Source organism: Paractinoplanes aksuensis, assembly GCF_024137025.1.
GTDB lineage: Bacteria > Actinomycetota > Actinomycetes > Mycobacteriales > Micromonosporaceae > Actinoplanes > Actinoplanes aksuensis.
The window spans coordinates 115,343-215,563 of sequence record NZ_JAMYJR010000038.1 but is presented as its reverse complement, the minus strand read 5'-3'; the positions used below and the strand labels follow the sequence as shown (position 1 = coordinate 215,563).

The following is a 100,221-nucleotide window of genomic DNA, read 5'->3' as shown; positions in this document are numbered from 1 at the left end:
TTCGCCGGGTCGGTCGGCACGGCGGCACAGCCGGCGCCGAAGTTCTCCATGGCCGGGGCGGCACTCGACGCCATCGGCGCGGGGCTGGTCATGGTGGGTGCGGCCGCCGGCTCGCCGGCGCCGCTGTCGTTGTCGTTGCTGCCACAGGCCGCCAGCGAGATCGAGAAGAGCGTGGCGGCGGTCAGGGCGGTGAGCTTGGTGGCGCGCATGACGTGTTTCCTCCGTTTTTAGCGGCTATACATGGTTTATTCGGGACGGTTGCTGACCCGGATGGGTGGTTCTCAGGTCAATTTCACGAGTGCCTGCAACGGAGCCGCCGGAGTGGGCGAACCCGGCGTGGGCTCGATCGTGACGCCGACCTCGGGCGAGTTCGGCAGGCCGTCGACAGCGCGGACCCGGGCTTCACCGGCCTGCGCGGCCTCGGTGAGCCGACGCTGCTGATCGACCCGATGGTCCTGCACCGCGTAGACCAACGAGCCAGTCCCGGCTGCCGCGACCAGCGCCGCTGCTGCCGCGCCCAGTCGCACCCGGCGCGACGATCCGGTTGCGCTCGGCCGGGCGGCCTGCTCGGGCGGCAACTGCCGGGTATTCGCGATGCCGGCCATCACGGTCTCGCGCAGGTGAGGCGGGGGCACCGACCAGGCGCCGTCGGCCAGGCGTGCCGTTGCTTCTCTGAGTTCGGCGAACTCGGCGCGGCAGTCGCGCAGCTGGGCCAACCCGTCGCGCATCCTCGATTTGATTGGTGGCAGCGGGGTCCGGAGCAGGCTATCCAGAAGTTGCCGACCGGACAAGGAAACAAGGTGCCCGGACCGACGGCTGATGTCGCGTTCGCCCATAACCGTGCCCTTCCTGCAGAATTTGCCGCTCGGACCATGATTCGGCGCTCGATTGGCTCCGGATGGGGATCAGCGGCTCAGAAAATCGGCAAGTAAGGCGTCTCTGGCTACAGGAGTTGCTGGCCTAACAAAAGGATGTTGAGTCCGCTGAGAACGGCTACGACCGCGGTCATGGCGACCACGGTGAACCGGCTGTTGACGTGCTCGCCCATGAGGCTGCGGCGGCTGGTCAGCACGAGCAGGCCGACCAGCGCGAAGGGGATACCGAAGGACAGAACGACCTGGCTGAGTACGAGTGCACGGGTCGGGTCGACCCCGGAGCAGAGCAGCACCACCGCCGGGGCCATGGTGACCGAACGCCTGACGGCCAGGGGAATACGCGTACGGAGGAATCCATCCATCACCATTTGCCCGGCTGCGGTGCCGACGCTGGACGATGCGATGCCGGAAGCGAGCAGGGCCGCGGCGAAGGCCAAGGCGGCGGCGCCGCCGACCAGGTTGTCGAGGCCGACGTGCACCGAGTCGAGAGTGATCGCGGGGGTGCCCGGGCCGCGGTGGAACAGTTTGGCGGCGATGGCCAGCATGCTGAGATTGACCAGACCGGCCAGGCTCATGGCGATGGCGATGTCGATGCGCTCCAAGCGCAGCAGTTCCCGCTTCTCGCCGGCGGTGCGGCCGGCCGCGCGGCCGCGCATCAGTCCCGAGTGCAGGTAGATGGCGTGCGGCATGACGGTGGCGCCGATGATGCCGACTGCGAGCAGCAGGACGTTGTCACCGCCGATGCTGGGCAGCAGGCCATTGAGGCTTTCCGAGGCCGACGGCGGGACGCGTACGGCCAGGTAGAGGAAGCCGGCGCAGATCATCGCGAGCATGGCGCCGATCGCCAGTTCGAAAGGGCGGTATCCGCGGCGCTGCAAGGCGAGTACGGCGAACGAGATGACGGCGGTGATCGCGGCGGCGAGCGGCATCGGGATGCCGAACAGCAGGTACAGCCCGATCGCGGCGCCAACGAATTCCGCCAGGTCGGTGGCCATCGCTACGATCTCGGCCTGCCCCCACATCACCCAGGAGCGGGGTCCGGGAAAGGTGTCGCGGAAGACGTGGGGCAGACTGCGGCCGGTGGCCACGCCGAGCTTGGCCGACATGAATTGGATGGGCATCGCGACCAAGTTGGCCAGGACGACAACCCAGACCAGTTGGTAGCCGGTGCTGGCACCGGCGGCGAAATTCGTGGCAAAGTTGCCCGGGTCCACGTAGGCGATGGCAGCTACGAATGCGGGACCGAGCGCGGTGGCTGCTCGCAGCCGGACCGGTCGGGTGCCGCGGCGCCCGAGCGGCGGCAGGGCGTACGTCATCGGGTTTTGCGTTTGAGCCATGTTGGTGTCTTCCTCGGGGTCACGGGCCCGCCGGCATGGCGGGCCCGTCCGGCACGGCTCAGGAACTGGTGTTCAGCTCACCGTTGACGCCCCAGGGGTAGAAGCCGCCCTTGGTGGTCTTGTTCGGGTTGAGGTAGACGATGTTCAACACCCGGTCGTAGGAACGGCTGAAGTTGATGCCGTTCTTGTCGGTCGGGTTGATGTTGGCATTCTTGTCGCGAATGATCGCCTGGTCCTCGTCGCCGTAACCGTCCAGCATGTTCCGGGCGGCAGAGAGCTTGACGACCTGCGGCGCCAAGTCCTTCTCGAACAGCGAGGACCGGATCGTCGCGGCGTGGTACGCCTCGGCCGACAGGATGCCCGCGGCCGCCTCGAGGTACGTCTTGTTGGTGATCAGCGGAGCAGCGCCTTTGTACGCGGTCACGCCGACGTCCTCGAACAGGAACGCAGCCAGCAGGAAGTTGTTCTCGTTGGCGTACGGGTCGAACACGGCGTTCGGCCCGATCAGCTTGGCCGCCCGCGCGGCCGCGGTGAAGCTGTCGCGGATGTTGATGGCCGGCCGCGACACGGCGGCGGAACCGAGCGCTCCCCGCAGGAATTTGACGTGGGCCAGTTCGTCGGCCGCGATCTCGGTGGCGTACTGACGGATGCGGCTGGTCTTGAACGGCACCTTTTTGCCGCCGGTGACCCCGCCGCGGCGTCCGGTACCGGTGGTCAGGCCATCGGCGAGGCCGTGCCCGTGCACGGCGTACGAATAGAACTCAGCCTCGAGGTATTCGAGGTTGAGGGCGAAGTTCAGGACGGCGCCGTCGCTGGGAGCGGCTGCTTCGGCGACGGTGCCGGCCACGTCCGAGTCGGCGAGAGCCGCGCTGGAACGCAGCGCACCGGCGCCGACGATGCCAAGCCCGAGCGCCCCTGCGCTCTGCAGGAACCGGCGCCGGTCGGTGGCGTTCTCCGAACTGCGGGCAATCATCTGCCCGACAAGCTTCTTTCCGAACACGTGGTACTCCTCGATGCTGGTTGCGGCGCGCCCGCGTGCGGCGGGCGTGAGGATGGCTCATCCGCCGTCTCATCAGGGCATGGCTCCGCCGAAGCAGTGGTCCTGATGAGGAGAGCGGAGACCGAGATCCACCGCTCCGCGGGGTGAGGCCGCGCGGGATTCCCGATCTTTCCCGGTCAGGAAGGACGGCTGTCCGCGTGAGGTGCAGCTGCCGCCGGCCTCAGAGAGGGCCGGACTCAGGCGTCGCGGGAACTCCGATCGTCAGCGATGCGCTTGCACCCACGTCCGAAGGTACGAGCAGGCAGGACGTCTGTCAGCCGGAAACTGAGATTGCCCTGAGGCTTGTCGCCTCGGGTTCACTTTGGCCCCGCCACTCGGAGTCCGGATGGGCGAGCTCACCCGTGAGGCGGCTCGCCCATGACACGATTCACCTAGGCCCGGGCTTCCTGAGCCGGATCCGGATCGAGCACGTTCCAGCCGCCTGGCGCGCCGGCCCTCCTAGACTGCAGCGCATGCGGAATCTGTTCGATCGAGGTGAATTTCTCTCGGCGTTCCTGACCAGGTGGTACGGCGAACCGGACCGGGACCGGAGGCTCGGCGAGCTGGATCCGGCCGTCCCCGACGAGCTCGTGAGCTGGCACCGCGACGCAGCCGGGTGGGAGCAGGGCATCGCGTTCCAGGACTATCCGCTGCCGCCCGAGGAGCTACGGCGGCGTCCCGACGGCAAGATGGTCTTCTGGATCGAGAACCAGGGCGGGTACGAGTGGGCGGCCGATCTCACCTCCGCGTCGCACGAGGTTCTCATGGCCGACGACGAGGACTGGCGAAGCACCGGTCTCGGCCTGCGCGACTTCCTGATCTACGTGACGCTGCGCGAGGCGATCATGGGCGGTGAGCACAGGGTCTTCGTGCCGAGCCTGCCCGGGGCGGACGCGGAGGCGATCCTGCGCGACTTCACCCCGCTCGGGTTGTTCTCGGCCGCCGGCCCCGACCCGGCGAGCCGGCTCCACGTGGGCGCGGATGCGCTGGTCGAGATCGCGACGCCACCCAGCGGGCATCCGGCCGACGAACGGAATGTCATGTTCAACATCGCGGCCGTGGACGGCCCGGCGCTCGATCGGTACCTGGCCGGCATCGACCAGAAATACCGGACCTGGGGTTGATGAGCGGGAGTGGGGGGGGGGGGGGGGGCGCCCCCCCCCGGGGGGGGCCCCCGGGGGGGGGGCCCGGCCCCCCCCCCCGCCGGCCCCCCCGCCCCCGCCCCCCCCCCCCGCGGGGGGGGGGGGTGGGGGGGGGGGGGGGGCCGGCCGCCCCCCCCCCCACTCCCGTGGATCTACAGGGCGTTACCGATGAAGGTGAACGGCCCGTACTTGGGGAAGAGGACGGTCAACGTGGCCCCCTCCGGCAACAGGTCCGAGATCGGTCCCTGCGTCATCGGGGCATCGCGTGTGGCTCTTCGTCCACCCATGCAGTAACTGCACATGATCGGCCCGCTGTCCATGTAGAGCGATCCGGACGAGAGGCCGTTCTGCCGCATGTAGGCCGCGGCCTGCATCTCGACGTGGTGGTAGTTCTGGTCGGTCATGCCCGGCAGCCGGTTCGGGCCGTCCGCGAACTGGTCGGCGTAGCCGCCCAGCCGGTCGGCCGGGTTGGGCCGGGCCGGGCCGCTGACGAACGGGACCTCGTCGACCCCGGTGTCGAGGATGCCGGCCCGCCGGGTCGGCCGGTCCCTGGGCAGCGCGTCCGCGTCCCCGCAATTGACGTTGTGGACGAGGACCGGCTGGTCGCCGGCGAGCACGAAGTACGTGTGCAGCTCGTCGACCGTGAGGTCGTACGTGATCGCCTTGTGCTGGTACGACCGGACCGCCGAGACCTGGACGTACGTGCCGGCCGCGGTCCGCAGGAGCTCGCCCTCGCGAAGATCGCCCGCGTCGACCCACTGCTTACGGGTCTCCGACCAGAACGGGTGGTGCTCGGTGGTCGTGATCGTGGACGAGGTGTCGTCCGAGGCGACCGTGACGTCGACGAACTCCTTGTCGTCGTCGGTCCGGATGGTGTGGGTGACCTGCTGGTCCGAGGTCTCACCGGTCGACGGGTCGGTGGCCCGGACGGTGTCGCCCGGTTCGACCTCCTCGATCGGTTTGCTCGTCCCGTCGGCCATGAGCACCGTGGTGCCGGCGACGAAGCTGTGCGGGATCGGGCAGGCCCCGCCGTCGCCCGCGTCCTTCTTCGTCTTCGCCTTGGCCTTGGCAGCCAGGGCTTTCGCCTTGGCCTGAGCTTCGGCCGCCGCCTTCTTGGCCGCTCTCTCAGCGGCCGCCTTGGCCGCGGCGGCCTTGTCAGCGGCTGCCTTGGCCGCAGCCGCGGCCGCTTCCTTGGCCGCCTTGGCCGCGTCCTCGGCGCCCTTGATGATGGCTTTGGCCCACTTCAACTCCTGGAAGAAGGTGACCACGGCCTTGCCGGCCTTGAAGATCGCCTCGCCGATCTTCTTGGCCTTGAAGATCTTGCCCCACGGCAGCGCCCCGACGACCATCGAGACGCAGGCGACCAGGTCGCCCTTGAGGCAGTTGAGGATGTCGTTGATCCCGAGGAACTCCATCAGGATCTGGCCGCCGGCCTCCAGGATCACGTCGAGCGTGCTCTTGGACTGCAGCTGATTGGCCTTGGCCAGGTCCTCCGGCGACGGCCCGGTCGTGGCCGCGGGGGTCGTCCCGCCGGCCGTGGTGGTCGGGCCGGCGTCGGGCATCAGGCCGGTCGGGTCGCTGAACGCCACCGGGTTGTTCGCGGCGTACGTGTAGGCCGAGGTCGCGCCCTGGCCGGTCGGCATCGGGTCACGGCTGTCGAACCGTCCGTTGCCGGGGTCGTAGTTGCGGGCCCGCATGAAGTAGTTGCCGCTGCCGGAGGTCGAGTCCTGGTAGGCGCCGGTGTACTGCAGCGGGTTCTCGATGCTCTCGGCCGGCAGCGCCTGCCCGGCCACGGTCGGCCCGACCCGCGGGTTGCCGAACGGGTCGTAGTCGTACGCCTTCTCGGGCGTGCCGGAGGGCGACAGCACGTTCGCCGTGCCGCCCAGCCAGTCGTGGGTGTACGCGTGCACCCCGCTCGCCGGGTCGATCAGAGCCAGCGGCTCGTCGTCCGGCCCGTACGTGAAGGCGCGCTTCTCGGTGACCGCACCGCCCTGTTCGGTGGTGTCGATCGCGATCTGCGGCAGCGTCCCGGCGACGTCCCACGTCCAGCGCTGGGTCGTGGTCCGCCCCTGGAAGGCCGAGGACGAGGAGATCCGCAGCCCGCCGGCGTCGTAGTCGAAGGTCGTCGACTGGCCGGACGCCAGTGTCGCCTTGGCCAGGGTGTTGTCCAGGTTGTACTCGAGTTTGTCGCCGCCGGCCTTGATCTGGTTGCCGCGGGCGTCGTACTTGTACTCGGTCTCCCGCTCGTGCGACGGGCCCTCGAGCTCCTCCTCCTCGAGCTGGTCGGCGTCGTCGTACTCGTACTCGGTGACGTCGTTGCCGGCCGTGCCCGTGCGGACCTGCTTGGTGCGGTTGCCGTTCAGGTCGTACTTGTAGTCGATGCGGCCGACCGGCTTGACCGTCTTGTCGGTGCAGGAGGCGACGCCGTAGCAGGCCGAGATGACCTGGTCGGCCTCGTCGTAGCCGTACGCGACCGACTCGGCCACGCCACCGCGCGTGGTCACCACGCGGCTCGGGTTGCCGACCTTGTCCAGGGTGAGGTCGTATTTCGAGATCGGATCCTGCACGCCGGGCAGAGGCTCGCCGGTCCGCTCGGTGCCGATCGAGGTGAGCCGGCCCGCGGCGTCGTACACCCGGGTCTCGGTCAGCCCGGTCGCCGCGGGCAGCGTCGTGCTGGTCCGCCGGCCCGCCACGTCGTAGCCGAAGCCCCAGGTGGCGCCGGCCGCGGTCAGCGACGTGATCCGGCTCGCGGCGTCGTAGCCGTAGGACAGGGTGGTGCCGTCCGGATACTGCCGGCTGGTGACGTTGCCCCGGGCGTCGTACTCGTAGGCGAACCTCTCGTCGGCCCGACCGGCCTCCTTACGGGTGATCGTCCGGATCTGGTCCTCGTCGTCGTAGACGACCTCCCGCACGCCCAGCGGGTCACCGAGCGAGGTCGTCCGGTCCTTGGCGTCGTAGCCCCAGGTGTAGACCGGCCCGCCGGTGCCCTCGGTGCGCCGGGCCAGGCGGTTGACGATGTCGTACTCGTCGACGATGGTCCGCTTGGCCAGGTCCTTGGCGCTGAGGTCGTCGAATTCCTCGTCCTCGCCCAGGGTCAGCGACTGGATCCGGTTGCTGTCCGCGTCGTACTTCGCGTAGGTGCTGCGCCCGATCGGGTCGGTGCTGCGGATCAGCCGGCCCGCCTCGTCGTAGTAGACGGTGCTCCGGTTGCCCTTGGGGTCGGTGACCGACGCCAGGGCGCCGTCCTCGCCGTACGCGTAGAGGGTCGAATCCTCCTCCGGGTCGTCGGAGTCGAATTCGGCGTTGGGCGCGGTGACCGTACGGGTCTGGTCGTCGTCGTTGTAGGTGTAGCGGGTGACGTGACCGTTGGCGTCGGTGCTGGACACCGTCCGGTTGAGCGCGTCGTACTTGGCCGTGGTGACGTTGTCGAGGGCGTCGATCGTCCTCGTCGGGTTGCCGGCCGGGTCGTACTCGAAGTGCGAGGTGAACCGCTCCTGGTCGGCTCCCGCGACGTTGCCTCGCGGTTCGGTGACCGACTCCCGCAGGCCGTCGTCGGTGTACGTGTACGTGGTGACGCCGCCGGTGGCCGAGATCTGCTTGATCTTGTTGCCGGCCTCGTCGTACTCGGACTTGGTCTCGACCCCGCCCGAGTCGGTGATCCCGGTCTGCCGTCCGGCCTTGTCGTAGGTCATCGACGACGTCCGGCCCAGGCTGTCCCTGGTGGCGGTGACCTGGCCGCTGTTGGAGCGCTGCGAGCTGGACGTCTTACCGAGCTCGTCGGTCGTCTCGACGCTGCGGTCGAGGTCGTCGACCTTGAAGTCCTTGATGGCGACCTGCCCGTTCGGGTACGGCCGGCGCATCTGGATCAGGTTGTCGTTGTGGTCGTACTTGTAGGTGGTGGTGAAGTCGGCCTTGGTGGCGCCGGGCACGTTGCCGCGGGGCGAGGTGACCGACTCGATCAGGCCCTTGGCGTTGTACGTCCAGCTCGTGACCAGGTCGGCCTCGTGCTTCATGTCGACCGCGGCGGTCAGCCGGCGGCCGGCCGCGGTGTACGTGTAGAGCAGGGTCCGGCGGGCCTCGTACGTGGCCTTGGGCAGGTTGTTGTCGAAGTAGGCGTACGAGACCGAGACCCCGCCCGGCGTCGTCGTCTTCTTCAGCCGGCCGGCCGCGTCGTACTCGCTGACGCCCGGGTTCCGCTTGCCCGGCGAATGGACGGCCACCGCCCGGTCCAGATCGTCGTAGACCGTACGGGTCGTGAAGTTCTCCGGTTTGGCCCCGGCCACCGTGCCGCGCGGGTCGGTGACGGTCAGGCGGCGGCCGACCTTGTCGTAGCCGTACGCGATCCGGCGGCCCTCGGGCGAGACGGACGCCTTGGTCAGACCGGCGTTCTGGACACCGTCGGCGACGGGCTCGTACCGGGTGGTCTTGCCCCGCTGGTCGGTCGTGGTGAGCCGCAGGCCCCGTACGTCGTACGTGTGGGTGATCGAGTGGTTCTCCGGGTCGGTCGTCCGGACCAGCTCGTCGAACTCGTTGTACTCGTCCTTCCACGTCTGGCCGTCGGCGTCGACGTGGGTGGTCGGGTTGTTGCGGGCGTCGTACGTCGTCTTCTCGCTGAAGCGCTTGCCCGGCGCGAACTGCTCGATCCGGTTGCCGGCCGCGTCGTACCGCGACTCGTGCTGGTTCTGGTTGCCGTTGACGACCAGGCTGCGGTTCAGAGTGCCGTCGTACCGGTGGTTGTTGGTGTCGCCGTTGCCGCGCTGCGTGTAGAGCAGCACGTTGCCCTTGTAGCCGTCCCAGACGACCACGTTGTCGGCGTCGACGGTCCTGGCCTCCTGCTTGGCCGCGTTCCACTCGAACGTCGTGGCCGCGCCCAGCGCGTCGAGCTGCCGGACGATCCGGCCGTTCACGCCGTACTCGTTGGTCAGCATCACGACCTTGCGCGGGTCGATCGCCTGGGTCAGCAGCCGGTTCGCGCCGTACTTGTACTGCCAGACCTCGCCCGCGGCGTCGATCACCTTGGTCAGCAGACCGTCGGTGTAGAAGTACTGCGTCTTCCGGCTGTCCGGCAGCGTGATCGACTGGATCAGTCCGCCCGTCAGCTTCACCGCGGCCTTGCGCCCCGAAGCGTCGGTCACCGTGATGCTCGTGTCGGTGTGCGCGAACCGCAACCCGACCTGACGCGGGTTCAGGATCGACACCAGCCGGCCCTGACCGTCGAAGGCGAAGACGATGTTGTTGCGGGTCACCAGCTCCCAGCCGGTGCCCGCCTTGCGCAGCGTCGACCGCACGCCCGGCGGCCGTACGTAGGAATCGCCGTCGGTCTTGAAGAGCGTGTCCGAGCCGTCCTCGGCCCGGACCAGCGCCCCGTCCGCGGTCGCCGTGACCTTCATGTCGTACACCCACGCCCAGCCGGGCCCGAACGCCGACGCGCCCGTGTTCAACGACGAGTACGCACGGCCGGACGAGAACGGCACCCCGAACGAGACCATCGACAGGTCGCCCGCGTTGAGCGTGAAGCCGCCCGTGCCGGTGTTGACGCCGGTCGCCCGCACGGCCTGACTGGCGTCGGTCATCCCCAGCGCCACCGAGCACCCGCAGCCCGCGGCCTGCCGGTCCGGGATGGCCGGCGGGTCCACGGTCGTACGCGGCTGCGCGTTCTCCGAGTTCGCCGACGGCACCTCACCGTCCGGGTACAGCGCCGTGATGGTGACGAAGTAGCTCCTGGCCGCGTCGAGCTGCCAGCCCTCGGCCGCGCCCAGCGACTTGCAGAAGCCGCGCAGGTCCCCGCAGCCGTCGTTGCCCAGCTGGTCGAGGCCGAGAACGGCGGACTCCTGCCTGGTCTGCGACTCGGTGTCGTAGAGGTCGACCCGCCACGACTCGAAGCCGCGGTCCTTCAGATTGAAATACGCGACCAATGACGTGTCCCCGACCACGAACCCGGGCCGCAGCAACACATCGACGAACGCTTCACCCGGCGCCGCGTCGGCCGCCCGGGCCAGCGCCGCCTTACCCACCTTCTCGGCCCCGCCACCGGCCTCGACCAGCGGCGGCACGACCGGCGGCCGCATGTTCCCGGCCACCGCGTCATCGCTGGCGGCACCGGCCGGCACACCCCGCTGCTGAGGCGCCTGCCCCGCGCTGACTTTCGGGACGTCGCCCGGATCGGCCAGGGCCGGCACATCGGCCGGCGGCGCCAGGGTGGCAACGAGTAAGAATGCGCTGAAGCCCGCCAACCAGCGGGCACGCCCAATGGACATGAGCGTCTACCTCCCCCGTAGGACGATCAAAGGGGAAGCCAAGCATGTACATCTATCTATGGAGTCGAAGAGTCCTAGATCCGTCATCCACCGGAGGTTTGAGCCGAGCTCACCACTTCCGGTCGCAGCGCGGCGGCTATCCGTGGATCAGGGCGGGCAGCACGAACACCATGATCGAGGACCAGGTGACGTGGGTCAGGATCGGCGCCAGGACACCGCCGGAGGCCCGGCGTTGCAGGCCCAGCACCAGGCCGAGCAGGAACGCGGCGAAGACCAGCATGAGGTTGCCGGTCGCGACCGTCGCCACGGCGTAGACGACGGTGGAGATCGGCACGGCGTGCCGCCGCCCGATCGCCGCGAACAACGCGCCGCGGAAGAAGACCTCCTCGGCCACCCCGTTGAGCAGGGTGACGGCCACGATCGGCACGACGGCCCCGTACCGCGCATGGTCGAGAACGCTGTTGACCAGGTCCCGCAGCGGCGCCAACTCCCGCACCACCAGCGCGCCGGCCACGAAGATGCCGCCGAGCACCAGCCCGGTGACGACCGGCGTGACGATCGGGCGGCGCAGCCTGTCCCGGAACGGGATGTGGCCCAGATGCAACGGACCGGACAGCAGCGCTCCCCCGATCCAGGTGCACGCGACCAGGACGGTCAGCAGATAGAAGAGATTGTCGCCCGGCCGGACCGACAACGAGATCCCCAGCAGGACGGCCCCGAGCACCAGGGTGGCCGCGACGACGACGCGCCGCCGGCGGAACTGCTGGTCGGTCTGCTGGTGATCGCGTTCGACCTGATCGATCAGGGACGGTCCCAGCGCCCGCCGGGCGCGGCCCAGCCAGGGCGAGCTCACCGCGATCCGGCCCGATCGTGCTGTCCGGCGCTCTCACGGTCGGCCAGGGCCAGGCGCACCGCCTCGTCGTAACCGATGAGCTCGCCGGGCAGCAGCCGGGTGATGGCGTCGTCCTTCACGACGACCTCGTTGGACATCGAGTCGACCAGGTTGCGGGCGGTCTCCTCGTCGACGTCGGTGACGAACTTGAGCCAGGCCGACGACAAGCGCGGGGTCAGCAGCGGCACGGTGACGTTCGGCAGGTGACCGCCCTGGATCTCGGCCACCCGCTGCAACATGTCGATGTAGCGCAGAACCTCCGGCCCACCGATCTCGTACGTACTGCCTCGGGCCTCCTCCGGCTCGAGCACTCCGGTGAGGTAGCGGACCGCATCCGGCAGGGCGATCGGCTGAGTCCGGGTGTTCACCCACTGCGGGGTCACCATCGCCGGCAGCCGCTCGGCCAACTGGCGGGTGATCTCCCACGAGATTCCGCCGTGGCCGATGACCACCGCCGCCCGCAGCACGGTCACCGGGACCGGACCGGCCTGCAGGATCCGCTCGACGTCGCGGCGCGAGCGCAGATGGGCCGACAGCTCGCCGTCGTCGGCGCCGAGACCGCCGAGGTAGATGATCCGTTCCGCCTCGGCACCGGCCGCGGCCGCGGCGAAGTTGCGGGCGGCCTCGGCGTCGCGCTTCTCGAAGTCGTCCGATCCGAGCGAATGGACCAGGTAGTAGGCCACGTCGACCCCGGCGAAGGCCGCGGTCAGGCTGCCGGGATCGGACACATCGGCCCGGACCGGCTCACCGGCGCCGCCGTAGCCGTCCGGGTTCCGGGTCATGGCCCGTACCCGATAGCCCTCCTCGACCAGGCGGGCCGCTACATGGGAACCGATGAAGCCGGACGCACCACTTACCAGAACTGTCTTGGACACGAACTCCTATTACCCGCGCCGACCGCCCGCACACGGCATACCCACGGCGTCGGGGTGGCCGAGGTGGTCGAGGTGGTCGAGGTGGTCGAGGTGGTCGAGCATCAGGACGCCGCACCAGATCTGGCCGATCGGGTTGGCGATGCCACGGCCGGCGATGTCGGGGCCGATCCGTGCACCGGTTCGAACAGGGTCGAGCACGAGGTGGGCGGTGAGCGCGTCGATGTGGAGCTCCATCGGTCGTACGGGATCCGTGGCGTCGGCCCGGCCGAGAGCACCGGAAAATCCGTGGTCAGGTACCAGCCGGACACCATGATGACCACGACGCGGCGACCCACCGCCGCTGCCACGTACGCGACTCACCGGCAGCCCAGGTCGTAGCGGCTCCAAACGCAGTATCGGCCAGGAACCCGAACGGTCCTGGCCGAGATCCGGCCTCGCTCCGTCAGACCGGCCGGCTGGCGACATCAGTCCGGAGCGGGATCGCCGGATCCGGGCGACCCGCTGACGTTCGTCCCGAGGGAGGCACGAGGATCTCGGCGGCCAGCTGCGGGGTGGCGCCGCGCAGGAAGGCGATCGTCTGGTCCACACCGGCGTCGGGGACCGTGTAGTGGCGGGCACCCGCGGCTGTGGCGATGCCGATCGTCATCCGGTCGCCCCGGCGTTGCAACAGTGACTGGCGCAACGACCAGCCGATGACGGCGCGAGCGGCTGCCCGGCCAGCACGCCACGTCCGGCATCGAGCAGGTCGACGCCGAACGGTCGCAGGAACCAGTACAGGGCGAACATCGGCGCCGCCGCCGTGAGCACGGCCCAGACGTTCACGGCGTTAAGTGGCACCCAGCGGACGTCCCACCGGGCGATCACCGTCTCCGGCACCTCGACGGTCACCTCGTCCCCGTCGCTGTCCGCCGGCACTACGGCACCCGGCGACAACTCCCGATGCAGCCGGTCGGCTTCCCTCCGGTCGAGCGCGTCGAGGTCGAACGACGAGTCCGCGTCGCCCGACCCGACGTGCACCACCCGCAGCCCAAGGACCCGGTGGAGCCACTTGGCCGTGCTGTCGACCGTACGGATGCGGTCACGGTTGACGGTGCGATGCTTGCGCTGCACCAGGCCGCTGCGCATCTCGACCCGTTCCGGCGTGACGCGGTAACGCGTGGCCATCCAGCGCACGAGACCGGCGAGCGCACCGAGCAGCCCCACCACGGAGCCGCCCACGAGGACCCAGATGGGGCCGTCGTCGCCCAACGTGACCCCCAGAAAGCCAGGCACCAGCGAGCCCACCAGCCGGATCAGATCGAGGTAGACAGCACGGACACTCAACCGGCGCCAGGGATACGCCTCGGCTGTCATGTCGCGTCGCCGGCGGTCGCCGCGGTGACCTCGCGCAGCCGCTCGACCGTCGCCCGGGCCACCGTCGCGTCCAGGCCCTCGATCGAGATCTTGCCCTCGGACGACGCGGTCGTGATCCGGATGGTGGCCAGCCCGAGCAGGCTCTGCAGGGGACCGATCTCGGTGTCGATGCTCTGGATCCGGCTGATCGGCACGATCTGCCAGCGCCGGGTCAGCCACCCCTCGAGCGCATACACCGCGTCGTCGGTCGCCTGCCACCGGTGCACCAGGTACCGCGCAGTCGGCACCACCGCGATCTCGACGGCGAACAGCACCGAAAGGATGATCAGGACCGGTCCGAGCCAGGGCCGCGTGACCTCCGCGAAGTAGTGGACCGCCCCGACCACGCCGAGGACCACCACGGCCGACAGCACGGCCTGCGCCGTCTGCCACACGATGAACCGCCGATCCACCCGGTGCCGCGGCGGCCGGATCCTCCACTCGGTCTCACCGGTAGCACTGTCCGAATCCATCCCTTCACGCTAGAAGCCTTCGTCCAGGCCCGATACCGACTTTGGTCGCCGCTGGATCTCCTTCGTCGATCCGTCCCGGCGCGGTATCCACGACACGTTGCTGTGTCAGGCGCCGATGATCAGTCGTTGTCGCGGGCGAGCAGATCGTAGGTCAGTGCGGTGACGTTCTCGGCATTCGGCGGCGCCGGTGGAGTCTTGACGCCGTCGTACCGGGTGACGGTGATGACCAGCGGCGGTTCCGGTTGGCTGTCCGGGGCCTGGGACGCGAGCGTGCTCGGCAGGTTGAGCGTGAAGCTGGCCAGTCGGCCCTGCCCGTCGAGCGTGGCCCGGTAGTTCATGGCCGTGGCCGACGGGCCATAGAAAGTGGCCGGCTCGTCAATGATCAGGCGTTGCTCCGGGTCGACCTTCGAGGCGTCGAGTGTGCCGGTGATGGTGTCACCGGTTCGATCCGCGCTCGTCACCGCGCTGATCAGCGCATCGGCGCCGGTGATGTCCGGCTTGTCAGCGGTCGGGACGGGCGCGGTGTAGTCCAAGGAACTCTGCTCCTCGACCGCGGCGACCTCGGCGAGACGCTGCGGGTCGGTCCGGAGCCAGCGCGTGCCGTCCAGCTGGGCGATGGCGGCCGCGTACCGGTCGACCTCGGACTGGGAAAGCCCGGCGCTCTTGATCTGGTCCAGAACTCCAGGACTTGAGTACGTGCCCTCGCCCGACGGTTTGAGATACGTGGCTTTCCCGACCCGCATGACGGACATCTTGTTGCGATACTCGACGACGTAGCCCTCGGCCACATCGATCTCGGCGCGGGTGATGTCGGTCTGCAGATACGCACCGGTGCGGGTGAAGGCGTAGCGCCCCGAACTCAGGCCCTGAAGGGAGTTGTCGAGGTCCTGGATCGCCTGGCCGCCCCCGGCGACGATCGAATCGTTGCCACCGGGCCGCAACGCGATGATGCCACCGGTCATCGCGACCACGGCGACGGCGACGCCGGCCGCGGCGATCACACGCCGCTGAGCGCGTCGGCGCCGGCCGGACCGCAGAATCGGGCCCGGTTCCAGCGGGTCCGTGCCCCGGGCCAGATCGTTCATGGCATTGCGCAGGTCATCGTGGGTGGGGCTCATGACTGCTCCTTGGTGCCGTGAAGGGGACTCGGACCGCGAACCTCGTCGTCGAGCGTGACGCGCATCTTGCGCAGCGCGGTGTGGCAGGTCGACTTGACCGTGCCGACGCTGATCCCGAGAGCCTTGGCCACATCACGCTCGGTGTGATCGTCGAAGTAGCGCAGCACGACGACGGCTCGTTCCCGGTCGGTGAGAAGGTCGAGCGCGGCCAGCAACACACTGCGGTCCTCGAAAGCGCTGTCGGGGCCGCTGGGAGATTCGGGAATGACATCAACGGGCCGTTCGTGGCGCTGATGCGCAGTACGCCACCAGTCGGTGACCGCATTTGTCACGGATCGCTGAACATACCCGTACGGATCGTCGTGCTCGATGCGCGACCATCGCTGATACGCCCGGACGAGGACGGTCTGCACGATGTCTCGAGCCTGCTCGCGGTGCCCGCACAGCAACTCGGCGTGCGCGACCAGCCGATGGGAACGAGTCGCCACGAACGCGGTGAACGACTCGTCAAGATCCCGGCCTCGTCTGAACTTCATGATCCCTCAGACGTACCAACCTCGGGAAAGGTTGGGCCGCCGACGAGGAAATCTTCCTGCCCGGCCGCTACTCAGACCGGGTCCTCACTGCGGGCCGGGACGGGCTGCTCGCCGGCCTTTTCGGCCGGCGTCGCCAACCGGCGCCAGATCGTCCCCAGCAACAGGCCGAACGCCGCGCCGAGCGCCGCGACGACGACGCCGTCGGTCAGCCCACTCACCTCGACCGCTCCGATCAGAACAAACATCGAAAGGAAGAACGCGATGAGCCCCATCACCGCGATCACCCGGTCCTGCAACCGGATCACCCGCCGCGCGAGACGGCTGCGGACCTCGGGGACCTGACTGCGGTTCTCCACGAACAGCGCAATGAGCAGCAACGGCACGCACTGCATCGCACCCTCGTAGATCAGCGACCTGTCCACTCCCCCGCCCTCCGATCGACCCGCCCGACGCGGCGCCCGTACAGAGTAAAAGCGAGTCACACCCACCGCGACTCGAGGCGATCGACCCAGCGGCGCACCGGCCGCCGGACCATCCGGTGCGATCCCCATCCGATCCAGCAGCAACCGGGCCGCCTCGATGGTGGACCGGTCGATCGCCCGCAGCCCTGCGCCGACAAGTACCCGCTGTCCGAGTGAGCTACTTGCGGAGGTGCCATGCAAGATCCCGAGGCACGGGTAACGGAACTCTTCCGGCGACATGCCGGTCGGCGGCGGCCGGCTCGACGATGACGTAGCCCTGCGCGACCAGGTACACCGGGCGCTGACGACACTGCGCGAGGCGGATCGCGAGGTGCTGATCACCGGAATCTGGTTCGACCTGAGCCCGGCGGAGGCCGCCAAGGTGCTGGGCGTCTCCCGGCCCACCCGCGCCGCCGAAACCAGCCTGGCGTTCTTCCAGCTGCTCGCCGCCGCCCCGGCCACCGCCGCGGACCGGGCCGCCTGGCAGGCCGACGGCTCACCCGCCCGGTGGACCGACGGGGGTGTAGCCGTCGAGGGCGCGGCCGGCCCGCGGACGCGCCGCGCCCTCGACGACCCGAACCGGAGCCGGACCTATCCGCTCGGCGGCACGTCGCTGACCGCCGCGCAGCTCGAGGCCAGACCTCGCTGATCATCGACCCCGCCACCGGCCAGGCACTGGCCGAGGAGGACCGAACGGCCGGCGAACTGACCCGCTACACAATCCTGCTGCGGTCCGGCTACGCCGACGAGGTACCGGCGCGGTAACCGGGGGCTACGGACCCGTCGTGGGTCCCGGCGTGTTCCAACGAGGGAAGACAAAAGGCGGTGCGGATCGCCTTACCTACGCACCTCAGAGCCGGCGCACCAGAAGCTCCTCAGCTACCCGGCTGACGGATTGCGGCGTCCGGATCGGTGCTCTGCTCAAGGGCCGTCCACCACTCCTCCAGCTCATCGACCCGGCTCTGGAGTGCGGCGTTCGCCGCCCGGGCCGTCGCCAGTTCCTCGGTCAGCGCACCGATCGGCCCGGCGGCGGTCAGGGCGTCGAGCCAGCCCGCGACCAGCCGATCCTCAGCGGCGACCCGGCGGAGCGCGGAGGCGACCACCTCCGGTGACAACTCAGCCACGAACTCTCTCGGGAGCGTGAGCAGGCGAGCGACCTCGCCGATACTCCGCGCGGCGCTCATCTGGCGCCGAAGGCGCTCGGCGGACGGCATCGCCGGTTCGGCCGGTGTCCCAGCCGCCGCGGCCGGCTTGGCGGGAGAAGGAGCGGGCTTCGACACAGGCGCGGGCGTAGGTGCCGGCTCCGGTTCAGGCTCGGCCTCTGACGGGAGTTCGGGCAGGTCGTCCCCCACCCAGGCGTAGGCCAAAGTGTCGCCTTTCTGCCGTCGGACGACATTTGGCCACTTGGGTAGCACCGCCAGCGCGCGGGGCCCGTGCCGGGCCCAGGTCTCGTTCCGCAGACCGAGCTCGGCCAGACCCTCCCGGATCTCCCGCACCTTGAGCGGGACCGACGACTCGGCCAACAGGTGCAGAACCACCGCGAGGGGCTCTTGGGCGAAGACGGCGTGGAACAGCCGGGAGTCGGACAGAGCCAGGAAACGCAGCGAACCCCTCGTCGCGACGTGAACGCCGGCGCCCCGTGGAACAAGCTCCTCCTCATCGGTGTCATCCCACTTGACCTGATAGTTCGTCCCGTCATCCCCGAGGATCGATCCGGCTCGGGCACGGCGTACGCCGAACGAATCGGACACCCGGACAAGACCCTGATCTGCGCTCACGAATGCGACTGTAATGGTTGACGCCGCGGCCGGGGCACCGGCCGGAGCCAACCCCGGCGTTCCTCGCCCCCGGCGTGGCCGACTACTTGCGGACACACGAACTCACGCTACGCAGCACCCGCCACAGCGTGACCTTGACCGGAGAAATACCTGACAGACGGCTCCCGCGATCCCAGGAATCTTCGGCGTCGACCGCATGAACACCACCGACGTTAATCACTACGGCAGGCGACAGGCCGGCACCGTTGAGCATGTTGTGCAGGGCGAGCAGTGGGCCGGCATGGAAGTTAAGTAATGCCGGCGGGCGGCCGATCCGAAGGATGTGCGGGACGGTAGGGCGATAGGAGTGCTGGCGCCGTTCGTCGGCGGCATCTACTACGGAAGCCTGATCGCCGGGCTCAGCGCCACTGCCCGCGGTCACGGCCGTCCCGTCATCGCCGTGCAGACCTCGAGCGCCGCTGCCGACCTCGCCATCCACGGCGGGGACCCGGCCTTCAACTCCCCTGTCGCCTGGGATCACATCGGCGGCTTCGTGGTGTTCGCTGACGCCGCCGAGCCGGAGTACCTGATGCGGACGGTGCAGTCCGGTCGCCCTGTTGTGCTCGTCGGGCACAGCCTCGAAGCAATGGACAGCCCGACCGTGCTGGCCGACAACGCCGCCGGCATCAGGGAGGCCGTCGAACACCTCGTGCGCGAGCACGGCTGCCGGCGCCTCGCCTTCACCGGCGACTTCGCAGCCACCGATGTCCGTGAGCGGCACGAGGGTTTCATGGCGGCGCTGCGCGAGCACGGACTCGAACCCGGCCCGCTGTTACCCACCGAGAACAACCTCGAGTCGGGCGTCACCTGGACCGTCGACGACTTCGTGCGGCAGGGCCGGCCGGACGCCCTCGTCGCCGGCACCGACCTCAACGCCATCGGCGCTCAGCGGCTGCTGGCGCGGGCCGGGCTCCGGTGCCCCGAGGACTACCTGCTGACCGGCTTCGACAACCTCGACCTGGCCGGCTTCGTGAAACCGGAGTTGGCGTCGGTCGAGCAACCGCTCCAGGCCATGAGCAGCCTCGCCGTAGACCTGCTGCTACGCCGGATGCGCGGCGAGGAGAACTCACCCGAGACCCATCGGCTGCCGGCCCGGTTCGTGCCGCGCACCTCGTGCGGCTGCACCGGTTTCGCCCTCGCCCTGCCGACCCTGGAAATGGACGACGAGCGGCAACGCCTCTTCCAACGGCTGTCGGCGGTGGCGCCGGTCGAGTTCAGCCGTTCCGGGGAGGTCACCAGCGCCATGACCCGGGCCACCAGCCTGACCGCGGACGGGTTGCTGGCCGCCGCCGCGGGTGACACGTCCGAGGTCCGGCCGGCCGTCGACGCGCTGCGCGTCCTGCTCGACGCCCACCCGGGCCAGGAGACGCTGCGCGTGATCTGCCGTTCGATCCAGGAGTACGCCGCGGCGCTGCAATGGGACGACGCGCCGTCGGCTCGGCGTGTCGACCGCGCGGTGCTCGACATGGTGCTGCTGCTGGGCCGGGTCAACAATCACGCCCAGCTCGGCAATCAGCTGCACCTGCGGTCGTTGATCAGCACCAGCTACGCCCTGAGCGCGGCCCTGCTGCACCGCCGCGACGCCGACCCGCGCGACCCGGCCTGGCTGGCGCTGACCCCCGCCGGGGCCGGGTCGATCGCGCTGCGCGGCCCCGACGGCGAGTTGCGGTGCACACCGGGCTGGCGCCGGCTTCCCGGCCCGGCCATCCCGGACGGGCCGATCAGCGTCGAGGGGTTCCCGCCGGTCGAAGTGATCGACGCGGCCGGCCTCGAGCACACCACTTTTGTCGTACGGGCCAAGGTCGGCGACAGCGACCGGGGCTGGCTCGCCCTCGTCGACCGCGTCGAGAACCGGGTCGAGGACGGGCGCGATCTGGTCAACCAGTGCGCGGCGCTGCTGACGATCGCGCTCGATCTGCGCGACTCGGAGGAGCACCTGCGCCGTGCGGCCCATCGCGACCTGCTGACCGGCCTGCCCAACCGGTCGTCGTTCACGATGTCGATGCAGGCCGCCGTCGAACACGGCCGGCCCTTCGTGGTGCTCTTCCTCGACCTCGACGGCTTCAAACGGGTCAACGACACTCTGGGCCACCACGTCGGCGACGAACTGCTGGCCCACGTGGCCGGGCGGATCCAGCACTGTCTGCGTCACATCGACATCGCCGCCCGGTTCGGCGGCGACGAGTTCCTGGTGCTGCTCGACGGCATGACCGCGGGCCCGGAACTGGACGAGCTGATCGAGCGGATCCAGACCGCCATTTCCCGGCCGTACGTGCTCAGCGGGCGCACGGCCCGGGTCGGGGTCAGCATCGGCGCGGCCGAGGGCGGTCCGACGGCCACCCTGGAACGCATTTTGCAGGACGCCGACGCCGACATGTACCGGGCCAAGGCCGCCGGCCGCGCTCTTCGTGGGCCAGTGGGATCGAAGTGAACAGGGTACGGGGACTGACCCGAACACTCACCGCGTCCATCGCCGTGGATGTGATCGCCTGGGTGTGGTTCCTGATCGGGCTGATCCGTCCGACACCGCCGGCGGCGGGCTGGGTCCTGCTTCTGTTCGCTGTTCCGATCGCCATCGTCGCCGCCTGGCGGGCCGGCGCCGCCGGGCGCACCTTCTGGCGGTACGTGTCGGCCGGCATGGTCGGGATGGGGCTGGCCTCGGTCTCCGCTGCCCGTGACTACTACAGCGGCGAACAGACCGGTGGCCAGATCGGCGGCTTCACCGCCATGCTCTACATCGCCGGACTGCTGGCGATGATGCTGGGTCTGCTGCGCATCCCGGGCGCGCATCGCACGCGCATGGAATGGACCCGGTTCGGCCTGGACATCGCGACCATGGTCGTCACCGTGCTCACGCTGTGCTGGCATCTGGTCCTGCCCCGCTGGGAGAGCTGGACCAACGGCAGCGCGGCCGGCACCGCCTCGGTCGTGGTGGTCGGCGCCGCGGCGATCATCGGCATGCTGGCCTTCGTCAAAGTCTCCTTCACCGGCACCGGCCCGATCGACCGGCGGGCGCTGCACATCCTGGCGCTGTGCGGCGCGGTCGGCGCCGGCGGCGGGGCGATGGCGCCGCTGCTGGCCGACCGGCCCTACATCAACACCGGGCACGTGTTACTCCCGACCACCTGTCTGCTGGTCTGTGCGGCCGCGGACCGACAGCGCCGGGCCTCCCGAGCGGGCCTGCCATCGCACCGGCCGTCGTCGCGCCGGCCGAGCGTCATGCCGTACGCGGCAGTCCTGGCCACCGGAGCCCTGCTGATGTTCAGCGCGGTGCACCGCACCGATGACATCGTGGTCATCGCCGCCGGTTCGGTGACGGTGGCGCTGCTGGTCGCGGTGCGACAGCTGGTCGCCTTGCGCGACAACGCACTGTTGCTCGACGACCTCGACATCCGCCAGCTCGCGCTGAGTCACCAAGCCGACCACGACCCGCTCACCGATCTGCCCAACCGCTCGGTGCTCACCCGCGAGATCACCGCCGCCCTGGCCACCGATCCCGGCGAGGTCAGCGTCGCCATCATCGACCTCGACGACTTCAAGGCCATCAACGACGACCTCGGCCACGCGGTCGGCGACGCCCTGCTCACCGCCGTCGGACAGCGGCTCGCGGCGCAGTTGCCGACCGGCAGCCTGCTGGCCCGGCTCGGCGGCGACGAGTACGCGCTGCTGCTGCGCGGCGACCACGCCTGCACCCTGAGCGCGATCGCTGCCCTGCTGCGCCGGCCGTTGCACGCCGAGGGCCACGACCTGGTCGTCGAGGCGAGCATCGGTCTGGCCCCGGCCGTAGCCGGTGACACCGCCGGTGACCTGCTACGCCGCGCCGACGTGGCGATGTACGAAGCGAAGAGCCAGGGCAAAGGCCGGCATGTGATCTACACCGAGCAGATGGACCAGCGCACTGCTGAGCTGTCCCGGCTGGCGGCCGACCTGCGCACCGCACTCGACACCGAGCAGCTGCACCTGCTGTATCAGCCGATCGTCACCATGCCCGACGGCGAGTTGTTCGGGGTGGAGGCACTGGTCCGCTGGACCCACCCGGAGCGCGGCCCGATCGGCCCGGGTGTGTTCATCCCGGCCGCCGAGAGCACCGGCCTGATCGTGCCCCTCGGGGCCTGGATCCTCGAGCAGGCGTGCCGACAGGCAGTCCGCTGGCAACACGAACTGGGCGACGCCGCACCGCGAACGGTCACCGTGAACGTCTCCGCCCGGCAGCTCCGCGAGGCAGGCTTCGCCGGCGAGGTGGACACGATCCTGCGGCGTACCGGACTGGCTGCGCCCACACTCACCGTCGAGGTCACCGAAACCGCTGTTTTCGACGGCGGCACGGCCCTGGACGAGCTCCGGGCCATCGCCGCTCTCGGCGTCAAGATCGCCCTTGACGATTTCGGCACCGGCCATTCCTCGCTCGGCCTGCTGCGCACCTGCCCCGCCGACATCCTCAAGGTCGACAAATCCTTCGTCGACGACATCACCGCGAACAGCCAGCAGGCCGTCGTGGCGGCTGCGCTCATCGGCATCTGCCAGGGCATGAACCTGCGCGCCGTCGCCGAAGGCGTCGAGACCGCCGAACAGGCGGCCGAGCTGCACCGCCTCGGCTACCGCTTCGCCCAGGGCTACTTCTACGCCCGCCCGCTTCCACCGGAGGCCGTCGCGGCCTACCACCCTGCCTTCAGCCTCAACCACATCTCTGCCTGAGATCCGAGCATCAGCTGCAGCAACCGCCGGTCTGCTCCTGCTGGCCGGCCGGTGCGGTGATCACTGTGAGCGGGGCCCGCACCAGTCCGCCGGAGACGCCGGTGGCCAGGCCGCGACCCGCAGCTACCAGTTCGGCCTCGGCGGGGGCACCGCAGCAGCCGCCGGCTTCGGCGGTGATGCTGTCCGCATCGAGCGGCACATTGCTGCTGCAGACTCCGGTCTCGGGCAGGTCGAGCTGGACGTCGCGGGCAGCCGCCCAGTCGCCGTCGATAGCGGCGACCACCGAGCGGGCCTGCTCGTAGCCGGTGGCCATCAGGAAGGTCGGGGCCCGGCCGTACGACTTGGAACCGATCGCGTAGTAGCCGGGCTCGGGGTGAGTCAGTTCGTCGACGCCGTGCGGCGGAACGGTGCCGCAGGAGTGCTCGTTCGGGTCGATCAGCGGAGCGAGAGCCCGGGTCGAGCCCATGACCGGGTCGAGGTCGAGCCGCAGTTCCGAGACAATGCCGTGGTCGGGGCGGAACCCGGTGGCCGACACGATCCGGTCGACGGTCACGCTGCGAGCGCCGTCGGAGACCTCGACACCGGCCGGGCCCGCGCTGACCGCCTGGACGCTGAAGCCGGTGAGCAGCGTGATGGTGCCGGACTCGACGTGCTCGCGCAGCCGGGAGCCGAGCAGGCCGCGGGCGGGCAGCGCGTCGGCCGACTCGCCACCGTAAGTACGCGCAGGTGAGGCCGCACGGATCGCCCAGGTCACCGTGGTTCCGGGCAGCTCGGTCAGATAGAGCAGCGTGTTGGCCGCGGAGTGCCCCGCGCCGACCACGAGAACCCGCTGCCCTTCGAAGCGGTCGCGGTCTCGCCCGGGCACGTCGGGCAGGGCGCTTTCCACGCACGCTTGTGCTTCGCTCTCGCCGTGGGCGGCGATGCCGGCGGCGCCGAGCACGTTGGGGGTGTCCCAGGTGCCGGCGGCGTCGATCACCGTACGGGCCAGCACGTCTTCGCCGTTGGCCAGCCGGATCAGGTACGGGGCCTCGGCGCGGCCGGCACTGCGCAGGCGGTCGAGGCCGAGCCGGGTGACCGCGACGACGCGGGCGTCGTAGCGCACATGAGGCTTGAGGGCGGGCAGGTCGGCCAGCGGCTGCAGGTATTCAGCAGCGAGTTGGGCTCCGGTGGGCAGTTTGTCGTCGTCCGGGCGCACCCAACCGGCGTCGATCAACAGCCGGGCGGCTGCGGCGTCGATGTTGTAGCGCCACGGGGAGAACAGCCGTACGTGTCCCCATTGGCGGACGGCCGCGGCGGGGCTCTCGCCGGCCTCGAGCACGACGAACGGGATGCCGCGGTCGGCGAGGTGGGCGGCAGCGGCCAGGCCCACGGGCCCGGCGCCGATGACTGCCACGGGTAGCTGGCCGAGCTGGGTCATGCGAGAGGCTCCTAATCGATGATCGGGCTGCGGCGTTCGATGAAGACGACGTCGCGCCAGCGGTTGCGTTGGCTTTGGTGCCGGCCCACCCGTTCGCGGACACCGAGGGTGCGGAATCCGCATGCCTGGTGCAGGGCGAGGCTGGCGGTGTTCTCCGGGAAGATCCCGGATTGGATGGTCCAGATGCCGGCCGCCTCGGTCGAAGCGATCAGCGCCCGCAGAAGTGCTGTGCCGACACCTCGGCCACGGGCCGCGGGATCGACGTAGACAGAGTGTTCGACGACCCCGGCGTACACCGCGCGGGCCGACACTGCGGAGATGGCCACCCAGCCAAGCACCGTGTCGGCCTCGTCGACGGCGACGAATCGGTGGCCGGGCAGTTTGCCGGCGTCGAAGGCGGCCCAGGCGGGTGCGGTGTGCTCGAAACTGGCGTTGCCGCCGTCCATCCCAGCCTGATAGATGGCCAGTACAGCGTCGGCATCGTCGACGCGCATCGGGCGGATGATCACGCGCTGTCCCCGATCGCGCCCACGCTAATCGGCCGGGCTCGCCGGGCCAGGTACTCCACGATCTGCACCCGGCCCGGGTCGGCCAGTGCCCGGAACCAGGACGCGTACTCCTCCGCCGTCGCCCGGTCGAGTAGGTCGGTCACCATTCCTCGTGGTTCCTCCCTCGGTGCGGGGCTGTGCCGAAACTGAAGCGGATTCGAATTCTGTCGAACTTGACGTTTGTCTAAACCGAACCTTGCACGCGGTTTCGACATCTGTCAACCTCGAAGCATGTCGAAACCAGCTGCGCCCCTCGCCGTCGCCGACCCGAGCGCCGCCGCGTGCTGCGCGCCGATGGCACAGAGCCGGATCCCGGCCGAGGCCGCGGGCAGCCTTGCGCAGGCCTTCAAGGCGCTCGGTGACCCGATCCGCCTGCAGCTGATGTCGATGATCGCGTCCGCGCCCGGCGGCGAGATCTGCGTCTGCGACCTGACGCCCGCGTTCGCGATTTCCGGCCCGACCATCTCGCACCACCTCAAGGTGCTCAAAGAATCCGGCCTGGTCACTGCCGAACGTCGCGCGAGCTGGGTCTACTACCGCCCCGTGCCTGCGCTGATGCGCCGGCTGTCGGCGCTGCTCGACATCGCGGACCAAGTGGGCGCGATCACAGTCAAGGGGCCCGCTTGACGAGGCAGGAAAGCTCAACCAAAATTGACTCAATGAACGGTGATGCTTCCTCCCTGCAGACGCGGGCGCGTATCCACGCCGCGCTGGGCGACCAGGCGCGGCTGGCGATCGTCGACACTCTGACCCTCGGCGACGCCTCCCCCGGCGAGATCGGCCAGGACCTCGCGATGCCGACCAACCTGGTCGCGCACCATCTCAAGGTGCTGCAGGAAGCCGGCCTGATCGTGCGGACCCGCTCCGAAGGCGATCGCCGCCGTACGTACCTGCGGCTGCAGCCCGAAGCACTGGCCTCGCTCACCCCGCCCCCGTTGCAGGACACCGGGCGCGTGGTGTTCGTCTGCACCCACAACTCCGCCCGCTCTCAGCTCGCCGCCGCGCTCTGGCGCGACCGCGTCGGCGGCACGGTCACCTCGGCCGGCACCAAACCCGCCAACCGCGTGCACCCACGCGCCATCAAGATCGCCCACCGGCACGGCCTGCACCTCGACCCGGCCGGCACCGCGAACGTCTCCGCCGTCGTGCACGACGGCGACCTGGTCATCGCCGTCTGCGACAACGCCCACGAAGACCTCACCGGCCCCGTACGCCCCCGGCTGCATTGGTCCGTGCCCGACCCGGTCCAGGTCAACACCGACGCCGCGTTCGAGGCCGCCTACACCGACCTGGCCCAGCGCATCGACCGCGTTGCGCCCGCCGTTCCGCACATCCCGAAGCAGAACTGACAGGTCCACCTCTCGGTTCGGCTGCGCAGAAACCGGAGTTCCGCACTCATGCACCCCATCGCGGCCTGGCGCCGCCTGCTGGCCGAGTTCCTCGGTACGGCGTTGCTGGTCACCGCCGTAGTCGGCTCCGGCATCATGGCCACCACCCTGTCCTCGGACGACGTCGGTCTGCAGTTGCTCGAGAACTCCGTCGCCACGGCGTTCGCGCTCGGCGCGCTGATCCTGACCTTCGGCCCGGTCTCCGGCGCCCACTTCAACCCAGTCGTTTCCGCGGCCGACTGGTTTCTCGGCCGCCGCACCGGCACCGGCCTGACCGCCGCCGATCTCGGGGGCTACGTCGCCGCGCAGACCGCCGGGGCGATCGCCGGTTCGGTGCTGGCCAACCTGATGTTCGACCTGGCCCCGGTGACCTTCTCGACAAAGGACCGCTCCGCGGGTCACCTGTGGCTGGGCGAGGTCGTCGCGACCGCCGGCCTGCTGCTGCTGATATTCGCGCTCGCCCGCTCCGGCCGCGCCCCGGTGGCGCCCGCGGCTGTGGGCGCCTACATCGGCGCCGCGTACTGGTTCACCAGCAGCACCAGCTTCGCCAACCCCGCGGTCACCGTCGGCCGTGCCTTCACCGACACCTTCGCCGGCATCGCACCCGCCTCGGTGCCCGGTTTCGTCATCGCCCAGATCATCGGCCTGCTCGTTGGCGCCGGGCTGTTGCTCGCCCTCTATCCGAACGTCGGACAGGCCGCCGACGACATCGTCGTACCCACCGAAAGGCTCAGCTCGTGACCGACAAACCCAGCGTCCTGTTCGTCTGCGTCCACAACGCCGGCCGCTCCCAGATGGCCGCGGGATGGCTCCGCCACCTCGCCGGCGACGCCGTCGAAGTCCGCTCCGCCGGCTCCGCCCCCGCCGAGACCATCAACCCGGCCGCCGTCGAAGCCATGCGCGAGGTCGGCATCGACCTCACCGACCAGAAACCCAAGATCCTCGAGTACGAGGTCGCCCAGGACTCCGACGTCATCATCACCATGGGCTGCGGCGACGCCTGCCCGATCTTCCCCGGCCGACGCTACGAGGACTGGAAGCTGGAAGACCCGGCCGGGCAGGGCGTCGAGGCCGTCCGCCCGATTCGCGACGAGATCAAGACCCGCATCGAGGCACTGCTGGCCGACCTGATCCCGGCGGGCAAGCCGTGAACCCCGCCCCTCACGACGATCCGGTTCGCCGTGATCGACAGTCCGGCCGGAAAAGTTCTATCGGGTCATCGTGGCCGATCAACGACGCTCGCGGTATCAGGCGAGGGTGCGGCGGGTCCTTCCACCATGCATGGGATTCGGGTAAGGGCATTCCTGCTCGGTGACGTGCGGGTGATCGTCAACGGCCGGCTCGTCGAGACGTCCAGCCGGCACGGCCGGGATCTGGTCGTCTACCTGCTGTTACACCCGGACGCGCCGGTCCCGCGGGACGTCCTGATCGACACGTTCTGGCCGCGGGCCCGGCCGACGGCCGGGCGTAGCCGGCTGCACGTGCTGCTGGCCGGGGTGCGCAAGACGCTGCGGGCCGCGGCGGCCGAGCCGGTGGTCGAGCGGTGCGGCGAGGCGTACCGGATCGCCCGGGACCGGCCGTACGCGGAATGGGCCGCGCCCCGGCGGGCGGCGCTGCACGCCCTCGCGGTGGAGGCGCAGAGCCGCCTCGTGCTGCTCTGCACCGGGCGGGGCGAGCACGGTGCCGCCGCGACCCTGGCCCGGCGGATCCTGGCCGAGGACCCGTGCAACGAGGACGTCCACCGCGCGCTGATGCTGTGCTACGCGCGTACCGGCCTGCGCCATCTGGCCCTGCTGCAATACCGGCAGCTGGTCACGACGCTCTGGGCCGACCTGCGAGTGCGCCCGGCCGCCGAGACGACCGACCTGTACGAACGGCTGCGCCGGCCGGAGCGGATGCCCCAGATAGCGGCGGATCCGGATGCCTCGCCGCTACGCGGGTTCCCGTACGCCACCTTCCTCGCCATCATCAGGTAGCGGTTCGACGGGAGCCTCCGGCAGATCATCCGGAGTATCCGGCAGCAATTCGCCGGCGTCGTCCGGGGCAGGCTCGTCGGGATCGATCGGCGGGTACTCATCAGGGTCCAAACCCGGTAACGACATGCCCTCAATCATCGACCACCAGGCCTTCAAGCGCTCTCCGACGCACTGGGTGAAAGCCGCCGACGACTTCAGGTACCGAAGCTGACCGCGCCGAAGGTCGGCAAGGCTCTGGCTGTGTGGCGTCCCGGTGACCAGCAGCCGGAATCACCGCACCGCCAGTTTGCGCGCATCGGCGTACGCGGAGTCGTGCTCTTCGGCCTGGACAAGCTGCCGGCCGAGGTGTTCGGCGGCGATGGCGATGAGGTCGAAGTGGGGCACGAGCCGGTTGTCCTCGGGTGTGCCGAGGCTGACCAGCGGCCGCTGCAGCAGGTCATCGGGGGTTTTGGGAGGCTCTTCCCACACGGCCTGCTCGATGGCGTGCAGGTCGGGGACGACCAGCCCGGCGGTGATGCCGGCGGCGACGGTCACCAGCAGGACCCGGGCGGTCGCGGGATCGGGGGTGTGGTCACGTCCGAGCAGCGCGGGCAAATCGATCAGCGGAATGGTCGTACGGCGGTGGGTGAACATGCCGATCAGCGGCGCGTCGTCGAGGCTGAGGTGATGACTGGGGTATGGCAGTATCTCGTCGATCTGCTCCAGCGGCGTGGCGGCATCGACCCCGATACTGTAGGTGAGGAATTTGCGCACGCTCGGGATGACTCTGTGCTCGTCCTTCCCGATGGCTTGGGGGTCGCCGCCCGGCGGCGGATCGGCTTGGGCGGTTGTCGCGTCCAGGCGCAGGTTCATGTTTCCGAAGGCGGCCAGCTCGGCATTCTCGCGGAGCGCCTGCCCGTCAAGGACGAGGTACTGGCGATCGTCGGTCGTGAGCAGCCCGGCAAGCAGGCCGTGGTTGGGGCTCGACAGGGCGGGGATGGGCAAAATGTCCTCGGCGGGCACGGTGGTGATGTCGGTGACATCGGTCGCGATAAGGGTGATCAGGCCCGTGGGGAGCGAGACCACGACACCGCGGTCCGTGTCGGCTCGTGGCTGCATTCCCAGCGCGAGCAGGGTGATGGGATCGATGGCCGGGACAGCGGCGCCGTCGAGGTGAGCGACGCCACGGCAGATCGGACCGTCCAAGGGCGAGGAGTGCAGCTCGAGGTCGGGGACGACGGAATGTACGTGGGTGACGTCGATGGACAGTCCGGTGCCGCCGCACTCGAACATCAGAAGAGTGCGGTGCGTCTCTCGCGCCTGCGCCGCAACCGAGGCGGTCGCGGTAGCGGACCGGCCCGGCTGCTGGGCCGGATCGGCGACGGCGGGGATCGCCGGCATGTCGACGATGGCGGCAGCGTCCAGCAACGCGACGACAGCGCCGTCGTCAGCGCGCTCGAAGGTGTGTGAGAACAGGGCGGGCACGCCACCGCCGACACGCACGGCGAGGAGAGCATCCGCTTCCACATGGGTGGAACCCTCGATGGCGTCGGCGAGCAGGCCGAGAAGCTGGCCGTCGCTGGAGACGATGATGATGACCTCGCCCGTCTCGGCAGCAGACGGTCGCCCGGCGAGCAGACACGGGTCGAGGACCGGAATCACGGTGTGGCGCAGGTTGACCGCGCCGAGCAGCCCCACCCCCGCGGTGGGCAAGGGGCTGAACTCGGCCGGCCGGACGATGACCTCACGAAGTTCCTCCAAGGGCAACGCCATACGAAGGCCCCCGGTGCGGAAGACGCCGTAGAGGGTGGCGCCGGCCGCCGTCGTCACGACGCGGCCCTGTCGTGCCCATCGACGCTGCCCCTGTTCACCAGATCGTTGATGAGCTCAGCCACTTGGTGCGACACCGTCTGCTGTTCCTCCGTCGAAGCCGCGATCCGCCTGATGGTGTCGCTGGTCTCGGCGACGTGGGCCAGGATCTGCCCGAACGAGCTCTGCGCGCGATTGCTGACGGTCGCGCCCTGAGTGACCCGGCCGGCCGATTCATGAATCAACTGGGTGATCTCACGGGCGGCGGCCGAGGAGCGCTCGGCGAGCTTACGGACCTCGCCGGCGACGACGGAGAAGCCGATGCCGTGCTCACCGGCGCGGGCGGCCTCGATCGAGGCGTTGAACGCGAGCAGGTTGGTCTGGCTGGCGATCTCGCCGATCACCGTGACGATCGCCGCGATCTGCTCCGACGACTTCTGAATCAGCTCGATCGCGTCGATCGACTTGCGGAGATCCTCGTACCCCTCCTGGGCGTTCTGGTGGGTGGTGTCGGCCAGGGCGGTGGCCCGGGTGGCGGCTTCGGTGATCTCGTCGATAGCCGCTGTCAGCGCGGTCACCGAAGACTTCATGTCGTGGGTCTTGGTCGCGAGCTCATGCTCCAGCACGACCTGGTCGGTGATGTCGTAGGCGTACTTGACCACCTTGTAGACGACGTCGTGCAGATCACGGATCGGAATGTAACTGGCCCGGATCCACACTTCGCGGCCGTACTTGCCGACCCGCTGAAAACGGCCGCTGTGGATCTCACCGGCACCGAGCCGGTGCCAGAAGTCGCGGTACTCGGGCGAGACGATGTAGTCGGCCGGGCACAGCATCGAGTGGTGCTGCCCGATCAACTCCCGCTCGCTGTAGCCCATGGTGCGCTGGAAGTTGTCGTTCGCGGCAAGGACGTTGCCGTCGAGGTCGAACTCGATGACCGCCTGGGCCAGACTGATTGCCGTGTCCTTACCTTCGAACTCGGCGGTGCGCTCCTTGGCCGCCGTGATGTCGATGGCGAACTTGATCACCTTGGCCGGCCGGCCCTCGGCATCGAGGATCGGGTTGTAGGTCGCCTGCAGCCATACGTCGTGGCCGTCCTTGGCGATGCGCTTGTGCTCGCCACCCTGGAATTCACCGCGGGCCAGGCGCTCCCAGAACAACGAGTAGGCGGTCCCGGACGCCTCGGCCGGGTCGACGAACATCCGGTGGTGATGTCCGACGATCTCGTCGAGGGTGTAGCCCATGGTGTCGAGGAAATTCTGGTTCGCGGTCAGGATCGTGCCGTCGAGGTTGAACTCGATGACCGCCTGAGATCGGTTGATCGCGGCGACCTTGCCCTCGAACTCGGCAGTACGGTGCTGCTCCTCGGTGATGTCAGCGGCGAACTTGAACACCTTGACCGGCTGGCCATCGGCGTCGAGGACCGCGTTGTACGACGCCAGCAGCCAAACCTCCCGACCTCCCTTGGCCATCCGCTTGAACTCACCGGACTTGAACTCGCCGCGCCGCAGATACTTCCAGAACTCGGCGTATTCCGGCCGGTCGGCCAGGCCGGGTGGCATGAACATGCGGTGGTTCTGCCCGACGATCTCGTCGAGGTCGTAGCCCATGGTGTCGAGGAAGTTCTGGTTCGCCGTGAGAATCGTGCCGTCCAGGTCGAACTCGATCATCGCCCGCGACCGGCTGATCGCGTCGATCTTGCCCTCGAACTCGGCGGTGCGCTGCCGGTCGGCGGTGATGTCGGCCGCGAACTTGACCACCTTGACCGGCCGGCCGTCGGTGTCGAGGATCGGGTTGTAGGTCGCCCTCAGCCACACCTTCCGGCCGTTCTTGGCCACGCGGGTGTACACCCCGGCCTGGAACCGGCCCTCGCCCAGCGCCTCCCAGAACTCGCGATACTGCGGGCCTCGGGCCTCCTGCTCCGGCACGAACATGCGGTGGTGCTGACCGACCACCTCCTCGCGGGTGTAGCCCACCGTCGTCAGGAAGTTGTCGTTGGCGTCCAGGATCTTGCCCGTCAGATCGAACTCGATCACCGCCTGCGAACGCTGGAGAGCGGCGATCTTCCCCCGGTCGTCGGCGGCGCGCTGGTGGGCGGCCCGCTGCGTCTCGTCGGCCGACTGCTCGGCGTCCGCCTCGGACGGGGAAGGCTTCGAATCCGGCATGCTCTGCTCCTCGTTCTGGTCGTTGTGTAAGCCCTTTCGGCCGCCGGCCCGACCGCCGATGAACTCGATCAGTGAGGAATCGGTTGCAATGCCAGTTCGGCCGCCGACCGGCCGGGCCGTAGGACTGAGAACCACGGACTATCGGGACGCCAGGCCCCTGTCGACGGCGTCGAGGTGGGCTTGGACCTGCCGTGTCACGTGCTCGCCGGGGTCGGCGAATTGCAGGCCCAGTTCGGTCTGCCCATCGGGACGTGGAGCGCGGCGCACGATGTGGGCGTCGAAGTCGACCTGGCCGGTCTCGAGGTCGATACTGGCCCGGACGCATTCGCCGGCGTCCATCGCCGCCCCGGGGTGGGAGATGATGCAGCCCAGTCCACCGGTACTGAGGTCCAGCAGATGCGCAGTAATCTGTTCCGGTGGTGATGCCGTGCGCAGGGTGACGGTTCCGGACACGGCCATCCGGTAGGAGCGCCGGCGTTCGAGACGCTCGGCGACCTCGGAGAGGTCCTCGATGCTGCTCATCGTCTCGTCCACGGTGTCGTCCAGCCGATGCACCACCGCGCGCTGATCGTCGGCGATCGTGTTCAGGCCGGACATGGCCGATTCGATCTCGTCGGCGTCGCCGGCGATCGCGGTGAAGGTCGCACTCATCTTTCCGACATCGGACTCGAGGCCCGCGATCGTGCGCGTGATCTGCTCCGTCGATTCAGCCGTGGTGGCCGCCAGCTTCTTAACCTCGTCGGCGACCACCGCGAAGCCCTTACCGTCCGTACCGGCCCGGGCCGCCTCGATCGTCGCGTTCAGAGCCAGCATCCGGGTCTGCGCAGCGATCTCGGAAATCACTCCGGCCACACCCGCGACCTGATGCAGACTTCCGTTGAGCGCCGCAGCCGCCCCGCCCGCGTCGCGGACCCGGGTCACCATCGCCGCCGCCGCCGCGCTGGACACGGCGATGCGCTCGTGCGTCGCTGTCGCCGCGGACCGGGCGAACCCGATCTGTTCGACCACACCATGCAGCCGTTCCCGAATCACCGCGCCGGTGTCGTCGATGGCCTCCTTCGCGCCCCGTCGCAACCGGGTATCGGCCAGCCGTTGCTCGCGCTCCGCGCCCAGAACCTGGTCCCGCACCTGCACACGAGCGTGCGCGAGTTCCTGCTCCCGCTCAGCGAGCGACGCGGCCAAGCCGGTGACATGTCGCGATGCCGAAACCAGGTCCGCGATAGGAGGTTCACCGGCCGTCACCGGCATTGCTCGCAGGAAGGCCCTCAACCCGCGTCCCCGAAGCCGCCATCCGGCCGTGTACCCGGCCGCCAGCGCCGCCACAAGAATGAGCAACAGCATCAGTCGAAACCTTCCGTCTGCCACGTGCGACTGCTGACCTGACCACCGTGCCCATCCCTGCTGTACCGGCGGCACCGGCAATGCCGGTGAGACCGGCGGCTCTCCGCAGGCGACGTCAGCTTCGACAACGAGCCCAACGCCATTAGGGAAAGCAGGCCCGCACCCGATCCGAGCCCGAGCTCCCTTGTCGGCGACGCGACTGGCCGGCCGCCGGGCCACGGTGGTGGCCTCCAACGTCCGACGACACCGGGAGTGATGGCACTGTCGATCACGCGGTGCACACACCACAGAGGAGCGCCGGCTGGACGGGCGTGGACTGTTGCCGGCGGGTACGAAGACTCATCCGGCCGCCCCGGGGTGCCGATGCTAACCGTGAAAGCGGACGGTATCTCGCGCCACCGTGCGGTCGCGGTGCTCGCCAGTCGCAAGCCGAGGGGTGCTGAACATATGCGCAACGATGTGCTCCGGTGGAGTATCGACTCGGGATGGTCGGCCCCGTTCCCGGCGGCTGAAGGCGACCGTACGGTGGTTCTGGCTTTCGGCTCTTCCGAGCTGACCACCGTTTCGCCCGCCCTCGAACAGCTGGTGGAGGCGTACCCGGACGTGATCATGGCGGGCGCCTCGACGTCCGGGGCGTTCGCCGATACCGAATTGTCGATCGATGGGCTCATCGTGTCGATCACGACCTTCGACTCGACCCGGGTACGGAGCCGATCGATTCCGCTCGTTCAGATCGATGACACCATCGATCTCGCGGAGGCCTTCGGCGATCTCGGCCGTTCCGCCCGGGCGGTAATGGTGATCGCCGACGGCAAGGCCGTCAACGGGGATCTTGTGGTGGAGCGGCTGTTCGGCGCACTGGCACCGGGCGTACCGATGTTCGGCGGCCTGGCCGGCGACGGCGCCCGGTTCGTCGACACATGGACGCTGGTCGACGGTAAGCCGCAGTCCGGGTACGGGACCATCGTGACCTTTCACGGCGATCGGCTGGAGGCCGGCTGGGGCGTCAGCGGCGGCTGGCACATCTTCGGGCCGCGGCGCACGGTCACCCGGTCCGAAGGTTGCGTGCTCTACGAGCTCGACGGCCAGCCCGCGTTGGAGCTTTACCGGCGGTATCTCGGCGACCGGGCGGACGGTCTTCCCGGAACCGCCCTGTTGTTCCCGTTGTCGGTCGCCGCGCCCGACCGAACGGTTCCGGTCGTGCGCACCGTTCTGTCGATCGACGAGGCAACTCAATCGATGACCTTCGCCGGACAGGTGCCGATCGGCTCCGTCACCCAGCTGATGCGGGCTAACCTGGACAACCTCATCGACGGAGCCGCCAACGCCGGCACCGCGGCTGAAGCCGGTGCCGGGACCGCTCTCGCGTTCGGCGTCTCCTGCGTGGGCCGACAGATCGTGCTCGGCGAACGTACCGAGGAGGAGGTCGAAGCCGCGTATGACGAGTTGTCGCCCGACACCACTTTCGTCGGCTTCTACTCGCACGGCGAGATCGGACCCAACAGCGACGGCCGGACGCAGCTGCACAACCAGACGATGACGATCATGACCTTGCGAGAGATGCCGTGACGTCCGATCAGCTCCCGGCCGGCGGCTTGCACGCACTCCTGCGCCGTCTGCGGTTGGACGAGCAGACTCCCCCGGCGCAGGAGTCCACGTGGCGATTCCTGCTCAGCCGGGTCTCGGCCGCTTACGACGACGCCGATCGCGAACGCTACACGTTGGAACGGTCCATCGATGTCGCCTCCGCCGAGATGGCCGAGCTCTACGAGCGCCTACAACGGCGCGAGGCAGCCGTTCGCGCCATCGTGGAGAACGCCGCCGAGGCGATCTTCACCGTCGAAGATGGGGTCATCACGTCGTTCAACCCTGCGGCCGAGCAGATGTACGGATGGGAGGGTGCGCAGGTCCAAGGGCGGTCCTTAGTGGAGCTGGTGGTTGAGCAGCAGTGGATTCCCCTCCCACCAGGCCGGGCACGATTCCCTGACCGGCCTGCCGAACCGCGCGCAGTTCGGCGAGTTGCTGGACGCCGCGCTGGCGTCGGCCCGGATCCGCGGAACGGAGATCGCCGTGCTGTTCTGCGATCTCAACCGCTTCAAGGTTATCAACGACAGTCTCGGACACCAGGCCGGTGACGACGTTCTGATCACCGCCGCCCGCCGGCTGCGCGCCGCAGTCCGCAGCGGCGACACCGTCGCACGGCTGTCCGGCGACGAGTTCGTCATCCTGTGCGAGGACGTCGACCGGGGTCGATGCGCGGACGACATCGCGGAACGCATCCACCACAACTTCACCAGCCCCGTTCACCTCGGGGATCAGCGAGTTCACGCCTCCTGCAGCGTGGGGATCGCCTACGGCTCCTCACACACCGCGGGCGAGATGTTGCGCAATGCCGACATGGCCATGTATCGCGCCAAGAGAAGCGAAATCGGGGCGAGCGCGGTCTTCGACGAAGCCCTGCACGGATGGGCCGCGCGTCGACTGGACGTCGAGAACGGGCTCCGCCAGGCTCTGCGACGCGGCGAGTTGCGTCTCCACTACCAGCCGATCGTGCGCGCCGGCGACGGCTTCGTCGAGCGCATGGAGGCGCTCGTTCGTTGGCATCGGCCCGGCCACGGCGTTCTCGGTCCCGCCGAGTTCCTCGAGATCGCCGGCGAGGCCGGATTGATGCCGCAGGTCGATCGATGGGTCCTGCGCCTCGCCTGCGCGCAGGCGGCCCAGTGGCAAACGCCGGTGCCCATCGCGGTGAACCTCTCCCCCATCATGTTCGCCCAGCCCGGAACGGCGGACCTGGTCACCGCGGCGCTCGCCGAATCCGGACTGCCGGCCCACCGGTTAGCGATCGAAATTCCCGAAACGCTGCTCGGGAACGACCGGCCCATCGTCACCGAGACCCTGAAGGCGATCCGCGCGTTCGGCGTCGAGGTGCACCTCGATGATTTCGGGGCGCAGTACTCGTCACTGGCCCGGCTCCGCGACTTCAAGATCGACGTTCTGAAGATCGACCGTAGCTTCGTCGCGAACATCGACGACCCCACCAACCGGGCGATAGTGCGAGCTGTCGCCGGCCTGGCCCGGAGCCTGGGCATCAGGACGGTCGCGGAGGGCGTGGAAACCGACGAGCAGCTCCGGGAACTCCAGGATGCCCAGTGCGACTTCGTCCAGGGCTATCTGATCGCACGGCCGATGACTGGGCAGTGGGCGACGGATTTCGCGGCCCGGGGCGCCGGATCCGTCGTACACCACCAGGCCGACCCCGCTGGGCGCGACCGGCACCCAGCAATCCGGTGACGGCCGAGACCTCATTCGCTGCCCTGTCCGAGAACGCGGCCGCCGTGGCCGAGGAGGCGATGGCCGCCGCCCGGCGCCACGGCACGGTCGTCTCGTTCGACCTCAACTACCGGCCCAGCCTGTGGGCCGGCATCTCGCCGGCCGTTTCGCCGGCCTCGACGCCGGTGGCATCGTCACGCAGGCGCTGGCCGACCTGCGCCGCGCGCCGGAGGCATTGTTCGACTCGGTGCATCAGGTCCGGATGCCGCGGTGGCACCGGGACCGGGTCGTGCTCATCGGCGACGCCGCGTGGTGCATGACGTTGTTCTCGGGCATGGGCGCCAGCTCCGGCATGATCGGGGCGGTGGCGCTGGGCGATGCCCTGGCCGGGTCACCCCGGTCGATCGAGAGTGCACTGGACGCGTACGAGCAGGAGATGCGCCCGCTCATCCGTAAGCACCAAGCCCTGGCGTACGTGAAGGCGCAGCTGTTCGTGCCGTCAAACGGGGCCGTGGCGCTGCTGCGGGCGGCCCTGCTCAAGGTCGTGTCCCGCTGCCGGTTGCACGCGTGGATCGGCCAGCCCTCCTAGGCCTGCTCGTGCCGGAACTCCGCGCGTACGGAGAGACAGGAAACCGCCATGCAGTCCAGCCCCTTGACCGACCTCGCCCGCAGACTGCTCGACGAGGCCCGCACAGCGACCAGCGCGCCGAGTTCCTCGTCGGTCAGGATGTTGCGGACGCCCGCCCAGACGGGCTCGCTGACGCCGGCTCCGCGGAAGCAGCGCACTGGCTGAAGCCGCCGCTGACGTCGTCGCGACCGTGTCTGGTCCACCCGCAAAACCAGGTGTTCCTCAGACCGACGGCACCGGGTCCACGCGGTCCCGCGCCGCACCGAGGCCCCTTCCTTACCACGTGATTATCCATCGGTCAGCAAAGGTGGGTGGTACAGGTCGTACGCGGTAGATCTGTGCCTCCCACCGCGCGGCCCGTCCTTCCATGATGGGGATCATGAGCAGAGTAAGCAGAATGAATCACATCGGGGTGCCGGTCAGCGATCTCGCGCGGTCGGTGAGGTGGTACGAAGACGTACTCGGCATTGTGCCGAACGGCGTGACGATCTCGGCCACGAACCCGGCGATCGGCGCGGTCGTCGAGCTGGAGAACCCGTCGATGCGGGCAGCGTTCGCACTGGCCGGGGACAACGTCCTGTTGGAACTCATCCAGTACGACAACCCGCAGCCGGAGCCCTTCGCCGGGCGCAATTGTGACGTCGGTGTCATGCACTTGTGTTTCGAGGTCGACGACCTCGACGCGGCGCACCGTGACCTGGTGGAGCTGGGCGTACACGTCAACGCCGATCCGGTCGTGCTGCAGGACGGGGACGGCGTCGAGGCGGGGACGCTGGCCGGAACGAAGATTCTGTATCTCCGCGACCCCGACGGCATTCAGCTGGAACTGTTCGAGCTGCCACACTGACGGTTGGGAGCGCCGAGCCGCCTTCGCCTGCGAGGAAGGACCTCTGCCGGCCCGTCGATGAAGCCTCGGCCTGCCCGGGGAGGCGAAAACCGGTGCCGTGGAACAACGGTTCGCGCAAAGATTCCTCCGGCTTGCCGCATCGACACGCTCGGTGCTGGCGCTGGCCGCGGCGGAGCCGACGGGCGACATCGCTCTGCAGCCGGGATGCCACCGCCGACCGAATGCCCACGCTCTACATGCGGGAGGATCAGCTGCTGGCGGAAGTTTGCCGCGTAGCTTCGGGACGTCTACCCGCAGGATGTCACCGCGCAGATGAAAGCCCGTCAGATCACGATCGTCTGCACCGCGGTCAGCGCCGTCCTCGAGACTCCGGCGGCGACCGGTGGGAAGCAGGGCCGAAGGGGCCGATCCAGCCCACGATCCCGGGCTGGAGACGCTGATCAAGCGGCGAAACACGTCGACGGCGTCACCGGTCCCGACGAGTACAGCGGAGTCACCGACGACAACCTCTTCACCAACCTGATGGCGGCCCGAAACCTGTGCTCGGCGGTCGCCGCCTGCGCCCGCCGGCCCGCGCAGGCGGCCCGTCTCGGCGTACGGCCGGAGGAGACCGAGTCGTGGCAGGCTGCGGCCGACGCGGCGCACATCCCCTACGACGACCGGCTCGGCGTGCACCAGCAGTCCACCGGTTTCACCCGGTACGCGCCGTGGGACTTCGCCCCGGAGCACCCGGGTGAGCCGCTGATGTTGCGGGCGCCGTACTTCCAGCTCTGTCGCCGTCAGGTGATCAAGCAGGTCGACCTGGTGCTGGCGATGCACTGGTGCCCGGAGGAGTTCACCGACGAGCAGAAGGCCTGCAACGTCGACTACTACGAGCGGATCACCGTACGGGCTTCCTCGCTGTCGGCCTGCACGCAAGCGGTGATGTGCGCCGAGACCGGCCACCTCGAGCTCGCGCACGACTACGCCTCCGAGGCGGCCCTGCGCGACCTGCACGCCAACGCCGGCCACGGGTTGCACCTGGCCTCGCTGGCCGGGGCCTGGTCGGCGATCGTCGAGGGGTTCGGCGGGCTGCGCGAGCAAGGAAGTGTGCTCGCCCTGGCGCCGCGACTGCCCGAGGGCATCACCGGTCTGCGTTTCCGGCTGCGTCGCCGCGGTCTGCGGCTGCTGGTGGAGGCCGGGCACGAGACGGTCCGCGTGACGTTGCTCGACGACACCGAGACCTGGTTGTCCCTGCGCCTCTACGACGAGACGGGCGAGCTGGCGTCGGGCGAGCCGGTTCACCGTACGGTCGTGCCGTTCAAGCCGTTGCTGGCCGCGCCCCGGCAGCCACCCGGCTATGCGCCGCAACGGGCCACGGCCGGGCCCGCATAGGGCACCCGGAACGCCACGGCCGGCCGCGGCGAGGAGGGTTCGGACCTGGTCAGGACACCAATGAGTCGCCGGGGCCGGCACTGCCCGCCGGATACTCCAGTAACGGAACCGCCCCGCCCTGCCAGGACGTCAGGACGGGCTCGACGATGCGCCAGCACTGCTCGGCGGTGTCGCCCCGCACCGACAGCGTGGGATCACCGTCGAACACGCCGCGCAGCACCTCGCCGTACGGTGGCAGCTCACCGGGGCCGAAATCGGCGCTCAGCGTGACCGGATCGATGACGTACGGATCGTCCGGACCATTGACGTTGACGTCGAGGCGGACCTGGTCGGGTCCGAAACCGATGCGCAGCCGGTCCGGTTGTTCATATCCGCGCAGCCCGTCCGGGACGTGCGGCGGTTGTCGGAAGGTGACGACCGCCTCCTTGCGCCGGCCGGCCAGGGCCTTGCCCGAGCGCAGCCGGAACGGCACGCCGGCCCAGCGCCAGTTGTCGACGGCCAGCACGATCTCGGCCAGCGTCTCGGTCTGCCGGGCGGCTTCGACACCGGGTTCGTCGGCGTACGCCGGCAGCCTGCGGTCGCCGATCGTCCCGGCCGTGTAGCGGGCCCGGCGGCTGGTCACCGCCGGATCGTCGTCCCACAGACGGGTGGCGCGCAGCACCTCGGCCTTGCGGTCGCGCAGTTCCCGGGCGTCCAAGCTGGGTGGGGCCTCCATGGCCAGCAACGCCATCACCTGCAGCAGGTGACTCTGGACCATGTCCCGCAGCGCCCCGGCGTGGTCGTAGTAGCCCGCCCGGCCCTCGAGCGCGAGATCTTCGTCGAACACGATGTCGACGCCCGCGACGTGGGCGTTGTTCAGCACCGGCTCGAAGATGCGGTTGGCGAACCGCAGTCCCAGGATGTTGAGCACGGTCGACTTGCCGAGGAAATGGTCCACCCGGTGGATCTGGTCCTCCGGCACCAGCCGGGCCAGCATCTCGTTGAGGGCGCGGGCGCCGGCGGCATCCGTGCCGAACGGCTTCTCCAGCACCAGCCGGGTCCCCGGGCGCAGCTCCGCCCCGCGTAACGCCGCACACGCCGCGACGGTGACGGCCGGCGGCAGGGCGAAGTAGATGACGACCCGGCCCGGGCAGGAGTCCAGCAGCCGGCGCAGCTCCTGCTCCTGCGTCACGTCCGCGCGCAGGTAGCGAGCCTGGTCGGCGACCGCGGCGGGCCGGGCACTGCCCCCGGCGGCGGTCGCGAACGAGTCGTGGACGCGGCGCCGCCACCGCTGATCGTCCCAGTCCTCCATGCCCGCGCCCACCAGCGACAGGTCGGGTGCGTCGGGGGTGGCGAGCAGCGCGGCCAGCCCCGGCAGGAGCAGCCGGGCCGTCAGGTCACCGCTCGCGCCGAGAATGAGCAGCGTCTGGCGGCCGGGGTCCGGGGTCATCATTGCTTCACCATGCCCGGGCACCGGGTCCGTTAAGCGAATGCGTCGGACGTTGTGCCCTTCTCCTCGCAGGTGCCCGCTCTCTGTCATGAGACCGTCGCAATTCCGGGAGAGACTGGATGCGTACGGCGGTAGCGCCGGACGACACAGCGGAGGTGACGACGTGACAACTGTTCCGAGCGTTCATGGCGCCGGATACTCGACGGCGGTGACTTCGAATGCGGCACTGGTTCGGGTGACCGGTGATATCGACCTCGACGTGATCGGCGAGTTGCGCGATGTTCTCGACAGTGCCGTGGCCCTGCGCCCCGTCGTCATCGTCGACCTCATCTCGGCCGGCACGATCGATTCGCTCGGTCTGGCCGTGCTAGCCGGCACCCGCGACGCCGCTCGCCGCCGCGGCGGCGACCTGTTACTGGTCGCTGCCGGCCACTTCACCCGGGGCGTCCTGACCGCCCGGCGCCTGCAGACGGCTTTCCGGGTCTTCGACACGGTGCCTCAGGCCATCACAGCGGCGTCCGCTCCTCGCTGACAACTACCGAGCGTTGTCACGTCCCGACACGGGCTGCGGCCGACGTCGCTGGAGCTCACCGGCAAGGCCAGAACCCGCGACAATTGATCATCGAATGCGGGCCACCCCGCATAGACCGAGACAGCGGCATCCGGCTCCGCGCCGGACTCACCGGTCTGGGGACGCCATCGGGTGAGCACCTGCAGTCCCGGATCGACCAGTTCGAGGCCGTCGAAGAAGCCTTCGATCTCGGCCCGGGACCGCACCCGCATGGTCATGCCTTGCCGCCGGTAGATCTCGGTCACCGCCGCCCAGGACTCGGGAGCGAAATCGCCGGCGAGGTGGGACAGGGCGACCGCCCTGGTAAGTGGCGAGCGTGGGGAAAGAACCACTTGCCGCATCGTCCTCGACGGTCACGACATGGTCCGCGACGTAGTCGCATACCGTGACACGCGCCGGTGATCGGGCCAGGGCCCTCGGCCGGACGTTGATCGAGGCTTACTTCCGCCTGGTCGGTGAGTTCCGTCGCCGGTCGCCCGTCTGCGACGGCCCATTCACACCGCACGGCCCCGAGGGCGGCCCGACTGAACCCGAGCGTACCGCCGCCGTCATGTCGGGTGACATGACAAGACAGTCCCGGGGTCAAGTCAGACCTGGGGGCGAACCGGTTCGAAGGGCATCCAGCCAAATGGGTAGGCGAATTCACATGGCGGTGGCCGCTTTGGCCGCTGTCGCTCTGGCCTCGGCGGGCTGCACGAGCCCGTCATCGGACCGCGACAACGGCGGCGACCACGCCGCCACGGGCGGGATCACGGCCCAGTCACAGACAATCGATCCGAACGCCGAGGGTCCCGCGCGCGAGATCGAGGGAGCACGGAAGGGCGGGCATATCGAGCTTCAGGCCGAGCAGACGCCGATCACCTTCGACCCGACGGACGCCTACGCCCTGGACACCAACGCCATCAGCAGACTGTTCCTGCGGACGCCGACCCAGCTCGACATCCGCAACGGCAAGCCGACCTTGGTGCCCGACCTGACCGATGTCGGCACGGTGTCGGACGACAAGCTGACCTGGACCTTCAAGCTCCAGCCAGGCATCCGGTACGAGGACGGCAACGAGGTCAAGGTCGAGGATCTGGCGTACGCGATCAAGCGCTCCTTCGCCCGCGACGTCTACGCGTACGGTCCGGCCTACCAGCTCCGGTACTTCAAGGACGGCCAGACCTACAAGGGTCCGTACCGGAGTGGTGACACCTATTCCGGCGTGGCGACCCAGGGCACCGATACCTTGATCATCCGCCTCGCCCAGCCGTTCGCCGATCTTCCCTTCTATCTGACGTTTCCGATGTTCACGCCGATCCCCCAGGCGAAGGACACCAAGCAGGAGTACCGGAACCACCCGCTCGCCACCGGCCCGTACATGTTCGACACCTACCGGGCCGGCTCCAAGCTGGTGCTCAAGAGGAACCCGAACTGGCAGCCGGAGACCGACCCGGTCCGCCACCAGTACCCGGACACCTTCACCTTCACTTGGGGCGGCGACAAGCTCAGGAGCCAGACCGCGGCGCTCGACAGCAACGGCGCGAACGCCAACACGATCAACTACGAAGCACTCGACGCCTCGCTGATCCCACGGCTCAAGGGCAAGGAGGCGCAGCTGCTCACCGGCCAGAGCTCATGCAACTACGTATTCCAGATGGACAGCCGCAAGATCCCGCTGGAGGTGCGTAAGGCGATTGCCAAGGCATTCCCGTACGACGCCAATTTCAAGGCCGAGGGCAAGAACGACTACGTCGCCGAACGTGCGAGCACCGTGATGCCGCCATCGACCCCGGGTTACCAGAAGTACCCCGCGGTTCCGGACCTGACCGGCACCGGTCCCGGTGATCCCGAGGGCGCCAGGAAGATGCTGGAGGCGGCGGGCAAGGTCGGCTTCGAGATCAGCTACTACTACGACAACACCAAGCCGATCCCGCAGCAGGTCAGCCAGGTTCGCGCCGATGCCCTGACCAAGGCCGGGTTCAAGGTCAAGGCGATCGGAGTGTCCACCGCCGACCTGCGTGCGAAGACGTTCGACTACACCGCCCCGGTGAACGCCGACCAGGGGCCCCGTGGCTGGTGCGCCGACTGGCCGAGCGGCATCTCGTGGTTCCCGGTGCTGTTCCGGTCCAACAGCGTCACCGACGGCATCACCTGGGGCGCGCTCAACGACAAGGAGTTCGACGAGAAGATCGACGCGGTCGCCGGCCTGCCGACCGAGCAGGCCACCCCGAAGTGGGCCGCGCTCGACAAGGAGGCCTTGGAGAAGTACGTCGCCCTGCCGCTGTACTACGACAAGTCCGCCATCGTCCAGGGCACCAACATCGGCAGGTCGGTCATCGACCCGACGAGCAGCCTCCCGGTGTTCACCAGCATGTACCTGAAGAGCTAGTGGCCGGCTGAACCTGAGGGCTGCGCCGTCTTGTCGGCAAGGTCCTGACCGGGCTCCGGGCGGCGAGGTATTCCGAGGTCACACTCGTGCCTCGCCGCTCCGCTCTTTCCACCGGACGCTACCGCCGCTGGACCAGCGGGTTCAATGTCTGTAGGGGCGCCGTACGATCGTGCCGGCTGCAGACGGATCAGGCGGTTCAGACGCTTCTCGATCTTGTCTATCACCTGAGGCGTTCGAAGGTTACCCATCAGGTCGCGGGCCTGCCGCCAGGCGGCGCGAGCGCCGGCCGGGTCGTTCAACGCGAGCGCGATGTCGCCCTGATTGAGCAGGGCCGAGGTCAGGCCCATCTGCCATCCGATCTGGCGGTACAGCTCGGTGGCTTTCTTCCAGTAGGTCAGCGCGGTGGAAAGGTCGCCGGCGGCACGATAGCTGTCGGCCAGCGCCTCATAGCTCAGGCCCAGCGCGTTGGCGTCGCCCAGCTGTTCCGCGATGAGCAACGCGCGGTTGGCCAGCTGCCTGCAGACGTCGACCTGGCCGAGGTTGGAGTGGGCCTCGGTCAGCACGGACAGCACGCCGAGCTCACCGGTCCGGTCGCCGAGTGACTCGAAGATGTCCCGAGCGCGGCCGAGCAGGACGACAGCCTCGGGGTCGTCGCCCTGCTCGACGCTCAACTGGCCCAGGTTGCGGTACACCAGGGCCTGCTCCGGGCGAAGTCCGAGGCTCGCGAAGAGGTCGAGCGACCGCCGCAGCAGGCGCGACGCGGAGTCGTAGCGGCCCCACATCATCTCGGCCCCGCCCAGGCTCCGGGTGGAATAGGCCCGGCCGAGGTCGTCCCCGGCTTCGGTGGTCGCCTCGAGACAGGCGCGCGCCATGGTGGTCCAATCGTGGTACCACCCCTCGCCCTGGTTGAAGCGTTGCAGGCTCAGCGCCAGTCGCCAGGCGGACGCCACGTGACCGTGGTCGAGCAGGCGATGGACCATGGCCCGCAGCACCTGCCGTTCGGCGCTGAACCAGGCTATGGCCTCGGCCGCCGTGCTCGGACGGATGGCGACTACGTCCGCGGACGCATCGGGCGGTTCCAGCACCACCGTGGGCGAGAGGAGAAGATCCGCCGCGTAGGCACTTTGCCGATAGTGGCTCGCGAGCCGCCGGAAGGCGTCCTCCCGGGCCGGGCCGTCCCCATGCGCACGGATCAGCTCGTGGGAATAGGCCCGAATGAGGTCGTGGGTAGCGAACCTTCCCGGCGACCGTTCCGTGAGCAGCCCCGTCCGCACCAGTTCGCCGGTCAGCGCCCGCGCCTCAGCCAGCGGCACGCCGGCCAGGCCGGCGATCGCCGGGACGGTGGCATCCGGCCCGGGGTGCAGGGACAGCAACCGGAACGTCCGCGCAGCCGGCGCACCGAGCATCCGGTAGGACCACGAGAAGATCGCCCGGATGCTGTTGCCCATGTCGTCGTCGGAGAATCCGTCCAGGCCGCCCTGAGCGTCCCGCAGTTCCCGGGCGATGTCGGTCAACCGGTGATCGGGATGGGCCAGAGCCCGGGCGGCCACCACCGCCAGCGCCAGCGGGAGCCGTCCGCACCGCGCCGAGATCTCGGCCACCGCGTCGGGGTCGGCCGACGTCCGGGTGTCTCCGATCCGCACGGCCAGGAACTGACGGGCGTCCTCGTCCGACAACACGTCGAGGGTCATGAGATGCGCGCCGTGCGCCGTGGCCAGACCCGTCAGCCGCTTCCGGCTGGTGACCAGCACCAGGCAGCCGGGAGCGCCCGGTAACAGCGGGCGCACCTGCTCGACGCTGCGCGCGTTGTCCAGGACCACCAGGATCCGGCGACCGGCCAGGACGCTGCGATACAGCCCGGACCGGGCACGCGGACTCGCCGGAATGTCGGAGTCGGAGACACCGAGGGCGTTGAGGAAAGCCCGCAGCGCCTCCTCGGGTGGCAGCATGGCCTGTTCGGGGTCGAATCCCTGCAGGTCGACGTACAGCTGTCCGTCCGGGTAGGTGCCGGCCAACTGGTAGGCCAGGCGGATGGCCAGAGTGGTCTTCCCGATGCCGGGGATGCCGTCGATGACCAGCACGGGCGTGGACACCTGGCTCATCACGTGTCCGTTGAGCAGACCGAGCGTCCGGCGTTGGGTCTCGTCGCGGCCGGTGAAGTGCGGCAGTTCGGCCGGCAACTGCGCGGGCAGCACCGCGCTGATGCCGGGGGGCCGGCTGATGAGAGTTCCGCCCGGTGACGCGATCGGGTCCGACGGGTCCGCGGCACCGGGGCCGGCTTCGCCCGCGCTCTGATCCAGGACGGTCTGATAAGCCTCGCGCAGCTCCTCGCGGGGATCGACGCCCAGCTCGTCGGCCAGTCGGCGGCGTACGTCGTGGTAGAGGGCGATCGCTTCGGCCTGCTGCCCATCGGCCGACAAGGCCAGCAGCAGCTGGGCCTGCAGCCCCTCGTCGAGCGGGCGGAGCTCGCTCACCCGCCGCAGGACGGGCAGGACGGGGCGTACGCGCTTCAGACGCAACGCCAGCGTTGCCGCCTCCCGCACCAGGTCGGCGCACTCATGGTCGATCAGATCGAACGCCCGGTGGTCGCCGGAGGCAAGCTCGGCCGCCCCGCCACACGGTCCCCGCCACAGATCGAGGGCCTCCTCGTACGCCGCCATAGCCTCGGGCCGCTGCCCGGCCGCTTCCTCTGATCGGGCCTGCTCAGCCAGCTGACGCAAGCGCAGCAGGTCGAGATCCCCGGGGCCGACCCGCATCCGGTAACCGGCGGCGTCACCCAGCAGCCAGTGTCCGGGCGACCGGGCCGGAAGGCCGGGTTCGAAAAGGCGCCGCAACGCGCCCACGTAGCGGTGCACGACGTTGACGGCGCTCGCCGGCGGTCGCGGACCCCACAGCACCTCGACGATCTCGCCGACGCCCACCGGCTGACCCGCCTTGGCCAGCAGCAGGGCCAGGATCAGGCGCTGCTGGCGGGCTCCCGGATCGAGTTGCATGCCCTGCCGACGGACCCGCAGCGGGCCCAGCACGCCGAAGGACAACGATGCGCCGCCGCCGCTCAAAGGCACGGAAGAACTCCCTAGGTCGGCCCGGCCCTCAGCTTACCGCCGAGCCGGTGCGGGCCGAGCCGACCGCATCCCCCGACGATCACCGCTGCTCTCACTGCCGACTGAGCGAGTGGGTCGAGCGGATCATGTCCGCCGCCTTCTCGCCGATCATGATCGTCGCGGCGTTGGTGCCGGCCGAGACGATCCGGGGCATGACGGAGGCGTCGGCCACACGTAAACCGTTCACCCCGAGAACCCTCAGCTCGGGATCGACCACGGCCTGCGCGCCGCGGCCCATGGCGCAGGTTCCGACCGGGTGGTGCGAGGCTCCCGTGCCCCACTGCAGATAGTGACGGAGGCCACCCGGCTGCCGCACGTTGTGACCGGGCAGCACCTTGGGCCGATGCCACGGCGCATCGATGAACGTCAGCAGCATGTCGGGGCCCGGCTGCGTGGCCGCGCTGCGCCACGACATCGAGGCCTCGGCGTAATTCTTCCGCGGCGACGGGATCGGCCGCGCGGCCTCGAAGACCAGGCTGACCACGGGGTGGTCGTGCAGGTTGCGGCCGACGCCGGGAAGGTGCTGCGCCACCGGGACGCCCAGCCGGTCGAGTTCGGCTGCGTCGCCGATGCCCGACATCATCAGCAGCCGGGGCGAGTCCACTGCGCCTGCACTGAGCACGACCTCTTCGTTCGCGGAGGCGACCATTGCCTGGTCGGCGTGCGTGTACTGCACCCCGGTGCACCCACCCTTCCCGAGGACCAAGCGGTGCACGCGGGCACCGGTGACGATGGTCAGGTTGGGCCGTTCGTCGGCGACCGGATGCAGATACGCGACCGCGGTGCTCTGCCGTCTTTCGTCGGCGACGGACAGATCATGCCACCCGACACCTTCGGCGATCGCGCCGTTGACGTCCTCGGTGAAACGGTGACCGCCGGCTGTCGCCGCGTCGACGAAGGCGCGGGCCAGCGGGCTGGGATCGGCCACGGGTGCCGGCCGCATGGGCCCGTCGTCTCCCCGGAGGGCCGGATCGCCGCCGTTGACGGTCTCCATCCGGCGGAAGTACGGCAGCACCGAGGCGTAGTCCCAGCCGTCGGCCCCCTGTTCGGCCCAGCCGTCGTAGTCGGCCGCGTGACCGCGCCGGAACATCATGGCGTCGATGCTGCTGGACCCGCCGAGGGTGTGTCCTCGTGGCCAGGCATGGACAGCATTGCCGGTACGGACTTGCGGGACAGTGACGTACGAGTAGTCGACCACGCTTCCCCGCAATGCAGGCCAGGCCGAAGGCACGGCGATCTGCGGCAGTGTGTCGGCCCGCCCCGATTCGAGCAACAGCACCCGCACGCGCGGGTCCTCGGACAGGCGGGCGGCGATCACCGAACCGGCCGAGCCCGCGCCGACCACGATGAAATCGTGGTGGTTGACCATATGACCACTGTCGCCCGGCGCCAGCCAACCCCTTTGCCGATCCTCGCCTCCGGCTTTGACCACCGATGACGTAGGCCCCGCGAGACACCCGGCGCGGTCAATCGAAGCGGGACACTGCGGTGAGCTTGCTCAGGACGGCATGCAACTGCTCCGTGTCCTCGATCGACAGGCCGAGATGCTCGCGCGCGGCTGACGACACCGACTCGACCCGCCGGCGCAGGGCCTCGCCCTCTGACGTCACGGTGACAATGACCTTGCGCTCGTCGGCCGGGTCACGCTCGCGGCGCAGGTAGTGCGCAGCTTCGAGTCGTTTCACCAGGGGCGACAGGGTGCCGGAGTCGAGATGTAGCAGATCGCCGAGCCGGCGGACCGAAAGCGGACCGTGCTGCCACAGAGCGACCAGAACCAGGTATTGAGGGTGGGTCAGGTTCACCTCGGCCAGGAGGGGCCGGTAAAGCCCCACGACGTGCCGCGTCGCTACGGACAGCGCGAAACACACCTGGTTCTCCAGGGCTAGCGCATCCATTGGACCTCCTCCGCGTAATGCAATATATCGCTGACCTTCACCAGAGACAAACGTCGCGGGATTGATCCCGGCGGCATGTCATCCGTCGGTTCAGGCGTGACCGACAACCTCGAAACCCGCCCGTGGAAAGCCGCCGATCTGACCGCCCTTCGCGCGGCCGAACCCCTCTTTCCGCCTGACACCTACCCTCGCCGTTTCGTCGCCGGTAGCCGGCAGCTGCGGCCCTTGCATCGCAAGGTGCAACACCAGCTGGCCGAGCCGGAGCACCGGTGGACCGGCCAGGTAGCGCTGACCGGCGATCGGCTGGTCGCCCTGGCCGAGTGCTCGTGGGATCCGGCCGATCCCGGTACGGGCACCCTCGCGGTCAATGTGGCCGAGGCCTGGCGCAATGGCACGCTCGGGTACCGGGTGCTGCACGAACTGGTCGGGCGGTGCGTGCGGCTGGGGATCACCACCTTCGACCTCGACTATGCGGCATCCAACGTTGCCCTGCAGTCAGCCGTCGACGCCATCGCCACCGAAACGGGCGTACGCTACACGCTGAGCGGGGTGACCCGGGCCGGCATCGGGCATCTGACCGTCCGGGCCGAGCACTGACCGGTCCGGCCGAGACTGCACGTGGCGTAGGATTCGGGGATGGCAAGCCCCTCCCGCCCGGAACGCCGGACGCGTTCCGACGGCGAACGGAGTCGGCTGGCCATCCTCGACGCCGCGGTTGCCCTCACCACCGTGCTGGGGCTCGAAGGCCTGTCGATCGGGCGCCTGGCCGACCACGTCGGCATCAGCAAGAGCGGGTTGTACGCCCACTTCGGCTCCAAGGAGGAGCTTCAGCTCGCCACCATCCGCACAGCCGAGCTGGCGCACCGGCGCGACGTCGTGAATCCCGCGTTCGCTCGACCCGATCCCCTGTCACGCCTGAGATCCCTGTGCGAAAACTTCCTCGATCATCTGAAAGATGATCTGCTGCCCGGCGGCTGCTTCTTCGTCTCGGTCAACGCGGAGTTCGACGCTCGTCCGGGCGCGGTCCACGACCGGCTCGCCGAACTGCACACGGCCTGGCTGCAAGTGCTCGAGGAGCAGTACGCCGCAGCGCAGGCGGCTGGCCTGCTCAGCCCGAAGACCCCACCTGATCAGGCCGTTTTTGAGCTGAACGCCTATCTGCACATGGCCAACAACATGTACGTGCTGTACCGCGACGCCGACTACCTCGAACTGGCCCGGCGCAGTGTCGCCAACCGCCTGGGCATGCTGAGCTCGACCAGAAGCCGGCCGGTCACCGAGGCGTCACACTAAGGTCGCATTCGCCACCGGGTCGCCCGGGTAGTACCCCAACGAGCTGTCCAGAGGTCGTCCCTTGGCGCCGGCCGCTTGAGCCTGCAGGGTGAGGATGTCCGTCATCGACGCCACCGAACGGGCGAACCCGCCGGCCGTCTCGCCGCTCCACAGCGCGGGAACGACGGCGATTCCCTGGTCGGCCCGGAGCCCCCGCACGTCCTCGCGCCAGCGTGGCCACAGCAGATCACCGTAGAAGTGCGGAAGATCGCCCGACACACACCAGGCGAGCCACTCACTGTGTGACATCTTCATCCTCGCCCAGTTCAGCGAGGGGGGATCGAAGTAGATGACCTCGCCCGGCACCCCCGGCCGACCGGGGCCCGGTCGCAAGCCGTTGAGAAAGAAGACTCCTCCCAGCACGTCGTGCGCCACGATCAGGCCCGCCGTCGGTGTCCAGGTCCGATCGAGCAGGGCAGGAAAGTCATTGACCTCGCCGAGGCTGGGCAGTCCGAACTCGGCACACGGCGAACCACCGAAGATCCGGAGCCAGCCGTCGTACAGCAAGATGCCGCTGCAGTTGAGGGCGACGGCACCGAGCGGTGAACTCGCGGCGACCTGAAGCTGCTGCAGACCGGCCCGGGCCAGCGCCCGGTCCGGCGGAAGGATCCTAGGCGCGGCGAAGCTCCGCATCAGCACGTCCGACAGCGCCCGCCAGGGAGCGCCGTCGTCCTCGGCCGGATCGAGATCGCTCATCAACCGGTCACCCCGGAAGCCTTGTCAAGGATCGGCTCGGAAGTTGCGTGTCCCATACTCGACACGACGAAGCGAAGTGCGGGAAAGTTCAGAGCCCGGCCGGTGGCTGTTCGGGCGTCGTCTCGTCGAGGCCGGCCAGGCTGTCCTGGACCTTGGCAACATCCGGCACGTGCAGGTGACGCAAGAGGTCCAGCGCCTCCACCCACGCCGCGCGAGCGGCGGCCCGGTCACCCAGGGCGAGCGCGGACTCGCCCAGCGAGTGCAGGCATCCGGCGGCATTCATGCGCCAGCCGGCCTGCCGGAACAGCTCAGCTGCCCGCTTCCGGGACACCAGTGACGCCCGCAGGTCGCCCCGGAACAGGCAGATCTCGGCCCGGGTCTCGTGACCGAGCGCCTGAGCGCTGGGGTTGCCCAGCGCCTCGGCGATGGACAGGGCACGGTCAGCGAGGTCCATCCCCGTGCCGAAGTCGCCCTGACGGCCGTGCGCACCGGCCAGACAGCTGAGCACGTTGACCTGGTCGGACAGCTCGCCCAGCGATTCCGCGACGCGCAGGGCGGACTCGAAGTATCCGACTGCCTCGGCATATTCCTTCCGGTGGACACTCACCTGTCCGAGATTGCGGTACACCAACGACTGCTCGCGTCGCAATCCCAACCGGTCGAACAGCGCGAGCGACTCTCCGAGGTGCCGAGCCGCAGCCGTGAGGTCCCCCAGTTCGATCTCCGGACCCGACAGGCTGCGCAGCATGTGCGCCCGGCCGAGGTCGTCGCCGGCTTCGATGGCCGCTTGCAGGCAGGTTCCGGCCAGCGCGGTCCAGTCGTACCACCAGCCCTCGCGGTGGCACAGCCGCTGCACGCTCAGCACCAGTCGCCAGGCCGAACCGGCACGTTTCTCGTCGATCTCGCGCTGGACCACTGCTTTGAGGACCAGACGCTCTGCGCTGAACCACTCCATGGCATCGGTGGCAGTGGCCAGGCGGGCCGTTGTCACGCCGTCCACTGGTTCCGGTGGGTGCACCGCGATGGTCGGTCCCAGCAAGAGGTCGGCCGCGTAGGCGGTCTGCCGGTAGTGGCCGACCAACCGGTGGAACGCTCGTTCCCGGTCGTTGTCGTCCTCGTGCAGCCGTACGAGCTCGTGGGCGTAGGCCCGGATCAGGTCGTGCGTGGCGAACCGGGACGGCTGGTGCTCGGCCAACAGACCCGTCCGCACCAGCTCACCGGCCAGGGTCCGCGCCTCGGCCCGGGACACACCGGCCAGGCTGGCCATCGCCGGCACCGTGACGTCCGGCCCTGGATGCAACGACAGCAAGCGGAACATCCGGGCCGCCGCGGCCCCGAGCATCCGGTACGACCACGAGAAGATCGCGCGCAGGTCGTTGCCCATGTCATCGCCGGCGAAACCGTCCAGGCTTCCCTGCGCGTCCCGCAACTCGCGGGCGATGTCGCCCAACCGGTAGTCGGCATGGATCAGGGCCCGGGCCGCCACCACCGCCAGCGCCAACGGAAGCCGCCCGCATCGTTCGACGATCTCGTTGACTGCCGCAGGCTCGGCCGTGATCCGCGCCGCTCCCACCCGGGAGAGCAGGAACGTCCGCGCGTCCTCGACCGACAGCACGTCCAAGGTCAGCAGGTGCGCGCCGTTCGCCGTGGACAGCCCGGTCAACCGTTTACGACTGGTCACCACTACCAGGCAACCCGGCGCGCCCGGTAGCAGGGGACGCACCTGCTCCACATCACGGGCGTTGTCCAGCACCAGCAGGAGGCGACGTCCGGCCAGCACACTGCGGTAGAGACCCGGCCGTGCGTGATGACTCGCCGGAATCTCGGCGTCCGGCACGCCCAGCGCGTTCAGAAACCCCTGCAGGGCTTCGGCCGGAGACAGAGCCGCCTGGCCGGGATCGAAGCCCTGGAGATCCACGTACAACTGGCCGTCGGGATAGGCATCCTTCAACTGGTGGGCCAGGCGAATGGCCATCGCCGTCTTCCCGATTCCCGGAATGCCGTCGATGGCCAGCACCGGCATCGTCGCGTGGGCCAGCACATGACCGTTGACCAGGCCCAGCGTCCGCCGCTGAGCCTCGTCCCGGCCGGTGAAGTGGGGCAGATCCGCCGGCAACTGCGCCGGCAACACCGCGGTCGACGCCGGCGGCGTGTTCGAAGCTGGGCCTCCGTCCTCGCCCGGCGATCCCGGCCGGTCCGCGCCCTGCGACAACAGCAGCTGGTACGCCTCGCGCAGTTCCTCGCCCGGGTCGACCCCCAGCTCGTCGGCCAGCCGGCGGCGGATGTTCCGGTACACCGCGATCGCCTCGGCCTGCTGACCATCGGCCGACAGGGCCAGCAGCAACTGGGCCTGTAACGCCTCGTCCCACTCACGGTGCTCGGCCACCCGCCGCAGGAACGGCAGAACGGCCCGGGTGCGATTCTGGCGCAGCGCGAACGCCGCGGCCTCGCGAGCCAGGTCACCACACTCATGGTCGACCACGGAGAAGGCCAGGTGGTCGCTCGATGCGAGTTCGGCCGCCCCTCCGCACGGTCCTCGCACGAGGCTCAGGGCCTGCTCGTAGGCAGTCATCGCCTCGGCGACCTGCCCGGCGGTGACCCGGGACCGGGCCTGCTCGGCCCGGTCCCGCATTTCCAGCAGGTCGAGGGTGGTCGCCTCGACCTGCATCCGGTAGCCCGCAGCGTCTCCGAGCAGCCAGCTCCCGGCCGTCCGGGCCGGCAGGCCGGGCTCGAGCAACCGGCGCAATGCGCCCACGTAGCGGTGCACGACGTTGACGGCGCTACGCGGCGGACGCTCGTTCCACAGCACCTCGACGATGTCACCGACGCCGACCGGCTGACCCGTGTTGGCCAGCAACAGGGCCAGGATCAGGCGCTGCTGCCGGGCACCCAGGTCCAGCTCGACACCGTGACGCCACACCTTGACCGGACCGAGCACACCGAAACGGATGCCAGTCACGTCATCGCTGTCCAGCATCACGAGCCCGGACCGCCCTCGGTGAGGTCGTTCCGCTCGGCGGCCCCGCCCGTCCTACGCGAACGGCCGACACTTGTCGTGTGCGGACCTGGGCGGCTCACGCGCCGACCTGCCCCAAAGAGCAGTTACCGTACGTGACCACCTGTGCTCACCTTTCAGAAATGTTCCACCAGCCGACCGCTCTTTCCAGAGGTTACACACTACGTACGGTTTTCTCGGCCGCCGATCAGTCCTTGGACTGTCTACACGACAGATCTCGGTTTTCGCGAGTCGATCGGCCAGGCCGAAGGCTCCGACCAGGACGGTCACCCGACGACAAGGTCCGATGTCCAGCCGATCCACCTCGATTACAGTCATCACGCATCGTGTTTCTGAGGGGAACGCTCGCGTCAATGGACATGACGGTCTGTGAGCGGCCTCAAACCTCGGCCACGGCCCGCAGGATGATGTCGGCCACCGCCTGCGGCTGCGACATCGGTAACGCGTGGGACGCGCCCGGAACCTCTACCGCCTCCCGGGCGTTGGCCCGCTCCGCCATGAATCGGAACGACTCCAACGGGATGGCCCGGTCCCGTTCCGGCGAGATGAACCAGGACGGAACCATCTTCCAGGCCGGTTCAGCCGACCCCTCGGCGAAGGCAGCCGAGTTCGCCGGCCGCTGGGTGGCCGCGGCGAGGGCGGCGTCGGCCGCCGGCACATCCGCGGCGAAGTGCTCGTGGTAGGCCTCCAGCCGCACATAGAGGTCCGTCGTGCCGTCGTCCAGCGGCACCTCGTGCAGGTGCTCGCCCAGCGTCGCGCCCGGGAACCGGCCGGTCAGATCCGGGACGGTCTCGCCCCGGTCCGGCGCCAACGCGGCCACGTACACGAGGGCCTTGACGTTCTCGTTGCCGGCGGCGGCGTTGGACGCCACCGCACCCCCGTAGGAATGACCGGCCAGCACTACCGGCCCCTCGATGGTGGCCAGCAACGAAGCGACCGCGGCCGCATCGCCGGACAAACTCCGCAGCGGATTGCCGGCCGCCAGCGTCCGGTGCCCGGCGGCCAGCAGCCGGGTGATGACACCGTTCCAGCTGGCCGACTCGGCGAACGCACCGTGGACCAGAACGATGGTGGGTTTCATGTGCTTCTCCCTGTAGGCGAACGGCACCGCGTCCTGGGCGGGACGCTGTGGGCTCCACGGTCCCCGCCCGCACCGGCCTGCGAATCAGTCATTCGCCTGCGGTACGGCCGGTGATCGCGGCGGAGCCGGCGCCCGACCCCGTCAGAAGCCGTCCGGGGCCACCGACTGTCGCGAGGAGCCCGGCCCGTGGCCGTCGTGGTGGCAATGCCGTGCTTGCGCCCGGTTCAGGTCGCTCAACAGGTGTGCGGCCGGGTCGCCGCCCGACTCCTATGTCACTTCGGTGTCACAAATCCGGAAGTTCGTCCTCCCTACGGTCGAATCGGGCCGCGCCAGCGGCCGGTCGCCGCCCAGGGGAGCCGAACTGCGATGTCCAGTCCCGAGGCCGCCCACGACGACCAGCTGCGGGAACTGGTCGACCGGCACGGCCCACGGCTGGCCCGGTTCATCTCCGTCATGGCGTTCACCCAGGACACGGACGACCTGGTCCAGGAAACGATGATCAGAGCCTGGCGGAACCTGGACGCGATACCGACCGATGACCAGGCCGGCCGTCGGTGGTTGTTCACCGTCGCCCGCCATGTGGTCATCGATGAATGCCGCCGGCGGCGGGCTCGCCCGGTACAGGTCGATCCACCCGGCGACTGTGTCACCGCGGACGACGAGACCGCATCCACCGCCGTCGCCAATGTCGCCCTGCGCGAAGCTCTGTCCCGGCTGAGCAAGGCCCACCGGGAGGTGCTGACGGAGACCTTCGTCGAGAACAGGTCCCCGGTCGAGGTGGCGGCGCGTCTCGGGATTCCGATCGGAACGGTCCGTTCCCGCCTGCATTACGCCCTCCGGGCCCTGCGGGACGCCGTCATCAGCTGAGGGGTCAGCAGCCAGGCGCGTTCGATCGGGTGCTTCAGGTGGGGCAGATGACTGCCGGCAGCAACGTGACGACGACGGCCGCAGCGCATCGGTTGCAGGGCTTCGGCCGTGATGACGGGGACGGCCCCGCCGCTCAGAAGTGCTTGACGCGGATCAGGTCGGCCGCCTTCTCACCGATCATGATGGTGGCCGGGTTGGTGTTGACGCTCACGATGCGGGGCATGACGGAGGCGTCGGCCACCCGCAGCCCGTCCACGCCGTGCACGCGCAGCTCGGGGTCGACCACGGACTCGGCGCTGACGCCCATGGCGCACGTGCCGACCGGGTGGTAATAGGTGCCTGTACCTCGGCGCAGGTACTGCCGCAGCTCGGCCGGGTCCCGCAGGTCCGCCCCGGGCAACACCTCGGCGCCCCGCCAGCCGTCGAACGGCCCGGCGGCTGCGATCGCCCGGGCGACCTCGATCCCTTCGACGAGGCGGCGGCGGTCGGACTCGGTAGCCAGGTAATTGGGGTCGATCAGCGGCGCGACGCCCGGGTCGGCCGAGGCGAGGCGCACCGTCCCGCGCGAATCGGGCACCGTAGCGACGCCAAAGGTGAAACTGTTCGGCGGCACCGCGAGCGCCGGCGGCGCGAACGGCACGTGGATGAACATGATCTGCATATCGGGCCCCGGCAGAGCGGCGTCGCTGCGCCACAGCATCGAGGTCTCGGCGTGGTTGCTCAGGCCGCCCGGGATCGGCCGGGTCGCCTCGTAGATCACGCTGACCAGCGGGTGGTCGTGCAGGTTGCGGCCGACTCCGGGCAGGTTCTGGGTCACCGGGATGCCGAGCCGGGTGAGGTCTGCGGCGTCACCGATACCCGAGTACATCAGCAGGCGCGGCGAGTCGACCGCGCCCGAACTGACCACGACCTCGTAGTCCGCGTAAGCTGACGTCTCGGCGCCGTCGCGCGCGAAGGCGACGCCGATGCAGCGCCCGCGCTCGATGATCAGCCGGTGCGCGCGAGCCCCGGTGAAAACGGTGAGGTTGGGTCGTTCTTCCGCCGGGCGCAGGTACGCGACCGCCGTGCTCTGCCGCTGACCGTCGGCGATGGACAGCTCGTGCCAGCCCACCCCCTCGCCCACCGCACCATTGAAGTCGTCGGTGCGCGGGTGACCGGCGGCCACCGCGGCATCCACGAAGACCTGCGACAGCGGGTTGGCGTCGGTGGCGATCGACGGCCGCATCGGTCCATCGGTTCCCCGGTACGCCGGATCGCCGTGGCCCGCCGTCTCCATGCGGCGGAAGTAGGGCAGCACCGACGCGTAGTCCCAGCCGTCGGCGCCCAGCTTGGCCCACTGGTCGAAGTCGTTGGCGTGACCGCGCAGGTACACCATCGCGTTGATGCTGCTGGAACCGCCGAGCGTGTGGCCTCGGGGCCAGTTGTGCACGGCGTCGTCGAACCCGGGCTGCGGGACGGTGACGTACGCGTAGTCGACGGCGCTGCCCCACAGGGCCGGCCACGCCGGGGGCGCCGAGATCTCGGGCAGGTTGTCGGCCGGGCCTGACTCGAGCAGTAGGACCCGGACCCGAGGGTCCTCGGACAGGCGAGCCGCAATGACGGCTCCGGCCGAGCCCGCGCCGACCACGATGAAGTCGTAGTGAGTTGTCATGCCATCAACGCTGGCCATGCGTCACCGTGGGTGGTTGACGAATTCCGCCCACGCCTTTGACCTGGGGCGACTGAACTTCTGCGCCGTCCGTGCGTCGAACCTGACGTGACATCCTCCGTTGTTTCCTCGCCGCGGCCCCGCGCGGGCCACCCCGCGTCCTGCGGTGCTGCCGGGCCGGCGGCCCGCGCGACGCTGGGTCCGTTGACGGTGACCCGGGTGGGCGGGGAGCCACAGATCGTGCGCCGTCGGCCGGAACCGGTCGGCCGGCTCAAGCTCGGCTTGCTGCTGCACGGCACCGCCACCGTCAGCCAGAGCGGCCATCAGGTGAGGCTCGAGCCTGAGCAGATGGCCCTGTACGACCCGGCCCTGCCCTATGACATCCAGCTGGATCAGCGATGGTCGTTCCTGGTCCTCACCTTTCCCCGGGACGGTCTGTCGCTGCCCTCGAACTTCGTGCGCCGGGCCATGCGACAGACTCATCCGTTCAGTGCGGGTCCAGGCGCGGTGCTGGCCGGCTTCGCGGCCGCCGCACTACGTCAATGCGGTCTGGATGGCACCTGCGCCACCCGTCTGGGCGAGGCGGGACTGCATCTCATCGCCGGGGCTCTCGCCACGACGACGCCCGACGACGGCACCGCAACGGCCGACACCCAGCGGCAGCAGGTGCTGGAGTACGCGCGGAAACACCTGTCCGAGGCGGATCTGACCCATGACCGCGTGGCCGCCGCGTACCGGATGGCTCCCCGCACCCTGCACCGGCTGTTCGAGCACGAGCCGCACACGGTGACGGAGTACATCCGGCTGCAACGGCTGGAGGCGGCGCGCCGCGATCTGGCCGCCCCGATGCTGAGCCATCTCAGCATCGCGCGGGTGGCCGCCCGCTGGCAGTTCAGCAGCCAGGCCCATTTCACCCGGGCTTTCCAGGCCCGATTCGGGGTGGCGCCCTCGACGGTCCGGGTGAGCTCCCTCTCGTCCGACCATCCACGGGCAGGCTCCTGACTTGACAGCTCCTAGGAAAGAGCTTGCAATATATTGCATGCCGGATGCCGTGGCGTTGCGTGATCGGGCCTTTCGCGCCATCTGCGACGCGATCATGGCCGGCTCGCTGCGTCCCGGCACCGAGGTCAGCGACACCGGCCTGGCCGCGTGCCTCGGGCTCGACCGGGCTTCCGTCCGGCAGGCCCTGATCCAGCTCGAACAGGCGGAGCTGGTCCGGGTCGAATCCGGCCGGTACACGATGGTCAGCCCGGGCGACCTCCACGCCAGCCGGGTGGCCCACTCGGTGATCACGGCCATGCACGAGCTGGCGGCCCAGGAGGCCGGCCCCCGGCTCACTCCCGCCGACCTGGACGCCATGCGCCACGCCAACACGGTCTTCGACCGGGCCCTGCGGGCCGACGACGTGGACGCCGCCATGGCCGCCGACGACCGTTTCCACGGGGTCGTGCTCGCCGCTTCCGGCAATGTCCACCTGCGTACGGTGCTGAAGCAGTTCACCCCGACCTTGCGCCGGATCGTCAGAATGCGGTTCGCTTCGCTGAGCGGCCGCGACTCGGTGCTTCAGCACGAGCACATCGTCGAGCTGTTCGCGGCCGGTGACCTCGACGGCGCAGTCGCCGCTACCCGCACACACTGGCAGACCCTGGCCGTCCTGCTGGACGTCCTGGGTTCCGGCCCGGACCCGGCCTGAGGACAGATCATGGACGAACTTTTCGGCCGCGAGGTGGAGCTGGCCCGCATCGCCCGTTTCATGCAGTCGGTGCGCGACGGCGGCGACGTCCGGTTCGTCCACGGCGAACCCGGCGTCGGCAAGTCGGCGCTGCTGGCGGCGGGCGCCCGGCTGGCCGAGGAAGCCGGCCTGCGGGTCCTGCGGGCGGCCGGCTCCGAGTTCGAGGCGGACGTCAGTTACTCCCTGCTCAACCAGCTGCTCCTGCCGCTGCACGACGAGATTCAGCGGCTCCCCCCGGCGCTGCGGGACGCCCTCCTGGTCGCCCTCGGCTTCGCGCCCGGTCCGGCCCCCAGCGCGCTGCTGGTCGGCAACGCCGCGCTGTCGCTGCTGACCATGGCCGCGCGGAGCACACCGGTGCTGTTGATCGTGGATGACATCCAGTGGGTCGACCGGTCCAGCGCCGTCGTTCTCGGTTTCGTGGCCCGCCGCCTGCCGGGGTCGCCGGTGGGCGTCATCGCCTCCTCACGCACCGGCACGACCAGCTTCCTCGACCGCCAGGGCCTGACCGAGGTGACGGTCGAGCCGCTGTCCCGCGAGGCCTCCGAACGCTTCGTGGCAGCCCACCACCCGGGGATGCCCGCCCGCGACCGGCAGCGCCTGCTCGATCTGGCCCAAGGCAACCCGCTGGCGCTGGTCGAGCTGCCGGCCACGCTCGCCGGCACCCGCGGCAGCCGTTCCGACCAGGCCGACGTGGTGCCGCTCAGCGACCGCCTGCAGGACATCTTCACCGCACGGATCGCCGGCCTGCCCGACGCCACCCGCCTGCTGCTCCTGCTGGCCACCTTCGAGGGCAGCGGCGAGGTCCGGGCGCTGCGCGACCTCGCCGACCTGGCCGACCTGGCTCCGGCCGAACGGGACCATCTGGTGCGGGTGGACGACGAGCGGGGCCGCATCACGTTCCGCCATCCGCTGATCCAGTCGGCCATCGTCGCGCGGTCCACCCACGAGGAGCGTCGCCACGCCCACCTCGCGATCGCCGCCGCCCGGCCCGGCGAACCGGAACGCCGCGCCTGGCACCTGGCGGCAGCGACCGCGGGCCCGGACGAGGCGGTGGCCGAGCAACTCGAGGAGGCCGCGCGGCGGGTGCTGCCCCGTGACTCCGTGGCGGCCATCGCCATCCTCGTCCGTGCGGCCGACCTGAGCGCCACGGCCGAGGACCGAGCCCGGCGGCTGGCCGAGGCGGCGTACATCGGCGCCGAGGCCGGCGGCGCGGGTGACGCCGGCACGCTGCTGGCCGACGCCACCGCGACGAGTCCCGGCTCGGCCGGCTCGCTGCACGCCGCGAGCGCGGCCGCGCTCCTGCTGATCAACGGCGACGGCGACGTGCAGACCGCCCACCGCCTGCTGGCCGGCGCGATCGAGACCGGCGGGCACGGCTGGCGGGCCGACGACCCGGCTCTCGACGAGGCGATGCAGACGTTGCTCCTGCTCTCGTGGTACGCGGGCACGCCGGAGCACTGGGCCGTGTTCCACCGGGCCATGGCCCGGTTCACCCCGGCCCCACCCGACATTCTGGCCGTGATGAGCCGGACCTTCCCCGACCCGGTCCGCACCGGCACCGCGGCCCTGCCCGACCTCGAAGCGCTGATCGCCACCCTGCCCGACGAGACCGACCCCACCCGGGTCATGCGGATCGGCACCGCCTCGGCCTACGTCGACCGGCTCGGCGAGAACCGCGAGCACTCGTGGCGGCTGGTGCGCCAGGGCCGCGAGGGTGGCCCGCCCCGCCGGCAGCTCGGGGCGCTGATGCATCTGTGCCTGGACGACTACCTCACCGGGCGGTGGGACGAGGGCGAGGAGCTGGCCGCCGAGGCCGAACGAGTCTGTGCCGCCGCCGGGTTGCCGTTCCTGAGGTGGTATTTCCTGTTCGATCGGGCGCTCATCGCGGCCGGGCGGGGCCGGTCCGACGAGGCGTTCAAGCTGGCCGACGAGATCACCCACTGGGCGCTGCCCCGGGGCGTCGCCGGAGCCGCCACCATCGCCCACCTTCCGCGCGCGCTGGCCGCCGCGGCCGAGGGCGATTTCGAGGCCGCGTTCCAGCACGCGAGCGAGATCAGCCCGGCCGGGGTTCTCGCACCGTACGCCCCGATCGCCACCTGGGCGATGTTCGACCTGGTGGAGGCGGCCCTGCGAACCGGCCGGGCGGACGCCGCCCGGATCCACGCCGAAGCCATGCGCACCGCTCGGGTCGACGCGCTGTCACCACGCCTGCGGCTCGTCCAGCAAGGCGTCGACGCGCTCGTGCTCGACACCAGGGACGCCGAGCTGCGACTGGAACGGACCCTGCGGGAGCCCGGCAGCACGCGCTGGCTGTTCGAGTCGTCCCGGATCCGGCTGGCCGTGGGCGAGAAGCTGCGCCGGCGCAAGGACTTCCCGCGGGCGCTGGAACATCTGCTCGCCGCCCGCACCGGTTTCACCGCCGTCGGGGCCGAGCCGTGGCTGGCCCGCACCACCGTCGAGCTGCGGGCCGCTGGTCACCGCCCGGCGCTCGCCGAGCCGTCGGTGGCCGGTCTGACCCCGCAGGAACTCGAGATCGCCGAGCTGGCGGCGGCCGGGCTGACCAACAAACAGATCGCCGAGCGGCTCTATCTCTCGCACCGGACGGTCGGCGCGCACCTTTACCGGATCTTCCCGAAACTCGGCATCTCGTCGCGGGCCGGATTGCGGGATGCCCTGTCGGCCCGGGGCGGGCGACTTCCGCGCTGATTGCGTGACGCCGGCCACAAAGCGACGAGAATTGTCACCGAGCCGACACACAATGACTTGTGTAATCGAATGCAATAACCGCTCCACAACGACGTAACTAACGTTGAAGTTAAATATAACTGGTCACCAATAAGCTTTTCCCATGAGCAGCGCTACCAGTGTTTTGGAACGCGACGTCGCGGCCCCCTCGGAATGTGACGCCGAGAGCCACATGCGCGAGATTCACCGCAACAACGGCAACGCGCTCCTGCATTTTCTGCGGGGCCTGGTGTCGCCGGGCGCCTCGCACACCGCGGAGGACCTGGTGCAGGAGACGATGCTCCGGGCCTGGCGCAGTCTCGACGCCGTGCCGGTCGAGCCCGAGTCGCAACGGCGCTGGCTGTTCACGGTGGCCCGCCGTCTGGCCATCGACGCCTACCGCAAGCGCCAGTCCCGCCCGGTGGAGGTCAGCCTGGTCGACACCGAGCCGGCGGGCTCGGGCAGCGAGGCCGCGGAGGCCGTCATCGCCAAGCTGACGCTGCACCACGCCATCGGCGACCTGAGCGCCGCGCACCGGTCCGTCCTGATGGAGCTGTACATCGACGGCCGCAGTCTCGACGACGTGGCGAGCCGGCTCGGCATCCCGGTCGGCACGGTCAAGTCACGGGCCCACTACGCCATGCAGAGCCTTCGCAATGCGCTGGTCAACGGCTGACCACAGCCGGGCCGGCGCCTGAGAAGCCGAGGTGAGCAACCAATGGAACGAGACCTCTGCCGACTGTTGCGGGACCTCGTCGGCCGCCTTCCGGACGATCTCCGAACCGAACTGGGTCACCGGCTGGCCGACGGGCACGTCATCGAGGTGGCGCACGCCATCGTGTTCGCCGCCCTCGCGTCACCGGCAGCCCTGAGCGAGGCCGAGGCCGGGCTGCTGGTCACCATGCTGGCCGAGGCCGGTGAGGACACGGGACTGGCCCGGGCCGTCCGGCCCGCCGAGCCGGCCCGGGCCGGCTGATTCAGTCGGCCGGGCCAGGAGCCGGGTCGACGTCGAACACCTCGTCGAGACTGAGCCAGTTCTCCCGGGCGGCCGTGGCCGCCGCCTCCGCGTCGCCGGTCTCGCACAGCGTGATGATGCGGTCATGCAACGCCACGGAATCGCGCCCCCGTAATGACGAGAATCGCAGCCTTTCCATTCGGCGAAGCACCGGCGTGAATTGCTCGAGGACTGTGCGCAGAGCCGGATTGGCTGAGGCGGTGACAGCAACGCCGTGAAATTCGTCGTCCGACGCGATCGCGGCATCGACGTCATCGCGTTCGAGCGCCTCGGCGAAACGTCTGTTGGCCACCCGCATGGCCTCGATCTCGACGGGTGACAGTTGTGGCACGGCCTCACGGACGGCGAGCTCGTGCATCGCCGCCGTAACCGTCTGGGCAGCTCGAGCGGCCCGCGCGTCGATCGGGCTCACCATCGTGTACCGGCCCGGTTTGGTGTGAACCAGACCGGCTTCCTCAAGCCGGGTCAGCGCCTCGCGCACGGGCGTGCGGCTCACCCCCAGCCACTGGGCCAGTTCCGCGTCGTTCAGGCGCTCACCCGGGGCCAGCGTGCCGTCGACGATGGCGTCCCGGATCGACCGGTAGGCGTTCTCGCGCAGCAGGGACCGCGGGATCACACCCGCCTGTTCAGGTACCGGCATGCAATATATTCCACACCGCCCAACGGAGCCCGTCAACTCGCCGGACCCGCTGGTGAGCAGCGTTATGAGCCAGGCGTGTCACGTTTCACGCCACTCCGGCTGAGCGAAGACGTCCGCCGTGCGTCGCATGGAATGAGGGCCACCGACGGTCCGGCCGCACAGAGACACGGAGCGAGATGACCGACGAAGAAGAGAGCGAACAGCGGTTCGCCGAGGCGGTGGCGGCTGCCCAGGTGGTCGAACTGTGGTCGTCCGGCGCGCAAGCTCTCAGCCTGCTCGCCGCGGCCCACGAATGGGGCTGGATCCGGTTTTTGGCGACACCCCGGGACCTCGACCGGCTGGCCGAGTTCACCGGGCACTCCCCCGAGCGGGTTGCCGTCATCCTGGACGCGCTGCAGGCGCATGGAGTGCTGCGGCGCGACGGCCGGACCGTGAGCCTGACCCCGACTTTCGCGACGCTGGCGGCCGACGACGCCTGGCTGACCCTGGGAGACGTGCTGGACAGCGCCGACCTGGCCCGTCGCCTCGTCCGGGGCGCCGTCCAGGGCGCCACCGCTCCCCTGCCGGGACCCGACGCCCTGATCGCCGCCCGGACGGCCGGCGGCCGGCCCACCTCCGTCACGACGGGCCTGGTCGAGCGGCTGCTCCAGGACCTCCCCGAGTGGCACGAGACCCTGCCGCAGGGGCATCTGCTCGACGTCGGCTGTGGCGTCGCCACCAACACGCTGACGCTGGCCCGGATGTTTCCTGGCTTACGGGCTACCGCCGTCGAAGTCGTGCCTGAGGTCGCGGTCGAGGCGCGACGCCGCGCCGATCGGCTCCAGGTCGCCGACCAGGTCGACGTGCGCTGCCTGGACGCCCGGGACTTCGACGGAGCCACCGCGTTCGACAGCGCCTGCTGGGCCCAGTCGTTCTTCCCGGAGCCGGTGCGGGCGGCGACGCTGGCCATGATCCGGCGGGCTCTGCGGCCGGGCGGGTGGCTGATTCTGGAAGAGGAGAACGCCGACGGGCAGGACCTCGACCAGCGTTCCGGCCCGCTCCGGCGGCTCGTCCGGCAGCAGGCGCATCCCGCGCTCGACCGGACCGCGGAGGAACTGGCCGCCGAGGCCGAGGCCGAAGGCTTCAGGCTGCACCGGCTGGCCTCGACCCGGTTCGGACGCTTCGTGCTGCTGCGCCGGCCGGTCTAGGGTGCGGGAGGCCAGAATGACGACTCCGGTGCTGACCGAGAAGCGAGGCGTGCCGGACGCTCCCGAGACGATCGGCGACGAGCTGTACCGCCAGCGCATGAACTTCGCCAACCTGCTGGCGGCGCTCGACCCGACGGACTGGGAAGCGCCGTCGCGCTGTTCGGAGTGGTCGGTCGCCGACGTGGCGGGGCATGTGCTCAACGGGGCCGAGTTCCACGTCGCCCGCCTCACCGGCAGCGCGAACCTGGCCCGTTTCACCCGGTACGGCGCGTTCCAACCGGCCGTGACCCCCCAGGCCTGGCTGCGGGACTCGCCCCGCCGGACCCCCGACGCGACGATCAACGAGCTGCGCGAGCTCGCTGTATCGGAGCGCGAGCTCTTCCGGGCTCGGCTCGAGGCCCCGGACGGCGAACCCGAGCGAGGGCCCACCGGGCGGCCGCTGCACTGGTCGACGCGGTCGCTGCACTCGCTGTGGGACAGCTGGATCCACGAGCGGGACGTGGCCCTGGCGCTCGGCCAGCCGGCGCCGTCCGCCGCGCGATCGTTCCCCCTGGCCACGATGTACGGCTTCCTGATCGTCGGGAGCGTGGCCGCCCGGCGGGGTACGCCGCTGCACGTGACGCTCGACCTGTCCGACATCGCCGCGACACCGTACGAAATCGGCATCACGGCGGACGACGTCTACGTCGCCGCCGGGTCCCGGACCGTCCCACAGGTCTTCGGCTCCGCCGCCGAGATGCTCGACAGCGCGGCCGGTCGGAGCCCTGGCCTCCGAACGCTGCAGGCGCCGGATTTCCTGCTGACGGCCCTGCGCCACTTCCGCGTCGCGCTCACCTGATCGACCTGGAGACGCCCGCTGTGACCGACACCTTCCCCGCTCTGCCGGCCCGCTGCCACGACTTGCTGCTCCGCCTGGCCGGCGCCGTGCCCGACGATGTTCTCACCGCGGCCCGTACGCATCTGGCTCATCACAGGTTCGCCGAGGCCGCCCAAGCCGTGCGCGACGCCGTCGCCGGCGGCGCCGCTCCCATCAGTGCCGCCGATCGCGAACTGCTGGAAGACCTGTCGTCCGGTGACGTTCCGGCCGCCGGGCCGGATGCTCCGTCTGAGGACGCCGACCTGACCACCGCAGTCCTGGAGTTCTCGCCCGAACTGCCCGACGCCGAGGGCACCACCGCGGTGATGCTCGACCTGAGCGGCCAGCCGGACCAGCTCGACGAGATCGACGGTGTGGTCGTCTCGGCCGTCGGTCAGATCCCCGGCTCGACAGCGCTCTGGCGTGCCTGGCGATGGGGCGCTCCGGGTCAGCCGTCGTCGGAGCCGGTACGCGTGTACCTGCTGCTCACCGACGACGCCGCCGGTCGTCCTGACGCCTGTGACCGGGCGCAGTCCGCCCTGGCCACGGCCGGGGTCGCCGACCCGCAGGTGGAGGTCTTCCACGACGGCACGGCGCTTCCGCCGTATCAGCGGCAGGCGCTCGGCCGCTCCGCGCTGCTCTGGACGACCGGCGGGTCCGCACCGGTGAACATCGCCCGCGTCTTCGACTCCTACCACGACGTCACCGGCGGTTCGTTCGCCGCCGACCGTCCGACCTTGGCCGGCGCCGAACTGGAGCAGGTGGCGCTCTATCTCGAGAGCGGATCCGTGCTGCTCGCGACCGGAACCCTCGACCCCGACCCGTTCGACGAGGGGCTGGGCCCGATCGTGCCGGTCACCGTGCGCACCGACGGGCAGTGGGTCTGGAACGACGCGGTCGTCTACTTCCTGCGCACGTACGCGATCAGCCCCGACGCCGAGCTGCTGGAGCACATCCGGACGCGCCGGTACCGGATTGCCGAACCCGGTCTGGTCGCCGAGCACCGCGCTCTGGCCGCACTGTTCCGCCCCTGAGAAGCAAGACGTGACGGGGGCCTCCCCGCCGGAAGTGAATGTCCAGCCGTGCCGTGCGTCTTCCCGGGAAAGTCCACTATCGACGGACCCGGGAGACGACATGATAGAAGAACACATCGGACGGCGACGGCTCTTGAAGATGTTCGGATTGAGCGCGGGCGCCTCCACCGCGGCCGTCCTGGCCGCCGACCCGGTCCTGGCGGCGACACTGGGCTACGACGAGACCCGCGGTGTCACGCCGGAGACCTACCGTCCGCCGACCGGCCTCGCCCGCGCAAGCACGGGCAAGGCCACCGCGCTGTCCTGGATCGGCGCGAATCAGAAGACCCTGACGGGTGTGAGCGACCGCATCTGGCGGCACGCCGAACTCTCCCTGCGGGAGTGGAACTCGTCCCGGGCGCTGGCCGACCTGTTGCGCGCGAACGGGTTCGACATCCGGTGGGGCTCGGCCGGCTTTCCCGCCGCCTTCGTCGCCACCGCCGGCTCCGGTGGTCCGGTACTCGGCTTCAACGCCGAGTACGACGCCTTGCCCGGCCTGTCGCAGAAGGCCGGGGTAGCCCGCCACGACCCGCTGGTCTACAACTACGACGCCTACGGTCCGATGCACGGGCCGGGACACGGCGACGGCCACAATCTGCTCGGCGTGGGTGGCGTCGCCGCGGCCATCGCGACGGCCCGGGCCGTCCAGAAACACGGGCTCAAGGCGACCGTCAAACTGTTCGGCTCGACCGGCGAGGAGCATCTGGTCGGCAAGGCGTACGCGGTCAAGGCCGGGGTCTACGACGGTCTGGACGCGTTCCTCGACTGGCATCCGTTCAACGCGACCGTGCCGTTCTGGAACACCACGAGCGCCCTGATCTCGGCGACCTTCACCTTCCTCGGCGCCTCGGGGCACGGCGGCACCCCGCTCGGCAACCGGAGCGGTCTGGACGGCGCGCTGCTGATGGCCACCATGTCGGAGTTCCTGCGCGAGAAGAACGTCGCGCCGTCGGGCCGGCTGCACTACGCGATCATCAACGGCGGAGGCGCACCCAATGTGACCCCCGACATGTGCTCGATCTGGTTCTACGTACGGGAAGGAAGTCCGGAACGGGCCCGGGTGCTGTACGACAAGGTGGTTGAGTGTGCTCGCGCAGCAGCTCAGGCGAGCCAGACCCGGCTGATGCACCGATTCCACGCCGGCACATGGAACCTGCTGGCAAGCAAGTCCGGCGCAGAGTTGCTGTACGACAACATGCGGCAGATCGGCGCGCCGGTCTTCTCCGAGGCCGACCAAGCACTGGCCCGCGGGATCCAGCGCGCGCTCGGTAAGCCCGAGGTGGGCATGCCCACGGAGCTGGTCCCGCTCACGGCGCCCGCGGCCGGGTACACCGGCGGGCTGTCGACCGACACTGCCGACGTCAGCTGGCAGGCGCCGACCGCGGTGCTGCTGACGGCGGCCTTCCCGCCCGGTCTGCCCAACCACAACTGGGGCTTCACCTCGACCGCGGCCACCCCCATCGGCCATCAGGCCCTTCTCGCCGCGGCGCGCTACCTGGCCGCGTCCGCGATCGACCTCATCGAGCAGCCGGCCCTGCTCGAGGCGATGAAGCAGGAATTCGAGCAGCGCAAGGCCGGGGTTCGGTGGGCCAGCATGATTCCGGACGATCTGCAACCGCCGCTGTACGAGCCGCCCGCCGACTTCCTGGCGGCGACCGGACAGAAATGGCCCCCGGCCGGCGTCACCTGGCCGGCGCCCCCGGTGGTGTCCGAGGAGCAGCTGGGCACGACCGGACCAGCGATGCCCCCGGTGACCTGACCGCGGGACGGCCGTACGAGGCGTCCGCCGCGGGAACGGACAGGTTGGAGGGTCGACACACCGACCGGCTCGGGCCAGGATCGATGCGTCGACCTCACTGATGCCGACGCGGCGGATGACCCGTGGTTCAGCACAGGGGCCGACGATCGACGTGGGCCGGCCCACCGGCCCGTGCCGGCCGGCGCGGTTCAGATGACTCCGGCGCGCACAGCGTAGGCCACGACATGCGATCGGTTGCGCAGCTGGTACCGCTCCATGACGCCGTAGATGATCGTCTTGACGGTCCGGACGGAGTACCGCATGCTCTCGGCGATCTCGTTGGTGTTCAGGCCGTCGGCCATCAGCCGCAGCACCTCGACCTCCCGCGCAGTCAGCCCGGACAGCGTGAGCCCGTTGGGCTGCAGGATCTCCCGCTGCATCCGGCGGAAATGCTCCAGCAGTTCGCCCATCAGGCGGGCGGGCATCACCCCGCCCCCGTCGGCGGCGGCCAGCACGCTGTGCACGAGACGCTCGCGTCCGACCGCCGCGCGCGGGATGATGGCGACCACCCGGTTCTCGACCAGCACCATCAGCTGCGACTCCTCGATCTCGGAGGCGACCAGCACGACCGGGCGGTCGACGGTCGCCGTGAAGTGACGCAGCATCGAGAAGACGCCGAAGGTCAGACGTTCCGTCTCCACCAGCAGCACGTCCGGGACCTCGGCGGCCTCGTCCTCCAGCACCGTGACACCGGGGTGCTCGCTGAGGTAGCTCGCCAGCCCCTCGGCCACGAGCGCGTCGGTGGTCCGTACCTGCACGCGCACCATCGCCACGACCAGTCTCCCTGTCTCCGTGCGGGCTTCTCCTTCCCAACCGACGCAGCCGGGCGGCCGCGGTTCAGCGTCTCCCCGGTCACAAGCGCGCCCGGGCGGGGCGGAACGACGCGGTCCCGGCGATCAGCGCTGATCGCCGGGACCGCTCTTCCCCGCCCCCGTCAGGCGGCGAATCCCCGCTTCAGAGCGCCCGCGATGCGGATGACCCGCTCGGCCTGGTGCCGGGCCGCGTTGCGGGTGTCCTCGCTGATCGAACCGAGGTTCGGACCGAAATCGGCGTGGTGGGAGGTGCCGTACGGGTTGCCGTCGACGAACTTGACCGGGTCGGTGTACCCCGGCGGCACGATGATGCCGCCGAAGTGGATGAAGCTGTTGTTCATGGCCAGCAGCGTGGACTCGTGCCCGCCGTGCCGGGTGCCGGTCGAGGTGAAGCCGCTGTAGACCTTGTCGGCCAGCGCGCCCGACATCCACAGCGGCGACAGGGTGTCGAGGAACTGCTTGAGCTGGGCGGCCAGGTTGCCGAAGCGGGTCGGCGAACCGAAGATCAGAGCGTCGGCCCAGGAGACGTCGTCGAGCGTCGGGGCCGGAACGTCCGCGGTGTTCGTGTGGTGGGCCGCCCAGATCGGGTTCGCGTCGATGGCGGCCTGGGGCGCCAGCTCGGCCGCCTTGCGGACCCGGACCTCAGCGCCGGCGTTCTGTGCCGCCTTCGACATCTCGTCGACGATCGCCGTCCCGGTACCGGTTGACGAGTAGTAGATGATGGCGAGCTTGACTGGGTCGGACATGGATGGTGTTCCTCTCGATTGTCGGTGATACATCACCTAGAGCTTAGATGATGTATCACCTTTTTTGGCTGGGGGCCGATTGATATGTCGACCACACCTTCGTTCAACGCATCCGGCGGATCGGAGTTCAGCCGGTCGCCCCGATACCGGCCGGGCGTTCCGGATTCAGTGGCTCCGGACCGCCCGGCCGGCATCACCAGTCGACGACGCCCTGGCGAGCCGGTTGCAGCGTGCCGACCTGCAGAGATGCCATCGTGATGGCGCTCGCCGCGGAGGGCGGGAAACCGGACAGCGTCGCCGCCGGGCCATCGGTTCCGGCCTGCAGGTTGAAGCGAAGGGTGTTGCCGACGCCACAGGAGTCTGAGCCCTTGTCGCAGGGCCGCCACTTGATGCCCTCGAACGCCGCCGCACCCGGTCGTAACAGCGCGGGCACCGAAGGGCCGGGCTGGTCGACGTTCCGCGTGGGCACGTCGACCACCTCGCCGGCCGGATTGACCAGCGAGATGGCGATGCGCCCCTGGACCCGGCAGGTGAACTTCGACCGGTTCGCCAAGGTGACCAGCCCACGGGCCTGACCGTCCGCCTGGTCCGGCTGCAAGGTCACCACGACCGACATGTCATCGTTACCGCATGCGCGGGCGGCCGCGGCCGATGAAGTAGCCGGCGGCGAAGGCGTGGGCTTCGAAGCGGTCAGGGCCGGTCGCTCACTGGCGGGCGCGATCGGAGCTTGTTCGCCGACCGCGCAGGCCTGCATCATGACGATGCCGGTCACGACGGCTACGGCGCCCGCCGCGCGCTTGATTGTCTGTGCCATTGGGGTTCCCTCGTCCGGACCGGTGTGACTGAGCAGCCGGGCGCCGATCAGACGGCTTCGACGCCGTACTTCTTGAACAGGCCGAGGATGCGTTCGTCGAATCGCTCGGGCCCCCAGGTGTCCACCTGCACGCCCGGCGTGGGTTCGTCCCCGCCCTCGAGGAAGAGGCCCTCGGCGCCGGCCGGCGTATAGATGAACAGCAGCCGGGTGGTGTGCAGGCCGACGTTCTTGAACCGGTGCTTGACCATCCGTGGGATGTGGACGATGTCGCCGGTCACCGCGGTGAAGGTCTCGTCACCGTTGAGGAATTCCAGCTCGCCCGAGAGCAGATAGAAGGTCTCGTCCTGTTCGGCGTGGGTGTGCGGCACCGGGCCCCCGCCCGGCGGCACGCTGGCCTCCACGATCCCGACCGAACCCGCGGTCTGGGCCGACTGCAGGCGCACGGAGTAGACGTCGCCGGAGAACCACTTGGTGACACCGTCACCAGCGGGCACGTAGAGCCCGCCACCACTGGTTTCACGGGCCTCGATCGTGCTTTCAGGGATCGTGAGACTCACAGCACTCCTCAAGTCAGACTACGGATGATCGACAGACGGACGGTGGTCCAACCGTGGGGCGCGGAGAACCACCGTCCGACCTACCTGACGCACGGCTCGCGCCGAGGTTCAGGCGGCCGGCCGAGGCTCACGCAGCGGGCCACCTGACGGGCTCCGAGGGCGAGCGAGTGGACCGTCTCGGCGGGCAGACCGACCAGGCTTCGGACGGCCGGTCCGACGACGCTGAGAACTGGCCGGGCTCGCACGGTTGCGCTCCTTCGGCTTGATGGACGGCATCTGGTGCCGTCCATACGCCGTGGTTCGGGGCGCGGTTCACGTTGTTCTTGCCTCGGCCTCGCCGGCTGTGCGCGGCCGCAGCATGTCACTCGTCGAACGGTTCGTCCCGCAAGTTGTCGAGCACCGTCTCGGACATCTCGGCCAGGGTGTCCAGGTGGGCCGGAGTGAGGACGTCGAAAAACAGCCGCCGCACGTGGAGCACGTGCAACGGGAGCGCCCGGTCGATCACGGCCCGCCCCTCGGCCGTCAGCGCGATGTTGGTGCCACGAGCGTCGTCAGCGGCGGCTTGCCGTTCGACCAGCCCGCGCCGGACCATGCGGGAGATCTGATGAATGATCCGGGTCTTCTCCCACCGGAGAGTATCGATCAGCTCGAAAACCCGCATCGGCCGGTCCGGGGTGAGGCGCAGCACGCTGAGGATCGAAAAGTCCGCCAGCGAGATCCCGACCTCGCCCGTCAGGTGGCGATTCATGTGGCGCCGGACATCCTCCTGCATGATCAGGAAGCCGCGCCACGCCCGCAGCTCGCGCTCACTCAGCCGTTCCGGTCCGCTCACCGGGTTCATGGTAGTCAGCCGGCGGTGAGTCGCTCGAGGGAGCGCCGGGCCACCTCGGCCAGCACGAGCGAGGCATCGGCCAGGATCGCGTCGTCGGTCGCCGCCGCATCCACGAAGACGTGACATCCCGGCACCTCCGCCAGCACACGGCAGACGTCGCCGGCGGGGACGATCGGCGCCGGCAACGGCTCGAACCGTCGCGGGCCGAGCGTCTCCCCCACCACGCCCACGACGAACTCGCACGCTGCGGCATCGTTCAAGGTCGTCGGGCGGCCGCCGGAGAAGGCGACCTCGGCGGTCATTCCGTAGGCCTGGGCGATGGTCGTGCAGAGCTGACTGATCTCGAGCCGGGTCCTCGTCCGGATGTCTTCGGAAAAGGTGACGACCGTGCCGGAGAGCCGGTTGTCCGGTGCCATGGCCAAGGTAGTGATCGTGACCGGGTCGACCCGGCCGGACCGGCGAGTCGTCATCGCCTCCAACGCCGTGATGATCCGCGCCGCGACCGGCAGCCGGTTCCGGTCGCTCATGCTGCGGACAATCACGGAGAACGTGTCGGTGGCCCCCATCACGGTGCCCGCTCGGCTGCGGAAAATTCCCTGAACCCGATCATCCGAGCGCCCATGAAAGGTGTAGGACTCCGACGGAGCGGTGCCCGCGGCCTGGACCACCCGCCTGCCGATCACCCGGCCCGCGTCACTGCCGTCCTCCTCACCGGGTGGGAGCAGCAGGACGACACTGCCGGCGGGCACGCGGTGCCGGGTGAGAATCCGGGCCGCGCCGACCAGGGCGGCGGTCGACAAGTCGTCCAGGCCGGCCTGGAGCAGCACCACCGGACCGGGCCGGGCCCCGCGAACCACCGCGGTCACCGACGACAGGGCGACCCCTTGCGACACCTCGAGGTCCAGTCCGGCGAGCGCTTCCAGAACCGTCGCCTGGGTGTACGGCCGGTGCAGTCCCGCCTCCACGTGCGCCCGCAACGCCCGCCGCAGGCGTACCGGATCCGGATGCGCCGCGGCTGTCCCTGGCCCGGCTCCGGCTGGATCGGTCGGCATTCGATCGGCCCTTCCTGCTCGAAGAAGACGCGGAAACGGCGAGCCGCCGCCCGGCCACACCGGCACAAACGCGATCCGGGCCGGCGGGTTCATCGCGACAGCCGGTGAACCGCACCTTCGTCATCGGCGTATGGGGATCGGCCGGATCAGCGGGCCCACTGTGAAAGCCGGATGAACGATGAGCCCCGAGGAGCTGACTATGTTCGGAATGTTCAGACGCCGCCCGCGCAGCCGCCGAGAGATCGGTCGCATGCATGTCGTGACGCCCAAGGCGCCCGCTGTCTCCTCCCAGTCGCTCATCCGGGACGCGCTGGCCGAGATCGACCGGCACCTGCCCGACGGCGGGCCGGCCCGCGACGCGCTCCTGGACGTCCGGTTGAAGCTCAGCCCGCCGGTCGGATCCGCTCCGACCGGCGGGGCCGAGCATGCCGAGAGCGCCACTTTCCGCGTCCTCGGTCTGCTGCTTCCCGACAGCTACCCGACTGCGCTGCCGGACGAGCGCGACTGGCCGGCACGACAGCGGCCGCCGGCGTGAACTTCGGCTCCCTCCCTCCGTCTGCTCCCGGAGCAGGCCGAGATTCGGGGAGCGCGCATGACGATCAGTTCCGACCCGCTGACCCGGCCGGTGTGGGCCTCGCTCACCAGCCGGCATGCGGCTCTGGCCGAGGTGTGCGGGCTGGCCGCGGGGTATCCCGGCGACGTCGCCGACCTTCATGCCGTGGCCGACCCCCTGGACCGCCGGGCGTGGGCCGACCTGGCCGTGCTCGCCGGACCGGCGACGCCGATCACCGTCCCGGGCGGGCCGGATGTGCCGGCCCGGGGCTGGGCACTGCACCGGCGCCGCTCCGCCGTCCAGCTCACCGGCGCGCGGATCCGTACCTGTCGCGACCCTCGCGTGGTGACCCTGACCAGCGCCGATCTGGCCGCCATGCACGCACTGGCCCAGCGAGCCGGCACCGGGCGGCTGTGGACTCGAGCCCTCGCCCTGGGACAGCATCTGGGGGTACGCCGCCATGGCCGGCTCATCGCCATGGCCGGCGAGCGGTTGCGGCCGGCGGGGTGGGCCGAGATCAGCTCCGTCCACGTCGATCCCGCCTACGCCGGCCGCGGCTGGGAGGCGGGGATCGTGGCGGCGCTGGCCCACGTCATCGAGGAGCGTGGTGAACGGCCTTTCCTGCACATCCTGGCGTCCGACGCCGTCCGTGTCCGCCGCTTCGGCGCCCTGGGTTTCACCGACCGACGCCCCATCACCTTCCACTCCTACCGGCGGATCACCACGCGCCGCCTATGACGACGCCGGCGCCAGCACGAAGTCGTAGTGCGCGACCAGGAACGGCCGGTCCATGACCTTCCCGTCCGGGGCCGGTCCGGGCTGGTGCTCGACGAAATGGGTCACCAGTGCGTCCTTCACGCCGAACACCACGTCCGAGTCCAGGTAGTCGGTGCCCGCCGGGAACAGATGGGTGACCAGTCTCCGGTAGCCGGGCTGGTCGATCAGGAAGTGGATGTGGGCCGGACGGTACGGGCTGATCCCGGTCCGGCTGATCAGCTCGCCGACCGGGCCGTCCATCGGGATGGTGTAGCCCAGCGGGACGATCGTGCGTACGCAGTACCGGCCGTCCGCTCCGGCCCGGTACCTGGCGCGCAACCGGGCCTCGTCGACCTCAGGCAGCTGGGACTCGTACGCACCGTCGACGTCAGCCTGCCACACGTCCAGGACGGCCGACGGCACCGGCAGGCCGTAGAGATCGGTCACCCGTCCGAGGATGAACAGCGGGGTGCCGGGCAGCTCCTCCGACATGTCGAAGCCGGACTCGACCACCGGGGACCCGTCGATGTGGAACGGCCCCAGCACGGTCGCCGGCGTGGCCCGCTCGTCGGACTTCTGATCGAGCTGCACCACCAGTGAGCTGAGCCCGAGCACGTCGGAGGCGAGGATGAACTCCTGGCGCTTGTCGTCGCTGATCTGCCCGGTGCGGGTCAGCCAGCCCAGGGCGGTCATCCACTCGTCGGCCGTCAGGTCGACCTCGCGGGCGAACGCGTGCAGATGCCGTACCAGCCCGGTCATCAGCTCGGCCGTGCGCGGCGTATGAGCAGTGCCCCAGCGCCGGACGGCTTCCTCGGTGAGGCTCTCGCCGGAGTCGTCGGTCATGGTGGTCCCCTCTTGCGGCGTTGATTGCTTCGTAGGCGACGACGGACCCCGCCCAGCCAGGTTCAGAGAAGCCCGGGCACGAGGTGAACCCCACACCGGCCGGTCCGTCGTAGAAGCGTCAGCACTGCGCATCGAGAGGATCGAGATGAGTGGCAGCAGCACGCCGTCCGACCGTGGCCTGGTGGCCGGCCGCTACCGGCTGCTCGATCTGCTCGGGCAGGGCGGCATGGGACGGGTGTGGGAGGCGCACGACGAGCTGCTCGGCCGGGCCGTCGCCATCAAGGAGGTCGCGCCCGAGGGCTTGAGCCCGGCCGAACTCGGCGACCTGCACGAGCGGGCGATCCGCGAGGCGCGGGCCATCGCGCAGATCGACCACCCGCATGTGGTCCGGATCTTCGACGTGGTCGAGCACGAGGGCAACCCCTGGATCGTCATGGAGCTGGTGCGGGGCCGCTCGCTGTACGACGAGGTGAAGTGGGAGGGCCCGCTCGATCCGGCGCGGGCCGCCCGGCTGGGCCTCGACCTGGTGGGCGCGCTGCAGGCCGCGCATCGGGTCGGCGTGCTGCATCGCGACGTCAAACCGGCCAACGTGCTGCTCGGCCGGGACGGCCGGACCGTGTTGACCGACTTCGGGCTGGCCACCTCGGTCGGCGACTCGACGATGACCAGGACCGGCGTGATGCTCGGATCACCGTCGTACCTGGCGCCCGAGCGCGCCCTCGACGAACCCGCGTCGGCGGCGTCCGACCTGTGGTCCCTGGGAGCGACGCTCTACTCCGCCGTCGAAGGCCGGCCACCCTACGTACGCTCATCGCCCATGGCGACGCTGGCCGCGCTGACGGTCGACCCGCCCACCGCGCCGAAGCAGGCCGGCCTGCTCGAGCCCGTCCTTGAAGCCCTGCTCGAGAAGGACCCGGCCGCACGGGCCACCGCGGCGGAGGCGACCGAGCTGCTCCGCTACGTGCTGTCCGAGCCGAATCCGCGGGCGGTCGAGCCGCCGGTCGAGACAGCAGCCCCTCCGGTACGGACGGAGCCGCCCCGGCCCACCCGGCGCCGGCGCGGCCCGGTCGTGGTCCTGCTGGCCACGGCGACGGCCGTCGCCGTGGCAACAGCGGCTGCGCTGTTCGCCGGCCAGGATCCGCCGGACGTGGTCGCGCAGTTCGCGACGAGTCCGGACCCGGTGGACCGCCAGGAGGCCCTGGTGCCGCTACCGGCGGTGGAACCGTCGGCACGGGCGTCGGCCACCCCCGGCCGCGCGCCGAGCTCGCCGTCCTCCCGCCCGGCTCGTCCGTCTGCGACAAAGACTCCGAGCAGCAGCGCTCCCCCCGTCCGGCCCACCGCGAGCAAGAGCCCGAGCCCGGCCCCGATCCGCCTGACCTTCGAAGCCGAGTCGTACACCGACAACAACGGGACCGAGGACTCGTTCCCACCGACGGCCAGCGGTGGCCGTGCCGTGGGGCACACGGACAACGGTGACCACGTCGGCTATCGCAACCGGTCGCTGGCCGGTGTGCGCAAAGTCGCCCTGCGCTACGCCGCGGGTGGTGGTGACACGGTCATCGAGCTCCGCAGCGACTCCGCGACGGGCACGCTGCTGGCCACGGTCGCGCTCCGCGGTACGGCGAACTTCAGCACCCATGCGACCGCGACGGCGACTCTGGACAGGACCACGTCGGGGCCGCTGTTCATAGTCTTCCGCGGCCCTAAGGCCTCGGACATCGACACCGTCACGTACCGCTCCTAGTGCCGGACCGGCCGACGCGGGTCCAAGAAAGGATTCTGATGCCCCGTTACAGAGGTCTGGCAGTCGCCGCTGTGGCCGTGATGACCACGCTCGTCGCGCCCGCCTCGGCGGCACAGGCCGCGGACCCGACCGACAAGGCGGCGGTGCTGGCGGCCTGGACGCAGCCCGCCGCGGCCAGCTACACGGCCTGGAACAACGCACGGCTCAATCAGGCCGCATGGGCCTCGTACGGCTTCGACTGGACCACGGACTACTGCACGACCAGTCCGGACCAGCCCTCCGGCTTCGACTTCCGGCTGGCCTGCCGGCGCCACGACTTCGGCTACCGCAACTACGACGCCGCGGGCCTCTTCCCCGCCAACAAGACGCGCCTGGACGAGACGCTCTACGCCGACCTCTCCCGCCGGTGCGACACCTACAACGCCATCGTCCGTCCCGCCTGCGACGGCTTGGCCTGGACCTACTATCAGGCGGCCAGGCAGCTCGGCAGGCCGAAGGTCAGCCCGGCCGAACTGGAACGGGCGGAGCGGATGAAGAACGACGCGCTCCGCCGGGCCGCTGCGGAGCCGGGGGCATCCCGGCGCTGACTGAGCTGGCGCCGGCCCGGCCGGGCCGGCGCCAGGATCACAGGGTGACCCGGACGAACACCCGGCCCTGCTCGTTCACCACCCGGACCGCCGTGACCTGGGCCGGGTCGACCAGCGCGCTCCCGTCCAGACTGGTGCCCTCCGACTCGCCCGCGGCGGAGACCACCCAGCTACCGGCCACCAGCGTGGCCCCGCCCCGGTCGATCACCTCCAACCGGCACCGCTCCCCGGCCGGGATGCCGGACACCACGGCGTGCAGCCGCACCCACCCGGCGGCCGGGGCCACCGCGAGCCGCATCCGGGCGCTGGTGGCCGGATCGGTCGTCTCCGCCAGCCGGGCCTCCGGCCGCGACGACGCGTTCTGCGCCACCGCGTCGCCCGGGACGCCGGACGGACGGACCACCGCACCGGCGCCGAACGCGGCCACCGCGGCCACCGCCGCGGCCACACCGATCAGTGCCGTACGCCGCCGGCGAAAGCCGGTCGACTCCGCCCGCACCTTCCGCAGGGCACGTTGGAGGAGCAGGTCACCGCCGTCCGGCGGGCCGTCCATGCGCATCGGTTCGGGCACCGCGGCCAGCGCGTCGCTCCACGTCCGCAACGAGTCGATCTCGTCCCGGCACTGCTCGCAGCCGGCGAGGTGGTTCTCGGCCCGGGCTTTGTCCTCGTCGCCGAGCGTCTGCATCAACAGGCCCGCCATGTCGGCGTGGTCGCCGAGGGACGCCTCGTTCCCGCTCGTCATACGACCGACCGCTCCTTCATCGTCTCGTCGGCGGCGTGCAGGTCACGCAGCGCCCGTAAGCCATAGAAAACACGGGACTTGACCGTGCCCGGCGGCACGCCCAGAACCTCGGCCGCCTCAGCGATGCCGTAGCCGTGCAGATAGGTGAGTTCCAGCGCCGCCCGGTGCTCGGACGAGAGCCGGGCCAGCGCGTCGAGGACGACCATGGAGGCGACCACCTGGTCGGCGTGGTCCCTTTCGGTGGCCACGTCCGGTGGTGCCTCGAAGGTCTCGGGCGCGCGCCGGGAGCGGGCCCGCACCTGGTCGTGGAAGAGGTTGCGGACCACAGTCAGCAACCAGCCGCGCACCGAGCCCTTGCCGTCGGAGCCGAGGTCGTCGGCGTGACGCCAGGCGCGGACCAGCGCTTCCTGGACGATGTCCTCGGCCGCGGCCCGGTCGCGGGTCAGCTGGTTGGCGTACCCGAGCATCGCCCGGCCGTGCTCGGCGAACAGCGATCGAACGAAGGCCTCGTCGGCCACTTCTCGTCGGCGTGCGCTTTTCGTTGTCGGCATGGCTTCCATTCCTGCTCAGGCCCCGGCAGGGGGCTGGACACTCCTCCTGACGTGGTTCGGCCCGGTCTGTTCAGGAACCGGCTGTTCGGCGGCGAACGCCACAGTCCGCCCAGGTGAACTCGTCAGCGGCGCAGGCGTCTTTGTCTGCGCAACGGTCCGCCGGAACGAGAGGCACACGACGATGGCGCTGCCTGAGACTCCCGATCCCGCCACACCGGCCGCCGGAGCGGGAAAAGCCTCCGGGCGGGCGAAAGTGCCGCCCTACATGGCCCGCCCCCGTCCAGAACACGCGCCTCCTCCTGGCTGGAACTGGCAACCAGCGACCGGCTGGACGCCTCCGCCGCCGATGGTCCACTACGTCGCCGATCCGGCCCGGCGCAGCATTCCCCGGCGCCGGAGCACGGTGCCGGTGGCCCTGACCGCCGGCGCGGTCGCCGTCGCCCTGGCCGTCACCGGCCTGGTCGCGGCCGGACCGTTCGGTTCACGAAACTTCGAGACCGCGTCGCTGGAACAGGGCGTCCTGGCCGTGGTGCGCGACACCTACCTGCTCGACGTCCAGCGGATCGCCTGCCCGCGTAAGGTGCCGGTGCGGCCGGGCCTCCGGTTTTCCTGCAACATCCAGGCCGATGGCCAGGCCGGGTCCGTCACCGTTCGCGTGCTCGACGACTCGGGCCGGTACGAGGTCGTGCGGCCGGTGTGAAGCCACGGCTACGCGTTGGGCATCTTCTTGACCAGCTTGCCGTCGACGTCGACGGCCCACCATTGACCGTCCTCGTCGCCCTGACCGTCCACGTCGCCGGCACCCAGGTCGGCGACGTAGTAGTAGAGCGGCCAGTCGCCGTATTTCACCTGGGCGACGTCCCCCTCGCGCTCGATCGCAGTCAGCTTGGCCGCATCGACACCCGGCCCGGCCTTGGTCTGCGCCTCGGCCAGGTAAGGCGGCCACACCGCCGTGCAGTCCTCCTGGCACGAACCGAATCCCTCCTTGTCCGGCGTGAACGCGTAGAGCGTGCGGCCGGACTGGTCGGTCAGGATGTCCCCCAGGGCCGTCGTCTGCACTCGGACCTCGGCCCCGCCCTCGGCCGGCGCGGCGGCCGAGCTCGCGGGCCTGGCCGCCGGCTCCTCGGTCTTCGCGTCACCACAGGCCCCCAGGGCCACCAGAGCGACCGCGCCGGTGACGACAATGGACTTTCGCATTGTTCCTCCTCGCTGACGAATGTCGGCACCGGCACTCCGCCTCCGCACCACCGGTTCAGCGAAACGATCTCCGTGTGACGGGGCTAACGATCGGCGAACCGCCGCCGGGAAGGTGGCGTGTGGTCCGCATCGCCGAACCAATCACGGCTCGGCTGACGCGAAAGGAACGTCCATGCGATTCCCGACCCTGATTTCCACGACTGTTCTCGCCACAGCGGGCCTCGTGGCGGCTCTGGGGACACCGGCGAGCGCGCACGAGGGACACGGCCACGGCTCGGCCGCCGCGGCCGGTCAGCAAGTCCGGCCGGCCGCGGCGGCGCCGGAGCCGAGCCTGGCCGAGGGTGTGGAGCGCTCCCGGCAGCGCGCCTTCTACTTCGCCGCCACGATGAGCGGGGACCAGGAGGTGCCGACCGCGGGTGGGCCCGCCGTGGGTGACCCGGACGGCCGCGCGACCGCCGTGGTACGGGTCCAGGGCAACCGGGTAAGTTTCGTGGCGACCTGGCGCAACCAGCAGGCGGCCACGCTGTTCCACTTGCACGAGGGCCGGCGTGGTCAGAACGGCGACGTCCGGGTCACCCTGCTGGGCGCCGCCCTGCCCGAGACGGTTACCTCGGTCGCCGGCGTGGCCCGGGTCGACGACGCGCGGATCGCCCGGGCCATCGTCTCCCGCCCCGAGCAGTTCTACGCCAACCTGCACACCAAGGAGTTCCCCGGCGGCGCGACCCGCGGCCAGCTTCGCCCGGTTCGCGGCGGCAAGCTGCTGGCCCTGCTCAAGGGGGGCAAGTTCGAGGCCTTCATGTCCGGTGACCAGGAGGTGCCGACCGAGGGCGGGCCGGCCGTGGGCGACCGCAACGGCCGGGCGGCCGGCTTCGTGACCCCGCGCAACCGTTTCCTGAACTACGCCTTCGCCTGGACCCGGATCTCCGAGCCGACGCTGGGTCACATCCACCGCGGTGAGCGCGGCACCAACGGCGATGTCGTGGTCCCGCTGTTCGCCACCCCGATCCCCGACGGTGTGGTCGCGTTGTCCGGCACGGTCCCGGTGACCGACGCCGGCCTGCTGCGCGAGATCAAGGACCGTCCGCGCGACTTCTACCTGAACCTGCACACCGAGGAGCAGCCGGGCGGCGCCGTCCGGGGCCAGCTCTCTGCCCGCCGCTGACCTCGGCGGGGCACCTCGAGCCCCGTCGGCCGTTCAGGCCGACGGGGCTCGGACCTTGCCGCTGTGTGTTCGGAGGGCTCGCGCCGGTTCGAGGCGCGCCAGGCGATCCTCGATCCGCGCCCGCTCCGGCACCGGCTGCTGGCCGATCAGGTCGAGGGCCTGTCGCCAGGCAGCTCGGGCGGCGTGGGGTTCGTTCAGGCCCAGGGCCGTGTCGCCCAGCTCCAGCAGACAGTTCACCGTGTTCATCCGCCAGCCGCTCCGCTGATAAAAGTCGGCCGCCCGTTTCCAGGCTGCCCGGGCGGCCACGAGATCGCCTTTGACCCGGGCCGTCCGGGCCAGGGTCTCGTAGCACAGGGCCTGACTGTCGGCGTCGCCCCGGGCCTCGGCGATGGCCAGGGCCCGGTGACCCAGATCCATGCCGATGTCCGGGCGGCCGAGGGCCGAGTGCTCGTCGGCCAGCAGGCAGAGCACAGTGATCTGGGCGGTCAGATCGTTCAGCGACTCGAACAAGCGAAGGGCGCGCTCGTAGTGGGCCACGGCCTCGCGACGGCTGCCGAGCGCCGAGCTCACCTGGCCCAGATTGCGATGCACGAGCGCCTGCTCGCGACACAGCCCGAGCCGGCAGAAGAGGTTGAGGGACTGCTGGAGCAACGGGATCGTGCCGTCGTGCCGGCCCAGCGCGAACTCCGCGCCGGCCAGGCCGCGGGCCATGTGAGCGCGGCCGAGGTCGTCCCCGGCGGCGACGGCAGCCTCCAGACCGGCTCGGGTGATCGCGGCCCAGTCGTGCCACCAGCCCTCGCGTTGCAGGAACTTCTGCATGCTGACCACCAGCGGCCAGGCCGACGAGACCCGGTCCTCCTCGATTTCGCGCTGCACCACGGCCTTGAGAACATCCCGGTCCGCGTTGAACCAGGCCTCAGCGTCCGCGGCAGTGGTCAGGCTGGCCGTGAACACACCCGCCACCACCGCAGGCGGGTCGAGCACCAGGGCGGGCCCCAGAAGCAGGTCCGCTTCGTACGCGGTCCGGCGGTAGTGATGGAACAGACGGTGAGCCGCCTCGGCCCGGACCTCGCCGTCCGGGCCCTGGCGAAGCAGTTCCTGGGCGTACGCCCGGATGAGGTCGTGCGTGGTGAAGCGACCGACCCGGTGCTCGGTGAGCAGGCCGGTGCGGACCAGCTCCCCGGCGAGCACCCGGGCCTCCGCCGGCGGAACACCGACCAGGCTGGCCAGGGCCGGCACTGTCATGTCAGGTCCTGGGTGGAGGGACAACAGCCGGAACATGGTCGCGGCGCGCTGGCTGAGCATCCGGTACGACCACGAGAAGATCGCCCGCAGGTCGTTGTCCATGTCGTTGTTCGAGAAGCCGTCGAGGCTGCCCTGGGCGTCCCGCAGTTCCCGGGCGATGTCGGTCAGCCGGAAGGCGGGGTGGACGAGGGCCCGGGCGGCCACCACGGCCAGGGCCAGCGGAAGCCGCCCGCAACGGTCGATGATCTCGTCGACCGCCTCGGGCTCGCGCTCGGTCCGGGTGGCGCCGATCCGGGCGGTGAGGAACTCCCGGGCGTCCTCGATCGGCAGAACATCCAGCGTCATCAGGAACGCGCCGTGGGCCGTGGCCAGCCCGGTCAGGCGTTTCCGGCTGGTCACCAGGACCAGGCAACCGGCGCTGCCCGGCAGCAACGGGCGCACCTGCTCGACGCTGCGGGCGTTGTCGAGCACCACCAGGAACCGGCGCCCGGCCAGCACACTGCGGTAGAGCCCGGACCGGGCGTGGTGACTGGCCGGGATCTCGGTGTCCGGGACACCGAGGGCGTTGAGGAAGCCGCGCAGGGCCTCCGCGGGGTGCAGCACCGACTGCTCCGGATCGAAACCCTGAAGATCCACGTAGAGCTGCCCGTCCGGGTACGCGTCGGCGAGCTGATGAGCCAGGTGGATGGCCAGCGCCGTCTTCCCGATCCCGGGGATTCCGTCGATGGCCAGCACCGGCACGGTGGCCTGGGTCAGAACATGACCATTGACCAGGCCGACGGTTCGCTGCTGGGCCTCGCCCCGCCCGGTGAAGTGCGGAAGGTCGGCCGGCAGCTGGGCCGGAAGCACCGCGGCCGTGACCGGAGTCCCATGATTCTGCGTACGCCCGGGATAGACGGCCGCCGGCGAGCTGGAACTGTTCGGCGCGAGGACCGACTGGTAAGCATCGCGCAGTTCCTCGCCCGGGTCGACGCCCAGCTCCTCGGCCAGCCGGCGACGGACGTCCTGGAACAGCGCGATCGCCTCGGCCTGCTGCCCGTCGGCCGACAACGCCAGCAGCAGCCGCGACTGCAGCGCCTCGTCCCACTGCCGGTGCTCGGCGACACGCCTCAGCACGGGCAGGATCGACCGGACTCGGTCGAGACGCAGGGCCAGCGAGGCCGCTTTGCGGGCCAGGTCCGCGCACTCGTGGTCGACGGCGCCGAATGCCGCATGGTTGTAGGAGACGAGCTCGGACGCGCCGCCGCACGGTCCGCGCCACAGAGCCAGCGCCTCCTCGTAGGCGGTCATCGCCTCGGCCGGCCGGCCGGCCAGCTCGTCGGACCGGGCCCGGTCGGCCAGCTCCCGGAACCGCAGCAGGTCGAGGTGGGCGGGGTCGACCCGCATCCGGTAGCCGGCCGCGTCGCCCAACAGCCAACGACCGGGAGACCGGGCCGGCAGGCCGGGCTCGAACAGCCGGCGCAACGTGCCCACGTAGCGGTGCACGACGTTCAGGGCGCTCGGGGGCGGCTCCTTGTCCCACAGCACCTCGACGATGTCGCCGATCCCGACCGGCCGCCCGGCGTTGGCCAGCAGCAGAGCCAGGATCAGGCGCTGCTGCCGGGCGCCGAGATCCAGCTCGGCGCCCCGACGCCAGACCCGCACTGGTCCGAGCACACCGAAACAGGTCGTGGATTCTTCGTCGTCGGTCGGAGACACGGGACTGTCCTCCTCAGCAGTTCTGAGTCGCAGAGCAGGAAAAGGGAGCCGCGGCGTGCTGACCACCGGTCGGTGTGCCGCGGGCCGGGCTCCCCTCCGGGCCCGGCCCGCGGTGGCTCAGCCGGAGATGACGCTGACGGCGATGGCGATGGTCACGGTGTTGTACAGAAAGCCCAGGATCGAGTGCGACAGGATCTGCAGACGCATGCCGGAGGTCTGCGTCTCCACGTCCGACACCGAGAACGTGGTGCCGAGCGTGAACGAGAAGTAGGCGAAATCGATGAACGTCGGCCGATCCGTGTTGGGGAAGACCAGCACCTGCTCGGGCAGACTGCCGTAGTAGGTCTTGGAGTACCGCTCGGCGTACCCGAAGTGCAGGATGGCCCAGGCCAGCGCGATGGCCGGGACACCGACGAGCTTGGCCGCCTGCTGATCGCCGTCCTCGCTCAGGACGATCATCAAGCCGGCGATGATGCCGACCAGGCTGGTGAAGATGGTGAAGATCAGCCCGGCGCGGCCGCCGAGGCCGTGCGAGAGCCAGCCGGCCGAATCGCCGTTGCGGGCTCGGCGCAGGCTGCGGATGCGGGTCGCGATGTAGACGACGGCCAGAAGATCCCAGCACGCGATCCAGACCGTAGTGTTCTCGAGCACCACCACCATGACGCCGAGGACGATGAGTGCCGCCTCGATGAACCGGGAGGTGATGAGCGCCACCTTGCTTGTCATGAACGTTCCCTCATGATCGGTTTCGGTTTACCTCCCGCTACGACGCAACCCACGGGTCGCAGTTCATCGCTCGCCGGCCTCGCCCGGCCGGCCGGTCACGGAGCCGGCCGGCCGGGCGTACCCGTCGCTCAGCGGGTGGCTCGGGCGGCCCGCTCGATCAGATCGGCGACGGCCTGGGGCTCGGAGACCGTGACGGCGTGCGACGCGTTGATCTCGACCGTGTGCGACTTGGCCCGCTTGGCCATGAACCGCATCGACTCGGCCGGAATGGCCAGATCCTGCTTCGTGATCATGAACCAGGACCGGATCGACTTCCACGCCGTCCTGGTCGCCTTCTCGTCCAGAGCCGCGCTCGTGATCGGCCGCTGGGTGGCGGCCATCAGCGCTGCCTCCTGACGCGGCACGTCGGCCGCGAACACCCGGCGGAACTGGTCCTGCTTGATGTAGAGGTCGGTGCCCGCGCCGGCGCCCGGCACCGTCACCGGGACCTCGTTGAGCGCCTCGCCCAGCTGCCCGCCCGGGAACTTCGCGGCCAGGCCGGACGTGCTCTCACCCTTGTCCGGGGCGAAGCTGGCGATGTACACCAACGCCTTCACGTCCTTGTCGCCGTCGGCGGCCTCACTCATCACCGATCCGCCGTACGAATGTCCGGCGAGCACGATCGGGCCCTTCACGCTGGCGAGCACCGTACGCACGTACTGGGCGTCCGAGTGCAGACCGCGCAGGGGGTTCGACGCCGCCACCACCGGATAACCGTCGCGTAGCAGCCGCTTGACCACGCCGTTCCAGCTCGACGAATCGGCGAACGCCCCGTGCACGAGCACCACCGTCGGCTTCTGGGCCGACGGGCGGGACTGCGCCACCGCGCCGGCCGAGCCGGCGACGAGCGCGGCCACCGCGACACCGGCGGTCAGGACGGTCCGCAGGGCCACTCGCCGCGGCGTACTCGAGAACTGACGTTTCATGGTCGGGTTCCTTCCGAAAGGCGATCCGGGCATCGGACCGCTGTGGCATCCACAGTGATCTCCCGGGCGACCGGGTGAATCAGTCATTCGCCTGCCGTGGACGTGGACCCGCCGCGGTGCGCCCCCGCGAGGACCCATCCCGTTCACCCGGAAAGCCCGATTCGTGGAAGCTGGGCCACGGGGCTGGGCCCTCGGCCGAGTCGGGCCGCGTCATGGGCTGCGGTAGTCGCACCCGACGCGGTTAGGTCATTCGACAGATCTCGGGGCTCGGCCCACCCCGATGCAACTTCCGGTACTCTGAGTGACTGGCTCGGCGACCGGCGTTGACATATTGTCAATAGCCTCTGAAATTGTCGACCGGCGTCAGTCCACAACGACGTAACTAGCAATTAAGTAGGATTACACAGGCGATTTCTTACGCTCTCCCGGACTCAGCCACAATCGCCACCGGGATGTAGCCATGACCACCGTGACCAGCGTCGTCAGCCGAGAGAACGCCGATACCCGATTGCGGCAGATCCAGCGCGACAACGGCGCGGCACTGTTGCATTTCCTGCAGGGCCTGCTGTCGTCGACGGCCGTGCACACCGCCGAGGACCTGGTTCAGGAAACCCTGCTCCGAGCCTGGCGGAACATCGACTCCGTACCGGTCGAGCCGGAGTCCCAGCGGCGCTGGCTGTTCACCGTGGCCCGCCGCCTGGCCATCGACGCGTACCGCAAGCGGCAGTCACGGCCGGCCGAGGTCGGCCTGACCGGGACCGAGCCGGCCACCGTCGCGAGCGAGGCGGCCGAGACGGTGATCGCCCTGCTCGCCCTGCGGCAGGCGGTGAACGAGCTCAGCACGGCCCACCGGTCCGTGCTCCGCGAGCTGCACTTCGAGGGCCGCACCTTCGACCAGGTGGCCGCCCGGCTCGGAGTTCCGATCGGCACCGTCAAATCCCGGGCCCACTACGCCATGCGGCAACTGCGGGACGAGCTGACGGTCCGGTAGACGGCGATGGCGATCCGCTGAAAGGAAGGCGAACTTCTATGAACACCGCCGTTGTCCCGGACCCGGGCGGCGACCTCTTGTCGCCGCCCGAAGAACAGTTCTTCAATTTGTTCCTGAGCGCCGCTGCCGCCGTGCACCGGCGGGTCAGCGCCGATCTCGTCCGGGATCACAGCATCACTCTCAGTGACTATCGGGCCCTGCGAAGCCTTGACGTCGCCCCCGACCGGCGTATGCGCCTGCAGGCGCTGGCGGACGCCAGCTTTCTCTCGCGGAGCCGGATCAGCCGGATGGTCCGGACTTTCGAACGCCGTGGTCTCGTACTCCGCGAGCGCGCCGAGGACGACGGCCGCGGCTGGTACGTAAACCTCACCCCGGCCGGGCAGAGCTGGCTCACCTACTTCGCGCACTCCTACGCGTTGAGCATTCGCCGCCACGTGCTGAGCGCTCTGGATCCGGCCGCGGTCCGGGCGGTGACGGCAGCCGCCCAGCGGCTCGTCTGACGTAACCGACGCCGCCGGGTTCACTCTGGACAGGAGAGCCCGGCGTCACCCTCCGGCCCCTGAACGAGGTACCTGTGCTCGCGTCGATGTGGGAGAGACCCAACGCGATCGACCCGAGACGAGGGACCGCCGATGAGGCACACGCGCACGAGCTACTACATCGCCGGTGAGGGGACCGTGGACGACAGTCTGCGGGGTGGCCGTGGGACGAAGGAGCCGCTGCGGGCTTTCCGCTTCTCCCGGATGGGGCCGAAGGGCCGGCCCCTCGACCGTGCGGTGCTCGAGAAGGTGGCGCGCGCGATGACGGCGCCGGTCGCGGCGAAGCCGGACCGGGCCCGGCCGGATGCTCCGGCGGTCGCCGCCGGGTACACCTACCTGTCCCAGTTCGTCGGCCACGATCTGACGATGGACCGCACCGGCGGACGCCTCGACGAGCAGGTCTCCCTGCGAGACCTGATTCAGGGGCGGTCGCCCGCGCTGGACCTGGATTCCGTCTACGGGCGGGGACCGCAGGATGCCGACGACGACCAGCTCTACGCGCCCGACCGGGTCCGGTTCAAGGTCGGCCTCACCGCGGCGATCGCCGGCGACGGGACCGACGTCAACCTCAACGGGTACGACCTGCCCCGGGTCACCCACGGCGGGACCAAGGCCGAGCGGCAGGCCCCGCTGATCGCCGACCCCCGCAACGACCAGAATCTGCTGCTGGCCCAGACCCACCTGGCCTTCCTGCACTTCCACAACCGGGTCGCCGACCAGCTCGCTGAGGACGGGCTGACCGGCCCGGCCCTGTTCCGCGCGGCCCGCGAGACGGTGGTGCGCCACTACCAGTGGATGGTCCGCACCGACGTGCTCCCCCGCATCGTGCAGCCGTCGATCCTGCACGACGTCTTCACCCACGGCCGCCGGTTCTTCGAGGTCGGCGAGACCGACACGCCGACGCTGCCGATCGAGTTCGCCGTGGCCGCCTACCGGTTCGGGCACAGCATGGTCCGGCGCACGTACGACTGGAACCGCATCTTCGACGGCGAACGCGGCACGCTGCCCCTGATGTTCGTCTTCACCGGCCTCAGCGGCAATTTCGATCCGACCGCAGCGGATGTCAACGACCAGGAATCCGGCCCGTTCGAACGCCTTCCGACCAACTGGGCGGTGGACTGGCGACGCCAGTACGACTTCGCCGGCGAGAACGGCCGGCCCGACCTGGCCGCGCCGGACGGGATCAACGTCGCCCGCCCGGTCTCGACCGTCCTGGTCGACCCTCTCGAAACGTTGCCCGAGGGCGCCTTCGGCGGCGCCGGCACCGCCCCGGGACGGGTCGAGCTCAATCAGGCATTCCGTGATCTGGCCCGCGCCGCCACCATGAACCTGGCCAGTGGCCAGCAGATGGCGGAGTTGCTGGGCGTGCGCCGGCTCAGCCCCGAACAGATCCTCACCGGTGGGCACGGGGCGGTCCTGGACGAGCTCACCAGCGCCGAGCGGACGGAATTCGCCCGGAACACCCCGCTGTGGTTCTACCTGCTGCGGGAGGCCGAGCTGGCCGGAGGACGGCTCGACGGCGTGGGCGGGCGCATCGTGGCCGAGGTTTTCCACCGGGTGCTGGAGGCCAGCCGTACGTCGATCGTCCGTGACCGATTCTGGCACCCGACCCTGGGCCCGTCGCGGGACACGTTCCGCATGACCGATCTGCTGCTCTTCGCCTTCCACGGCCGCGCGGATCGGTTGGCCCCGCTCGGCGACAATCCGCCGCTCTGAGCCCGGCCGGTGATCGGCAACACAAACAGACCGAACGTCCCGGCCGCGCTGAACCGTGGGCCGCGAGCCGTCGTATGGACCGCGAATGACGCCGGAGGACGGCGTCGAATCCTCAGGAGAAACCACCCATGAACAAGAAGAGTTTGATGGCGTGCGCCCTCGCAGCGACCGGGGCTGTCCTGCTGTCAGCCTGTTCGAGCGGCGACAGCTACGACGCCGTCGGACCGGCCCCGGCGCTCACGACGCCGGCCTCCGCCGTGCCGGCCGCCGACAACCTGGGCGGCCTGGCCGCCCTCACCTCGGGCACCGCGTCGTCCAACAAGGCCGAGCCCGAGACCGGCGACTGGGCTCTGCCCAACGGCGGCGCGCCTCGGACCGCCCAGAGCGAGAAGGCCGCCCGCTGGGTGCAGATCACCCGGAGCCGGGCCGGCGAGCTCGATCCGGTTCTGGTCAACGGGGCCCGGCTCACGCTCTACCGGTTCGACAAGGACTCCGCCAGCCCGTCGCGGGCCACGTGCAACGGCGAATGCGCCCAGACCTGGCCGCCGGTGCTCGTCAAGCCGGGCGGCAAGATCTTCATCGCCGGCGTCAAGCGTTCGGCCGTCGGGGTGGTCCGCCGCGATGACGGCAAGCTCCAGGTCACCGTCAAGGGCTGGCCCGTGTACCGCTTCGCCAAGGACACCCGGCCCGGCCAGACCAAGGGTCAGGGCGTCGGCGGAACCTGGTTCGGTATCACCCAGGACGGCACCAAGGCCGGCGTGCGGGACGAGGACGACGGCGAGCAGGTCCCCGACATCAACAACGGCGACGCGGGCTCGCGCCGGACCGCCACCTTCGTCACCCTGTTCGACGAGCGTGACTTCCTGGGCTCCTCCCAGGGCGTCTCCGGCTCCGGCTGCGTCGACCTCAGCCGGCCCATGACCGCCGGCTCGCTGAGCACCGACGGCACCGCCAAGCTCTGGTCCCAGCCGAACTGCAAGGGCACGTCCAAGGTCATCGACGCCGACGTGAACGACCTCAGCGACGATCTCGGCTTCGACGACCGGATCGCCTCGATCTTCTTCGGCTGACCACGCCGACCGCCTCGGGTGGACCCGGCGAACGCCGGGCCCACTCGTACTTCTGACGAGGACGTTCATGATGCGACGCCTGCTACCGCTGGTCGCCGTGATGCTGACCCTGGCCGGCTGCAGCCGTACCGTGGCCGGTAAGGCTGTGCCGGAGATGTGGACTGCCGACCGGGTGGCCGGGCTGGCCATCACCGACGGGCTGAGCGGGCTGCGGGAGGACGCGCCCGCGCCCCAGGCCGAGGTCACCGGGGCCGGGAACGGGCGGATCGACCGGCTCGCCATCGCCGCGGTCGAGGACGTGCAGCAGTTCTGGCTCACCGAGTTCCGTTCCCTGGGCCGGGGCGAGTACCGGCCGGTGGCCAACCTGCTTTCCTACGACTCCGCCGTCGGCGCCGGCCAGGCCTGTGGCGCCGAGACCCGGGGACTGGTCAACGCCTTCCATTGCCCGTCCGAGGATCTGGTCGCGTGGGACCGGGGCGCGCTGCTGCCCGATCTGGCCGAACGCTTCGGTGACATGGCCGTGGTCACGGTGATGGCGCACGAGATCGGTCACGCCGTCCAGTCCCGGCTCGGTGTGAGCGGCCGCACGATCCTGCTGGAGCAACAGGCCGATTGCTACACCGGCGCCTATTTCCGGCTCGTGGCCGCGGGCGAGTCGCCGCGCTTCACCCTGTCCACCGGTCCGGGTCTCAATCAGGTGCTGACCACTATGTTCTTCATCCGGGACTCCCCCGGCTCGGCCGTTGACGCGCCCGATGCCCACGGCAACGCCTTCGACCGCGTGTCGGCGTTCCAGGCCGGTTTCGGTGAGGGACCGGTCCGGTGCGCCCGGATGGACGAGTCCGAGGTGGACCGCCGGGTCACCCAGGAGACGGCCGACACCGCCACCGCCGACGAGGGCCAGCTGCGGCCGAGCGACCCCGACGCCCGCGCCGATCTCGAAGCCACCGTACGCGCGGTCTTCGGGGCCGACCAGCCATCGGTCGCCACCGAGCCGGTCTGTGGCGACGCACCGGCCTCGTTCTGCCCGGACCCGGGAGTCGTCGCACTGGATCTCGACGCCCTGGACCGCATCGCCGCCCCGGCGCGGGACGGCGGACTCGGTGATTTCGCCGCTTTCGCCGAGGTGGTGTCCCGTTTCGCGCTGGCCCGGGAACTGCGCTCGGGCCGGCCGGTCGAGGGACTGGTCGCCGCTCAGCGAGCGGCCTGCCTGACCGGCGCCTGGGCTGCGGCCATCGGTCCCGGGGACGGCCAGGCGCTGGGCCTGTCCCCGGGTGATCTGGACGAGGCGGTGGCCGAGATGCTCGGCCGGCAGTCCCGGATCGCGGCCGACGTCACCGGGGCGGCCGTGCCCTCCGGGTTCGCCCGGGTGGACGCCTTCCGCACCGGCTTCAACCGTGGTGTCGAGGTGTGCGCGACCCTCGGTGGCTGAGCACGAACTAGGGCGCCGGCATCGACGGAGGTCACCGTGACCACGACGGGGTCGAACGGGTCGAATCGCCGGCTGATCATCGTCTGGATGGATGTGATGATCGGCCGCCACCGGGACGGGGTCGGTGGCGACGTGCGGCCGCGAGGTATGGCCGCCCCGGCCCTGCACCGTCACGGTGAGCGAGTCGGTGGCACCCATGATCGTTCCCGGCTCGCTGCGGAAGACGCCGCGTGGCGTCTCGTAGGAACGTACATGCAGGCCGTACGCCGCCCGTGCCCGCTCCCCAGCCGCATCGAGGACGCCTTCCTTGATCATCCGGTCGGCGCCGTCCCAACCCTCCTCACCCGGCTGGAACATGAGAACGACGTCACCCGCGAGCGCCGCACGGTTCCCGGCCAGCGCGCGGGCCGCGCCGACCAGGGCGACCGTGTGCAGGTCGTGCCCGCAAGCATGCATGATCCCGGGCACCCGGCTGGCGTAGTCGAGCCCGGTCTTCTCGGTGAGCGGCAGGGCGTCCATGTCGGCCCGCAGCAGTACGGCCGGACCGGGCCGGCCGCCCCCGCAGCACCGCGGTCACCGACGACAGATCCCGTCCCCGGGATCTCCACATCCAGGCCGTCGAGGGCCTCGAGAACCGCCGCCTGGGTACGGGGCAGGTGCAGGCCCGCCTCGGGATGGGCGTGCAGGTCGCGCCGCAGACGCACCAGTTCCGGCTGCAGACGGTGCACCGTCTCGGGCAACGCGTTGCTGTGGTCGACATCGGACATGGGAACAGCTCCTGACGGTTCAGAGGGGAAGGAAGCCACCGAGCAGGCAGATGGCCAGCCCGGTCGGCATGGCGATCAGGCCCCAGCGCACCAGGCTGCGTTTGCGCCCGATGGTGCGCCGGGTACGCCAGAGACGCGCGACCGGATCCTCGTCCGGGTTGTGGGCCACAGCCAGTGCCCACTGGCGCAGAATCGCCAGGTCGGCTCCCACGAGCGGCCCCGGTACCGGCACCCGGGTGTCGGGCCGGTCGCCATAGGTGGCGGCCCGGCCGACCAGTCCGAGCGCGCCGACCGCGACCGCCGCTCCCAGCCACCAGACGATCGAGGCCACTGTCGGCAGGTTCACCGGCGACCAGCGGCCGGCGAAGAAGCCGGTGACGATCGCGCCGCTGGCCACGGTGAGCGCGGCCATCAACCGCGCCGCCTTGTTCTCCTCATGTCCCAGCTCCACCAGCGCCTCGTCCAGCAGCCGCAGGGTGACCTCCGGCAGCCAGGGCGGCGGCGCCGGAGCGATGCCGGCCGGCAGGATCTGGGTATGTGCAGAGTTCCGCATATCTGAACCGACGAACGGTGGCGGCCCTGGTTCGCTGATGTGAGAGGGCCGACCCGGGCCGGGTGGATGACGGCCTTCGGCTGGAGGCGTACGAAGACCGTCATCCGTCATGTCCGACGGAGCTCGGACCATGAGGTTCAGTCGCGTCCGGAAGAATGCGTGCTACGAATTCCGGCCGGTCGAATTCAAGACGAAGTGAAGTTAATTCTGTCTATATAGTCATAGCCCGCGCGGTTGCCGATCGATGGCGCCGGAGAAAGGCTGGTGTCGCTCGATCACATGCCTCGACGAAGGCTCGTCCTCGTCCGGGAAATCGATCAGGAGGTTTCAGCATGGGCAAGAGAATGCGTACTCTCGCGGGTCTGACCGCAGCCGGCGTCGCCGCCGTGATCGGCTTGCAGGCGCAGCCGGCACAGGCCGCCATCGAGGTTCCGGACTCCGGGCTGACCATTTTCGAGGGCACGTTCGCCGAGATCCTGCTCCACGTGGCCGAACCGGACGGCGCGTGCCTGGCCATGCCGCCGACCGCGGCCTCGCTCACCGGTGAGCGGATCGTCGCGCAGGTCAGTGCCTTCAGCGGCCCCGGCTGCACCGGGCTTCAGCAGAACCTGGGCACGTTCCGCACGTTCACGGCGGGCAAGTACCAGTCCTTCCGCGCTTACTCGTTCTGACCGGCCCTGCCGCCTTGCGATCCCCCGTTCGCGAGGCGGCAGCGCGCCCTCGACAGACCGGGCTGAACGGGCCGGATCACGGCGTACCGACCGTGGTCCGGCCCGTCTCGTACAACCGGATGTACTGCCCGCGCAGCTCGCCCTCGTCCGGCCGACCGGCGAGGGACAGGGTGTCGTGGCCGAGACCGGTCAATTCCGGCACCACCAACGTGGGCAGAAGAATCTCGCCGACGCCGACGCCGACGCCGGCGATGCGGGCCGGCACGGCCGTCGCCGCCGCGGTGTCGACGACGTCGTCGAGCGCGCTGATGACCAGGGCGATCGAGCGCAGACCAGCCGGTCGCGCCGGCTTGACGAGGTGACGGGTGATCGCCAGGTACCGGCTGACCGATCTCAGCGAGTATCCGCGGCTGGTGACCCGGTCCGGCAGAAGGCCCCGCCCGTACAGGAAGGTCAGGGGTCGCAACAGCGAGGCCGGCACCTGGCCCGGAGCCGGGCCGAAGAACGGCGAGAGCAGCAGGAGCCGGTTCACGGCCGGGCCGCTCTGCTGCGTCAGCCAGGTGGCCAGGATCGCGCCGGCCGAGATCCCGACGACACCGACTTCGCCCCCGAGCCCGGCGGCGATGTCCAGACCTCTGGTCGCGTACATGGTGAGGCCGCTGGTCGTGATGCGGCGGTGGTCCCCGGGATCGGTCGTGCCGTGACCGGGCGCCCGGGGGACCCAGACGTTGTAACCCCGCGCGTGGAAATCGCCGGCCAGGGCGTCCATCTGCTCGGGTCCGTGCGTGTAGCCGTGAAGCAACAGCACTGCCCGCTCGGTTCGCGATCCGTGACTGAGCAGGCGACTGTGCGACTGCGGCCGGACCGTTCGGTCGGCAGCGTCGGCCGCGATGACCGCCTGGGCCGCCCGGGTGGCCGCCGCGAAGCCCGAGTTTTCGTCGAGGGATCTCATCGAACGATCAGACGAGCCGGGACGGCGCTGGTTCAGGTCGGCTGTCCCACAACCGACCCGGAGCCGGCGGTGCTAGCGAGCGGTGTGCGGCTCGAGCACGAAGTCGTAGGTCGCGATCCGTACGTCCCCGTCGAGCTCGACCGGTGCGATGAGCCCGTCGCGCACCGCGTTGGCGGCGTCCGTGGCGAGGTAGTCCCCGTCCGCGAAGTAGAGCTGAGTGGTCAGCACCTCGTGGTCCGGGGCCGTCACCTGGAGGTGGAGATGAGCCGGCCGGTAGAGATGCCGTCCCAGCTCACGCAACACGCCGCCGATGGGGCCGTCCCCCGGAACCGGGTAGGGCGCCGGCTGAATGGTCGTCACCTCGAAGGTGCCGTCGACCGCGGTGCCGAAGCGGCCCCGTAGGTTCCACGCCGGGATGCCCGGCATGATCCCGGAGTAGTTGCCGTCGGCGTCGGCCTGCCACATGTCGAACTCGGCGAACGGCAACGCCTCGCCAGTGGTCGACCGCACGGCGCCGCGGAAGATCAGGGTGTCACCCTTCTCGTCCGGCCGCCGCGGCATCATGTTCGGCGGCTCGAGGCGCGGTGCGCCCGGCAGATAGAAGGGGCCCAGCAGACCGAGCGGGCTGCCCTTGCGGTGGGCGCTCTCGACGTCGAGCGTCTCGGCCTCGAGGAAGACGTCGAACAGAATCGAACCCTCACCGGCCTGGACGCTGGCCAGAACGACCTCGGTGGCCTTGCGGTATTCCTCGTGGGTGATCCGGTGACGCTGAACAAGTTCGAGGAGGGTCTTCTCGAAGTCTTCGATGATGGCGATGAGCCGGTCATTGGGCATGGGATTTCCTTCCTGAGTTCTGCCAGGTGCGGCTCCCATCTTTTGCATTGGGGAAACGCAGGGGAATGCTCGATCGTCCCCCTTTCTTGAGTCGGCGTTCCACAGTGCTCACCGGTGCGACGCGCGGTAGCGGCTCGGGGACAGGCCGGTGAACCGGGTGAACGCGTGGCTGAAGGAACTCGGCGAACTGAAGCCCGTCTCGACCGCCACCGCGGCGATCGGGGCGTCGGTGTCGCGCAGGGCGGTCCGGGCCAGCCGCATCCGCCACTGGTGCAGGTACGCCAGTGGCGGCTCCCCGGACAGCGATTGGAACCGTCGGATGAACTTGCTCCGCGACATGGACACCGACCGGGCCAGGTCGGCGAGCCGCCAGGGATGGGCCGGCCGGTCGTGGATCAGGATCAGGGCGGGCCGCAACTCCGCGTCCGCGTAGAGGCGGAGCCAGCCGGCATCGGCCAGGCCCGGCGAACCCAGCACGGATCGCAGGACGTCGACCATGAGGACCTGCGCGTACTGCTCGGTGACGTGCGCGAAGCCGGGGCCGCGCCGGGACAGCTCGTGGACGATCCGGTCGAGCGGATGGCGGACGGCCGGGGCATCACGGACCCGGACCACCGACGGAAGCGCGTCGAGAATCCGTTCGTCGGGGCCGTTTCCGGGCTGCCGGATCAGGCCGACCACCTGCTCGCCCCCGAGGGGGACGAGCAGACCGGGCCGGTCGCCCAGGAGCCGATCGGCGCAGCGGGGCTCGACCGCCGGGTCGCTGGCCAGCACGAAAGGCACCCGCCCGCTGGGCAGGGTCAGCCCCTCGGCCTCCAGGCGCTCCGGGGCCGCACCGTCGGCGATGAGCCAGCCCGGGCCACGGACGATCACCGGCAGCCGTTTCCCGCCGCGGAAGCGCACGGCCCAGGGCCCGTCGCCCGCGGTGAATCCCCCGGTGATCCCGCACCTTCCACCATGGGTGGTGAGCGCCGCGGACAACGGATCGGTCTCGGACACCTCGGTACCTCCGTTCTCGTGCTGACGGGCCTGCCCCTTGCGAAGACGCGCTCAGCGCCATGGCGTTCACCGCGAATGTGAGAAGAATCCGGCGGCTCCTCGTGAACACACATCCAAAACAGCGTGGCCTGCGAAAACAGCCGCTTCGGACGTATGACCAGTAGGCATTCGACCAGGGGCGTCGGGGATAGCTTGCCGCGATGTCCCGTCCACCGCACAACCTCGTGGCCGACCGCTATCGCCTGGTCAGCACCATCGGCGAAGGCGGGATGGGCCGGGTCTGGCACGCCCACGACGAACTGCTCGGCCGTGACGTCGCCGTCAAGGAGATCACGCCCGAGGGGCTGACCCGCACCGAGTTGGGCGACCTGCACGAACGGACCATCCGCGAGGCCCGGGCGATCGCTCAGATCAGCCACCCGTCGGTGGTGCGCATCTTCGACGTGGTCACCGACGGTGGGACGCCGTGGATCGTCATGGAGCTCATCTGGTCGCAGTCCCTGCAGGCGGTCCTCGAGCATGACGGCCCCCTGACCCCGCCCGAGGCGGCCCGGATCGGGCTGGCGGTGCTGGCCGGCCTGCGCGCGGCGCACCGGGTGGGCATCCTGCACCGCGACGTCAAGCCGGCCAACGTGCTGCTGACCGAGGACGGCCGGGTGGTGCTGACCGACTTCGGCCTGGCTGTCCTGGCCGGCGACTCGTCCATGACCCGGACCGGCGTCGTGCTCGGGTCGCCGTCGTACCTCGCGCCCGAACGGGGTCTCGACGAACCGGACGGCGCCCAGGCCGATCTTTGGTCGCTCGGCGCCACCCTGTACGCCGCCATCGAAGGCCGGCCGCCGTACCAGAAATCGCACCCGATGGCGACCCTGACCGCCCTGCTGACGGAGCCCCCGCCGGTGTCGGAACGGGCCGGTGTTCTCGGACCGGTGCTGGCCGCCCTGCTGGTGAAGGACCCGCAGGAACGCGCCGACGTCGACGAGACGGAACGTCTGCTCCGCGAGGCCCTCGCGGGTGGCTCACCGACGCTGCCGACACCGCTGGCGCCGCCCGTGGAAAAGCCAGCCACGGTGGAGCCACTCACAGCGGAGCCGCCCGTTTCCAGCCCCTCGAAGCGCCGGCCGCGCTGGTTGATCCCGGCCGTGGTCGCGCTGGTGCTGGCGGGCGGGGTGGCCGTGGCCCGGCCGTTCACGCCGGTCGCCTCGGCCGGAGCGCCGACGGCGTCCGCCTCGTCCGTCCCGATGGGATCGGCCGGGTCGGCGGGACCGGCAACGCCCAGCCGTCCGGTCCCGGGCGTGACAGCCGGCGGCCCGGCTGGTACGGCCCCTTCGGTCCCGGGCCGCTCCCCGTCCGCTCCGGCTCCGGCTCAGGCCCCGGCCGCCGTCGCTCCGCCGGCCTCGAGCCGCCCCCCGGCCGCGCCCAGGACCACCACCCCCACCCCACCGGTGGCCGCCCCGGCCACCAAGACCGCCGCGGTCGGCAGTCCGATCTGGAACCACGGCACCAGTACGTGCCTCCACCTGCCGGGCCGCGGCCGCGAGGTGCAGCTGTGGGCGTGCGACGGCTCGGACAACCAGAAGTTCGACTTCCCGGGCGACGGCACGCTCCGGGTGCTCGGTCAATGCGTGCAGGCCACGTCGACCGGGACCGGCGCCCGTTTGCGGGGCGCCCGGTGCACCGGCTCGGCCCAGCAGCGGTTCGTCCTCAACGCGGCCCAGGACCTGATCCTCCTTCCCGCCGACAAGTGCGTGGACGTGCCCGACTGGAGCAGCGCGAACGGCGTTCCGGCACAGATCTGGACGTGCGCCGGCACCGACAACCAGAAATGGAACTGAGACCGCCGCCGGGACAGGGCCCCCGGCCGCCGCGGTCAAGGCCGACCAGTGGGGTCAGTCGGGAAAACCGCGGAACACCCCCGCGGGATCGGCGACGGCAGCGAATTCGCCGAAGCTCATACCGGTGACAGCCACCGTGCCGTGCAGGAGCATGACCCAGCCCGGCACGACGCGAAGTTCCGGCTCCGACGGGCCGGCCACGGCCAGCAGCTTGTGCTCGGGATCGGTCAGGGCTTCGCTGTCCGCGAGGAACACCACATCCAGATGGCCCTCGGTCGCGGCGGCGGCTCGGACCTCCTCGGCCGTCGCGCCCATCCAGTGCGCGTCATCGACGAAGAGCACCGGCCATTCGCCGCCGCCGAGGGTCACGGCGTCGCACAGGGAGCGCCACGCGGCATCCTCGGAAAGGTCCGTGCGCACCACGACGGCGTCCAGATTTCGCCGCTCGCCGAGCGAGGGAAGGCGGGGTCGCCTGGTCATGTCAGCCGTTCAGTCCGGTCAGGAAGCGGCGAACGACCGGCACGGCGGTCTCAGCGCCGGCACCGCCCTTCTGCACCAGGACAGCGAAGGCGACGTCGCCCTGCCAGCCGACGAACCAGGCGTGGGTCTCGGTCGAGGCGTCGTCGAACTCGGCGCTGCCGGTCTTGCCGAACACCGGACCGCCCTTGACGTTGTTTAGCGCACGGCCCGTGCCCGAGGTGACCACCTCACGCATCAGCCGTTTCAGACCGGCGGCGGCGTCCTTGTCGAGGGTGGCGCCGTCGGCGGCGGGCTGAGCCGGGGCCGGGTCGAGCACCAGCCTAGGCTGGACGAATCGGCCCCGGGCGACCGCCGCCGTCGCGCCGGCCATGGCGATCGGGCTGACCGCGGTCTGCCCCTGCCCGAAGGCGGCCTGGGCCAGTTCGGCCGGGTCGCCGGCCGCGGACACCTTGCCGCTGAACGCCTTGACGCCCAGATCCCACTGACCGCCGAGCCCGACCGCTGTGGCCGCGGACTGCAGGCCGGCTGCGCCCAGCTTGGGGGCCAGACCCACGAACGCGGTGTTGCAGGACTGGGCGAAGTCGACGTGGAAGGGCACCTCGCCCAGGGCCATGTCGTGTGCGTTCTTGAAGACCTGCCCGCCCGCCTCCTTGGTCTTCGGGCAGTCGACGGGCGTGTTCGGGTTCACCGCCCGCTTCTGCAGCAAGCCCAGGGCCGAGACCATTTTGAACGTGGACCCGGGCGGGACCTGGCCGGTCAGCGCCACGTTGTCCCCGCCGCCGTCGGGTCCGTTACTGACCGCCAGCACCGCGGAATCGCTGATCCGCACGGCGACCAGCGAGCTCGGCCGGGGCTCGGCGGCGGTCGCGCGATCGGCCGCCTGCTGCGTCGGCAGGTCGATCGTGGTCCGGACCGGCCGGCCGCCGACCGGCTCGGTGTGATGCAGCTCGGCCGGCTCGTCCCGGCCGTCACGTTCGATCACCACGGCGAGCGCCGGCGCTCCGCGTAGCCTGCTGTCGTAGCGCTGTTGCAGACCGCCGTGCCCGGCGTCGTCACCGGCGGCCAGGGTGCCCGGGTTGGCTGTGAGGTCGTCGGCCGTGACCGGGTCGACGGT

Annotated in this window: 90 protein-coding genes and 4 pseudogenes (1 of these 94 running past the window's edge); 42 read left to right on the top strand and 52 right to left on the bottom strand. The window is 70.0% G+C overall.

The features are described 5' to 3' along the window. The 4 genes and pseudogenes from M1L60_RS33980 to M1L60_RS33965 form a co-directional block, all read right to left on the bottom strand. Nucleotides 1-209 (bottom strand): annotated as a pseudogene (locus M1L60_RS33980) (fasciclin domain-containing protein); the annotation flags it as partial. A 72-nt stretch (nucleotides 210-281) separates the two neighbouring features. Next, nucleotides 282-836, bottom strand: coding sequence for a sigma-70 family RNA polymerase sigma factor (locus M1L60_RS33975; protein ID WP_253241667.1), 555 nt, complete (start codon nucleotides 834-836; stop codon nucleotides 282-284). Between the two features lie 107 nt (nucleotides 837-943). After that, complete coding sequence (locus M1L60_RS33970; protein WP_253241666.1) at nucleotides 944-2,212, bottom strand: Nramp family divalent metal transporter; 1,269 nt, start codon at nucleotides 2,210-2,212, stop codon at nucleotides 944-946. Nucleotides 2,213-2,270: 58 nt separating this feature from the next. Continuing rightward, nucleotides 2,271-3,212 (bottom strand): ferritin-like domain-containing protein, encoded by a 942-nt coding sequence (locus tag M1L60_RS33965; protein ID WP_253241665.1) that lies wholly within the window; start codon nucleotides 3,210-3,212, stop codon nucleotides 2,271-2,273. A gap of 512 nt (nucleotides 3,213-3,724) precedes the next feature. Between M1L60_RS33965 and M1L60_RS33960 the strand changes: the two genes are divergently transcribed. Further along, nucleotides 3,725-4,375 (top strand): hypothetical protein, encoded by a 651-nt coding sequence (locus M1L60_RS33960; protein ID WP_253241664.1) that lies wholly within the window; start codon nucleotides 3,725-3,727, stop codon nucleotides 4,373-4,375. Nucleotides 4,376-4,545: 170 nt separating this feature from the next. Here M1L60_RS33960 and M1L60_RS33955 read toward each other — a convergent pair whose 3' ends face one another. The 10 genes from M1L60_RS33955 to M1L60_RS33910 form a co-directional block, all read right to left on the bottom strand. Continuing rightward, nucleotides 4,546-10,650 (bottom strand): polymorphic toxin-type HINT domain-containing protein, encoded by a 6,105-nt coding sequence (locus M1L60_RS33955; RefSeq protein ID WP_253241663.1) that lies wholly within the window; start codon nucleotides 10,648-10,650, stop codon nucleotides 4,546-4,548. Between the two features lie 136 nt (nucleotides 10,651-10,786). Further along, a complete protein-coding gene (locus M1L60_RS48040) occupies nucleotides 10,787-11,503 on the bottom strand; it encodes a CPBP family intramembrane glutamic endopeptidase (RefSeq protein WP_253241662.1) in 717 nt (238 codons plus the stop codon). After that, nucleotides 11,500-12,417 carry an NAD(P)H-binding protein gene (locus M1L60_RS33945; RefSeq protein WP_253241661.1) on the bottom strand — a complete coding sequence of 306 codons (918 nt, stop codon included), beginning with the start codon at nucleotides 12,415-12,417 and terminating at the stop codon, nucleotides 11,500-11,502. Before M1L60_RS33945 ends, M1L60_RS48040 begins: the two co-directional genes overlap by 4 nt. 9 nt (nucleotides 12,418-12,426) lie before the next feature. Beyond that, nucleotides 12,427-12,651 (bottom strand): isocitrate/isopropylmalate family dehydrogenase, encoded by a 225-nt coding sequence (locus tag M1L60_RS33940; RefSeq protein WP_253241660.1) that lies wholly within the window; start codon nucleotides 12,649-12,651, stop codon nucleotides 12,427-12,429. Between the two features lie 208 nt (nucleotides 12,652-12,859). Further along, complete coding sequence (locus M1L60_RS33935) at nucleotides 12,860-13,063, bottom strand: hypothetical protein (protein WP_253241659.1); 204 nt, start codon at nucleotides 13,061-13,063, stop codon at nucleotides 12,860-12,862. Further along, nucleotides 13,060-13,770 carry a PH domain-containing protein gene (locus M1L60_RS33930; RefSeq protein ID WP_253241658.1) on the bottom strand — a complete coding sequence of 237 codons (711 nt, stop codon included), beginning with the start codon at nucleotides 13,768-13,770 and terminating at the stop codon, nucleotides 13,060-13,062. The genes M1L60_RS33935 and M1L60_RS33930 overlap by 4 nt, the downstream gene beginning before the upstream one ends. Next, nucleotides 13,767-14,282 (bottom strand): PH domain-containing protein, encoded by a 516-nt coding sequence (locus tag M1L60_RS33925; RefSeq protein ID WP_253241657.1) that lies wholly within the window; start codon nucleotides 14,280-14,282, stop codon nucleotides 13,767-13,769. The genes M1L60_RS33930 and M1L60_RS33925 overlap by 4 nt, the downstream gene beginning before the upstream one ends. Nucleotides 14,283-14,401: 119 nt before the next feature. Further along, complete coding sequence (locus tag M1L60_RS33920) at nucleotides 14,402-15,400, bottom strand: hypothetical protein (RefSeq protein ID WP_253241656.1); 999 nt, start codon at nucleotides 15,398-15,400, stop codon at nucleotides 14,402-14,404. Next, complete coding sequence (locus M1L60_RS33915) at nucleotides 15,397-15,936, bottom strand: SigE family RNA polymerase sigma factor (RefSeq protein ID WP_253241655.1); 540 nt, start codon at nucleotides 15,934-15,936, stop codon at nucleotides 15,397-15,399. The genes M1L60_RS33920 and M1L60_RS33915 overlap by 4 nt, the downstream gene beginning before the upstream one ends. Before the next feature lie 71 nt (nucleotides 15,937-16,007). Next, nucleotides 16,008-16,319 (bottom strand): hypothetical protein, encoded by a 312-nt coding sequence (locus M1L60_RS33910; protein ID WP_253241654.1) that lies wholly within the window; start codon nucleotides 16,317-16,319, stop codon nucleotides 16,008-16,010. A gap of 316 nt (nucleotides 16,320-16,635) precedes the next feature. Here M1L60_RS33910 and M1L60_RS33905 point away from each other — a divergent pair, with 316 nt between their 5' ends. Further along, nucleotides 16,636-17,046, top strand: coding sequence for an RNA polymerase sigma factor (locus M1L60_RS33905; RefSeq protein WP_253241653.1), 411 nt, complete (start codon nucleotides 16,636-16,638; stop codon nucleotides 17,044-17,046). A 226-nt stretch (nucleotides 17,047-17,272) separates the two neighbouring features. Here M1L60_RS33905 and M1L60_RS33900 read toward each other — a convergent pair whose 3' ends face one another. Continuing rightward, nucleotides 17,273-18,175 carry a hypothetical protein gene (locus tag M1L60_RS33900; RefSeq protein ID WP_253241652.1) on the bottom strand — a complete coding sequence of 301 codons (903 nt, stop codon included), beginning with the start codon at nucleotides 18,173-18,175 and terminating at the stop codon, nucleotides 17,273-17,275. Between the two features lie 346 nt (nucleotides 18,176-18,521). On the opposite strand from M1L60_RS33900, the gene M1L60_RS33895 reads away from it, so the two are divergent. Both M1L60_RS33895 and M1L60_RS48035 read left to right on the top strand, forming a co-directional pair. Next, nucleotides 18,522-20,645 carry a diguanylate cyclase domain-containing protein gene (locus M1L60_RS33895; RefSeq protein WP_253241651.1) on the top strand — a complete coding sequence of 708 codons (2,124 nt, stop codon included), beginning with the start codon at nucleotides 18,522-18,524 and terminating at the stop codon, nucleotides 20,643-20,645. Further along, nucleotides 20,642-22,909, top strand: coding sequence for a putative bifunctional diguanylate cyclase/phosphodiesterase (locus M1L60_RS48035; protein ID WP_253241650.1), 2,268 nt, complete (start codon nucleotides 20,642-20,644; stop codon nucleotides 22,907-22,909). The genes M1L60_RS33895 and M1L60_RS48035 overlap by 4 nt, the downstream gene beginning before the upstream one ends. Nucleotides 22,910-22,919: 10 nt before the next feature. Here the strand turns inward: M1L60_RS48035 and M1L60_RS33885 are convergent, their stop codons facing one another. The 3 genes and pseudogenes from M1L60_RS33885 to M1L60_RS33875 all read right to left on the bottom strand — a co-directional run. Then, the gene (locus tag M1L60_RS33885; protein WP_253241649.1) at nucleotides 22,920-24,326 is read right to left on the bottom strand and encodes an FAD-dependent oxidoreductase; all 1,407 of its coding nucleotides are present in this window, start codon (nucleotides 24,324-24,326) and stop codon (nucleotides 22,920-22,922) included. 11 nt (nucleotides 24,327-24,337) lie between these two features. Next, nucleotides 24,338-24,820 (bottom strand): GNAT family N-acetyltransferase, encoded by a 483-nt coding sequence (locus M1L60_RS33880; RefSeq protein WP_253241648.1) that lies wholly within the window; start codon nucleotides 24,818-24,820, stop codon nucleotides 24,338-24,340. A 26-nt stretch (nucleotides 24,821-24,846) separates the two neighbouring features. Next, a pseudogene (locus M1L60_RS33875) lies at nucleotides 24,847-24,981 on the bottom strand (transcriptional regulator); the annotation flags it as partial. A gap of 124 nt (nucleotides 24,982-25,105) precedes the next feature. Here M1L60_RS33875 and M1L60_RS33870 point away from each other — a divergent pair. The 5 genes from M1L60_RS33870 (at nucleotide 25,106) to M1L60_RS33850 (ending at nucleotide 28,238) form a co-directional block, all read left to right on the top strand. Continuing rightward, a complete protein-coding gene (locus tag M1L60_RS33870) occupies nucleotides 25,106-25,501 on the top strand; it encodes an ArsR/SmtB family transcription factor (RefSeq protein ID WP_253241647.1) in 396 nt (131 codons plus the stop codon). Between the two features lie 32 nt (nucleotides 25,502-25,533). Continuing rightward, the gene (locus M1L60_RS33865) at nucleotides 25,534-26,223 is read left to right on the top strand and encodes an arsenate reductase/protein-tyrosine-phosphatase family protein (RefSeq protein WP_253241646.1); all 690 of its coding nucleotides are present in this window, start codon (nucleotides 25,534-25,536) and stop codon (nucleotides 26,221-26,223) included. Between the two features lie 48 nt (nucleotides 26,224-26,271). Next, nucleotides 26,272-27,003 (top strand): aquaporin, encoded by a 732-nt coding sequence (locus M1L60_RS33860; RefSeq protein WP_253241645.1) that lies wholly within the window; start codon nucleotides 26,272-26,274, stop codon nucleotides 27,001-27,003. Further along, the gene (locus M1L60_RS33855) at nucleotides 27,000-27,413 is read left to right on the top strand and encodes an arsenate reductase ArsC (RefSeq protein ID WP_253241644.1); all 414 of its coding nucleotides are present in this window, start codon (nucleotides 27,000-27,002) and stop codon (nucleotides 27,411-27,413) included. The genes M1L60_RS33860 and M1L60_RS33855 overlap by 4 nt, the downstream gene beginning before the upstream one ends. A gap of 126 nt (nucleotides 27,414-27,539) precedes the next feature. Continuing rightward, on the top strand, nucleotides 27,540-28,238 hold the full coding sequence (locus M1L60_RS33850; protein ID WP_253241643.1) for an AfsR/SARP family transcriptional regulator: 699 nt from the start codon (nucleotides 27,540-27,542) through the stop codon (nucleotides 28,236-28,238). 270 nt (nucleotides 28,239-28,508) lie between these two features. On the opposite strand, the gene M1L60_RS48030 is transcribed toward M1L60_RS33850, so the two are convergent. From M1L60_RS48030 to M1L60_RS33835, 3 genes are all read right to left on the bottom strand, one after another. Next, nucleotides 28,509-30,047 carry a chemotaxis protein CheW gene (locus tag M1L60_RS48030; RefSeq protein ID WP_253241642.1) on the bottom strand — a complete coding sequence of 513 codons (1,539 nt, stop codon included), beginning with the start codon at nucleotides 30,045-30,047 and terminating at the stop codon, nucleotides 28,509-28,511. Further along, nucleotides 30,044-32,191 (bottom strand): methyl-accepting chemotaxis protein, encoded by a 2,148-nt coding sequence (locus M1L60_RS33840; RefSeq protein WP_253241641.1) that lies wholly within the window; start codon nucleotides 32,189-32,191, stop codon nucleotides 30,044-30,046. The genes M1L60_RS48030 and M1L60_RS33840 overlap by 4 nt, the downstream gene beginning before the upstream one ends. Nucleotides 32,192-32,329: 138 nt before the next feature. After that, the gene (locus M1L60_RS33835; RefSeq protein WP_253241640.1) at nucleotides 32,330-33,532 is read right to left on the bottom strand and encodes a methyl-accepting chemotaxis protein; all 1,203 of its coding nucleotides are present in this window, start codon (nucleotides 33,530-33,532) and stop codon (nucleotides 32,330-32,332) included. Between the two features lie 447 nt (nucleotides 33,533-33,979). On the opposite strand from M1L60_RS33835, the gene M1L60_RS33830 reads away from it, so the two are divergent. The 4 genes and pseudogenes from M1L60_RS33830 to M1L60_RS33820 all read left to right on the top strand — a co-directional run bounded on the left by M1L60_RS33830 (nucleotide 33,980) and on the right by M1L60_RS33820 (nucleotide 37,391). Further along, the gene (locus tag M1L60_RS33830; protein WP_253241639.1) at nucleotides 33,980-35,101 is read left to right on the top strand and encodes an FIST signal transduction protein; all 1,122 of its coding nucleotides are present in this window, start codon (nucleotides 33,980-33,982) and stop codon (nucleotides 35,099-35,101) included. A 185-nt stretch (nucleotides 35,102-35,286) separates the two neighbouring features. Further along, nucleotides 35,287-35,451 (top strand): annotated as a pseudogene (locus M1L60_RS48385) (PAS domain S-box protein); the annotation flags it as partial. 19 nt (nucleotides 35,452-35,470) lie between these two features. Beyond that, nucleotides 35,471-36,823 carry a putative bifunctional diguanylate cyclase/phosphodiesterase gene (locus M1L60_RS33825; RefSeq protein ID WP_253241638.1) on the top strand — a complete coding sequence of 451 codons (1,353 nt, stop codon included), beginning with the start codon at nucleotides 35,471-35,473 and terminating at the stop codon, nucleotides 36,821-36,823. A 121-nt stretch (nucleotides 36,824-36,944) separates the two neighbouring features. Further along, nucleotides 36,945-37,391 carry an FAD-dependent monooxygenase gene (locus tag M1L60_RS33820; RefSeq protein WP_253241637.1) on the top strand — a complete coding sequence of 149 codons (447 nt, stop codon included), beginning with the start codon at nucleotides 36,945-36,947 and terminating at the stop codon, nucleotides 37,389-37,391. Here the strand turns inward: M1L60_RS33820 and M1L60_RS33815 are convergent. Next, nucleotides 37,388-37,588, bottom strand: a complete 201-nt coding sequence (locus M1L60_RS33815) for a hypothetical protein (protein WP_253241636.1) — start codon at nucleotides 37,586-37,588, stop codon at nucleotides 37,388-37,390. The two genes, M1L60_RS33820 and M1L60_RS33815, sit on opposite strands and share 4 nt — an antisense overlap. Nucleotides 37,589-37,827: 239 nt before the next feature. Here M1L60_RS33815 and M1L60_RS33810 point away from each other — a divergent pair, with 239 nt between their 5' ends. Together M1L60_RS33810 and M1L60_RS33805 are read left to right on the top strand one after the other, a co-directional pair. Further along, nucleotides 37,828-38,277 (top strand): VOC family protein, encoded by a 450-nt coding sequence (locus M1L60_RS33810; RefSeq protein ID WP_253241635.1) that lies wholly within the window; start codon nucleotides 37,828-37,830, stop codon nucleotides 38,275-38,277. Nucleotides 38,278-38,589: 312 nt separating this feature from the next. Beyond that, nucleotides 38,590-39,651: a glycosyl hydrolase family 65 domain-containing protein gene (locus M1L60_RS33805; RefSeq protein WP_253241634.1), complete on the top strand. Its 1,062-nt coding sequence runs from the start codon at nucleotides 38,590-38,592 to the stop codon at nucleotides 39,649-39,651. 49 nt (nucleotides 39,652-39,700) lie between these two features. On the opposite strand, the gene M1L60_RS33800 is transcribed toward M1L60_RS33805, so the two are convergent. Then, nucleotides 39,701-41,083, bottom strand: coding sequence for a glucose-6-phosphate dehydrogenase (locus M1L60_RS33800; protein ID WP_253241633.1), 1,383 nt, complete (start codon nucleotides 41,081-41,083; stop codon nucleotides 39,701-39,703). 205 nt (nucleotides 41,084-41,288) lie between these two features. On the opposite strand from M1L60_RS33800, the gene M1L60_RS33795 reads away from it, so the two are divergent. Then, entirely contained in the window at nucleotides 41,289-41,612 is a 324-nt protein-coding gene (locus tag M1L60_RS33795) for an STAS domain-containing protein (protein ID WP_253241632.1), read from the top strand. Here M1L60_RS33795 and M1L60_RS33790 read toward each other — a convergent pair. Next, nucleotides 41,579-41,992, bottom strand: a complete 414-nt coding sequence (locus tag M1L60_RS33790) for an SAM-dependent methyltransferase (protein WP_256517668.1) — start codon at nucleotides 41,990-41,992, stop codon at nucleotides 41,579-41,581. The two genes, M1L60_RS33795 and M1L60_RS33790, sit on opposite strands and share 34 nt — an antisense overlap. 320 nt (nucleotides 41,993-42,312) lie before the next feature. Here M1L60_RS33790 and M1L60_RS33785 point away from each other — a divergent pair, with 320 nt between their 5' ends. Beyond that, the gene (locus tag M1L60_RS33785) at nucleotides 42,313-44,022 is read left to right on the top strand and encodes an ABC transporter substrate-binding protein (protein ID WP_253241630.1); all 1,710 of its coding nucleotides are present in this window, start codon (nucleotides 42,313-42,315) and stop codon (nucleotides 44,020-44,022) included. Here the strand turns inward: M1L60_RS33785 and M1L60_RS33780 are convergent. From M1L60_RS33780 to M1L60_RS33770, 3 genes are all read right to left on the bottom strand, one after another. Next, on the bottom strand, nucleotides 44,019-47,087 hold the full coding sequence (locus tag M1L60_RS33780) for an AfsR/SARP family transcriptional regulator (RefSeq protein WP_253241629.1): 3,069 nt from the start codon (nucleotides 47,085-47,087) through the stop codon (nucleotides 44,019-44,021). The genes M1L60_RS33785 and M1L60_RS33780 overlap by 4 nt on opposite strands. A 91-nt stretch (nucleotides 47,088-47,178) precedes the next feature. After that, entirely contained in the window at nucleotides 47,179-48,495 is a 1,317-nt protein-coding gene (locus tag M1L60_RS33775) for a GMC family oxidoreductase (protein WP_253241628.1), read from the bottom strand. 97 nt (nucleotides 48,496-48,592) lie between these two features. After that, nucleotides 48,593-49,021, bottom strand: a complete 429-nt coding sequence (locus tag M1L60_RS33770) for a MarR family winged helix-turn-helix transcriptional regulator (RefSeq protein WP_253241627.1) — start codon at nucleotides 49,019-49,021, stop codon at nucleotides 48,593-48,595. 96 nt (nucleotides 49,022-49,117) lie between these two features. On the opposite strand from M1L60_RS33770, the gene M1L60_RS33765 reads away from it, so the two are divergent. After that, nucleotides 49,118-49,618, top strand: coding sequence for a hypothetical protein (locus M1L60_RS33765; protein WP_253241626.1), 501 nt, complete (start codon nucleotides 49,118-49,120; stop codon nucleotides 49,616-49,618). Nucleotides 49,619-49,657: 39 nt separating this feature from the next. Beyond that, on the top strand, nucleotides 49,658-50,314 hold the full coding sequence (locus tag M1L60_RS33760; protein WP_253241625.1) for a TetR/AcrR family transcriptional regulator: 657 nt from the start codon (nucleotides 49,658-49,660) through the stop codon (nucleotides 50,312-50,314). On the opposite strand, the gene M1L60_RS33755 is transcribed toward M1L60_RS33760, so the two are convergent. The 3 genes from M1L60_RS33755 to M1L60_RS33745 all read right to left on the bottom strand — a co-directional run bounded on the left by M1L60_RS33755 (nucleotide 50,306) and on the right by M1L60_RS33745 (nucleotide 55,146). After that, a complete protein-coding gene (locus tag M1L60_RS33755) occupies nucleotides 50,306-51,049 on the bottom strand; it encodes a DUF2625 family protein (protein WP_253241624.1) in 744 nt (247 codons plus the stop codon). The two genes, M1L60_RS33760 and M1L60_RS33755, sit on opposite strands and share 9 nt — an antisense overlap. A gap of 88 nt (nucleotides 51,050-51,137) precedes the next feature. After that, nucleotides 51,138-54,008, bottom strand: a complete 2,871-nt coding sequence (locus tag M1L60_RS33750) for an AfsR/SARP family transcriptional regulator (RefSeq protein WP_253241623.1) — start codon at nucleotides 54,006-54,008, stop codon at nucleotides 51,138-51,140. Between the two features lie 436 nt (nucleotides 54,009-54,444). Beyond that, entirely contained in the window at nucleotides 54,445-55,146 is a 702-nt protein-coding gene (locus M1L60_RS33745; RefSeq protein ID WP_253241622.1) for an alpha/beta fold hydrolase, read from the bottom strand. Between the two features lie 366 nt (nucleotides 55,147-55,512). Here M1L60_RS33745 and M1L60_RS33740 point away from each other — a divergent pair, with 366 nt between their 5' ends. Continuing rightward, nucleotides 55,513-56,013, top strand: a complete 501-nt coding sequence (locus M1L60_RS33740) for a sigma-70 family RNA polymerase sigma factor (RefSeq protein WP_253241621.1) — start codon at nucleotides 55,513-55,515, stop codon at nucleotides 56,011-56,013. Between the two features lie 133 nt (nucleotides 56,014-56,146). On the opposite strand, the gene M1L60_RS33735 is transcribed toward M1L60_RS33740, so the two are convergent. Next, entirely contained in the window at nucleotides 56,147-57,664 is a 1,518-nt protein-coding gene (locus tag M1L60_RS33735; protein ID WP_253241620.1) for a GMC family oxidoreductase, read from the bottom strand. A gap of 105 nt (nucleotides 57,665-57,769) precedes the next feature. On the opposite strand from M1L60_RS33735, the gene M1L60_RS33730 reads away from it, so the two are divergent. From M1L60_RS33730 to M1L60_RS33710, 5 genes are all read left to right on the top strand, one after another. Further along, nucleotides 57,770-58,663, top strand: a complete 894-nt coding sequence (locus M1L60_RS33730) for a helix-turn-helix domain-containing protein (RefSeq protein ID WP_308208576.1) — start codon at nucleotides 57,770-57,772, stop codon at nucleotides 58,661-58,663. Between the two features lie 37 nt (nucleotides 58,664-58,700). Next, nucleotides 58,701-59,354 (top strand): GntR family transcriptional regulator, encoded by a 654-nt coding sequence (locus M1L60_RS33725; protein WP_253241619.1) that lies wholly within the window; start codon nucleotides 58,701-58,703, stop codon nucleotides 59,352-59,354. Between the two features lie 9 nt (nucleotides 59,355-59,363). Next, on the top strand, nucleotides 59,364-62,099 hold the full coding sequence (locus M1L60_RS33720) for an AAA family ATPase (RefSeq protein WP_253241618.1): 2,736 nt from the start codon (nucleotides 59,364-59,366) through the stop codon (nucleotides 62,097-62,099). A 142-nt stretch (nucleotides 62,100-62,241) separates the two neighbouring features. Then, nucleotides 62,242-62,793, top strand: coding sequence for a sigma-70 family RNA polymerase sigma factor (locus M1L60_RS33715; protein WP_253241617.1), 552 nt, complete (start codon nucleotides 62,242-62,244; stop codon nucleotides 62,791-62,793). Nucleotides 62,794-62,835: 42 nt separating this feature from the next. Beyond that, on the top strand, nucleotides 62,836-63,093 hold the full coding sequence (locus tag M1L60_RS33710; protein ID WP_253241616.1) for a hypothetical protein: 258 nt from the start codon (nucleotides 62,836-62,838) through the stop codon (nucleotides 63,091-63,093). 1 nt (nucleotide 63,094) lies between these two features. Here the strand turns inward: M1L60_RS33710 and M1L60_RS33705 are convergent, their stop codons facing one another. After that, nucleotides 63,095-63,808: a GntR family transcriptional regulator gene (locus tag M1L60_RS33705; protein ID WP_253241615.1), complete on the bottom strand. Its 714-nt coding sequence runs from the start codon at nucleotides 63,806-63,808 to the stop codon at nucleotides 63,095-63,097. A 140-nt stretch (nucleotides 63,809-63,948) separates the two neighbouring features. Here M1L60_RS33705 and M1L60_RS33700 point away from each other — a divergent pair, with 140 nt between their 5' ends. From M1L60_RS33700 to M1L60_RS33685, 4 genes are all read left to right on the top strand, one after another. After that, complete coding sequence (locus M1L60_RS33700; RefSeq protein WP_253241614.1) at nucleotides 63,949-64,959, top strand: SAM-dependent methyltransferase; 1,011 nt, start codon at nucleotides 63,949-63,951, stop codon at nucleotides 64,957-64,959. 16 nt (nucleotides 64,960-64,975) lie between these two features. Then, nucleotides 64,976-65,797: a maleylpyruvate isomerase family mycothiol-dependent enzyme gene (locus M1L60_RS33695; protein WP_253241613.1), complete on the top strand. Its 822-nt coding sequence runs from the start codon at nucleotides 64,976-64,978 to the stop codon at nucleotides 65,795-65,797. Between the two features lie 20 nt (nucleotides 65,798-65,817). Further along, entirely contained in the window at nucleotides 65,818-66,849 is a 1,032-nt protein-coding gene (locus M1L60_RS33690; protein ID WP_253241612.1) for a hypothetical protein, read from the top strand. Nucleotides 66,850-66,949: 100 nt separating this feature from the next. After that, nucleotides 66,950-68,647 carry an amidohydrolase gene (locus tag M1L60_RS33685; RefSeq protein ID WP_253241611.1) on the top strand — a complete coding sequence of 566 codons (1,698 nt, stop codon included), beginning with the start codon at nucleotides 66,950-66,952 and terminating at the stop codon, nucleotides 68,645-68,647. 188 nt (nucleotides 68,648-68,835) lie between these two features. On the opposite strand, the gene M1L60_RS33680 is transcribed toward M1L60_RS33685, so the two are convergent. The 6 genes from M1L60_RS33680 to M1L60_RS33655 all read right to left on the bottom strand — a co-directional run bounded on the left by M1L60_RS33680 (nucleotide 68,836) and on the right by M1L60_RS33655 (nucleotide 73,499). Then, nucleotides 68,836-69,459 carry a helix-turn-helix transcriptional regulator gene (locus M1L60_RS33680; protein ID WP_253241610.1) on the bottom strand — a complete coding sequence of 208 codons (624 nt, stop codon included), beginning with the start codon at nucleotides 69,457-69,459 and terminating at the stop codon, nucleotides 68,836-68,838. Nucleotides 69,460-69,620: 161 nt separating this feature from the next. Continuing rightward, on the bottom strand, nucleotides 69,621-70,244 hold the full coding sequence (gene wrbA, locus M1L60_RS33675; RefSeq protein WP_253241609.1) for an NAD(P)H:quinone oxidoreductase: 624 nt from the start codon (nucleotides 70,242-70,244) through the stop codon (nucleotides 69,621-69,623). A 193-nt stretch (nucleotides 70,245-70,437) separates the two neighbouring features. Continuing rightward, the gene (locus tag M1L60_RS33670) at nucleotides 70,438-71,058 is read right to left on the bottom strand and encodes a DUF4232 domain-containing protein (RefSeq protein ID WP_253241608.1); all 621 of its coding nucleotides are present in this window, start codon (nucleotides 71,056-71,058) and stop codon (nucleotides 70,438-70,440) included. Nucleotides 71,059-71,105: 47 nt separating this feature from the next. Further along, nucleotides 71,106-71,615 (bottom strand): cupin domain-containing protein, encoded by a 510-nt coding sequence (locus M1L60_RS33665; RefSeq protein ID WP_253241607.1) that lies wholly within the window; start codon nucleotides 71,613-71,615, stop codon nucleotides 71,106-71,108. A gap of 361 nt (nucleotides 71,616-71,976) precedes the next feature. Beyond that, a complete protein-coding gene (locus M1L60_RS33660) occupies nucleotides 71,977-72,447 on the bottom strand; it encodes a MarR family winged helix-turn-helix transcriptional regulator (RefSeq protein WP_253241606.1) in 471 nt (156 codons plus the stop codon). Nucleotides 72,448-72,461: 14 nt separating this feature from the next. After that, complete coding sequence (locus M1L60_RS33655) at nucleotides 72,462-73,499, bottom strand: M20/M25/M40 family metallo-hydrolase (RefSeq protein ID WP_253241605.1); 1,038 nt, start codon at nucleotides 73,497-73,499, stop codon at nucleotides 72,462-72,464. Between the two features lie 250 nt (nucleotides 73,500-73,749). Between M1L60_RS33655 and M1L60_RS33650 the strand changes: the two genes are divergently transcribed. Continuing rightward, nucleotides 73,750-74,034 (top strand): hypothetical protein, encoded by a 285-nt coding sequence (locus M1L60_RS33650; RefSeq protein WP_253241604.1) that lies wholly within the window; start codon nucleotides 73,750-73,752, stop codon nucleotides 74,032-74,034. A 57-nt stretch (nucleotides 74,035-74,091) separates the two neighbouring features. Continuing rightward, nucleotides 74,092-74,790 carry a GNAT family N-acetyltransferase gene (locus M1L60_RS33645; RefSeq protein ID WP_253241603.1) on the top strand — a complete coding sequence of 233 codons (699 nt, stop codon included), beginning with the start codon at nucleotides 74,092-74,094 and terminating at the stop codon, nucleotides 74,788-74,790. On the opposite strand, the gene M1L60_RS33640 is transcribed toward M1L60_RS33645, so the two are convergent. Next, complete coding sequence (locus M1L60_RS33640; RefSeq protein WP_253241602.1) at nucleotides 74,785-75,651, bottom strand: dioxygenase family protein; 867 nt, start codon at nucleotides 75,649-75,651, stop codon at nucleotides 74,785-74,787. The two genes, M1L60_RS33645 and M1L60_RS33640, sit on opposite strands and share 6 nt — an antisense overlap. A gap of 145 nt (nucleotides 75,652-75,796) precedes the next feature. Between M1L60_RS33640 and M1L60_RS33635 the strand changes: the two genes are divergently transcribed. Both M1L60_RS33635 and M1L60_RS33630 read left to right on the top strand, forming a co-directional pair. Beyond that, nucleotides 75,797-77,395, top strand: coding sequence for a protein kinase domain-containing protein (locus tag M1L60_RS33635; protein ID WP_253241601.1), 1,599 nt, complete (start codon nucleotides 75,797-75,799; stop codon nucleotides 77,393-77,395). Between the two features lie 38 nt (nucleotides 77,396-77,433). Beyond that, the gene (locus M1L60_RS33630) at nucleotides 77,434-77,982 is read left to right on the top strand and encodes a phospholipase (RefSeq protein ID WP_253241600.1); all 549 of its coding nucleotides are present in this window, start codon (nucleotides 77,434-77,436) and stop codon (nucleotides 77,980-77,982) included. 37 nt (nucleotides 77,983-78,019) lie between these two features. Here the strand turns inward: M1L60_RS33630 and M1L60_RS33625 are convergent, their stop codons facing one another. Further along, nucleotides 78,020-78,724, bottom strand: coding sequence for an anti-sigma factor (locus M1L60_RS33625; protein WP_253241599.1), 705 nt, complete (start codon nucleotides 78,722-78,724; stop codon nucleotides 78,020-78,022). Further along, nucleotides 78,721-79,275, bottom strand: a complete 555-nt coding sequence (locus tag M1L60_RS33620; RefSeq protein WP_253241598.1) for a sigma-70 family RNA polymerase sigma factor — start codon at nucleotides 79,273-79,275, stop codon at nucleotides 78,721-78,723. Before M1L60_RS33620 ends, M1L60_RS33625 begins: the two co-directional genes overlap by 4 nt. Before the next feature lie 181 nt (nucleotides 79,276-79,456). Here M1L60_RS33620 and M1L60_RS33615 point away from each other — a divergent pair, with 181 nt between their 5' ends. Then, nucleotides 79,457-79,975, top strand: a complete 519-nt coding sequence (locus M1L60_RS33615; protein ID WP_253241597.1) for a DUF4333 domain-containing protein — start codon at nucleotides 79,457-79,459, stop codon at nucleotides 79,973-79,975. A gap of 8 nt (nucleotides 79,976-79,983) precedes the next feature. On the opposite strand, the gene M1L60_RS33610 is transcribed toward M1L60_RS33615, so the two are convergent. Next, nucleotides 79,984-80,472: a COG4315 family predicted lipoprotein gene (locus M1L60_RS33610; RefSeq protein ID WP_253241596.1), complete on the bottom strand. Its 489-nt coding sequence runs from the start codon at nucleotides 80,470-80,472 to the stop codon at nucleotides 79,984-79,986. A gap of 172 nt (nucleotides 80,473-80,644) precedes the next feature. Here M1L60_RS33610 and M1L60_RS33605 point away from each other — a divergent pair, with 172 nt between their 5' ends. After that, nucleotides 80,645-81,634 (top strand): CHRD domain-containing protein, encoded by a 990-nt coding sequence (locus tag M1L60_RS33605; protein ID WP_253241595.1) that lies wholly within the window; start codon nucleotides 80,645-80,647, stop codon nucleotides 81,632-81,634. A 33-nt stretch (nucleotides 81,635-81,667) separates the two neighbouring features. On the opposite strand, the gene M1L60_RS33600 is transcribed toward M1L60_RS33605, so the two are convergent. The 3 genes from M1L60_RS33600 to M1L60_RS33590 all read right to left on the bottom strand — a co-directional run bounded on the left by M1L60_RS33600 (nucleotide 81,668) and on the right by M1L60_RS33590 (nucleotide 86,268). Then, nucleotides 81,668-84,577, bottom strand: coding sequence for an AfsR/SARP family transcriptional regulator (locus M1L60_RS33600; RefSeq protein ID WP_253241594.1), 2,910 nt, complete (start codon nucleotides 84,575-84,577; stop codon nucleotides 81,668-81,670). 117 nt (nucleotides 84,578-84,694) lie between these two features. Next, entirely contained in the window at nucleotides 84,695-85,303 is a 609-nt protein-coding gene (locus tag M1L60_RS33595) for a DUF1345 domain-containing protein (RefSeq protein WP_253241593.1), read from the bottom strand. Between the two features lie 128 nt (nucleotides 85,304-85,431). Further along, entirely contained in the window at nucleotides 85,432-86,268 is an 837-nt protein-coding gene (locus tag M1L60_RS33590) for an alpha/beta fold hydrolase (RefSeq protein WP_256517664.1), read from the bottom strand. A 460-nt stretch (nucleotides 86,269-86,728) separates the two neighbouring features. Between M1L60_RS33590 and M1L60_RS33585 the strand changes: the two genes are divergently transcribed. The 5 genes from M1L60_RS33585 to M1L60_RS33565 all read left to right on the top strand — a co-directional run bounded on the left by M1L60_RS33585 (nucleotide 86,729) and on the right by M1L60_RS33565 (nucleotide 92,016). Then, a complete protein-coding gene (locus M1L60_RS33585) occupies nucleotides 86,729-87,259 on the top strand; it encodes a sigma-70 family RNA polymerase sigma factor (protein WP_253241592.1) in 531 nt (176 codons plus the stop codon). 38 nt (nucleotides 87,260-87,297) lie between these two features. Next, nucleotides 87,298-87,759, top strand: a complete 462-nt coding sequence (locus tag M1L60_RS33580; protein WP_253241591.1) for a MarR family winged helix-turn-helix transcriptional regulator — start codon at nucleotides 87,298-87,300, stop codon at nucleotides 87,757-87,759. Nucleotides 87,760-87,891: 132 nt separating this feature from the next. Then, nucleotides 87,892-89,514 (top strand): peroxidase family protein, encoded by a 1,623-nt coding sequence (locus M1L60_RS33575; protein WP_253241590.1) that lies wholly within the window; start codon nucleotides 87,892-87,894, stop codon nucleotides 89,512-89,514. 128 nt (nucleotides 89,515-89,642) lie between these two features. After that, nucleotides 89,643-90,584, top strand: coding sequence for a hypothetical protein (locus tag M1L60_RS33570; protein WP_253241589.1), 942 nt, complete (start codon nucleotides 89,643-89,645; stop codon nucleotides 90,582-90,584). A gap of 67 nt (nucleotides 90,585-90,651) precedes the next feature. Then, nucleotides 90,652-92,016: a neutral zinc metallopeptidase gene (locus tag M1L60_RS33565; protein ID WP_253241588.1), complete on the top strand. Its 1,365-nt coding sequence runs from the start codon at nucleotides 90,652-90,654 to the stop codon at nucleotides 92,014-92,016. 156 nt (nucleotides 92,017-92,172) lie between these two features. Here the strand turns inward: M1L60_RS33565 and M1L60_RS48380 are convergent. Together M1L60_RS48380 and M1L60_RS33560 are read right to left on the bottom strand one after the other, a co-directional pair. Continuing rightward, a pseudogene (locus M1L60_RS48380) lies at nucleotides 92,173-92,535 on the bottom strand (M20/M25/M40 family metallo-hydrolase); the annotation flags it as partial. A gap of 267 nt (nucleotides 92,536-92,802) precedes the next feature. Then, the gene (locus M1L60_RS33560; RefSeq protein WP_253241587.1) at nucleotides 92,803-93,336 is read right to left on the bottom strand and encodes a Pycsar system effector family protein; all 534 of its coding nucleotides are present in this window, start codon (nucleotides 93,334-93,336) and stop codon (nucleotides 92,803-92,805) included. Nucleotides 93,337-93,668: 332 nt separating this feature from the next. Here M1L60_RS33560 and M1L60_RS33555 point away from each other — a divergent pair, with 332 nt between their 5' ends. Then, nucleotides 93,669-94,007 carry a hypothetical protein gene (locus tag M1L60_RS33555; protein WP_253241586.1) on the top strand — a complete coding sequence of 113 codons (339 nt, stop codon included), beginning with the start codon at nucleotides 93,669-93,671 and terminating at the stop codon, nucleotides 94,005-94,007. A 76-nt stretch (nucleotides 94,008-94,083) separates the two neighbouring features. Here M1L60_RS33555 and M1L60_RS33550 read toward each other — a convergent pair whose 3' ends face one another. From M1L60_RS33550 to M1L60_RS33540, 3 genes are all read right to left on the bottom strand, one after another. Then, nucleotides 94,084-94,959: an alpha/beta hydrolase gene (locus tag M1L60_RS33550; RefSeq protein ID WP_253241585.1), complete on the bottom strand. Its 876-nt coding sequence runs from the start codon at nucleotides 94,957-94,959 to the stop codon at nucleotides 94,084-94,086. A gap of 72 nt (nucleotides 94,960-95,031) precedes the next feature. After that, entirely contained in the window at nucleotides 95,032-95,793 is a 762-nt protein-coding gene (locus M1L60_RS33545) for a dioxygenase family protein (RefSeq protein ID WP_253241584.1), read from the bottom strand. A 108-nt stretch (nucleotides 95,794-95,901) separates the two neighbouring features. Further along, a complete protein-coding gene (locus tag M1L60_RS33540) occupies nucleotides 95,902-96,792 on the bottom strand; it encodes an AraC family transcriptional regulator (RefSeq protein WP_253241583.1) in 891 nt (296 codons plus the stop codon). Nucleotides 96,793-96,992: 200 nt separating this feature from the next. Between M1L60_RS33540 and M1L60_RS33535 the strand changes: the two genes are divergently transcribed. After that, a complete protein-coding gene (locus M1L60_RS33535) occupies nucleotides 96,993-98,627 on the top strand; it encodes a protein kinase domain-containing protein (RefSeq protein ID WP_253241582.1) in 1,635 nt (544 codons plus the stop codon). A 54-nt stretch (nucleotides 98,628-98,681) separates the two neighbouring features. On the opposite strand, the gene M1L60_RS33530 is transcribed toward M1L60_RS33535, so the two are convergent. Further along, the gene (locus tag M1L60_RS33530) at nucleotides 98,682-99,050 is read right to left on the bottom strand and encodes a DUF6924 domain-containing protein (RefSeq protein WP_253241581.1); all 369 of its coding nucleotides are present in this window, start codon (nucleotides 99,048-99,050) and stop codon (nucleotides 98,682-98,684) included. 58 nt (nucleotides 99,051-99,108) lie between these two features. After that, nucleotides 99,109-100,221 carry the 3' portion of a penicillin-binding transpeptidase domain-containing protein gene (locus M1L60_RS33525; protein ID WP_253241580.1) on the bottom strand. Its footprint extends 771 nt past the window's final position, so the window shows 1,113 of its 1,884 coding nt (coding positions 772-1,884); the start codon falls outside the window, past its right edge; it ends in the stop codon at nucleotides 99,109-99,111.

What these genes read in the sequence shown, in the direction of transcription:
- M1L60_RS33935 (WP_253241659.1), bottom strand. Translation starts at nt 13,063, where the DNA reads ATGACGATCGGCATCGCCACAGCCGCGGGTGCCCGCCACTACACGGTC.
- M1L60_RS33925 (WP_253241657.1), bottom strand. Translation starts at nt 14,282, where the DNA reads ATGGATTCGGACAGTGCTACCGGTGAGACCGAGTGGAGGATCCGGCCG.
- M1L60_RS33865 (WP_253241646.1), top strand. Translation starts at nt 25,534, where the DNA reads ATGAACGGTGATGCTTCCTCCCTGCAGACGCGGGCGCGTATCCACGCC.
- M1L60_RS33775 (WP_253241628.1), bottom strand. Translation starts at nt 48,495, where the DNA reads ATGGTCAACCACCACGATTTCATCGTGGTCGGCGCGGGCTCGGCCGGT.
- M1L60_RS33570 (WP_253241589.1), top strand. Translation starts at nt 89,643, where the DNA reads ATGAACAAGAAGAGTTTGATGGCGTGCGCCCTCGCAGCGACCGGGGCT.
- M1L60_RS33920 (WP_253241656.1), bottom strand. Translation starts at nt 15,400, where the DNA reads ATGAGCCCCACCCACGATGACCTGCGCAATGCCATGAACGATCTGGCC.
- M1L60_RS33700 (WP_253241614.1), top strand. Translation starts at nt 63,949, where the DNA reads ATGACCGACGAAGAAGAGAGCGAACAGCGGTTCGCCGAGGCGGTGGCG.
- M1L60_RS33650 (WP_253241604.1), top strand. Translation starts at nt 73,750, where the DNA reads ATGCATGTCGTGACGCCCAAGGCGCCCGCTGTCTCCTCCCAGTCGCTC.
- M1L60_RS33740 (WP_253241621.1), top strand. Translation starts at nt 55,513, where the DNA reads ATGTCCAGTCCCGAGGCCGCCCACGACGACCAGCTGCGGGAACTGGTC.
- M1L60_RS33645 (WP_253241603.1), top strand. Translation starts at nt 74,092, where the DNA reads ATGACGATCAGTTCCGACCCGCTGACCCGGCCGGTGTGGGCCTCGCTC.
- M1L60_RS33630 (WP_253241600.1), top strand. Translation starts at nt 77,434, where the DNA reads ATGCCCCGTTACAGAGGTCTGGCAGTCGCCGCTGTGGCCGTGATGACC.
- M1L60_RS33585 (WP_253241592.1), top strand. Translation starts at nt 86,729, where the DNA reads ATGACCACCGTGACCAGCGTCGTCAGCCGAGAGAACGCCGATACCCGA.
- M1L60_RS33835 (WP_253241640.1), bottom strand. Translation starts at nt 33,532, where the DNA reads ATGCTGTTGCTCATTCTTGTGGCGGCGCTGGCGGCCGGGTACACGGCC.
- M1L60_RS33755 (WP_253241624.1), bottom strand. Translation starts at nt 51,049, where the DNA reads ATGAGCGATCTCGATCCGGCCGAGGACGACGGCGCTCCCTGGCGGGCG.
- M1L60_RS33810 (WP_253241635.1), top strand. Translation starts at nt 37,828, where the DNA reads ATGAATCACATCGGGGTGCCGGTCAGCGATCTCGCGCGGTCGGTGAGG.
- M1L60_RS33770 (WP_253241627.1), bottom strand. Translation starts at nt 49,021, where the DNA reads ATGGATGCGCTAGCCCTGGAGAACCAGGTGTGTTTCGCGCTGTCCGTA.
- M1L60_RS33720 (WP_253241618.1), top strand. Translation starts at nt 59,364, where the DNA reads ATGGACGAACTTTTCGGCCGCGAGGTGGAGCTGGCCCGCATCGCCCGT.
- M1L60_RS33655 (WP_253241605.1), bottom strand. Translation starts at nt 73,499, where the DNA reads ATGCCGACCGATCCAGCCGGAGCCGGGCCAGGGACAGCCGCGGCGCAT.
- M1L60_RS33970 (WP_253241666.1), bottom strand. Translation starts at nt 2,212, where the DNA reads ATGGCTCAAACGCAAAACCCGATGACGTACGCCCTGCCGCCGCTCGGG.
- M1L60_RS33685 (WP_253241611.1), top strand. Translation starts at nt 66,950, where the DNA reads ATGATAGAAGAACACATCGGACGGCGACGGCTCTTGAAGATGTTCGGA.
- M1L60_RS33745 (WP_253241622.1), bottom strand. Translation starts at nt 55,146, where the DNA reads ATGAAACCCACCATCGTTCTGGTCCACGGTGCGTTCGCCGAGTCGGCC.
- M1L60_RS33710 (WP_253241616.1), top strand. Translation starts at nt 62,836, where the DNA reads ATGGAACGAGACCTCTGCCGACTGTTGCGGGACCTCGTCGGCCGCCTT.
- M1L60_RS33555 (WP_253241586.1), top strand. Translation starts at nt 93,669, where the DNA reads ATGGGCAAGAGAATGCGTACTCTCGCGGGTCTGACCGCAGCCGGCGTC.
- M1L60_RS33760 (WP_253241625.1), top strand. Translation starts at nt 49,658, where the DNA reads ATGGCAAGCCCCTCCCGCCCGGAACGCCGGACGCGTTCCGACGGCGAA.
- M1L60_RS33805 (WP_253241634.1), top strand. Translation starts at nt 38,590, where the DNA reads ATGAAAGCCCGTCAGATCACGATCGTCTGCACCGCGGTCAGCGCCGTC.
- M1L60_RS33905 (WP_253241653.1), top strand. Translation starts at nt 16,636, where the DNA reads ATGCCGGTCGGCGGCGGCCGGCTCGACGATGACGTAGCCCTGCGCGAC.
- M1L60_RS33975 (WP_253241667.1), bottom strand. Translation starts at nt 836, where the DNA reads ATGGGCGAACGCGACATCAGCCGTCGGTCCGGGCACCTTGTTTCCTTG.
- M1L60_RS33565 (WP_253241588.1), top strand. Translation starts at nt 90,652, where the DNA reads ATGATGCGACGCCTGCTACCGCTGGTCGCCGTGATGCTGACCCTGGCC.
- M1L60_RS33860 (WP_253241645.1), top strand. Translation starts at nt 26,272, where the DNA reads ATGCACCCCATCGCGGCCTGGCGCCGCCTGCTGGCCGAGTTCCTCGGT.
- M1L60_RS33605 (WP_253241595.1), top strand. Translation starts at nt 80,645, where the DNA reads ATGCGATTCCCGACCCTGATTTCCACGACTGTTCTCGCCACAGCGGGC.
- M1L60_RS33800 (WP_253241633.1), bottom strand. Translation starts at nt 41,083, where the DNA reads ATGATGACCCCGGACCCCGGCCGCCAGACGCTGCTCATTCTCGGCGCG.
- M1L60_RS33640 (WP_253241602.1), bottom strand. Translation starts at nt 75,651, where the DNA reads ATGACCGACGACTCCGGCGAGAGCCTCACCGAGGAAGCCGTCCGGCGC.
- M1L60_RS33620 (WP_253241598.1), bottom strand. Translation starts at nt 79,275, where the DNA reads ATGCCGACAACGAAAAGCGCACGCCGACGAGAAGTGGCCGACGAGGCC.
- M1L60_RS33580 (WP_253241591.1), top strand. Translation starts at nt 87,298, where the DNA reads ATGAACACCGCCGTTGTCCCGGACCCGGGCGGCGACCTCTTGTCGCCG.
- M1L60_RS33635 (WP_253241601.1), top strand. Translation starts at nt 75,797, where the DNA reads ATGAGTGGCAGCAGCACGCCGTCCGACCGTGGCCTGGTGGCCGGCCGC.
- M1L60_RS33735 (WP_253241620.1), bottom strand. Translation starts at nt 57,664, where the DNA reads ATGACAACTCACTACGACTTCATCGTGGTCGGCGCGGGCTCGGCCGGA.
- M1L60_RS33550 (WP_253241585.1), bottom strand. Translation starts at nt 94,959, where the DNA reads ATGAGATCCCTCGACGAAAACTCGGGCTTCGCGGCGGCCACCCGGGCG.
- M1L60_RS33610 (WP_253241596.1), bottom strand. Translation starts at nt 80,472, where the DNA reads ATGCGAAAGTCCATTGTCGTCACCGGCGCGGTCGCTCTGGTGGCCCTG.
- M1L60_RS33625 (WP_253241599.1), bottom strand. Translation starts at nt 78,724, where the DNA reads ATGACGAGCGGGAACGAGGCGTCCCTCGGCGACCACGCCGACATGGCG.
- M1L60_RS33840 (WP_253241641.1), bottom strand. Translation starts at nt 32,191, where the DNA reads ATGCCGGATTCGAAGCCTTCCCCGTCCGAGGCGGACGCCGAGCAGTCG.
- M1L60_RS33870 (WP_253241647.1), top strand. Translation starts at nt 25,106, where the DNA reads ATGTCGAAACCAGCTGCGCCCCTCGCCGTCGCCGACCCGAGCGCCGCC.
- M1L60_RS33885 (WP_253241649.1), bottom strand. Translation starts at nt 24,326, where the DNA reads ATGACCCAGCTCGGCCAGCTACCCGTGGCAGTCATCGGCGCCGGGCCC.
- M1L60_RS33715 (WP_253241617.1), top strand. Translation starts at nt 62,242, where the DNA reads ATGAGCAGCGCTACCAGTGTTTTGGAACGCGACGTCGCGGCCCCCTCG.
- M1L60_RS33955 (WP_253241663.1), bottom strand. Translation starts at nt 10,650, where the DNA reads ATGTCCATTGGGCGTGCCCGCTGGTTGGCGGGCTTCAGCGCATTCTTA.
- M1L60_RS33545 (WP_253241584.1), bottom strand. Translation starts at nt 95,793, where the DNA reads ATGCCCAATGACCGGCTCATCGCCATCATCGAAGACTTCGAGAAGACC.
- M1L60_RS33940 (WP_253241660.1), bottom strand. Translation starts at nt 12,651, where the DNA reads ATGGAGCTCCACATCGACGCGCTCACCGCCCACCTCGTGCTCGACCCT.
- M1L60_RS33535 (WP_253241582.1), top strand. Translation starts at nt 96,993, where the DNA reads ATGTCCCGTCCACCGCACAACCTCGTGGCCGACCGCTATCGCCTGGTC.
- M1L60_RS33930 (WP_253241658.1), bottom strand. Translation starts at nt 13,770, where the DNA reads ATGACAGCCGAGGCGTATCCCTGGCGCCGGTTGAGTGTCCGTGCTGTC.
- M1L60_RS33960 (WP_253241664.1), top strand. Translation starts at nt 3,725, where the DNA reads ATGCGGAATCTGTTCGATCGAGGTGAATTTCTCTCGGCGTTCCTGACC.
- M1L60_RS33850 (WP_253241643.1), top strand. Translation starts at nt 27,540, where the DNA reads ATGCATGGGATTCGGGTAAGGGCATTCCTGCTCGGTGACGTGCGGGTG.
- M1L60_RS33725 (WP_253241619.1), top strand. Translation starts at nt 58,701, where the DNA reads ATGCCGGATGCCGTGGCGTTGCGTGATCGGGCCTTTCGCGCCATCTGC.
- M1L60_RS33590 (WP_256517664.1), bottom strand. Translation starts at nt 86,268, where the DNA reads ATGAAACGTCAGTTCTCGAGTACGCCGCGGCGAGTGGCCCTGCGGACC.
- wrbA (WP_253241609.1), bottom strand. Translation starts at nt 70,244, where the DNA reads ATGTCCGACCCAGTCAAGCTCGCCATCATCTACTACTCGTCAACCGGT.
- M1L60_RS33575 (WP_253241590.1), top strand. Translation starts at nt 87,892, where the DNA reads ATGAGGCACACGCGCACGAGCTACTACATCGCCGGTGAGGGGACCGTG.
- M1L60_RS33880 (WP_253241648.1), bottom strand. Translation starts at nt 24,820, where the DNA reads ATGCGCGTCGACGATGCCGACGCTGTACTGGCCATCTATCAGGCTGGG.
- M1L60_RS33615 (WP_253241597.1), top strand. Translation starts at nt 79,457, where the DNA reads ATGGCGCTGCCTGAGACTCCCGATCCCGCCACACCGGCCGCCGGAGCG.
- M1L60_RS33790 (WP_256517668.1), bottom strand. Translation starts at nt 41,992, where the DNA reads ATGCGGCAAGTGGTTCTTTCCCCACGCTCGCCACTTACCAGGGCGGTC.
- M1L60_RS33915 (WP_253241655.1), bottom strand. Translation starts at nt 15,936, where the DNA reads ATGAAGTTCAGACGAGGCCGGGATCTTGACGAGTCGTTCACCGCGTTC.
- M1L60_RS33595 (WP_253241593.1), bottom strand. Translation starts at nt 85,303, where the DNA reads ATGACAAGCAAGGTGGCGCTCATCACCTCCCGGTTCATCGAGGCGGCA.
- M1L60_RS33695 (WP_253241613.1), top strand. Translation starts at nt 64,976, where the DNA reads ATGACGACTCCGGTGCTGACCGAGAAGCGAGGCGTGCCGGACGCTCCC.
- M1L60_RS33830 (WP_253241639.1), top strand. Translation starts at nt 33,980, where the DNA reads ATGCGCAACGATGTGCTCCGGTGGAGTATCGACTCGGGATGGTCGGCC.
- M1L60_RS33670 (WP_253241608.1), bottom strand. Translation starts at nt 71,058, where the DNA reads ATGGCACAGACAATCAAGCGCGCGGCGGGCGCCGTAGCCGTCGTGACC.
- M1L60_RS33560 (WP_253241587.1), bottom strand. Translation starts at nt 93,336, where the DNA reads ATGCGGAACTCTGCACATACCCAGATCCTGCCGGCCGGCATCGCTCCG.